Origin of the sequence: Flavobacterium sp. CAU 1735 (assembly GCF_039888695.1) — a bacterium.
Classification (GTDB): Bacteria; Bacteroidota; Bacteroidia; order Flavobacteriales; family Flavobacteriaceae; genus Flavobacterium.
In genome coordinates, this window is sequence record NZ_JBDQQQ010000005.1 from 173,015 (window position 1) to 260,812 (window position 87,798).

The 87,798-nt window shown below is 39.8% G+C and carries 67 protein-coding genes and 1 tRNA gene (1 of these 68 running past the window's edge); 32 read left to right on the forward strand and 36 right to left on the reverse strand.

Features of this window, described 5'->3' with window-relative positions:
• On the reverse strand, positions 1-694 hold the 5' portion of the coding sequence (locus tag AAFN64_RS12800) for a tetratricopeptide repeat protein (protein ID WP_347760702.1). It extends 5 nt beyond the left edge of the window; 694 of the gene's 699 nt are visible here — the first part of the coding sequence; it begins with the start codon at positions 692-694; the stop codon falls past the left edge of the window.
• Between the two features lie 83 nt (positions 695-777).
• Between AAFN64_RS12800 and AAFN64_RS12805 the strand changes: the two genes are divergently transcribed.
• Positions 778-7,212 (forward strand): MG2 domain-containing protein, encoded by a 6,435-nt coding sequence (locus AAFN64_RS12805; protein ID WP_347760703.1) that lies wholly within the window; start codon positions 778-780, stop codon positions 7,210-7,212.
• An 82-nt stretch (positions 7,213-7,294) separates the two neighbouring features.
• Here the strand turns inward: AAFN64_RS12805 and AAFN64_RS12810 are convergent, their stop codons facing one another.
• The 7 genes from AAFN64_RS12810 to AAFN64_RS12840 all read right to left on the reverse strand — a co-directional run bounded on the left by AAFN64_RS12810 (position 7,295) and on the right by AAFN64_RS12840 (position 16,656).
• Entirely contained in the window at positions 7,295-8,308 is a 1,014-nt protein-coding gene (locus AAFN64_RS12810) for a hypothetical protein (RefSeq protein ID WP_347760704.1), read from the reverse strand.
• A gap of 44 nt (positions 8,309-8,352) precedes the next feature.
• Entirely contained in the window at positions 8,353-10,590 is a 2,238-nt protein-coding gene (locus AAFN64_RS12815) for a hypothetical protein (RefSeq protein ID WP_347760705.1), read from the reverse strand.
• A 161-nt stretch (positions 10,591-10,751) separates the two neighbouring features.
• Positions 10,752-12,899, reverse strand: coding sequence for a S46 family peptidase (locus tag AAFN64_RS12820; protein ID WP_347760706.1), 2,148 nt, complete (start codon positions 12,897-12,899; stop codon positions 10,752-10,754).
• Positions 12,900-13,090: 191 nt separating this feature from the next.
• Complete coding sequence (gene obgE, locus AAFN64_RS12825) at positions 13,091-14,092, reverse strand: GTPase ObgE (protein ID WP_347760707.1); 1,002 nt, start codon at positions 14,090-14,092, stop codon at positions 13,091-13,093.
• Between the two features lie 43 nt (positions 14,093-14,135).
• Positions 14,136-15,410 carry a hemolysin family protein gene (locus tag AAFN64_RS12830; RefSeq protein WP_136403021.1) on the reverse strand — a complete coding sequence of 425 codons (1,275 nt, stop codon included), beginning with the start codon at positions 15,408-15,410 and terminating at the stop codon, positions 14,136-14,138.
• A 95-nt stretch (positions 15,411-15,505) separates the two neighbouring features.
• Complete coding sequence (locus tag AAFN64_RS12835; protein ID WP_300487488.1) at positions 15,506-16,078, reverse strand: adenylate kinase; 573 nt, start codon at positions 16,076-16,078, stop codon at positions 15,506-15,508.
• A gap of 47 nt (positions 16,079-16,125) precedes the next feature.
• Positions 16,126-16,656 (reverse strand): phosphoribosyltransferase family protein, encoded by a 531-nt coding sequence (locus tag AAFN64_RS12840; RefSeq protein ID WP_300487485.1) that lies wholly within the window; start codon positions 16,654-16,656, stop codon positions 16,126-16,128.
• Positions 16,657-16,775: 119 nt separating this feature from the next.
• Between AAFN64_RS12840 and AAFN64_RS12845 the strand changes: the two genes are divergently transcribed.
• Entirely contained in the window at positions 16,776-17,315 is a 540-nt protein-coding gene (locus tag AAFN64_RS12845; RefSeq protein WP_347760708.1) for a hypothetical protein, read from the forward strand.
• A gap of 63 nt (positions 17,316-17,378) precedes the next feature.
• Here the strand turns inward: AAFN64_RS12845 and AAFN64_RS12850 are convergent, their stop codons facing one another.
• Positions 17,379-18,926, reverse strand: a complete 1,548-nt coding sequence (locus AAFN64_RS12850) for a choice-of-anchor J domain-containing protein (protein WP_347760709.1) — start codon at positions 18,924-18,926, stop codon at positions 17,379-17,381.
• A gap of 214 nt (positions 18,927-19,140) precedes the next feature.
• On the opposite strand from AAFN64_RS12850, the gene AAFN64_RS12855 reads away from it, so the two are divergent.
• From AAFN64_RS12855 to AAFN64_RS12890, 8 genes are all read left to right on the forward strand, one after another.
• A complete protein-coding gene (locus AAFN64_RS12855) occupies positions 19,141-20,298 on the forward strand; it encodes a 5-(carboxyamino)imidazole ribonucleotide synthase (protein ID WP_347760710.1) in 1,158 nt (385 codons plus the stop codon).
• A 15-nt stretch (positions 20,299-20,313) separates the two neighbouring features.
• The gene (gene purE / locus AAFN64_RS12860) at positions 20,314-20,796 is read left to right on the forward strand and encodes a 5-(carboxyamino)imidazole ribonucleotide mutase (RefSeq protein WP_347760711.1); all 483 of its coding nucleotides are present in this window, start codon (positions 20,314-20,316) and stop codon (positions 20,794-20,796) included.
• Positions 20,797-20,895: 99 nt separating this feature from the next.
• Positions 20,896-22,923 (forward strand): M3 family metallopeptidase, encoded by a 2,028-nt coding sequence (locus AAFN64_RS12865; RefSeq protein WP_347760712.1) that lies wholly within the window; start codon positions 20,896-20,898, stop codon positions 22,921-22,923.
• An 89-nt stretch (positions 22,924-23,012) separates the two neighbouring features.
• Positions 23,013-23,516 carry a MarR family transcriptional regulator gene (locus AAFN64_RS12870; protein ID WP_136403013.1) on the forward strand — a complete coding sequence of 168 codons (504 nt, stop codon included), beginning with the start codon at positions 23,013-23,015 and terminating at the stop codon, positions 23,514-23,516.
• A 61-nt stretch (positions 23,517-23,577) separates the two neighbouring features.
• Positions 23,578-23,928, forward strand: coding sequence for a hypothetical protein (locus AAFN64_RS12875; protein WP_347760713.1), 351 nt, complete (start codon positions 23,578-23,580; stop codon positions 23,926-23,928).
• Between the two features lie 17 nt (positions 23,929-23,945).
• Positions 23,946-24,332 (forward strand): hypothetical protein, encoded by a 387-nt coding sequence (locus tag AAFN64_RS12880; RefSeq protein WP_347760714.1) that lies wholly within the window; start codon positions 23,946-23,948, stop codon positions 24,330-24,332.
• Positions 24,333-24,337: 5 nt separating this feature from the next.
• Positions 24,338-24,772, forward strand: coding sequence for a hypothetical protein (locus tag AAFN64_RS12885; protein ID WP_347760715.1), 435 nt, complete (start codon positions 24,338-24,340; stop codon positions 24,770-24,772).
• Positions 24,769-25,218: an SRPBCC family protein gene (locus AAFN64_RS12890; protein ID WP_347760716.1), complete on the forward strand. Its 450-nt coding sequence runs from the start codon at positions 24,769-24,771 to the stop codon at positions 25,216-25,218. The genes AAFN64_RS12885 and AAFN64_RS12890 overlap by 4 nt, the downstream gene beginning before the upstream one ends.
• A gap of 75 nt (positions 25,219-25,293) precedes the next feature.
• Here the strand turns inward: AAFN64_RS12890 and AAFN64_RS12895 are convergent, their stop codons facing one another.
• Entirely contained in the window at positions 25,294-26,211 is a 918-nt protein-coding gene (locus tag AAFN64_RS12895; protein WP_300487456.1) for a hypothetical protein, read from the reverse strand.
• 189 nt (positions 26,212-26,400) lie between these two features.
• The gene (locus AAFN64_RS12900) at positions 26,401-27,216 is read right to left on the reverse strand and encodes a hypothetical protein (RefSeq protein WP_347760717.1); all 816 of its coding nucleotides are present in this window, start codon (positions 27,214-27,216) and stop codon (positions 26,401-26,403) included.
• Between the two features lie 193 nt (positions 27,217-27,409).
• Here AAFN64_RS12900 and gcvP point away from each other — a divergent pair, with 193 nt between their 5' ends.
• From gcvP to AAFN64_RS12935, 7 genes are all read left to right on the forward strand, one after another.
• The gene (gene gcvP, locus AAFN64_RS12905) at positions 27,410-30,259 is read left to right on the forward strand and encodes an aminomethyl-transferring glycine dehydrogenase (RefSeq protein WP_347760718.1); all 2,850 of its coding nucleotides are present in this window, start codon (positions 27,410-27,412) and stop codon (positions 30,257-30,259) included.
• Positions 30,260-30,318: 59 nt separating this feature from the next.
• Positions 30,319-30,699 (forward strand): group III truncated hemoglobin, encoded by a 381-nt coding sequence (locus AAFN64_RS12910; protein WP_347760719.1) that lies wholly within the window; start codon positions 30,319-30,321, stop codon positions 30,697-30,699.
• A gap of 123 nt (positions 30,700-30,822) precedes the next feature.
• Complete coding sequence (locus AAFN64_RS12915; protein ID WP_347760720.1) at positions 30,823-31,884, forward strand: ketoacyl-ACP synthase III; 1,062 nt, start codon at positions 30,823-30,825, stop codon at positions 31,882-31,884.
• Between the two features lie 2 nt (positions 31,885-31,886).
• Positions 31,887-32,411, forward strand: coding sequence for a methyltransferase (locus tag AAFN64_RS12920; RefSeq protein ID WP_347760721.1), 525 nt, complete (start codon positions 31,887-31,889; stop codon positions 32,409-32,411).
• Entirely contained in the window at positions 32,411-33,259 is an 849-nt protein-coding gene (locus AAFN64_RS12925) for a glycosyltransferase family 2 protein (RefSeq protein WP_347760722.1), read from the forward strand. The genes AAFN64_RS12920 and AAFN64_RS12925 overlap by 1 nt, the downstream gene beginning before the upstream one ends.
• A gap of 72 nt (positions 33,260-33,331) precedes the next feature.
• On the forward strand, positions 33,332-34,075 hold the full coding sequence (locus AAFN64_RS12930; RefSeq protein ID WP_300487435.1) for an ABC transporter permease: 744 nt from the start codon (positions 33,332-33,334) through the stop codon (positions 34,073-34,075).
• 2 nt (positions 34,076-34,077) lie between these two features.
• Positions 34,078-34,842, forward strand: a complete 765-nt coding sequence (locus AAFN64_RS12935) for an ATP-binding cassette domain-containing protein (RefSeq protein ID WP_300487432.1) — start codon at positions 34,078-34,080, stop codon at positions 34,840-34,842.
• Positions 34,843-34,927: 85 nt separating this feature from the next.
• Here AAFN64_RS12935 and AAFN64_RS12940 read toward each other — a convergent pair whose 3' ends face one another.
• From AAFN64_RS12940 to porU, 10 genes are all read right to left on the reverse strand, one after another.
• A complete protein-coding gene (locus AAFN64_RS12940; RefSeq protein ID WP_347760723.1) occupies positions 34,928-40,696 on the reverse strand; it encodes a TcdA/TcdB catalytic glycosyltransferase domain-containing protein in 5,769 nt (1,922 codons plus the stop codon).
• 413 nt (positions 40,697-41,109) lie between these two features.
• A complete protein-coding gene (locus AAFN64_RS12945) occupies positions 41,110-42,171 on the reverse strand; it encodes a mannose-1-phosphate guanylyltransferase (protein WP_300487426.1) in 1,062 nt (353 codons plus the stop codon).
• A 38-nt stretch (positions 42,172-42,209) separates the two neighbouring features.
• Entirely contained in the window at positions 42,210-42,809 is a 600-nt protein-coding gene (locus AAFN64_RS12950) for a SprT-like domain-containing protein (protein WP_300487423.1), read from the reverse strand.
• A 20-nt stretch (positions 42,810-42,829) separates the two neighbouring features.
• Complete coding sequence (locus tag AAFN64_RS12955; protein WP_300487421.1) at positions 42,830-43,507, reverse strand: SDR family oxidoreductase; 678 nt, start codon at positions 43,505-43,507, stop codon at positions 42,830-42,832.
• Positions 43,508-43,539: 32 nt separating this feature from the next.
• Positions 43,540-44,496, reverse strand: coding sequence for a M28 family peptidase (locus AAFN64_RS12960; protein ID WP_347760724.1), 957 nt, complete (start codon positions 44,494-44,496; stop codon positions 43,540-43,542).
• An 89-nt stretch (positions 44,497-44,585) separates the two neighbouring features.
• Positions 44,586-46,214 (reverse strand): pyruvate dehydrogenase complex dihydrolipoamide acetyltransferase, encoded by a 1,629-nt coding sequence (locus AAFN64_RS12965; RefSeq protein WP_347760725.1) that lies wholly within the window; start codon positions 46,212-46,214, stop codon positions 44,586-44,588.
• 6 nt (positions 46,215-46,220) lie between these two features.
• Positions 46,221-47,219: a pyruvate dehydrogenase (acetyl-transferring) E1 component subunit alpha gene (gene pdhA, locus AAFN64_RS12970; RefSeq protein WP_347760726.1), complete on the reverse strand. Its 999-nt coding sequence runs from the start codon at positions 47,217-47,219 to the stop codon at positions 46,221-46,223.
• 251 nt (positions 47,220-47,470) lie between these two features.
• Entirely contained in the window at positions 47,471-47,953 is a 483-nt protein-coding gene (cdd, locus tag AAFN64_RS12975) for a cytidine deaminase (RefSeq protein ID WP_300489772.1), read from the reverse strand.
• Positions 47,954-48,029: 76 nt separating this feature from the next.
• Positions 48,030-49,202, reverse strand: a complete 1,173-nt coding sequence (gene porV, locus AAFN64_RS12980) for a type IX secretion system outer membrane channel protein PorV (RefSeq protein ID WP_300489775.1) — start codon at positions 49,200-49,202, stop codon at positions 48,030-48,032.
• Positions 49,203-49,242: 40 nt separating this feature from the next.
• Positions 49,243-53,109, reverse strand: coding sequence for a type IX secretion system sortase PorU (gene porU, locus AAFN64_RS12985; protein WP_347760727.1), 3,867 nt, complete (start codon positions 53,107-53,109; stop codon positions 49,243-49,245).
• A gap of 240 nt (positions 53,110-53,349) precedes the next feature.
• Between porU and gldJ the strand changes: the two genes are divergently transcribed.
• The 6 genes from gldJ (at position 53,350) to AAFN64_RS13015 (ending at position 59,801) form a co-directional block, all read left to right on the forward strand.
• Positions 53,350-55,026: a gliding motility lipoprotein GldJ gene (gene gldJ, locus AAFN64_RS12990; RefSeq protein WP_300489779.1), complete on the forward strand. Its 1,677-nt coding sequence runs from the start codon at positions 53,350-53,352 to the stop codon at positions 55,024-55,026.
• Positions 55,027-55,097: 71 nt separating this feature from the next.
• Positions 55,098-56,381 (forward strand): UDP-N-acetylmuramoyl-tripeptide--D-alanyl-D-alanine ligase, encoded by a 1,284-nt coding sequence (murF, locus tag AAFN64_RS12995; RefSeq protein WP_347760728.1) that lies wholly within the window; start codon positions 55,098-55,100, stop codon positions 56,379-56,381.
• 99 nt (positions 56,382-56,480) lie between these two features.
• Positions 56,481-57,332 carry an alpha/beta hydrolase gene (locus AAFN64_RS13000; protein WP_347760729.1) on the forward strand — a complete coding sequence of 284 codons (852 nt, stop codon included), beginning with the start codon at positions 56,481-56,483 and terminating at the stop codon, positions 57,330-57,332.
• 2 nt (positions 57,333-57,334) lie between these two features.
• Positions 57,335-57,841: a sigma-70 family RNA polymerase sigma factor gene (locus AAFN64_RS13005; RefSeq protein WP_347760730.1), complete on the forward strand. Its 507-nt coding sequence runs from the start codon at positions 57,335-57,337 to the stop codon at positions 57,839-57,841.
• Entirely contained in the window at positions 57,828-58,421 is a 594-nt protein-coding gene (locus AAFN64_RS13010) for a hypothetical protein (protein WP_347760731.1), read from the forward strand. Before AAFN64_RS13005 ends, AAFN64_RS13010 begins: the two co-directional genes overlap by 14 nt.
• Before the next feature lie 150 nt (positions 58,422-58,571).
• On the forward strand, positions 58,572-59,801 hold the full coding sequence (locus AAFN64_RS13015) for a serine hydrolase domain-containing protein (RefSeq protein ID WP_347760732.1): 1,230 nt from the start codon (positions 58,572-58,574) through the stop codon (positions 59,799-59,801).
• A 37-nt stretch (positions 59,802-59,838) separates the two neighbouring features.
• Here the strand turns inward: AAFN64_RS13015 and AAFN64_RS13020 are convergent, their stop codons facing one another.
• Both AAFN64_RS13020 and AAFN64_RS13025 read right to left on the reverse strand, forming a co-directional pair.
• Positions 59,839-60,564 (reverse strand): LytTR family DNA-binding domain-containing protein, encoded by a 726-nt coding sequence (locus AAFN64_RS13020; protein WP_347760733.1) that lies wholly within the window; start codon positions 60,562-60,564, stop codon positions 59,839-59,841.
• Complete coding sequence (locus AAFN64_RS13025; protein ID WP_300489796.1) at positions 60,561-61,697, reverse strand: histidine kinase; 1,137 nt, start codon at positions 61,695-61,697, stop codon at positions 60,561-60,563. The genes AAFN64_RS13020 and AAFN64_RS13025 overlap by 4 nt, the downstream gene beginning before the upstream one ends.
• A 93-nt stretch (positions 61,698-61,790) precedes the next feature.
• Here AAFN64_RS13025 and AAFN64_RS13030 point away from each other — a divergent pair, with 93 nt between their 5' ends.
• From AAFN64_RS13030 to AAFN64_RS13045, 4 genes are all read left to right on the forward strand, one after another.
• Complete coding sequence (locus AAFN64_RS13030; RefSeq protein ID WP_347760734.1) at positions 61,791-64,163, forward strand: outer membrane beta-barrel family protein; 2,373 nt, start codon at positions 61,791-61,793, stop codon at positions 64,161-64,163.
• A 157-nt stretch (positions 64,164-64,320) separates the two neighbouring features.
• The gene (locus tag AAFN64_RS13035) at positions 64,321-64,641 is read left to right on the forward strand and encodes a metalloregulator ArsR/SmtB family transcription factor (protein WP_347760735.1); all 321 of its coding nucleotides are present in this window, start codon (positions 64,321-64,323) and stop codon (positions 64,639-64,641) included.
• Complete coding sequence (locus AAFN64_RS13040) at positions 64,638-65,141, forward strand: SRPBCC domain-containing protein (RefSeq protein ID WP_300489803.1); 504 nt, start codon at positions 64,638-64,640, stop codon at positions 65,139-65,141. The genes AAFN64_RS13035 and AAFN64_RS13040 overlap by 4 nt, the downstream gene beginning before the upstream one ends.
• Before the next feature lie 2 nt (positions 65,142-65,143).
• Complete coding sequence (locus tag AAFN64_RS13045; RefSeq protein WP_347760736.1) at positions 65,144-65,557, forward strand: SRPBCC family protein; 414 nt, start codon at positions 65,144-65,146, stop codon at positions 65,555-65,557.
• Positions 65,558-65,611: 54 nt separating this feature from the next.
• Here AAFN64_RS13045 and AAFN64_RS13050 read toward each other — a convergent pair whose 3' ends face one another.
• From AAFN64_RS13050 to AAFN64_RS13060, 3 genes are all read right to left on the reverse strand, one after another.
• Positions 65,612-65,953, reverse strand: a complete 342-nt coding sequence (locus AAFN64_RS13050) for a zinc ribbon domain-containing protein YjdM (RefSeq protein WP_300489809.1) — start codon at positions 65,951-65,953, stop codon at positions 65,612-65,614.
• A gap of 306 nt (positions 65,954-66,259) precedes the next feature.
• Positions 66,260-66,781 carry a GNAT family N-acetyltransferase gene (locus AAFN64_RS13055; protein ID WP_347760737.1) on the reverse strand — a complete coding sequence of 174 codons (522 nt, stop codon included), beginning with the start codon at positions 66,779-66,781 and terminating at the stop codon, positions 66,260-66,262.
• 18 nt (positions 66,782-66,799) lie between these two features.
• Complete coding sequence (locus AAFN64_RS13060) at positions 66,800-67,249, reverse strand: GNAT family N-acetyltransferase (RefSeq protein ID WP_347760738.1); 450 nt, start codon at positions 67,247-67,249, stop codon at positions 66,800-66,802.
• 70 nt (positions 67,250-67,319) lie between these two features.
• Between AAFN64_RS13060 and AAFN64_RS13065 the strand changes: the two genes are divergently transcribed.
• Positions 67,320-68,795, forward strand: a complete 1,476-nt coding sequence (locus AAFN64_RS13065; RefSeq protein WP_347760739.1) for a PLP-dependent aminotransferase family protein — start codon at positions 67,320-67,322, stop codon at positions 68,793-68,795.
• Positions 68,796-68,839: 44 nt separating this feature from the next.
• On the opposite strand, the gene AAFN64_RS13070 is transcribed toward AAFN64_RS13065, so the two are convergent.
• On the reverse strand, positions 68,840-69,994 hold the full coding sequence (locus AAFN64_RS13070) for an aspartyl protease family protein (RefSeq protein ID WP_347760740.1): 1,155 nt from the start codon (positions 69,992-69,994) through the stop codon (positions 68,840-68,842).
• Positions 69,995-70,484: 490 nt separating this feature from the next.
• On the opposite strand from AAFN64_RS13070, the gene AAFN64_RS13075 reads away from it, so the two are divergent.
• Together AAFN64_RS13075 and AAFN64_RS13080 are read left to right on the forward strand one after the other, a co-directional pair.
• The gene (locus tag AAFN64_RS13075; protein WP_347760741.1) at positions 70,485-71,543 is read left to right on the forward strand and encodes a serine hydrolase domain-containing protein; all 1,059 of its coding nucleotides are present in this window, start codon (positions 70,485-70,487) and stop codon (positions 71,541-71,543) included.
• A gap of 658 nt (positions 71,544-72,201) precedes the next feature.
• The gene (locus AAFN64_RS13080; protein WP_347760742.1) at positions 72,202-75,600 is read left to right on the forward strand and encodes a T9SS type A sorting domain-containing protein; all 3,399 of its coding nucleotides are present in this window, start codon (positions 72,202-72,204) and stop codon (positions 75,598-75,600) included.
• Positions 75,601-75,784: 184 nt separating this feature from the next.
• Here AAFN64_RS13080 and AAFN64_RS13085 read toward each other — a convergent pair whose 3' ends face one another.
• The 7 genes from AAFN64_RS13085 to AAFN64_RS13115 all read right to left on the reverse strand — a co-directional run bounded on the left by AAFN64_RS13085 (position 75,785) and on the right by AAFN64_RS13115 (position 81,807).
• Entirely contained in the window at positions 75,785-76,261 is a 477-nt protein-coding gene (locus AAFN64_RS13085) for an RES family NAD+ phosphorylase (protein WP_347760743.1), read from the reverse strand.
• Positions 76,261-76,761 carry an antitoxin Xre/MbcA/ParS toxin-binding domain-containing protein gene (locus AAFN64_RS13090; RefSeq protein WP_347760744.1) on the reverse strand — a complete coding sequence of 167 codons (501 nt, stop codon included), beginning with the start codon at positions 76,759-76,761 and terminating at the stop codon, positions 76,261-76,263. The genes AAFN64_RS13085 and AAFN64_RS13090 overlap by 1 nt, the downstream gene beginning before the upstream one ends.
• A gap of 243 nt (positions 76,762-77,004) precedes the next feature.
• Positions 77,005-77,079 (reverse strand) — tRNA-Val (locus tag AAFN64_RS13095).
• A gap of 88 nt (positions 77,080-77,167) precedes the next feature.
• The gene (locus AAFN64_RS13100; RefSeq protein WP_347760745.1) at positions 77,168-78,382 is read right to left on the reverse strand and encodes a folylpolyglutamate synthase/dihydrofolate synthase family protein; all 1,215 of its coding nucleotides are present in this window, start codon (positions 78,380-78,382) and stop codon (positions 77,168-77,170) included.
• A 32-nt stretch (positions 78,383-78,414) separates the two neighbouring features.
• Positions 78,415-79,305 carry an energy transducer TonB gene (locus AAFN64_RS13105; protein ID WP_347760746.1) on the reverse strand — a complete coding sequence of 297 codons (891 nt, stop codon included), beginning with the start codon at positions 79,303-79,305 and terminating at the stop codon, positions 78,415-78,417.
• 127 nt (positions 79,306-79,432) lie between these two features.
• A complete protein-coding gene (locus AAFN64_RS13110; protein WP_300484820.1) occupies positions 79,433-80,659 on the reverse strand; it encodes a Glu/Leu/Phe/Val dehydrogenase dimerization domain-containing protein in 1,227 nt (408 codons plus the stop codon).
• A gap of 77 nt (positions 80,660-80,736) precedes the next feature.
• Positions 80,737-81,807 (reverse strand): anhydro-N-acetylmuramic acid kinase, encoded by a 1,071-nt coding sequence (locus AAFN64_RS13115; protein ID WP_347760747.1) that lies wholly within the window; start codon positions 81,805-81,807, stop codon positions 80,737-80,739.
• A gap of 96 nt (positions 81,808-81,903) precedes the next feature.
• Between AAFN64_RS13115 and AAFN64_RS13120 the strand changes: the two genes are divergently transcribed.
• Both AAFN64_RS13120 and AAFN64_RS13125 read left to right on the forward strand, forming a co-directional pair.
• A complete protein-coding gene (locus AAFN64_RS13120; RefSeq protein WP_300484824.1) occupies positions 81,904-83,043 on the forward strand; it encodes an acyl-CoA dehydrogenase in 1,140 nt (379 codons plus the stop codon).
• An 84-nt stretch (positions 83,044-83,127) separates the two neighbouring features.
• Entirely contained in the window at positions 83,128-85,539 is a 2,412-nt protein-coding gene (locus tag AAFN64_RS13125) for an ATP-binding protein (RefSeq protein WP_347760748.1), read from the forward strand.
• On the opposite strand, the gene AAFN64_RS13130 is transcribed toward AAFN64_RS13125, so the two are convergent.
• Together AAFN64_RS13130 and AAFN64_RS13135 are read right to left on the reverse strand one after the other, a co-directional pair.
• The gene (locus AAFN64_RS13130) at positions 85,536-86,912 is read right to left on the reverse strand and encodes a sigma-54 dependent transcriptional regulator (RefSeq protein ID WP_347760749.1); all 1,377 of its coding nucleotides are present in this window, start codon (positions 86,910-86,912) and stop codon (positions 85,536-85,538) included. The genes AAFN64_RS13125 and AAFN64_RS13130 overlap by 4 nt on opposite strands.
• A 141-nt stretch (positions 86,913-87,053) precedes the next feature.
• Entirely contained in the window at positions 87,054-87,356 is a 303-nt protein-coding gene (locus AAFN64_RS13135; protein WP_347760750.1) for a hypothetical protein, read from the reverse strand.
• Positions 87,357-87,798 lie beyond the last annotated feature (442 nt).

Genomic DNA, 87,798 nt, shown 5'->3' on the forward strand with positions numbered 1-87,798 from the left:
TTTTTTTCTTTTGATACAAATCTAAGGTTTGTTTTGCTTTTTCCGGCATCTTCATTTTATTTTTATACAAATCGGCCAGACGTTGGTAGGTCACTTTTGACTGACCAATAGCCACCGCTTTGATAAAATATTTTTCCGCTTCGGAATAACGCTTAAAATATTCGGCAATATGACCTTTGGAAAGATAACCGTCCACTGGTGAAATTGCCATTAGTTCATCGGAATAGCGTTGTGCTTTTTTTTCACTTCCGCCCAATATTCCGGGGATTTCCAGATAAAAAATTACCAAAGCCCAACGCGATTCTATATGCTTCGGATTTAATTTAGCAGCTGTCAGGAAGGCTTCTTCTATATCGTCGATCATCCCCAATGCTTTGAACTTACTAACCGACTTTGCCTTCATCGCCATCGCACCGCCATACTTATAATAGTACTCCGCATTTTTAGGATACCGCACTTTTAGTTTCTGATAACACGAAATGGCTTCGTCCCATTGTTGCTGATGCGCCGCAATATCACCTAAATACACTATCGCTTTGGCATTATCCGGATCTTCTTTGACAATCGCACTGAAATAAGGTCGTGCTTCTTCATAGCGCGCCTGTTCAAACAACTGTATACCTTTTCCCAAATCACCTTGTGACCACGATAAAAAAGGCACTAACAATCCTATGTAAATCCATTGCTTCATCATTCAAAAATAACAAAATACATCCTTTTTTATAACGATTAGAGAATATTTAAACTTTATAGTATCTTGCTTAAAAATTCCTACCTATGAGAAAAATTACATTTGTTTTTGCCCTATTCTTCTCGACACTATTATATGCTCAGAAATTTGATAAAAAATGGGATAAAGTAATTGCACTTGAACAGGAAGGAAAAATCCGTTCGGCCAATACCGAAGTCCAATATATTTACAAAAAAGCCAAATCCCGTGGAGATGAAGCCGAGATGGTTAAAGCCTTCTTTTATTCGTCAAAATACATGCAGACACTGGAAGAAGATGCCGGTGTAAAAATCATTGCCGATTTAAAACAAATCCTTTCCAAAAGCAGTATTCCCACACAAGCACTATTACAACATATTTATGCGAAATGTCTTGAGACGCATTTAAACAGAAATCGATCAAAAATCAACAAACTATCCAATTTGGATTATACTCCTGAATCGGACTTCCGAACGTGGCCACTCAACATATTTGAAACAGAAATACAAACTGCCTATCGAAAATCGATTGAAGCAGAAGCGGAATTACAGAAAACGCCGTTACGCGACTATGAAATCGTTTTTGATTTTGAAAAATACGAAGACTTTAAAAAGCATACGCTTTATGATTATTTAGCGTCGGAAGCACTTCAATACTACTCCAAAAAATGGTTGTCTCGATACAATCTAAAAAACACGGAAACTGAGTGGGAATCCTTACTGGATACTTCGGAAAACTTCAACAAAAATAATCTTCAAGTGGTACAAAACGAATCGCTAAAAACCATAATGCGCTTATATCAAAAGCTCGAAAAAAATAGCGCATTGCGTTCAAAATATCAATACGAACGCTTGCAATATCTACAGTATATATTCTCAATAAACGATGCCCAACAGTCGCTAAAAATTCTTAACCGATTTCAGAAACAAAATTTAGATTCCCTTACACTTCAAAAGGTCTTGTATCAAAAGGCTTCGATATATCAATCGGAAGCCTCAAAAAAGATACATCCTGATTATAATATTATTGCTGCAAAAACCTACGACAGTATACTAGCTTTGGGAATGTCTAGTATTTATAAAATAGCATCTAATACTCGCTACACTCTGATCCGGGAGTCTTTTTCAATTCAACTTCCAAAATACACGTACAACCAGCAACATATACGTGCATCCATCCGGTATAAAAACCTGAATGCGGTTACACTTTCGTTTTACAAGATCAATAGTCGGGAAACTGCAGCTCTGGATAGTCTTTCCCGCAAAGAAAGCGATAGTGTCCGAAAAACAATCTATCAATCCCAAAAACCGATCCAAACGATTACTTATCCTTTACGGAATAAAAATGATCATTTCGAATATTCCACTGAAGTTTTACTTCCGAACTTCGAAACAGGAAATTACCTAATTCGTTATGAAAGCGCTATGGACACCAATTCCCCGGAAACCAGTGGTGATGTTTTTACGGTTAGCAACATCGGATTACTGAGCTACGTCAAAAACAAACAAGTATACTTTGAAGCCCTGCATCGAAAAACCGGAAAGCCGTTGGAAAATGTTACTATTTCCGGCAAAGATTTTAAAATCCAGACCAATTCGGAAGGTCGGGCAAGTATTTTCGGATATACCAATCAGGAGTATCTTCTGGCGACAACAAACAACGATTCTTTGTATATAAGCCATTCTATAAACAACTACGATGAGGAGGATAAGGAAGAAGAAAATGAAACGCTTTCAATTTCCGATTCGAGAATTGATTTTTTTATGGACAGGGCTATTTACAGACCCGGCCAAGCCTTTTATTATAAAGGAATAGCACTTTGGAATAAAAACGATCAGACGGAAGTGGTTCCCAACCTTACCGTGAAGGTTAATCTGATCGATCCAAATGGTTCTACCATAAAACAGATCGAAGCCCGAACAAATGAATTTGGTTCTTTCTCCGGCGAATTCAACCTTCCTAAAATTGGCCTTACCGGAACCTATTCCATTAAAACAGAACAACCCGATAACGTAGAAAACGATACGCTTTACAACAAAGAAAAAGATCAACATTATTTTTGGGACACTATGAGTTGGCGTGGAAATGAAGGAATTCGTTTTAAAGTCGAAGAATATAAAAGACCTAATTTCCAGATTGCCTTTATACCTATAACAAAACCATATTCCGTTAATCAGCAGATTGCATTACAAGGAAATGCAAAGGCGCTTTCGGGTAGTATGATCAGCGATGCTATAGTTACGTATACCATCAAAAGATCGTTTTCGAATTACTTTTACGATGCGGACGACACTCCCATCATAACTAAAGGCGAAACCAAAACAGATGCCAGCGGTAATTTTACCGTTGCCTTTACCGCCGAACCCGACACAAAATATAGTCCCGAAAAATTGCCGGTATTCTATTATCAGGTTCGGGTTGACATAACCGATAGTAACGGGGAAACCCGAAGTAATAGCACCATTGTAAATGTCGGATATCATATGCTAAAACTGGGCGTCAGCCTTCCTCCGATTATCGAAACCGGAAAAAAAGAATTTATCCAATTAAACAGCGAAAACCTAAACAATTCGTTTATCCCAACCAAAGGAACACTAACCTTTTATTATACTGCTCCTATCGACAATAAATGGAAACGAAAAGGGTACAATTCCGAAATAAAGTCTATAGACGATAGTACTTTCGATGCTTTATTTCCTTATGAAAAACGATATAACGATTCCATTCCGGAAACCCTAGTTCTCAAAAAGACGATCAATACCCAATCGGATCGTAAAATCCCGTTAGACTTTATGTCCAACTGGAAAACAGGCAATTATAAAGTTGTTTTTTCGACTAACGATTCCCTTGGACATTCGATTAAACAAAAGGTTAACTTTCAATTGTATCAGCAAAACGACAAGCAAAAGCCTTCCGACAGACTATTTACCGTAAAACCACTAAACAGTCAGCCGGAAAAAGATGGTTTTATCAAAGTGCAAATCCTTTCCAACTTTGCCGATTTATATCTAAATGCCGATATTTATTATAACGGCATCCAATATTACAGAGAAGATTTTCAGCTCCAAAACAAACAAGCGATCCTACAAGTTCCAATAAAAAAAGGAGCCAAAGGAGCCATCAAAATGCAATTCCAAACTCTGTTTGACAACGAAGTTATTTTTCACACCGTTGTTTCCAACATTGACCAGCAACAAGAACCTTTGGCTTTTGAAGTAGAAAGTATTCGCAATAAAATGGAACCCGGAAGTCATGAAAACTGGGCTTTCCGTATCAAAAACAAAACCGAAGCCGAAGTTCTAGCCTCGATGTACGACAGTTCCCTGGATCAGTTTACTACAGCAGAATGGGAGAAGATACAATCGCTTCGGTACGACCGCTACATACCCGAAAAAACCAAACTGGGATTTGACACGATCTACGGCAGCCTGCTTTTCTACCCGAATTCCTACTATTCGGATATCTCGCAGCAATCAGCCGAATTAATCTGGTTTGGATTTAACTTCGTAAATCCTAATGATTACTTCACCCAAAGGCAATACAACAAACTAATTGAAACCGGTAAAACAAAAACACCTGACAACGCCAAAACCATTAGTGGAATCGTAACCGAAGGCGGATTACCCGTACCGGGTGTTTCCATTACAATTGAAGGCACAACCAGAGGAACGCAAACCGATATGGATGGTTATTACAATATCGCTGCTTCCGAAGGCGAGGTTCTCTCCTATAGTTTTATTGGAATGGAAACAACAACTATTATTGTAAAAAACAAAGTTATCAATGTAACCTTAACGGCCCAAGCAAAAGCATTAAACGAAGTCGTTATCGGAGCCATGGGTATTAAACGCAGAGAGCAAAGCATTACTTCCATGGCGCAGACTATCTACGCTCCGAATGTACTTCAGGCACTAACCGGAAAAGTGAACGGCCTGCAAATTAGTCAGCAGCCGGTCGCGATACGAGGAATCGGAGAAGGCGGAAACAAACCCGTTTTAATCGTCATCGATGGAAAAATAGCCGATGCCGGTATGCTGGAAAACATTCCGGCTTCCGACCTATTATCGTCCACCGTATTAAAAGGTGCACAAGGAACCGCACTGTATGGTGCGGAAGGTGCCAATGGCGTGTTGATCATCACAACAAAAAAATCATTATCCGAAATCGCTGAGGTAAAAACTCGGAAAAATTTTAATGAAACCGCGTTTTTCTATCCGCATTTAAAAACGGATAAAGAGGGGAGAATCAAATTTTCGTTTACTTCACCAGAGTCTTTAACGAAATGGAAACTTCGCCTTTTTGGCCATACCAAACAAGGGAAAACCGCCTATTATGAAGATCAGATTGTTACTCAAAAAGACCTGATGATCACACCAAACTTCCCTCGTTTTTTACGCGAAAAAGACACGCTTTATATTAGTGCCAAAATCGCCAATATGACCTATGAAACCAAATCCGGAATTGCCACTTTACAACTTTTTGATGCGACAACCATGGAACCGATCGATCATAAAACCGCCAATCAAAACAACATTAAAAACGTTGTGATACCGGCCAAAGGCAATACGGAAGTAAGCTGGAAAATCGTTATCCCCGAAGGCATTCAGGGTGTTCAGTACAAAATAGTCGCCAAATCCGGCAACTTTAGCGACGGCGAAGAAAACATACTTCCGGTACTCACCAACACACAATTGGTTACCGAAAGTATTCCGTTATGGGTTCGCGGGAATACAACAAAAACCTATACCCTTGAAAACTTAAAAACCAATACCTCTACTACCCTTCGCAACCATCAGATCACACTGGAATATACTTCCAATCCGACCTGGCTGGCGTTGCAATCCCTTCCGTATTTAATGGAATACGAACACGAGTGTGCCGAACAAACATTTGCCCGGTATTATGCCAATGTACTGGCTTCACAGATTATCAACAGCAATCCTAAAATTGCCACTTTATTTGAAAACTGGAGAAAAGACGGAAAAAGCACTTCCAAACTGGAACAAAATGAAGAACTAAAATCCATCATATTGGCCGAAACCCCGTGGTTACGCGATTCACAATCCGAAGCCGAAAAAAAGAAAAACCTGGCATTGCTATTCGACCTGGACAAAATGGCAACTTCCACTGATGTTATTTTTGATAAGCTAAAACAAAAACAAAAATTATCCGGAGGGTTCGCCTGGTTCGAAAACGGAAACGAAAGTTATTATATCACCCGCCATATTATGGCTGGTTTTGGTCACCTGTCTAAAATGCAATTGACCGATGCCATCAAAAAACAGTTTACCAGCATCACTAATCGAGGCATTCAATATCTTGATTTCAAATTCGTAGAACAACACAACGAGTCCCTTAAACAGACATACAAACCGCACCCATACGAAAATCTGTACTACCTGTACACCCGTAGTTTTTATTTGGACAGTCATCCATTAAATGCCGAGCAGCAAAAGATTGTAGCGCTATATCTTGATACTTCCAAAAAGAACTGGCTAGACTATTCTTTATATGAAAAAGGATTGGCGGCATTGGTTTTTAACCGCTTTGAAGATAAGAAAACGGCAGCGACCATTATAGCCAGTTTAAAAGAAACCGCGGCCAACAACCCTGATTCCGGCATGTATTGGATTGCGAATAAACCCGGATGGTTCTGGTATCAGGCGCCTATAGAAACACAGGCGTTACTGATCGAAGCCTTTGCTGAAATCACCAACGATAAAGAAGCCATCGAAGCGATGAAAGTATGGCTGCTTAAAAACAAACAAGGTCAAAGTTGGCCAACGACCAAATCCACTACCGAGGCTATTTATGCCTTATTATCGTATGGTGGCAATTGGCTTTCAGAAAAGGACAACACCGTTTTTAAAATCGGTTCTGAAAAAATGTTATCAAACAAATTAAGCGAAAACCAAAAAGAAGCCGAGACCGGTTATATCAAACTCAACTGGAATCAAAAAGAAATCAGTCCCGAAATGGCTACAATTTCCGTTCAAAACAAATCCGATGTTCCGGGTTATGGCGGTTATTACTGGCAATATTTTGAAGACCTCGATAAAATCAAAACACAAAGCGGAAGTACCTTATCAACTTCCAAAGAATTATATCTTAAAAAAAACACGAAAGACGGAGAACAACTGGAACGCATCACTACCGGAAAAAATATTGCTGTTGGTGATTTGGTTACCGTTCGCATTATCATCAAAGCGACTGAGGATATCGAATATATTCATTTAAAAGATATGAGAGCCTCCGGTTTTGAACCCTTAAATGTACTTTCCGGTTATCAATGGAAACAGGGACTGAGCTATTACCAAAGTACGCGCGATGCCGCCACCCATTTCTTTTTTGATCGCATCCGAAAAGGAGTCTATGTTATCGAATATGATGTACGCGCCAATAACAGTGGTCATTTCTCCAACGGTATCACTACGATACAAAGTATGTATGCTCCGGAATTTACGAGTCATACGAAAGGAATTCGGGTTCAGATAAAACGTTAATACAAAAAAAGGAGGCTTGATCAAACCTCCTTTTTTGATTATGCTATTCCCAAAATAATCACGACTTTTAAAATCTCAAAGTCTAAAACCAGGCTGCGACTTTTTTAAAGATTTTTTGATCGCTATTATAAGATGTCATATTAAAATCGTCCAAGTCATAAAATATAATTTCATCCGGGCGGTTTGCCAGATTATCACGTAGATCATCGGCCATATTTTCCAGATCGTCTTTTGAAATGGATTCCATTTTTAGCTGATCGCCTTCTTTAAAATAATTGCCACCGCGGATCACGCTTTCCACTACGGTAAAATACATGCCATCCGTTCTTTTAAAATGCGGATCGTTTTCAAGAGCCGCCACATCAATTTTACTGATCACTTTGATCACCCGATGATTCCGGATATGAATTCCCCAGCTATATATTGGCAAAGCCACGTCGAGTGCCAATGGAAATTTTTTCAGGCTTTTGATATAGCTTTGCGCCACTTCCCGATCGTAAATAGAATTCCGGTTATCGGGCGCGATACTTCCCATATTGTAGTACATTAACACGCCTTTATCCACATTGGGAATTCCGGTTTTATTAAAATATTTCACCTGATGTAACCGAATGGTCGCCGACAATCTTTTGGCACTAACCGACTTTAACTGTTCGACAAATTTTAAATAACGGTCTTTACTATTTAACGTCCAGTCGCAATCCACCTGAATTTCATCCCACGCAATTCCGTATTGGGTATTGACTTTTCCGATATAGGTATTGACATTTTCAGCCAGCTTTTCCAAGTCGACTGTCGGTTCGAGCATGACTTCATTTTTGATATACACCACCGGAACAACTTTATACGGATCCGGTTTTTCGGAAAAGCCTATCGGTGATACCGGTACCGCTTCTTTCCCCTTAAGACCAATATCGAAATAACGGATATATAGTTTTCCGACATTATTGTCCGACAGCACCTTTTTTTCATTTTCCGTTACTTTAAAAACCGTTTTCCAGTAATAGAATGCTACCTTAGGTTCTCTTTTTTCCGAATTGTTCGAACAACCCGAAAACAATCCTACGAATAGGATGATTGCAATTATTTGCTTCACTTTTCATTTAATTATAAAAGGCTTTACAGTTTCAAATTTTGGAATTATTCCATTCCGAGGTATTTCCGGAAATAGCCGCATTCTTTGATCACTTCTTTATAATACTGCGTATTCGAATAATCTGATTTTAGTTTTTGAAACCCATTCCAAGCCAAAAAGCTCACTTCCGCTTGTCGGTAATAAGTATCCCTGGTATGATACCGTCCGGAATAGAAATCGTTCCGTTCGCATTTGGCCATCATATACATACATCTTGCTTTTTGCTCCGGATTGGTTGCTGCCGCAAAGGCCTTTTTATAATACTCATTCGCCAGTGCTGTGCTTAACAGAATCGGTTGATAAAATTCATCGATATAGTTTCCCCATTGCGCCATGATAACGTCATCATAAAAAGCACGGGCATTACCATAATAGGTCATATTATAAAAGGCATTACCCAATAAAAGGTTATTACTATATACGTCCTCACCTTTTGTCAGCTTATCCTGCATTTCTTTTATTTTTTGTAAAAAAGAAAGCTTGGTATATTTCACCTTCTGATAGGCCACATGATCGCAATCGTTACAATCCCTAATCTTACCATTAAACGGATTCCCCCATAACGAATCTTTACTTCTTTCGGACTGTTCCATATAGCTAATTGCCTGATCGATTTTATTGTTATAAGCACTTATCACACCCTGATAATCGTAAATATCCGACAACGTCACATTATAAAGCTTCATGGCCATTTGCTCCCATTCGCTTTTATTGGATTTGCTTAAAAAAGCTTTCATGGCTTCCTGGCTTTCCGGCTTATGATAATACGTTTTATCGCGTAAAAACAATTCTGCCATTACACCATTTTTCTGTGAGGCATACAACGATGCAATATAACGGGCACTCCATTCTTTGGCTTTATAATAACGAAAATAAGCAAGTTCATTTTCCACATTCGGAAGTTCCAGATACAACCACTTAAGCTCTTTTAGCAGTGCTGCTTCCGATTTCGCATTCATTTTAGTGGTTGTGCTAATAGTGTTGATCAATTTTAAAAGACGAAATTGTCTGTCTGAGAGCTCACTTTTCGGTGCCTTGCTTTCGGCTTTATCAAACAGTTTGGCAGCTCTTTTATAATCGCCTTTAAAGATATTCAGGTAGCCTGCTGCGCTATTCCACAAATAGGGCTTTGCCGTTTGGGATTCGTCTGCAATTTTATCAACCATAGCGACCATGTCTTTGTTCAGCTTCTCATTGATCTTCATTTTATATTCTGGAATTGTTCTAAACTCATCATCGTTTAGTCGGATTTCTTCTTTATTCACAAGACGTGTTAACAGATATTCCAGATGTTCGCTTTTTGGATTGAGCTTATAGATCTCGGCAATCGCTTTTTGTTCATCGGCATAATACCCCAAAAGCGCCCACAATGCTGTTTTTTCATCCGTATTCTGGGCTAACTGTAACGAAGCGTTAAAATCGGATTGTTCCTGCGGGTGGAAATTATAGGCCGTCGTCTGACGAAGTGCCGGACATTTATCGAATACCACCGCATAGCCGTAATTGGCTTTTACATAGTTTTGTTGTTTGTAATAGCTCCCGGCAACATACGAAAGTCCGCGGTAATACAACGTGTTTTTAGGCACACTGTTTTGGGTCTTCTCAAAAAAAGTGATGGTTTTTGGTTTGGAATCACTATAAAAATAAGCCTTCATCGTTTGAAACCAATAGCGATTCTTCAGGAACGCATCCTGTGTTTGTTCAAATTTTGTTTCTACCGTTTTGATCAACTGCGGCGATACTCGTGAGACAGGCTTTTCGTTGGCATCCCATGGATCATATTGCGTTGTAGTATACTGATCAATTTGTCGGGCATAATACATAAACTCTAAAAAGTCTTTTACTTTTTTATTTTTCAGATCGATTTTAGAATCGGAAAGAGTGGGTTTCTTTTTATTAAAAGCCACATTATACATATTCTCTACTGTCGTTCTCGAACTATCATTTAATATCAGATAACTCAGTTTTTCTTTGTTGATGGTGCCTCCGAGGTAATGATCCCATTCGGCCACAATGTCTTCGTTAAATCGTCCTGTAAAGTCGTCATCATAGCCTGTATAGAACATATCACCCGAATAAAACAAGGGTGAATACGATTTATCGACATAGGCCTCCGGAGCAAAGTTGGACAGGTAATAATATCCCCAATCCCCAATATCCGAGCAGGCATAGATAACTGTATAGGTTACGCCAGCTAAAAGACTACAACCCAGCAACCATTTTTTTAAAGAATTCCGAATCATTACTATCAGTTTTAAAGGTAAAGTATTGTTTTAAATACGGTATTAAACTTACAAAATTCGTACCGATACTGACAAAATAATTTTCCGGAAATTTATTGCTGTACGGGCATAAAAAAACCGCTTCGATTGAAGCGGTTTTATATTTCGGAAACGAATCGGAATTATTTTACGATTGTCATTTCGTCAACGATGTGTTTTGCATTGGAGAACTTGTCGATCACCCATAATACATAACGAATATCCACGTTGATTGTTCTTTGTAAGTTTTTGTCAAAGATCACGTCACCAGCCATAGCTTCGATGTTTCCGTCGAATGCCAAACCGATTAATTCTCCTTTACCGTTTAATACCGGAGAACCAGAGTTACCACCTGTAATATCGTTATCGGTTAGGAAGTTTACGTGCATTGAACCGTCTTTATCAGCATAACGACCGTAGTCTTTTACTTTGTTCATTTCCATTAAACGAACCGGTAAGTCGAATTCTTCGTCACCTTTTTTGTATTTTTTAACCATACCGTCCATAGTCGTATAGTTATTTACTTTCGCATCATTACGTTTGTCAGCTGGTAAAGCGCGAACTTTTCCGTAAGTTAAACGTAGTGTTGAGTTAGCATCCGGATATTTGATAGGACCTAATTTTGAATCACGTAATCCTTGAACCAATAAACGGAAAGACGCTCCGAAATCGTTTTGTGCTTTAGAAATTGCATCCGATTTTGCGTTGTAGTGGTTTAATAAGTCATTCGACAATACTACTAACGGATCGTTTGTAATAGTCGCCGCGTTAGGGTTTTGTAAAAACGCTTTTACTTTTTCTGGAGAAGCAAACACACTGCTATCAAAAGCATTGTTTACATATTTTGTAAAGTTGTTGTTGTTCTCTTTTCCTAATTTCTCTACCATTGGCGCCAATGTATATCCTGCTTTTGTAGCATATAGATTTAACTGACCTGCAAGGATATCTTTTTCAGCCGGAATATAAGCTTCTTTGTAGAATTCGTCGATCATTTCAACAAGACCCGGGTACATTTCTTTACGTTTGGCTTCATCTGCTTTTGCGTAATTTTCCAATTGTCTTCCCATCGTTCTTGAAATCGTACCGAAAGCACTTGAACGCAACATCGTCATTAAATAGTTATCATGACGTGCTTTTTCGTTAGTTAAAGCATAGTATTTGTTGATGGTTTCCACCACATGACCATACTTTTCTTTGTTTTCTTTCTGATTGGCCCATTTGTCGAATTTCGCTTCCTGAGCAGCTTTTGTTTTAGCAGTACCGAATTTTGTTAACGCGTCGATCATTCCCTGACGGTTTTTCCAGTAGTTTGCCAATGAAGCATATTTAGAGGCATACATTAAACGTACCGCATCGCTTTGATCCATATGGGTTTTCATTTTATCCATTCCCATTTTAGAACCTTCAACCCATGCCGGGTATGCGAATTTTACGTTTTGCTCGATTCCACCAGCTGGCATCCAACGGTTTGTTCTACCTGGATATCCTAAGATCATTGCGAAATCGTTTTCTTTTACACCACCAAGGTTAACCGGTAAGTGGTGTTTTGGTTGTAATGGTACATTGCTTGGAGAATAATCAGCCGGGTTACCGTTTGCATCTGCATAAATACGGAACATAGAGAAGTCACCTGTATGACGTGGCCATTCCCAGTTGTCTGTATCACCACCGAATTTTCCAATATTTTCAGGAGGTGTTCCTACTAAACGTACGTCTTTATAATCCTGATACACGAAATAGTAGTACTCGTTACCCTGGAAAAACGGACGAACAGAAACGGTGTATTTTCCACCTTCGTTGTTTTCTTTTTCAATAAGTGCAATTTCTTTGTTGATTGCTGCTTCACGTTCTGCTTCTGTCATTTTATCGTTTACTTTCGATAAAATTCTTTTGGACACATCGTCCATACGAACGAAGAAACGAACGAATAAGCTTTTTGGTTTTAATTCTGCTTTTCTGTTGGCAGCCCAGAAACCGTTTTTAAGGTAGTTGGCTTCCGGAGAAGACAATTCTGCGATCGCATCATAACCACAGTGGTGGTTTGTTAATACCAATCCGTCTTTAGAAATCATTTCGGCAGTACAACCTCCGTTAAACTGAACGATTGCATCTTTAAGACTGTGGTGGTTAATACTGTAGATTTCCTCAGCCGTTAACTGCAATCCCATTTTTTGCATATCCCTGTGGTTTAAACGCTCGATAAACATCAAAAACCACATCCCTTCGTCTGCTCTAACACTTGCAGGTACAAGCAGTATCGTAGCAATTAAGGATAAAATAATTTTTTTCATAATAGATCTGTTATTTTTAGTGACGCGAATATACCTCTTTTTAAGAATTTTATAAAAAAAAGGGTTTATAAAAATCTATAACAAAATAACTTTAACTTTTTATTTTACTATCTATTGATCAAAACTGACATAAAATAAAAAGAGACCTCCGAAACGGACACCTCTTTTTACTATTTTTTATAGCTATCGTATTACTGATTAAGCATTTGCCATAATTTATCTTTTAACTCCGTTAATCCCTGTTGGGCAACCGACGAGATAAACAAATACGGAATTCCTTTAAATTCCTTATCGAGTTGTGCTTTCATTTCGGCTTTTAATTCGTCATCAAGCATATCCGATTTCGAAATCACCACCAAACGATCTTTATCGAGCATTTCCGAATTGTAACGACGTAACTCATCCAACAAAATATCGTACTCTTTTTTGATATCCTGAGCATCGGCCGGAACCAAAAATAACAAGGTCGAGTTTCGTTCGATATGTCGTAGGAAATAATGCCCCAATCCTTTACCTTCGGCCGCACCTTCAATGATTCCAGGAATATCGGCAATTACAAACGACTGAAAATCACGATACGCCACAATTCCAAGATTCGGTTTTAAGGTCGTAAACGGATAATCGGCAATTTTTGGCTTCGCGGATGTCAGCACCGACAATAAGGTCGATTTTCCAGCATTCGGAAACCCAACCAATCCTACATCGGCCAATACCTTTAATTCCAGGATGACATCCATTTCTTCGGCCGGCATACCCGGTTGCGAATAACGCGGTGTCTGGTTGGTCGAACTTCTAAAATGCCAGTTCCCCAAACCACCTTTACCTCCTTTTACAAGGATCTTTTTTTCACCTTCTTCGGTTATTTCAAAAAGTATTTCGTTGGTTTCTTTGTCGCGCACCACTGTTCCCAACGGCACTTCGATATATTTATCTTCACCATCGGCACCGGTACTTCTCGCACTACCTCCGTCTCCTCCGTGTCCGGCTTTGATATGGCGTGCAAATTTAAGGTGAAACAAAGTCCAAAGACCTTTGCTCCCTACCAGATACACGTGACCACCACGACCACCGTCTCCACCATCGGGACCACCTTTTTCAATAAATTTCTCCCGATGCAAATGCGTAGACCCTTTCCCTCCTTTTCCGGAAGAAACATAAATTTTTACGTAGTCTACAAAATTCCCTTCTGTCATTTAATTTTATTTTGTTTTTCAATAGTAAGCCACTAAAAGCAGCTTACTCTTTTAATGAGCGTACTAATACTTTATCGATTTTCACACCGTCCATGTCGATCACTTCCAGTTCCATTTTATTCCAGATTAGTTTTTCACCAACTTTTGGAATATAGGACAATTCGGTCATGATCAATCCGCTTACAGTTGTCACGTCATAATCGTTAATCAGATCATCCATATCGAAATAGGTCAGGAAGTCGTGCAACGAATAATGTCCGTCCACCAACCAGGTTCCGTCTTCGCGGGCTACCAACTGGAATTCCTCTTCGTAGAATTCGGCGGCATCACCAACGAGTGCTTCCAGAATATCGTTTAATGTAATAATCCCCTGTACCACACCATATTCGTCGGTAATCAGGGCATAGTGTACTTTTGTTTTCTTAAAAAGCTCCAGCGCTTTATAGGCCGAAGTATGTTCAATAAGGTAAACCGGTTCTTTTACAATTGCCTTCAGGTCGAAATCGCCTTTTTCAAAACTCGTAAACAAGTCTTTTAACAACACTACTCCAACTACCTCATCCAGATTGTCTTCACACACCGGATATACGGAGTGGATTTCTTCCAGCACCTTTTCTTTTTGTTCGTTTACATCATCTTCCAAAGACAGATACACCACCGCTTTACGGTGTGTCATCAGGGAATTCACCTTACGGTCACCGATATGGAAAACACGTTCCACGATGTCCTGTTCGATTTCCTGTACTTCTCCGCCTTCGGTACCTTCTTTAATGATGGCTTTAATTTCTTCTTCGGTTACTTTCCCATCGGCCGTTGGCTTAATTTTCAATACGTTTAGCACAAAATCGGTCGATGCGGTCAACAACCAGATAAAAGGTGCCGTTACAATCGAAACCACTTTCATCGGAACCGCTACCGTTTTGGCAATCGCTTCCGGGTAATTTAATCCGATTCGTTTGGGTAGTAATTCTCCTAAAACCAGGGAGAAAAACGTTAAAATCACAACTACAATACCTACAGCCAATGTTTGCGAATAAGGCCTGAACATTTCAAATCCGTCTAAAAACAGTTTTACGTCGCCGGTAACGTTATCACCACTATAAATACCGGTTAGAATTCCGATTAGTGTAATTCCGATCTGAACGGTCGATAGGAATTTATTGGGTGAATTAGCCAGTTCTAAAGCTGTTTTCGCACTGGTGTTTCCTTTTTTCGCGGCCGTTTCCAAACGGTTTTTACGAGCTGAAATAAGTGCTATTTCCGACATGGAGAAAACTCCGTTTAAAAGGATTAGAAAGAAAATTATTATTATTTCCAAAGTTTAGGATTGTAAATTAGTTATGATATCAGTTTTACCTGACTTTTTATTATTTTTTTATCGTTAGTATTCTATTTATTGTTCACCGGGACGGCCTATAATTTTTCAATTACATCGCTTAGTCTTTCAGTGATTTCGGCAATGGAGCCGATTCCGTTAACCGCGTGGAATTTTTGCTGTGCGCTGTAATATTCGATTAGCGGCGCTGTTTTTTCGTTATATTCCTGGTAACGGTTTCTGATTTTTTCTTCGTCCTGATCGTCCGGTCTTCCAGATGTTTTTCCTCTTTCCAACAGTCGTTGTACCAAAATTTCATCATCGGCTTCCAAAGCAATCGTTGCCGTTACTTCCCAGTTTTTGGAATTCAGGAACGCATCCAGCGCTTCGGCTTGTGCAATTGTTCTTGGAAATCCGTCAAAAAGAAAACCTCGCGCTTCCGGGTTTTTCTCTACTTCATCCTGAAGCATTTTAATAGTAAGACTGTCCGGAACCAAATCACCACGATCGATATAGGTTTTGGCTTCCTTCCCTAATACGGTTTCGTTTTTAATGTTATAACGAAAAACGTCACCGGTTGAAATGTGTATTAAGTTGTATTTTTCTTTTAAAAATTCGGCTTGTGTCCCTTTTCCGGCTCCGGGCTTTCCAAATAATACGATATTAATCATTTTAATTAAATTGTTGTTATGATGGTTTTATAGTTATTTTTTCTGTGTTATTTTAATTGATATACTTCCGGGATATTACGCCCTAATCCGTCGTAATCCAATCCGAACCCGACGATAAACTTATTTGGAATTTCCAATCCGACATAATCGATTGTGATATCCTTATCATAGGCTTCCGGCTTTAGGAAAAGCGTCGCAAATTTCAATTGCTTCACACCTTTATCTGCAAACATTTTCTGTAATTCCACTATGGTATTTCCGGTATCTACGATATCTTCAATGATCACTACCGATCTTCCGGTAATATCCTGATTTAAACCGATAAGTTGTTTTACCTCGTGTGTGGTTTGCATTCCGTCGTAAGAAGCCATTTTTACAAAGCTCAATTCACAATCGTGTTTATAGTGCTTCATAAAATCGGACACCACCATAAAGGCTCCGTTAAGTACACCTACAAAAACCGGTATTTCACCATTCATATCTTTTGCAACGGCATCGGCCATTTTCGCAATAGCGGCATCGATTTCTTTTGCCGAAAGAAACGGGACAAATTGTTTGTCGTGAAGTTGTATTTCCATTGTAACCTTTAGAATAATTGGCAAAGATACTAATTGCCGTTGGACAATTGATAATTAACAATTAAGAATTATAAATTTTTGAATTATTTTGTACTTTCGATGAAGATTTCAGGAAAAAAATGAACGAAATTTTATATACCAAAATTATAAACAGTACCGCCCATCGTGCCAGTCGGGAAGAAAACGCCGCCTATATCTTTAACAACCCTTCATTATTTAACGATCTGTTTACGGCTGCGATCACGATAACCGACAAAAATCACCATAAAGCCTGTTGGATCATGGAGTTGGTACTCGAACGACAACTCGATCTGATTTTCCCAAAGAACGATATTTTCTGCGCGACATTACCACAATTTCGCAACGAAAGCGCTCTGCGTTCGATATCCAAAATTGCGCTTTTCCTTGTCGACTATAACAATCGCAAAACAAAACTCCTTTCCGATAAAAACATTGAAGTCATTACCGAAACCTGTTTTGACTGGTTGATCAACGACACCAAAGTCGCTTCAAAAGCCTACGCCATTCAGGCCCTATACTTATTAGGCAAAGAAAATCCCTGGATTTATCCGGAATTAAAACAGCTATTACAACAAGGTTTTCCCGATCATTCGCCGGCCTATCAAAGTGTCGCGCGAAAAATCCTTAAAAAGATATAGTCTTTAAACAAAAAAAAACGACCCTTATAAAAAGAGTCGTTTCCCAGGATTAATTATCAAGAATTATTCTTTGATAATCTTAATTGTTTTTACCACATCACCGGCAAATACTTTAACAAGATAGTTCCCAGCAGATAAATTACTCATATCTACCTGAGCCTCGGAAAGGTTTATATTTTGTGACAATACTTTTTGTCCTAACAAATTGTAGATTTCAACTGCCGAAATAGTTTCATTATAGGCCAGATTCAGCATATTTTTAACCGGGTTCGGATAGGCTCTGAAATTAGCTTTATCAAATGTCGAAGCCGATAAAGCACTGCTCACCGTTACATCATCGAGATTAAGACCTCTCGCCCAGTTTGAAGTACCTTCGAAAGCAACATAATAGGTAGCCGATGGATTTGGCAACGGTAAAGTCACCTGAGTCCAGGCGGTATGTTCTGTTATATAATCCGCTCCGATTTGAGTCCAGGCACCACTTTCACTTGTCTTATAGAAAATACGCAACTCATCGATATCACCAAACCAGTTTACGTTAGCATAATAGAAACTCAATTGCGGACTAGATACCGCTGTTAAGTCTAACGGAGGCGAAACTAATTTTGTTTTATTTCCGGTTGTAGTCGTTCTAAACTCTGCCATTCTTGCCCCTGTTCTCGGTGCAATCGAACTATTACCATTAGCGGTTACATACGCCCAGTTTGCTGTTCCGGAAACCGTTTGATTACTCCAACACGATGGGATGGTAGTCGCATCAAAACTTTCGGTAAAAGGAAACGTTGTTACCGACGCACAACTTGTTCTAAAGGCTCTCGGACCTATCCAAGTACTAAAATTACCACTTCCGCAATTAGCACGAACATAATATTCATAAGCGGTATTCGCAGTTAATCCCGATAAAGTCGTAGCTGTAGCTCCTGTAACCGGCGGTGCAGCTGTACCGGAGCCGGCAGTAAAGCCAGGCGCACCATACTGTACTTCAAAATTAGTTGTTCCCGCTCCCGGCGTCCAGGACAGAGCAGCAGTGGCAGCAGTTATAGCACCAACCATAGGATTTGTAGGTGGTATACAGCTTGGTAAAGCCGTTACTTCTACGTCGTCAATATCAAAATAGAACATATCGGTTGTAGTAGAATGAAACCCAATATAAATCGTTTGCCCTACATAAGCCGACAGGTCATACTGATATTTAAAAAAATTAGCACCACTCGCAGGAGCCACATTCGCATCCAACGTAGCGGTAAAGTTTGCAGCCGCTGTTCCTGTAGTTGAAACCTTCACACTGATTGTTTCCGGATATAACGGGTCACGGCTTCTTCCCCAGAAAGTTAAGAAATCCGACACACCCGCCGTAACCGTTACAGCTGGAGTGACCAAATAATCATCGTGAGCAGTTGATCCAAAACCGATACCGGCTGCATTGGTTCCACTATGCGCACTAATACCGGTTGCTCCGGTAAAATTAACAATTACCCAGGTTCCGGTATCACCACCGTTAACAACGGTCCATCCGGTAGGAATAGTCGTTCCTCCGTCAAAATTCTGTAAAAATTGCCCGTGACTTATAAACGGAACAAAAGCTAACAACATGAGTAGTCTTTTTACCATAATTTTATTTTTTTTCGGTTAAACAAGTACACAATTTACATTAATTATATTTAATTAACAATCAAAATGTATATTTATAACCGTTTCTGTTATCAAAGTTATAAAATATACAATATGTTATTTTCAATTCTACCTCATTGAAAAACCGCAAAATATAAAGTAATACGATTGTGTTTTCTATTATGATAAGTATCTTTGCACAAACAACAACACAATGAATTATTTTTCTTCTGATTTTAAATTGGGGATACTTGGTGGCGGACAGTTAGGTAAAATGCTACTTACCGAAACCCGTAAGTTCGACATCCAGACCTATATTCTTGACCCAAGTGCCGAAGCACCGTCTCAATATGGAGCGACGCGTTTTTTTCAGGGTGACCTGATGGATTTCGAAACCGTATACCGTTTCGGTAAAAAAGTAGACCTTTTGACTATCGAAATCGAAAATGTCAATCTTGATGCTTTAGACCAGCTTGAACAGGAAGGTCTGGCCGTTTATCCATCACCCAAAACCCTGCGGCTGATCCAAAATAAAGGCCGACAAAAAGATTTTTATTCCGAAAACAAAATTCCTACTGCACCTTATCGTAGGTTTACCGATAAAAACAGTCTGATCCAATCGGTCGAACACAATGAAACCAATGTACCCTTTGTATGGAAAAGTGCGCAGTTTGGTTATGATGGCAACGGTGTAAAAATTATCCGCACTGCTAACGACCTTACTTCGTTACCCGATACCGAATGCATCGCCGAACAAATGGTTCCGTTTAAAAACGAACTGGCCGTAATCGTAAGTCGTACACCATCCGGATCGGTCAAAACCTATCCGGTAGTCGAAATGGAATTTCACCCGGAAGCCAATCAGGTTGAATATGTAATCTGTCCGGCTCGTATAGACGAAACGGTTGCACAGAAAGCACGTGCTATCGCGTTACAGGTTTCCGAAAAATTCAATCATGTTGGTTTATTGGCTGTGGAAATGTTCCAAACCGAAGACGATGCTATTCTGGTAAACGAAGTAGCACCCAGACCTCATAATTCCGGGCATTACTCCATCGAAGCCAGTTATACTTCGCAATTCGAACAACACATCCGTGCTATCCTCAACTTACCTTTAGGCAATACCGATAGCAAAGTTGCCGGTATTATGGTAAACTTAGTTGGCGAAGAAGGGTATTCCGGCCCGGTTATCTATCAAAACATCGACAAGATATTAGCTATCGATGGTGTAACACCTCATATATACGGAAAAAGAGAAACACGTCCTTTCCGTAAAATGGGACACGTAACCATTGTGAACGAAAATATAGACGAAGCCCGTAAAACCGCAGAAGTAGTCAAAAACACCATCAAAGTAATTAGTCATTCCTAATTAAAACAAACCACTATGAGCAAAGTAGCCATTATTATGGGTAGCATTTCGGATATGCCGGTAATGCAGGACGCCATCACTATATTAAAAGAATTCGGAATCACTACAGAAGTCGACATTGTATCGGCACACCGTACTCCGGAAAAACTGTTTGATTTCAGTACGAATGCCCACAAACGCGGCATTAATGTTATCATAGCCGGAGCTGGCGGAGCGGCTCATTTACCCGGAATGGTCGCCTCGATGTCGCCACTTCCCGTAATTGGTGTTCCGGTAAAATCCAGCAATTCGATAGACGGATGGGACAGTGTTCTTTCGATCCTTCAGATGCCTGGCGGCGTACCGGTGGCCACAGTTGCGCTAAACGGTGCCAAAAATGCAGGTATCCTTGCAGCGCAGATCATCGGAAGTCACGACAGTGTTGTTCTGGACAAAATCACCGCTTATAAAGAAAGCCTAAAACAAGCCGTTTTAAAAGCTTCCGAAGATCTAAAATAAATTTCCCGCTTTCGTCAACCGGATTTGGATTAGAAAAAGCTAATTTGTACCTTGTCTTTCACAGACGTGTACCTTTATTTAAAGCTAATATTACAATATATGAGTATTTTAACCGAACGATTTACTACTAAATATAACACTGCGCCGTTTTCGCAAATAAAAATTGAGGACTACGCTCCGGCATTCACCACAACAATCGCTGCCGCACGTGCCGAAATCGACGCTATAATTCACAATCCGGAAGCACCAACTTTTGCCAATACCATTGAAGCACTGGAATATTCCGGTGATGCTTTGGAACGACTATCCTCCATTTTCTTCAATTTGAATTCGGCAGAAACCAGTGATGAAATGCAGAAAATCGCACAGGACGTATCGCCAGTTTTAACCGCATTTGGAAACGACATTATTTTAAATGCCGATTTATTCCAACGCGTTAAAACCGTATACGAACAAATTGATCAACTTAATCTTACTACCGAGCAGCATACGCTGTTAACTAAAAAATATAAAAGTTTCTCCCGAAACGGAGCCTTATTGGCAGAAGACAAAAAAGCCCGTTTGCGCGAAATCGACGCGGAACTGGCGAAACTTTCGCTAACATTCGGTGAAAATGTTTTGGCCGAAACAAACGATTACCAATTGCACCTAACCGACGAAAAAGACCTTGACGGTTTACCGGAAGGCGCTATTGAAGCGGCACATGCCATCGCAAAAAGTCAGGATAAAGACGGTTGGATTTTCACATTGGATCATCCGAGTTATTTACCGTTCGTAACCTACGCGCACAATCGCGAACTACGTAAAGCCATCAGCATTGCATTTGGCCGTAAAGGATTCCAGAATAATGCTTTTGACAATCAGGAAATCGTAATTAAAATTGCAAACTTACGCCACGAAAGAGCCAATCTTTTAGGATACGCCACTCATGCACATTTTGTATTGGAAGAGCGTATGGCGCAAAGTCCGGAAAAAGTAACCGCATTTCTGGATGACTTACAATCGAAAGCCAAACCGGCAGCCGAAAGAGAGTTTGCACAATTAACCAATTTCGCCAAAAAACTGGATCCAATTGATCACTTGGAAAAATGGGATGGTGCTTATTATTCCGAAAAATTAAAACAGGAGCTTTTTAACCTCGACGACGAAACCTTAAAGCCGTATTTCAAATTAGAAAACGTACTAAACGGCGCCTTTACCGTAGCACAAAAACTATTTGGCATCACGTTTACCGAAATTTTCGACATCGATAAATACCACGAAGAAGTACAAACTTTTGAAGTGAAAGACAATAACGGAAATCTTGTTGCCATTTTTTACGCCGACTTTTTCCCAAGAAAAGGAAAACGTAACGGTGCCTGGATGACCTCTTTTAAACACCAGTCGGTTCGAAATGGAGAAAACGAACGACCGCATGTTTCGATCGTTTGTAATTTCACCAAACCAACAGCAACCAAACCGTCGTTACTTACCTTTAATGAAGTAACTACTTTATTCCATGAATTTGGCCACGCCCTACACGGTATGTTAGCCAATACTACCTATCCGAGTTTATCCGGAACCAGTGTTTACTGGGATTTTGTAGAATTACCAAGTCAGGTAATGGAAAACTGGTGTTACGAACCGGAAGCCTTGGCTTTGTTTGCAAAACACTATCAGACGGGCGAAATCATCCCGATGGAATACGTCGAAAAAATAAAAGAAAGCGCCAGCTTCCTGGAAGGAATGGCTACTTTACGCCAAATCAGTTTCGGATTACTCGACATGGGATGGCACGGACAGGATCCATCCGGAATTCATAATGTAAAAACTTTTGAAAACGAGCAATTCGCCTCAACCAAACTGTACCCCGATGTAGCCGAAAATGCGATGAGTACTTCTTTTTCGCATATCTTTCAGGGCGGCTATTCGTCCGGATATTACAGCTACAAATGGGCCGAAGTTCTCGATGCCGACGCTTTTGCTTATTTTCAGGAACAGGGAATCTTTAATCCGGAAGTCGCACAACGCTTCAAAGACAACATATTATCGCAAGGCGGAACCGATCATCCGATGACGCTTTACAAAAAATTCAGAGGTCAGGAACCAAAACCGGAAGCGCTCCTAAAACGCGCCGGATTACTATAAAAGACATAGCCCGATTGATTTCGGGTTATTTTTTAAAATAAACTTTCAATTATTTTTGAAACTTTAGAAATTATTTATACATTTGAACTATGGAATTCAACGAAGCAAAAAACAAATTTGTACAAACCTGGGGCGCCTTAGGTTCCCAATGGGGCATCAACAAAACGATGGCTCAGATTCACGCTTTGTTAATGGTATCCGCCGAACCGCTTTCGATGGAAGACATTATGGAAGCCCTTCATATTTCCAGAGGGAATGCCAGTATGAATTTAAGAGGACTGATGGATTGGGGTATTGTTTATAAAGAATACAAAGCCGGCGAACGAAAAGAATTCTTTACAGCCGAAAAAGACCTGGACGAACTGGCGGTTAAAATTTCACAGGAAAGAAGCAAACGGGAAATCAAACCCGCTTTAAAAATCTTAAAAGAAGTATCCTCTATCGAAGGAAACAATTCGGCCGAGGCAAAACATTTTATCGAACAAACGACCAAACTACATGACTTCGTTTTAAAAGCCGACAATGTATTGGACAAGATTACCGAATACAAAGACAATTGGTTAACCAAGCTGGTTATCAAAATCATGAAATAAAAAAATTTAATTCAAAGTTTCATTTTTTTCTGAAAGTTTAATAATTATAAAATTATTTAAAATGACGCACTATAATACTATTGCCTACCTCCTCTTCCTTGGACTTATGAGCTTGGTCATCGTTAAAATCGGAAGAATCTGTTATGACAACGGAAATATATTTGTAGCCACACTAATCCCGGATCACAAAGCGCTTTGTCTTCAAATCAACAAAGCTCTACTTACCGGATATTATCTGGTTAATATTGGCTATTGCGCCATTACGATTACCAACTGGCAAACCATTACAACCCTGTCAATGCTCATCGAAGTGATCGCAATCAAAGCCGCAACCATCCTTTTCCTATTGGCTGCATTGCATTACACCAATCTTTTCGTTCTAAAAAACTATGTTCAAAAATTAATTCAGTAACTATAAATCATACCCTCATGGAAACGACCAAAACACTTATCGGTTATGTAATTTATTTACCCATTGCACTTTTCCTGACCTATTATGTCTCTAAAACACTTTTCCGAAACAGCAAAGTCTATATGCTTGACATTTTTAAAGGTCGTGAAGAAATTGCCATCGCTACCAACAAACTATTCGAAACCGGATTTTACCTGCTCAACCTCGGTTTTGCCCTGATGATACTCGACATGAATCTGTACGACAATACTTATCAGGAACTTATTGAAGCCTTAAGCTATAAAATTGGTGGGTTTGCGATCTATTTAGGGGTGATGCTTTTTCTAAATCTCTATTTCTTTTTTAGAGGAAAACGAAAAGCCAGCCAAACCGCAAGAGAAGAAAAAATAATTTTTAAAGCCTAATCAAGATGTTTACAATTCCAAACTGGCTGATTGTCGTAGCGGGAATCGGCCAGATTTTCACCGCGATGATTTACCCGTATATCCGTCATCAGGTTTTTGACTGGTATAATGATGTTAAAAAACTACAACCCTTAAACCAGGAAATTGCCAAAACCTACGGAAGGTATATACAGGGGTTGAATTTTTCGTTCGGACTCATCGCCATCTTTCTCTATGACGACTTACAACAAAACACCCGACTTGCCTTCGCTTTAACTGCACTTATTGCTGCTTACTGGACCGGAAAAGTCGCCACGCAAATTGCCTATTATCCAATGTATACGATTCCAAAAAAATGGCATTTTAAAATGGGTAGTTATTTTATGAATATTTTATTTCTGCTATTCGCCACCGTATTTACCGGTTTAGTAATCCTAAAACTAAAACTGTTTTTCGCATGACCACTTTTACCATTTCCACTCCGATCAAAGCACCGTCAAAAATTGTTTTTGATCTGGCCCGAAATATCGACATCCATAAACTATCGGTTTCACAAACGAAGGAACAGGCAATTGCCGGAAAGACATCCGGTTTGATTCATCTGAATGAAACCGTAACCTGGCGCGGAAAACATTTTGGTTTTTACCTCAACCATCAAAGCAAAATTACAGCGATGGCGTCACCCGATCATTTTACAGACGAAATGACAAAAGGCCATTTTACTTTTTTCAGACACGAACATCTATTTGAAATCCGGGATGACACCACGATTATGATCGACAAAATAGAATACCGCACACCGTTTGGAATTATCGGAAAATTGTTTGACCTCCTATTTCTTAAAAGACACCTGTATCATATGATTTTAAATCGGAACAAACTTTTAAAATACCTGGCCGAGAATTAACGCCTTCCAAAATAAGCACAAAAAAACCACGAACTTTGTCCGTGGTTTTCCCGATTTACTTAACTGATATTATACTTAACGAACCGGTTCTTTTTCATAAAACACATAGTCGTTTTTCTCTGTTTTGTATTTCAACAATTCCGGCATTTGTGTTGCTAATTCACCTGTAAGATCATAGTGATTCAGGACATTCTGATAATCGGATACCGCAATAACCGCATAACTCAACAGTGTATTCGGATACATCCAGTAAACCCCGTCGGAACCTTTCAAAATAGTACCGTTCACCAACAACACGCCTACCATCCCTTTTTCGATGGTCACTTCCTTGGACTGCTGGTTGATCAACTGAGTGGATAATTCTTTTTTAATCGTTGTTAATTGCGTATTCACATATTTGATTTCTGTTGAAATAGCCACCTTCGCGTAATACTCAGCCTCCACGCTGGCATTATACTGCTGACTTAACATGGTTTCCGTTACGTTTTCATAACTATCCGATGTTTTAGAAGTCGATTCCGTATATTCTTTTAGTATAGTTCCCTGCGGCGTAAAACCGATCACGAACTGTCCTCTTTTTTCCACCAATGTCGACGGATAATAATCCTCAACATAAGTGATTCGCAACTGATCCACTCGGGCACCGGATTTTCCTCCAATGGCCACCACGCGGATATTTTCCAAAATCGTTTCGCTTCCACCATTACCGCCGCCACCAATTGTACGTCCTTTATTGGTTGATAGTACTAATCTATCAATACGCGCACCCGAGCGAACTGCAATTCTGTTGATATATTCATCCGAGCCTAAAATAAGCGTCCCGCCATCGCGTCCACCGCCACCGCCGTGCTTGCTTCCGTTAATGGTAATTGAATCTACTTCCGTTCCGCTATAGATACCGATAGACCGAATATAATCCGATGCGAATTCCGATCCACCGGTTCCGCCAACAGTCTTAATGACCATTCCCTGTGATACTACTTCTAATTCCATAATGATAAAGATTTGGTTGCACACTTACTCATAGGCTTTTCAGTTTCCGCCCCGTTTTAAAGTGCATCCGGCTCACTATGTTTTGATTTTCCATTCCAAAACTAGTGTACCAAGACCATAAAAAACAGCGTATTTCCCCGTTAAACACAAAACAGGTAAAACCAATAAGCAGAAGTTTTTTCTTATATATCATGCAAAAAGCAGCACCAATCCCCACCAGAAAACCGGGATACTTTCGACCCAGAAAGACGTATAATAATCGGATCGTTTCGGATTTGAAAAAAGGGTAAAAAGCGCAATAACCAATACTAATACAAGGTTAATCCACAACTGTACGATCTGGAAATCGCTTTTAAAAAACTCCAATCCGTAGAAAGGCAGTAACAGGAATAAATTGAGCCATTTGGTTCGTTTTACGCCCAAGCGTTGCGGAACAGTTTGTAACGAAAGATCATCGTTTTTCAGATCGATAATTTCGAAAATAAGAATAAGGATGATCACTAAAAGGAAACGCTGAAAAAACTTTAGAAAGACATCATTCGTAAAATCCAGTCCGGCGTTTAAAATCGGAAGGAACAATGTAATTCCGGCCCAGCAAAAAGCCACAATATAGATTTTCACTCCGGCCCAATTCCGGGCATTCCCCAACTTTGGAAAAACCGGCAGGGTATACAATAGTGTTAGTCCCAAAAAAGCCAGCGCCAACAATTGCGTTTGCCGTTGGAGAAACCAGAAACCATATAATGTTCCGGCTAAAGCTACCACACTTAACACAACAATTGCTTTTAACTGCCGACTCATTTTGAGTTTTTTCGCACGGGCTAATGCATCGTATTTCACAAAGTTATAGCCAACGATTGTTCCGCAAAAGGCAAATAGTGACATCGCCCAGTCAAATGAAATATGAAAAAAATGGAAGGTCATCTGTACCAAAGCGAAAACCGCAATAGCCACATGAATACTTCCGTTAATATAAAAGTCAAGTAATTTCTTGAGTAGTTGCATACTTACAAAAATAATCAATCTGTTAATAACATTTAATTTTGGTTGAAAATTCAACAAAAAATGGAGTTAAAAAAGAATTTTATTAGGAGATTAATAGTTATTTTTGTTCGCTTAAAACACAACTTAACGACAGTTTGATGCTATTCTCTGTTATGGGAATATCAAACGTTTATAAACAGGACATTAAGAACTGATGAAAACAGACGCATTTGCTTTACGACATTTAGGTCCAAGAGAGAGCGACCTTCAACACATGTTCCAAACCATTGGGGTGAAGGACATGGATCAATTATTGTATGAAACATTTCCGGACGGAATTCGTTTAAAAAACGATTTACAACTGGATCCGGCTTTAACAGAATACGAATATTTAACACATATCCAGCAATTGGGTGCCCAAAACAAAGTATTCAAATCGTATATCGGTTTAGGGTATCACCCGGCAATTGTTCCACCGGTAATTCAACGTAACATTTTTGAAAATCCGGGATGGTATACTGCTTACACGCCGTATCAGGCAGAAATTGCCCAAGGACGTTTGGAAGCACTTTTAAATTACCAGACTACGGTTATCGAATTAACCGGAATGGAAATTGCCAATGCTTCGTTACTTGACGAAGGTACTGCTGCTGCAGAAGCGATGGCATTACTTTTTGACGTACGTACAAGAGATCAGAAAAAAAACAATGCTAATAAATTCTTCGTTTCGGAAGAAATTTTACCGCAAACCTTATCGGTACTGGAAACCCGTTCCACTCCAATTGGAATCGAACTGGTTGTAGGTAACCACGAAACGTTTGATTTCTCAGAAGATTTCTTCGGAGCAATCTTACAATACCCTGGAAAACACGGTCAGGTTTACGACTATGCCGGTTTTATCCATACGGCTAAATCCAAAGAAATTAAAGTTGCTGTAGCAGCGGATATTCTGAGTTTAGTAAAATTAACCGCTCCGGGCGAATTAGGAGCCGATGTTGTAGTGGGAACCACGCAACGATTCGGTATTCCAATGGGATTCGGAGGGCCACACGCGGCTTTCTTCGCCACCAAAGAAGAATACAAACGTAGTATGCCGGGACGTATTATTGGGGTTTCTCAGGATGTTAACGGTAACCGTGCGTTACGTATGGCGTTACAAACCCGTGAGCAACACATCAAACGTGAAAAAGCGACTTCCAATATTTGTACCGCTCAGGTATTACTAGCGGTTATGGCCGGTATGTATGCCGTTTACCACGGACCAAAAGGATTACAGTATATTGCCGACAAAGTACACGCTTCGGCGGTTACGACTGCAAATGCATTGGCAAAACTGGGAATCAACCAAATCAATACGGCTTTCTTCGACACGATCACGGTAAAAGCCGATGCAACTAAAGTTAAAGCAGTAGCCGAAAACAACGAAGTAAACTTCTATTATAGCGACAACGATACGATTTCGATCTCCTTTAACGAGACTACCTCTTTAAACGACATCAACCAGATCGTAGCTGTTTTTGCTGAAGTTCTTGGAAAAGAAACCGTAACGGTAACCGCTTTAGATACGGCTATCCATATTCAGGAGAAACTGGTAAGAACATCAACATTCCTACAACACGACGTATTTAACAGTCACCATTCGGAAACGGCTTTAATGCGTTATATCAAAAAATTAGAGCGTAAAGACCTTGCATTAAATCATTCGATGATCTCATTAGGATCGTGTACAATGAAATTAAATGCGGCTGCCGAAATGTTACCATTAAGTATGGCCAACTGGAACAGCATCCACCCGTTTGCTCCGGTAAACCAAACTACGGGTTACCTAACCATGTTGAAAAAACTGGAAGAACAATTAAACGTGGTAACCGGTTTTGCAGGTACTTCTTTACAGCCAAACTCTGGTGCTCAGGGAGAATATGCCGGATTGATGGCAATTCGTGCGTATCATATTTCCAGAGGTGAAGGACACCGTAATGTATGTTTAATTCCTTCGTCGGCACACGGAACCAACCCGGCTTCGGCTGCAATGGCTGGAATGGACATCATCGTAACCAAAACCACTCCGGAAGGAAATATCGATGTTGAAGATTTAAGAGCGAAAGCAATCCAACATAAAGACAACCTTTCTTGTTTAATGGTAACGTATCCGTCTACACACGGTGTATACGAAAGTTCCATTATCGAGATCACCAAACTGATCCACGAAAACGGTGGTCAGGTATATATGGACGGTGCCAACATGAACGCTCAGGTAGGACTTACAAATCCTGCTACTATCGGTGCTGATGTTTGTCACCTGAACCTACACAAAACATTCGCGATTCCTCACGGAGGAGGAGGACCTGGAGTTGGACCTATTTGCGTAGCGCCACACCTGGTACCTTTCTTACCAACAAACCCGGTAATTGCTACCGGTGGTGATCAGGCGATTTCTGCTATCTCGGCTGCACCATACGGATCGGCTTTGGTATGTTTGATTTCATACGGTTATATCACCATGTTAGGTGCCGAAGGATTAAAACAAGCAACACAGTTTGCTATTCTGAACGCCAACTATATGAAAGCGCGTTTGGAACAACACTACCCTATTTTATATACGGGAGAATGCGGACGTGCGGCTCACGAAATGATTGTTGATTGCCGTTCTTTCAAACAAAACGGAATCGAAGTAACCGATATCGCAAAACGTTTGATGGACTACGGTTTCCACGCACCTACAGTTTCATTCCCGGTAGCCGGAACGTTAATGATCGAACCTACCGAAAGTGAAAACTTAGGCGAGTTGGATCGTTTCTGTGACGCGATGATTTCAATCCGAAAAGAAATTGAAAACGCTACTGCCGACGATACAAACAATGTATTGAAAAATGCACCGCACACGTTAGCGATGTTAACAGCTGATCGATGGGATTTCCCTTATACAAGAGAGAAAGCGGCTTATCCGTTGGAGTATATTGCCGAAAACAAATTCTGGCCTTCCGTACGTCGTGTTGACGATGCTTACGGTGACCGTAATTTAGTTTGTTCTTGTGCGCCAATTGAAGCATATATGGAACACTAAAATTCAATATAAATACGAAGAGCCGCTTTATCGCGGCTCTTTTTTTATACTTTCACAATATGAATGACATTACCACCCGAACCGATTTACTCCATCTGATGCGACAGTTTTACAACAAACTTTTATCCGACGACCGTATTCGTTATATCTTTACCGACATTGCTCAAATTGACCTGGAAGCCCACCTTCCGCATTTGGTCGATTTTTGGGAACAAACGCTTCTTCGCGAGGGAAGCTACCGGAAAAACGTAATGCAAATCCATCTGGATCTCAACGAAAAAGAACCATTACGCCCGGAGCATTTTCAAATATGGCTGGAATATTTCAACAAAACAGTTGACGAACACTTCGAAGGCAGTAATTCCGAGTTAATCAAGACACGTGCCTTATCCATAGCGACGATTATGCAGCTAAAGATTTCTCAAAAAAATCACAATTAATTTTACTATCAATAATTTTAATCTCCTTTAAATAACTATTTCATAATAATCATTTTACACAAAATTTTTACCGGCACATAAGCGTTTAAAATCAATAACTTAGTATAAGTATAAATTCACCTTATGAACAGTAAAATAATCGGTTCCGGAAGTTATATTCCCAATATTACCGTAACCAATCTCGATTTTGCCCAGCATCAGTTTTTAAATGAAGACGGTTCGCCTTTTCCGTATGCGAATGATGTCGTTGCTCAAAAGTTTAAAGAAATCACGGGTATCGAAGAACGTCGGTATGTCGAGGATCAATTATTAACTTCCGATATTGCTTATTTTGCCGCTCAAAAAGCGATCGAAGACGCCGGAATCGATCCGGAGACTTTAGATTATATTATCTTTGCCCACAACTTCGGCAATGTAAAACAAGGTGCCATTCAAACGGATATTCTTCCCAGTTTATCCGCGCGGGTAAAACACAGTCTTAAAATCAAAAATCCGAAATGTGTGGCCTACGATATCCTGTTTGGTTGTCCGGGTTGGATTGAAGGCATGATACAGGCAAATGCCTATATCAAAGCCGGCATGGCTAAAAGATGTCTTGTAATTGGAGCCGAAACCCTATCCCGCGTTGTCGACATTCACGACCGTGACAGTATGATTTATTCCGATGGTGCCGGTGCTACGATTATAGAAGCTTCCGACGATACGGATAGCGGAATACTCGCACACGAAACCGCTTCTTTTACCTATGATGAAGCCTATTTTCTATATTTCGGAAATTCCTTTAATTCCGAACACGATCCTGATGTTCGTTATATCAAAATGTATGGTCGTAAGATTTACGAATTTGCCTTAAGTCAGGTGCCGAAAGCCATGAAGGAATGTCTGGATAAAAGTGATATTGCGATCGAAGAAGTCAAAAAAGTACTGATTCATCAGGCCAATGAAAAAATGGACGAAGCCATTATCCAGCGCTTTTTCCGACTGTACAAACAAACACCACCGGAAGGTGTAATGCCCATGAGTATCCACAAACTTGGAAATTCGAGTGTAGCCACCGTTCCGACTTTATACGATTTATTGATAAAAGGAAAAATTGAAAATCAGGAACTTCATAAAGGAGATGTTATTATCTTTGCATCCGTAGGCGCAGGAATGAACATAAATGCCTTCGTTTACCGATTATAACTATGTACGAAAAAACATTTCCGAACAAGCGATTTAAACATACACTAGCCTTTTTACAAAAACATATTTCCCCTTCGGAAGCTATTCTGGATTTGGGTGTTGACAACCCGTTTTCGAAGATTATGAAAGAAAACGGCTATACCGTAACCAATACCAAAGGAGAAGATCTGGATATCGATCAGACGGCACTTTCGGAAGGCAACTATCCGGTAACCACTGCTTTCGAAATTTTCGAGCATCTGTTAAATCCGTTTACGGTTTTACAAAACATCCAATCGGACAAACTGATTATTTCGATTCCGATGCGTTTGTGGTTTTCGCCTGCTTACCGTAGCAAAACCGATATGTGGGATCGTCATTACCATGAATTCGAAGACTGGCAACTGGATTGGTTATTGGAAAAAACCGGCTGGAAAATTCTGGATCGCGAAAAATTTACCAACCCGGTAAAACAGATCGGAATTCGTCCGTTACTACGCCGTTTTACACCGCGTTATTATATCGTGTATGCTGAAAAAGTAAAATAATGAGGTACTATATCGTTATTCCGGCACATAATGAGGAGGCGTTTATTTCGTTAACCCTGGAATCGTTGGCGGCACAAACCGCACTTCCGCAACAGGTTGTGGTCGTAAACGATAATTCTACGGATAATACCCATGCCATTGTGAACGATTTTGCAGTACGCTATCCCTGGATTTCGATCATCGAAAAAAAATCGGATGCGATCCATTTACCCGGAAGCAAAGTTATTCAGGCATTTCAAAAAGGATATGAGCAATTGGATGGCAACTATGATTTTATTGTCAAATTGGATGCCGACCTGATTTTGCCACCCAATTATTTCGAAACGATTATCCGCATTTTTCAAAGTGATTCCGAAATCGGTATGGCCGGCGGTTTCGCTTATATCCAAAAAAACGGCGATTGGATACTGGAAAACCTGACCGATAAAGATCATATTCGCGGTGCTTTTAAAGCCTATCGCAAAGCCTGTTTTGAACAGATTGGCGGATTAAAACCGGCAATGGGTTGGGATACGGTTGACGAATTGCTTTGCAAGTTTTACAACTGGAAAGTCGTAACCGATGCAAGCTTACAGGTAAAACACCTGAAACCGACCGGAGCGAATTACAACAAAACGGCACGCTATAAACAAGGTGCTGCATTTTACAGTCTGCGCTACGGCTTTACAATTACAGCTATCGCTTCTTTAAAACTGGCCCTATTAAAAAAGAAACCATTTCTTTTTATCGACTATATGGTTGGTTTTTTTAAAGCCTGGTTGGGTAAAAAACCGTATTTGGTAACGCCGGAACAAGGTCGTTTTATCCGAAAATACCGTTTCCAAAAAATGAAAGCCAAGCTTACATAGGCCAAAAAACTCCGTCGCAATACCCCAAAACTCGTAACTTATTGGTATTTTAGCCAAGATTTATTAAATATTATGCTTAGATATCTGTCACAAATAGGAAAATACTTCCTGATGTTGAAAGAAGTCTTCAATAAACCGACAAAATGGTCGGCGATGAAGCAGCTAATTTTCAAAGAAATAGACGATTTAATTATCGGATCACTGGGAATTGTGGCGTTTATTTCGTTTTTCGTTGGTGGCGTAGTTGCCATCCAAACGGCGTTAAACTTAACCAACCCGTTAATCCCAAAATACCTGATCGGTTTTGCGACCCGTCAATCCGTAATTCTGGAATTTGCTCCTACTTTTATCTCCATCATTATGGCCGGTAAAATGGGATCTTTTATCACGTCCAGTATCGGAACGATGCGCGTAACCGAACAGATCGACGCTTTAGAGGTAATGGGAATCAATTCCCTGAACTACCTTGTATTTCCAAAAGTAATCGCATTGCTATTGTATCCGTTTGTTATCGGTTTAAGTATGTTTTTGGGAATTTTAGGCGGATGGATCGCCGGTGTTTACGGTGGTTTTGCATCGAGTGATGAATTTATGACTGGTTTACAAGTGGAGTTTATTCCGTTTCACGTGGTTTATGCTTTTCTAAAAACCATCGTTTTTGCTTTATTATTAGCAACGATCCCATCGTTCCACGGATACTATATGAAAGGAGGCGCATTGGAAGTAGGAAAAGCCAGTACGACGTCGTTTGTATGGACCAGTGTGGCGATTATCCTTGCGAATTATATTTTAACACAATTACTTTTAACCAAATAATCATGATCGAAGTAAAAGATATCGAGAAATCATTTGGTGACACCAAGGTTTTAAAAGGGATTTCCACGGTTTTTGACACCGGGAAGACCAATTTGATCATTGGACAGAGTGGTTCCGGGAAAACCGTATTATTAAAAAGTTTATTGGGCATTCATACGCCGGACAAAGGAACCATTTCGTTTGACGGCCGGATATACTCCGACCTTACCAGCGACGAAAAACGTGATTTGCGTACCGAAATCGGAATGGTATTTCAGGGAAGTGCGTTATTCGATTCGATGACAGTAGAGGAAAACATCGGTTTCCCATTAAAAATGTTCACCAATAAAAACCCGCGTGAAATTCAGGAGCGTGTTGATTTTGTTATCGACCGTGTAAAATTGATCAACGCACATAAAAAGAAACCTTCCGAAATATCCGGAGGGATGCAAAAGCGTGTGGCTATTGCCCGTGCGATTGTAAACAACCCAAAATACTTATTCTGTGACGAGCCCAACTCCGGTCTAGATCCGAAAACATCAATCGTAATCGACAACCTGATTCAGGAAATCACTGAAGAATACAACATCACTACCGTGATCAATACACATGATATGAACTCGGTAATGGAAATCGGGGAAAAAATTATTTTCCTAAAAGAAGGAATCCTTGCCTGGGAAGGTACGAAGAGGGAAATCTTCAAAACGGATAACGAGGCCATTGTGGACTTTGTATATTCATCAAACCTGTTTAAAAAAGTACGAAAGGCACAAAACAGAGAGCAATAAATCGGCATCTCTATTAATATCATCAAGGGCACAATACTTATTGTGCCCTTGATTTTTTTTACGATCATACGATAATTTATGCTTTTTATAGTACAACAAAAGGTATAAAGATTTCTTCATCGATAAGATCTTTACAAAGTCCCAACAGATCGGTAACCTTCAGGACATTATGTGGCCCTCTTCGCAATACAGCATCTGTATTGACTATTGTTTCTGTCATATCCTGATTAAAAACATCTTTAAAATAAATGGTTAGCTGTTTCACCCGATCAGTACTGGTTAATGTTACCAGAAAAGCATTACGCTTTTTGCTAATTCTTAAATCATAGGCACTTCCAAAATCCGACAGATCGATTGTATTTTGCTGAACTGCTAAAAAATGTCCGTCAAAAACAATTAGCGGTTTATTCGCATTACACATATAGTTTTTTATATCGATTGTATGCGTGGTATGACTTGTCGATATTGTCCATTCAAAATCCATAAATTCCTTTGGAATAGTGATTGTTTCTGCTTTCAAATTAGCCAACAGGACCGCTTTTTTAGTACTTAATTTCATATAAGCTGTTCCCGAAGTATTAATACAAACCACATCATCGGCTACTGTGAACTTCTCTTTATAGATTGTATTAAAAAAGTGAAAATCGAAGGTTTCCTTAAATACAGGCTCATTAAACAGGTTCCATTTATCGAAATCGATTTGTGTTACCACTCCTTTTTTAAGATTGTTATCATAATAGAATGAGAAACCATCCTGGGTCGAAAACAACATATTTGTAATGACATTATTGTTTACTTCAAATCCATAGATAATGATTTCTTGTAACAGAAACCCTTCCAGTGTCAAAACGGGTACTAATTCTGTTGTTTTATTTAATGTGAACTTGCAGTTGTCAAAATCCAAGAGTTTATAATCTTCAAAATGAATCCTTTCTACTGACACAGTAAGTTCTTCTTTTTTTACAGATACCGGCTCAACATGTAAAATAATTTGCTGTGAATATTGCAGCTCCCGTTTTCCTATTTGGCTAACGATATACATATTTCCGCCTCCTCTACCCACAACTTGTACAAATGTACTTCTACCCAGGAAAAACACATTCGGTTTATTGGTAGCACCTTTTATTGCGGCTAAACGATACACATTATAATTAATAAAGGCCGGACACTTTACGATATTAAAATTAGTAATCGAAGCTTTGATACAATTTTCATATTTTCCGCCTGCATGGTCATTATAAATATTCTGATAACCGACAATATCGAGATCTACTTTAATATCCAGTTCAATATGCGACAGATCCAAAACATTATCTCCAGAACCTCCAACGAGTTTATACGTTCCGCTTTGTCCCAATGCCACGATATTATTACCTGGTCCGGTCGTTATCGTAAACTGATACGCGGCATATTTTTGTATGGTTTCTGTTGCTTTCGTGACATCGGACCAATCGACAATATTAGGTGTCATAAAGAGATTGTTTTCGCTGTTGCCCGTTACAGTACATGAAGCGCCATCCTGTTCAATAGGATTAGTACCCGATTCTTCACAAAAAGTTTCCCAATATCCGCCACTGGCTCTTTGATTTCTATCGTCATAACCCAACCAGTCTGAGATATATTCCACCTGAGACATCAGTTTGTAACGAATTCCAAAACCTAATACCACTGTATTGATAATTCCTTTACCAATCGCCAATGGCTGATTATTAGGATCAAAAAATTCTTCGCGTGCGAAAGGCGGAATTGGTGCTGTAGAGGGGTATCCGTAATCCACTCTTTTTTTCACTTGTTCCGGTGTTTCGTTTGGCCAATGTCCGTAGTGAAGAGCGGTATCATTAGACTTGGTATAGGTTAAGCGGTACGGATTTTTATCATCATCCGTAAGCACCAGGACAACATCTCCCAAAATTTGATTTCGCGAAAGATCAATGATTCCATCTGGAGACTTATGTGGTACAGGATCGGCAAGGGAACGCATAATATCCTGCCATTTAACAAATTGATAATACCGTTCATGAGCATTTGCCAGATTGTGTACAATTGCAGTCACGCCTAATCCTACGGCACTAACAATCAGTACAGGTATTGCGGCTTCGGGGACAGCAAAAGAGGCTAGTGTAAGTGCTGCCACCATAGAATCTACTACCAGCTGACTTATTGCTACAGCTCGTTCTGGGCCGGATCCTGCTTTATTCAAATAGATTACATCTTCGTACAATCCCCATATATTGAGTCCTATCAAAGGTAATTTTAAAAATACACTAATGGATGTTAGCAACTTACCAATGTCTCCCCCTATCTTTAAGGCGGTTTTTTCGCATAAATTTGCCAAAGTTCCTTCTATAGAAAAAGTAAATATTGTTCCCGATTGCGCCAGAGTATCTCCTATAATAAACATGGCTATTGTACCCAACATAGCATCGGCCAACTGTTTTCCGCCCAGTGCTACAGCAGCAATATCGTAACTACTCCCATATCCGCCCCGTAAAGCTACAGCCCCGCGAATTAGCCCCATCAGTCCTAAACCGGCACCCCCTAAAACTAGGGCAGGTTCTGCGCCTTCGGCCAGGGTATATACATGATTACTTATTGTTTTTTCCAAATCGGCACAATCCATTACAATTGCGACTTCTTTTCCGGTTTCTTTATTTATTAATGTTAGTCCATATTTCTGACCTTCGAGTTTTTCGACCGCACCGCTCTTGAATTTATACATTTCCGGATTAATTTCCATATTGTTCAGCAGACCGTCTAATTTAACTGAAAACTGACCGTATATATCAGCCACTTGTTCAGACGATTGCAATATATTATAATGCAATGTCTCGACATGTCCCGTCGCTTTTCCATTGGTCAGATCAGACAGTAACAAAACGCCATTATCCGTTGGTAATTTTCCAGCCGTTTTTAAGATTTTTAACCTGTTAATAGTAGCTGTATCGACTTCATTGTTGTACATAAAGCGATATAATTTTTGAGCATCAAAAGACATTTTATCCCAGAAATCCTTATCGCTAAATGGGGTATTTTCGTCAAGAGGTGCCCAATTATACATCCCTCCCATCTCAACCAATTCTGTTCGTCTAAAACCTGTCTCATTAAATTTTACTACTCCGTTTTTTCGGTCTAAACTTCTTAATTTATCAGATGTCAAAGAAATACCACCCTGATTTATTATATCGGTAAAATAGCTTAATCCTCCAAAAGTGCTCAGATCAGAATTACTGTATCTTGTAATATATACTTGATTATTGGCCAATCCATAATACCCTCCCAGCCCACTAATCAGATCTAAATGTTGCTGAATAAACGAGCCCGCTTTTTGAAGGTTATCAAAACTAACATAACCAATATTAGAATCATAAAAAGTATACCAGTCTCCTTTACGGCTCAAAGTCATTCCGTGGTTAGGTGTGGCCAATAGAAATCGTTCATTTTTTGTAAAAGTCAGTTTGTTTATGGCATCGGATAATCTTTCTACAGGAGCAGTAGCCGTCTCTTTGAATATTGACTTTTTCACTTTAAACAGTTCTTTATTTACAGCTATATTTAGCGCTTTTAATTTCCCTAAAAACTGATTGTAAAGTCCTAAATCAGATGCAGACAGCACATTATCCATTTTGTTTAATTGTAACCCGGACAGCGCTGCAATATCCGAAGCAAATACATCAGTAGCATTTAAGTCATCTGCCAACCCCTGTATCACCGATAAGCCCAGGCACAAACCTTCCGACTCTTCTATTGGCAACAATAACTCTTGCGGTAAAAACTGTATATTTCGCGGTTGAAAGTTGTGTGCCAATTCATAAAAACGTATCGCTTTCGTTTCAAAATAGTCTTTAAATTTCAGCACCCTTTGTAAGTTTCTGAAATACACGTTTTCCAGTTCTTCATCCATAGTAGGAGAAGGAGCATAATCAAAATGCGTATATAAATCGGCGAATTCGGGTTCGTTTACAAAATAAGAGACATATGTTGGAAACATGCCTACAGGCTCTATAAGTTCAAGATTAGAAAAAAAGTTTCCATATTGTGCTTTAAAAAAATTATCACGGGCAAAGTCGATCAATCCAACACCACATAAAACATCATTATCTACATCTACAGAGTCCAGAAATCGGTTTAGTCGATAGTGTGTTTGTGCTTCTATTGTAAAATTTTTATAATTTCGGGCATCAGTATCCAAACCGCCATAAAATTCTTCGCTAAATACTTCATCTCTAAATGTTCTAAGACTTTGAAGTGTCATGTTAACAGAGAGGTGTGGTAAAATCTGTTCGACTATCTTAGACGATTTAACCAGATACGCTATAACAGCCTGTAATCCGGCCGAATTCTCTTTTGCACTAATTATAACACGAGAGCGTTTATACTGCTCTATAAGCTCAGTACCCCGGGTACGCTTAACATAATCTTTAAAAACATAGTTGTGTTGTATTGTTTTAAAAAATCCTACGGGTTCCAATTCTTTAACAGCATCCCATATGGCATTAATTTTTTGTTGGTCACCTAAAGATGCATCTAAATAGCTTACATCGGCAGGATGCTCTTTCTGTAGTATCTTCCGTTCAATTATACGCTCTTTAATTGCATTTTCCACCTGTTCTTTATTATCACAGGAAGAAACTCTTACTGCTTCCTCCATTCCGGGTAACAGCACTGAATTTGTGGTATGAAGTTCAAGAATATTGGTTACCGAGTTGTTATATTTTGGCAAGCAACCTGTTTCCAGTACATTACCGCCTTCTGATTTTAACACCAGTAAAGTCAGGACACTTTGAGCAGCGCGATAATCCATACGCATTAATACTTCCCGATTGTAGTAACGCTCTAAATCGGGGTTTTCAGACAAGATATCTTCGACATCTTTTGAGGCGAAATGGGGATATTTTCGTGGAAACTCATCTTGAATTCTATCCAATAACTCTTGTCGGTCATTGATTTTTTGAATATAAGCCTGTATTCTATCCTGAGGTACGTGGAGCTGGTCATTCATAAACCGAACCCGAAAGTTATCCCATTGTTCATGAGGTTGGTCTTTTATAAAATTATAGGCCGTATCCTGTAAAGGTATTCCTTCAGAAGGAACCAATGCTTTAAATTCCTCGAGAAAAGCCGCTGCTGTAGCCCGAAGCTGCATAGCCTGACCTACCAAATTTCTTAATTGTTGTAATATCTCAAGTGTTGGATTTTGTCTGTAAACCTCATTTAATGCTACTATCTGATCTTGAGTAGCATTCAATTGTTCCAGTGTAGCGATTCGTTCAGGATATAAAGCACGCCATCGATCCATGACTCTCCGGATGGCTATTCGATGAATTTCAACATATAAATCATTGACAAGCACATTATTCTTATCGGTCCATAAATTGACCGTAGAGGGCGTTCCTTTTCTGCTTTGTGCAATTAACCATGTCTCGATATTAGCCATATCATATTCTGTAAATGATGGTGAAACATTTACAAAATGGAATACATCTTCTAATTCCGAGTCGAGCGTTCCTACATAAACAACATTTCGCACTATAATAGAATCCGTGCTTAGCATCGTATTTGAGAATGTTATGATTTCCTCCGGCGTATTATGAAGCAATTGTCTGACATATTCAAAGGATAAATCCTGTAAAAATGACATATCATTTTTCAAAATTATTAATAGTCGAAATCCTTCTTCTCCTATTCGTTGTGGATCAGGTAACTCATGATAGTCATTCAAATGACTTCTAAGTGTAGCAAATGTAACATTGCAATATTCTTCCAACTCATTTCTTAATGCAGGATCAGCAACATTATTCAAAATCTGGGCAAGTAGGTTGTCCCAGGTAATAACAGGTTCTGGTAATTGTGGCATATAAATAGTATTATTAGTTAGTACTCCAAAAAAGGGAACAATACGAAAAAGAACGTTTCACAATATTCCGGATAATCCCTGATTTTATATTCTGATTTTCATTTTTGAAATTCATAAAACACAGGCATCCTATCCGATATACTAGTTAACGCTTATTTATTCAAAATTTAGTAATGTTATTTTAAACAAATCGCATTCAAGCTCTTACTTACCTTTATCGGTAACATTTTGACCTTAACCTGTTAACATTTAATATTCAAACAGCCGTTGATAATCTAAAAAAGCTATTTAAACCTTAACCTATACGACAACGGATAATCCTATTATAGCTTCTTCCTGTTTGAACGCCAGCTATAGCCATAAAAAAATCCCCAAAAGCATTGCTAATGGGGATTTTTACTATTTATTTTTCTTTATTTCTGATCCAGCAGTACACTAATCTTTTTAATTTCCTGCTCTTTATCTTTCGGATAAATCAACAGCGTATCGTTTTTATCTACGACAATAAAATCGCTCAACCCGTTAATCACCACGAGTTTTTTACCTTCAGTCCGGATAATATTATTAGAAGCATTCTCCAGAATCATCGTTGCATTTACAACAGCATTGAATTGCTCATCTTTTGGCAATTTTTCATGTAGCGATCCCCAGGTTCCCAAATCGTTCCAATCGAAAGTTGCCGGCAATACATATACATTTTTGGCCTTTTCCAAAACAGCATAATCAATCGAAATATTTTCGGCATCGCCATAAATTTCGTGGATAAACTCCTGTTCCCTAGGTGTATTATATACGCTAATTCCTTTTTGAAAAAGGGCCATCATCTCTGGAAGAAAAGTTTCGAAAGCTTCGGTAATGGAACGTATACTCCAAATAAAGATACCGGCATTCCACAAAAAGTTACGGCTTTGGATAAACGCTTTAGCTGTGGCATAATCCGGTTTCTCCCGGAATTGCACTACTTTTTTAATTGGGTTATTATCCAGCTTATTGTACTCAATATAACCATAACCGGTATTTGGGAAAGTCGGTAAAATCCCTAATGTCATTAAAACATTGTTTTGAGAACAGTTCTCGAATGATTTTTGAAGATTGGCTATAAATTGATCTTCATCCTCAATCCAATGATCACTTGGCGCTACAACCACTAATGCATCTGGATTTTTTTGTTGTATTTTTAAAGAGGCCAATACAATACAAGGTGCTGTATTTCGCATTACAGGCTCCAGGATTACCTGTTCCTGTTTTACCTGAGGCAATTGTTCCAACACCAACTGATTATAGCGTTCGTTGGTTAAAATCAATATATTTTCTTCCGGTACAATCTTAGAGAGTCTGCTAAATGTTTTCTGGATCAGTGTTTCCCCGGTTCCTAACATATCGTGGAACTGTTTTGGAAAATCGACTGTACTCACTGGCCAAAACCGGGATCCAACCCCACCGGCCATTAATATTGCATAATAATTTTTATTCATCGCATTGTGCCAAATGATATGGCTAATTCTTTAGTTTATTATCCGGGTAACAATTCCACTTCGGCATTGGGATTAAACAGGTACACCTTTCCCGAATTCAATTCCATACATTCGAATCGTTTGATTCGCTGTGCCCCTTTTTTAAAAATCCTTCCATTATGTATCCGAAAGATACTTCCATACGGGATTTCAAATATATAATTTTTATCGTTAGCAGGATCAAATTGTTTTAAAGCAAGGGCTAATGTGGCATCGGTATCGCTACTCGCTTTCGGGTTTCTGAAATGCCGGGCCAGCAACGGTAATAACTGATTGGGGAAAATCTCCGGTCGCAAAAACGGTACCATCAACCGCTGAAAGGTGTTTTTCCATTCGTCTCCATGCGGCTTAATATTCCGGCCATATTTTTCGAAAGCCACCAAATGAGCAATTTCATGAATAAGCGTCATAAAAAACCGATATTTATTCAGACTGGCATTAACCGTAATCTGATGATAGCCATCCGGATGTTTCCGGTAATCGCCATGTCGGGTTACCCTTTCATTAACGATTTTCAGATGTACGCGATTGAGCTTTATCAGCTCAAAAACGGCATCCAATGCATGCTCCGGTATATAGGGTGCTAATTTATCTTTCATGTGAATCCCTCTGAACGCGTTTATGGCGTGGTTGAAGAAACCTGTAGTACTTTTCCGTTGAAATATTTATTTCCGTTTAAAGCAAAATCAAAAATATAGTCGGCCATTTCTTTTGCGTTTAGCGGTGCTTCATATCCCGGGAATGCTTCCTGTAGCATTTCCGTCTGAACGGCGCCTAATGCCAATACATTAAAAGCGATTCCTTTTTCTTTGTATTCTTCGGCCAATAATTCCGACAGGGTAATTACCGCTCCTTTACTCGAGCTATACGCCGCAAGTCCTGCAAATTTCATACTTCCCTGAATTCCTCCCATACTACTAATCGTTAGTACATGGCTTCCTTTTTGCAGGTATGGAATACAGATACGGGTTAAATTGGCCACACCAAAAACATTTACTTTATAAATATTTTCGAATTCCTGAGCCGAAATTTCCCCGAATGGTTTTAGCAATAACGCTCCGGCATTATGGATAAGGATATCCACTTTTTTCCAGGTCGTCGCGATAAATTGCTGTACTTTTTCCAGATCTTCCTCCAGTGAAAGATCAATGCTTAAACAGCTGATATTTTCATTTTCGAGTAATGCCTGTGGTTGTTTTCGCGACAAGGCCAACACCTGATGTCCCGCAGCTGCAAATTCCAATGCCAGTTCATATCCGATTCCTCTGCTTGTCCCTGTTATAATAATGTTTTTCATTGTATTGTAAAATCCTGTTCGATTGTATGCTTTTAATTTAGTTTAATCTCTTTTTGTTTCGAATTGGTCATTCCCTCTACTGCCGGGATGATTTCTTTCGCATAAGCCGCCATATGTGCCGTATCCATTAACTTAAATTCATCCGACGGATGATGGTAATAGGAATAATTTTCAAAATCGAATGTACAAACGGTTTGTGCCGGCACATTAAATTCGACAAAAAACGGATAATTATCCGACGCCATAAACAAGCGGTATTGCAATTCGACTTCTAAAAAACCTACGGTTTTCTTATGGGTATATTCATTAATTTTTTCCGACATATTCGATTTCCCGAAACCGGTTATATAGGACGAAAATTCCCGTTTCATCGGCACACCCAGCATTTCAAAATTCAACATGGTGTAGAGATTAAAATGCTGTTCTTTTAATTTTTTCGCCAAATGATAGGAACCTAACAACCCTTTTTCTTCCGCCGAAAAGAAGGCAACTAATATGCTTCTTTTGTTGGTTTTATTTTTTGCAAAATATTTGGCTACTTCCGACATTACCGTTGTTCCGGAAGCATTGTCGTTGGCACCATTGGCAATATCATCGCCATTAACCGGAGTCGACACGCGTCCGATATGATCGTAATGCGCACCGATAATCACAAACTCATTTTTAAGTTTCGGATCATTTCCTTCGATAACACCTACGATATTAAAAGCCGGTTTATGGAAATTACCCAACGTATCCCGGTAAGTTTTAAAATAGGGTTTAATATTGTTTTCGCGCATCAGGTTTTCAAGATACACGGCTGCTTTTTCAATTCCTTTACTGCCACTATCACGACCTTCCAGTTCGTCGGAAGACAAATATTGTAAGGTATTGGATACATCCTGCTGCTTCACTTCATAAGCAGAAGCCGTAGCAGTTGTATCATTTTTAGTATTCGATGTTGCACATCCCAGTAATACGAATGGTAAAAGGTAAAGTGTTTTTTTCATGGAGGAGTCTTTTTACACTTTCGCTAAAATACTAAAAATCCCGTCCTGAATTTCAAGACGGGATTGATTTTTATTTGGAATATTCCAGATTACGCCAGCATAGTCACCGGGTTTTCCAGATACTGTCTTAAAGTTTGTAAGAACTGTGCTCCGGTTGCACCATCAACAGTTCTGTGATCGCACGCAAGGGTTACTTTCATTGTATTTCCAACAACGATTTGTCCGTTGCGAACCACCGGTTTTTCAACAATCGCTCCTACGGATAAAATTGCCGAGTTTGGTTGGTTGATGATCGAAGTAAATTCTGTGATTCCGAACATTCCTAAATTCGAAACGGTAAATGTACTACCTTCCATTTCGGCTGGTTGTAATTTTTTGTTTCGGGCTCTTCCGGCTACATCTTTTACATTAGCACCGATTTGAGATAAAGTCATCTGGTCTGCAAAACGCAATACCGGAACGACCAATCCGTCTTCTACCGCTACCGCTACTCCTATGTTTACATGGTGGTTGATTACCGTTACATCGTCTTTCCACTGTGAGTTTACCTGCGGGTGTTTTTTCAACGCCATCGCACATGCTTTGATTACCATATCGTTAAACGACACTTTGGTATCCGGCAATCCGTTAATCATTTCACGGGAAGCCATCGCATTGTCCATAGCCACTTCGATAGTCAGGTAATAATGTGGTGCCGTAAACTTCGATTCTGCCAATCTACGGGCGATCGTTTTACGCATTTGTGAGTTTTTCACTTCTTCCACATAGGTTTCTCCAGCCGGAACAAAAGGTTTTACCTGAGGTGCAGCAACTGTAGCAGCCGGTGCACTTGCGGTTTGCGGTTGTGCCGAAGTCGCCTGAGGCGTAAAGCTCTCCACGTCTTTTTTAACAATACGTCCGTTTTCACCCGTTCCTTTTACCTGAGCCAAATCAACACCTTTTTCCTGTGCGATTTTTTTAGCCAAAGGCGATGCCAATACACGTCCGTTAGCTGTTGTAGCTTGTGGCGCTGCTGTTTCAGCAACGGTTTCTTTTACTTCTGTTTTGGTTTCGGCAACGGTTTCTGCCGCACCACCGGCTTTGTAATTTGCGGCAAGCGCACTTACATCGGTACCGGCAGGGCCAATAATCGCCAGAATACTGTCAACCGGAGCCGACTGTCCTTCCTGAACACCAATATACAAAAGCGTACCGGCGTTAAACGATTCGAATTCCATCGTTGCTTTATCGGTTTCGATTTCGGCCAGGATATCCCCTTCCGAAATAGCATCACCGATTTTTTTCAACCAGGTTGCTACGGTACCGTCGGTCATCGTATCACTCAGACGCGGCATCGTAACTATTTTTACACCGGCAGGAATTTCGGCTGCCTGTGGTTTTGTTTCTGTTTTTACGTCTTCCGAAGCCGGAGCCGTTTCTTCTTTCGGAGCTGCCGCCGCGCTCTGACCACCACCACTTAATAAAACGGAAATGTCTTCGCCCGGGTTACCGATAATTGCCAATAAAGCATCTACCGGAGCCGATTCTCCTTCTTGTATTCCGATATGCAATAAGGTTCCCGAATTAAACGATTCGAATTCCATGGTTGCTTTATCGGTTTCAATTTCTGCAAGAATATCGCCTTCTTTAACAACATCTCCTACTTTCTTTAACCAAGTCGCCACAACACCTTCGGTCATGGTGTCACTTAGACGGGGCATGGTAACAACTACTGCCATAATCGATTATAATTTATGTGGTAAAAATGGGTAATTCTCTTGTTCGTATACTACGTCGTACATTACGTTTAAATCCGGGTAAGGTGATTCTTCTGCGAATTTTTCACACTCTTCCACAAGATCTTTTACACGCTGATCGATCGCTTCGATTTCAGCTTCTGTAGCATAGTTTTTTTCTTTGATAATATCCAATACCTGTGTGATCGGGTCGATTTTTTTGTATTCTTCCACCTCTTCTTTGGTACGGTAGTGTTGTGCATCCGACATAGAGTGTCCTCTATAACGATATGTTTTGATTTCAAGGAAAGTTGGTCCGTCTCCACGTCTTGCTCTTTCCATCGCTTCATGCATGGCTTCGGCTACTTTTATCGGGTTCATTCCGTCTACCGGTCCACATGGCATTTCGTATCCTAATCCCAGTTTCCAGATGTTGGTATGATTGGCCGTACGCTCTACAGAAGTTCCCATCGCATAACCGTTGTTTTCAACGATAAATACTACCGGAAGTTTCCATAACATTGCCATATTAAAAGCTTCGTGTAGCGATCCCTGACGTGCCGCTCCATCTCCGAAATAGGTTAAGGTAACCCCACCTGTTCCAAAATATTTATCCGCAAAAGCGATACCTGCTCCAACCGGAATTTGCGCTCCCACGATACCGTGACCACCGTAAAATCCGTGTTCTTTAGAGAAAATATGCATCGATCCACCTAATCCTTTTGAGGTTCCGGTCGCTTTTCCTAACAACTCCGCCATTACTCTTCTCGGATCAACTCCCATACCAATTGGCTGTACGTGGTTACGATAAGCTGTGATCATTTTGTCTTTGCTTAGGTCCATTGCATGAAGTGCACCCGCTAAAACAGCTTCCTGTCCGTTATACAAATGCAAAAAACCTCTAACTTTTTGTTGTATATATAATGCAGCCAGTTTGTCTTCGAACTTTCTCCAGAACTGCATGTCCTCATACCATTTAAGGTAAACTTCTTTTGTGATTTCTTTCATATTGCTTTTACTTTTGCTGTTGCACCGTATTGATTTGACAAAGCATAATACAGCACCTTACACAATTTTGCGAACGGCAAAAATAAGACATACTCGGAAGAAGTAAAAATTTACAGGAATGTATTTTTGTTATTTTTTTGTCAAGTTTTAAAAAAGGAGTTCAAACAAACCGTTCTTTTTAAAACAATAAAATCTTCCAGCCTTATTCTCTCACAATTCCACACCAAACCGTTATAACGATACCCTACCGTTTACAGGAATTTTTTATCGAAATGGAATGGCAATATATTTTGTAATGAATCCGATTTATACACTTCACCCACTTCTCCCATAAAATACAGTTCAATTGGTTTTTCCTGACGAAACTCGTATTCGGCAATCGATTGGCGACAAGCCCCACAAGGTGGTATCGGCGATTCAACCGGTTTTTCGTCGGAAGTAGCCGAAATCGCAATTTTTAAAATCTGCGCTTCCGGATATAAAGCACCCGCCTGGAAAATCGCTACTCTTTCAGCACAAAGTCCGGACGGATAGGCTGCATTTTCCTGATTGGATCCCACCACCACTTTTCCATTATCCAATAAAATGGCCGCTCCTACCCGAAACTTCGAATACGGCGCATAGGCTTTTTTACGGATTGCAACGGCTTGCTCCATTAATGGTTTTACTTCATTTGGCAATTCATTTTCAGAATCATATACCCAAAATGACGTTGTCACATCTATTTTCTTCATATTAAAAACTTCTTTTAGACAAAAAATCCAAATTCCTAACGGAATTTGGACGCTTTGTTTATTATATTATTATCTACTAATATTCATCATAGGAATCTCCGAAATTGAATGTCAGAGAGAAACGCAAGGTGTTTTCAAGCGGGTTTCTCACTTTCGATGTTGAGAACAAATAGGAAACATCCACTTTTACAACACTATATTTGAATCCGGCACCCATTGTAAAATATTTACGGGCTCCTTTTAATTCGCTTTCGTTAAAATATCCGGCACGTAAAGCAAAGGAATTCTGATACATGTATTCTGCTCCTAAAGCCCAGGTAAATTCTTTTAACTCTTCGCTCATTCCACCCGGTGCATCGCCAAACGACTTAAACATTCCGGAAACCCATCCTGTTTTACGGTAATCGGAAATTGCGATATTACGGTCGTTACTATCGATAACTCCGTCACCGTTAAGATCGGTAACTTCCGGTGGTGTTGGCACTAATAATTTATTTACTTCTCCCATTACGGATACTTTATTGTATTCGTCCAGGATAAAATCGAAACCGGCACCTAATTTTAGGTTTGCAGGAAGGAAGTTACTACTTAGATCGTCGTTATCATAACTGATTTTCGGCCCCATATTCTGGAAGTTAAAACCAGCTCTCCAACGTCCGTCGAAATCGGAATAGGCAATTTCTTCCGACTGGTAGAAACCGGCAACATCAACAGCAAACGTATTGGCTGCAGAAGCATCGTTTGTTCCATCGTTAATTTTCAGATTCGAACGGATATAACGTCCGGCAACCGCCATTGCGAATTGATCACTCAATTTCAAAGAGTAGGATGCATCCAAAGCGAATTCGTTTGGACTAACGGTATTTAACTGGTTCCCCAACGCATCGGTTAGCTGAATATCACCTAATCCGAAGTAACGCAAACTACCGGCAAAGGCACTACGTTCGTTGATTTTATTAAAGTAGGTAATCTGACCTAATGAAATGTCATTGGCAATGGACGTAAGATATGGGGTATAACTCACAGAAAACCCTTGCTTTGTTAAGGCAAAAGCATATTTCGCCGGGTTGTATTGTTGCGAATAAGCGTCGGAAGAGCTCGAAACACCGATATCTCCCATACCCGCTGCTCTAGCATCGGCAGCAATCATTAAAAAAGGAACTCCGGTTGTAATAACTCTATCCTGTGCTTGCATCCATTGGGTTGCGCCTGCAAACAAACACAACGATAATATTGCAATTTTTCTCATTAGCTATTATTTGATTTAATTCAACAAATATAATATTTTATTAAAGGATTACAAGTTTTTCGTACTTTTCGGCCCTTTTATTTGAAACCGAAGATTTAACGGTTAATTTATATACATATACTCCTTTTCCAATCCGATCTCCAAAATCGTCTCTTCCATCCCATTTAATATCACGCGACAGAAACCCTTCTGTCATAATGGATTGATTAATCGTTTTCACCACTTTTCCGGTAATCGTCATGATCTGAACCTGTACATCCAATGGTTCGTACGGACTGTTATGCGTGAACCAAAATTCAGTATAACTTACAAAAGGATTCGGATAATTTAACACTTTATCCAGCTCCAGACCTTCATCGCCAACCACTACAAACTGAATTTCGGCTGTCACAAGATTATTGTATACATCCCAAGCTTTAAACGTGAGCGTATGCAATCCTTTTGCCAGATTCCGGAACGGAAACCGTAGTTTTCCTTTGGTATAATCGTCCGGAAATGTTTCGTAATAATCGTTCATCACATACGGCTTGGTTTCATCGCCATCCAGGATTCCGATAATATCGTGTCCGATACCACTGGCCGTATTAATTCCGTTTTCGTCTTCCAAAAATGCCAGTAAATACGGTGATGCATTGGTAATTCCACCCGACACAAACGATTCGTCATTCATATACAAACGCACTTTTGGCGGTGTATTATCGACCGCAGCATTTGGATTTACGCCACCAATCTGAATCAACGTATCGTAACCGGTTTGATTTTCCAATATCTGTTTTCGCTTCGCATAAAAACTCACCCTTCCGTTACCCACCGGTACCCGAATATCTTTTGGCATTACGAACCCAAACTCGAATGTACCGTTAGTCACCGAGGCATTTCCTCTAAAAACGGTTTCTCCCAGGGTTTTAAAATTCATAATGATCAGACCACTACTATTAGAAGCACCATTATTACCTAACGTACTTCTTGAAATTTTCTTATCAAAAATCTGCACGGCCAGATCACCATTATAAGACGGTAACGGATTTCCAATTTCATCGGTTACTTCCCCGGCAAGTTTCACATACGAAAGCGCCTGCAACGCATTGTTAAATCCGGCGATCGGAACATCATTCACTTTTGTAAGTCGGATTTTTGGCTTTGGTATCGCCAGCTTCATCGCCGGATCACCAATAAAAAACACCACATTCCGGTTATCGGTCAGATTTTCATTTTTCGTTCTACGAAGTGCTTCTGCCATGGTACCATATACATCCGATCCATAGGAATACAGGAATTTACTCAAAGATTTGTTCATATTTAATCCGGTAGTGATTCCGATTTCCCGCGTTGTTGCGACTAAAGCCACCGCTCCTCCGGCTGTATTCCAATACATATATTCGCCTCCTGTTGGACGATACGGATTATCAAAACGGGTAAACTCACAAGTGATTGTAATAAACAACGGATAGCGAAAACGGTTGGTCAGGTTTTGTGCATCCGCTTTATCAAAAATACGTTCGGTAGCCAAACCATCTTCCCCACCGTGACCGAAGTAATTCACCGCCAAAGCACCTTGTGCAAAAGCCTCTAATATATCCAGTCTTGCTTTCGGATAGCGCTCCCCTCCGGCAGCCACTTCCTGTAAATAGGAATCGGTATGGATTTTTTTTACGTTTACAAATGGTTTTTCCTTATATAATTCATCACCCAGTGCATTAAGATCAAACTGCAAACCGGCATCGGTAGTATTATCGGCGTCATCCGAAATCAGCACATAATTATTGCGCCATCTACCATACGATCGTTCATCAAAATACTCCAGAGCCTTTCCGACCATATCACTAGCCTGCTGACCGGAACTTACCAACATCCTTCCCACCGCAATATCCAAACCGTCCGTTGTTAGCATCGGTCCTTCAGTCGGATCCATCAACACATAAAAATCATCCGACATAAAAGAGGCGTAGGCCGAGAAATTCTGCGAATTATTTACTTTCGGATCACTTGGATTGAGTCCGTGGAAAACCGGCACTATATTCGTATTGTTTGGAATTCTGTTTTTATAATCGAAAGAGGCATCGCCAAACATATTCACATATCGTACTCTTTTAGTCGGCGTTGAGGCATTCCAGTATACATATTTAATAAAATTCCGAATTGCAGCAATATCCTGTTTCCCCGATGAAAACTCCTGATAGACATTTTCAAGGTTAACCACTTTCACATTTAACCCGGAGTTATTACGGTGATAATTTGCCAATCGTTCTGCCTGACCATTTAAAGAAGCCGGCGTTATGATCAGGTAATCTACGTCCTGAAATTCCCCTTGTTGGTTTTTAAAGATCGTTCCTTTTAAATCCTGATTAGCAATACGTCCCGCACCATCATTTAATGGCGAATACAAATCGTTATAATCGACCGCTACATATTTACGGACTTCACCCAAATTGGCTTTAAACGAAAAAGTAGCTTGTCCCTGATTTTCAAATTTTGTAACATTATAAATATCGGTCACATCCCAAACCTGTCCGACACCGGAAGCATTGGACACTATATATTCCGCTACACCTATATTATTGGCCGCATCATTTCTGTAAAACAAAAACTGTTTCCCATAGCCTGACAATTGGCGTTGCGATTCCAACGCAATATAATCAAGATAACCATTGGAAGAAGGCACCCCTCCATTATCGTACGTCAGTTTTACCGAAATGTCCCCGGTAGTAGCCGAAAAGGTATTTTCCAGCAAGGTTTCATAAGCCGCTACATGCACATCCGGACTCAACGCATTAAAATTGGCCGTTCCAATACTTTGTTCGTTAGCCTTTACCTGAAAAGAGGAATTTCCATAGGAGGCCGAAGCCATATTCACCCGGATTTTCACCGGTACAGAAGTCACAATATTTGGTATCTGGAATTTGAATGTTTGTTCGTTTTCGATGGCGAACATTTCTCCGAACCATTTGCGTCCCAGTCGGCCGATATTCACTTTATCCACTTCGTGAAACTGATAATCGTCAAACTGGTTATAGGTTACGGTTGTTGCCGCTGTTGGTTGCACATTGGTATTGATTCGTTTTCCCGGGCCGCCTTTTGTCGTTATATAATAATGCGAACGATCGGCATACAGATTCACATTAGTAAGGCTTTCCTTATTCCAACCTTCCGGTCCTTCGGCATAAAAAATAATATAATCGTATTCTCCGAAATCCCCATCACCTTCACCGATTACCTGAATCGCATTTTCTTCCAGATCATCCGGATAAGGCGTACTATTTAATAGTGGCAACATCCGCCCGCCGTTTCCGTAGATTTTAATATTCCTCGGATCCACACCGGTATTCATACCCAGTTGTTGTAAAAAAGCTCTTGATATTTTATAAACCCCTGATTTTTCAACATAAAAACGATAAAAATCACCGGAAGCCAATACAGAACTCGTAACCGCAGCTACATTCATATTCTGAGAAGCAATTCGCAACGAAGCGCTATTTGAAAATTCGGCGTCCAGCGAAACCACTCTTTTAAACGTTTCGCCTACCTTAATAATAGGAGAAAAAATCAGCACTGCTTTTTGCTCGTCTCTTGCGATAAAATGCTCCAGTTTTTCATTCAGTTTATCCGGTAAAGACGCCACCGAAAGATCATTAAGATCGCTACGACTAACGGATTCGTAAACCACATTCGAAATTTTCAGTGATCGGGTATCGACAGCACCATTAATCGGAATCGCTTTTTTAAAACGGATACTCTTTAGATCGGCATTAAATTCGAAGTTTTCGGCAGCAAATTGCGGCACCTTATAATTAACGGTTTCATACTGTATTCCTGCAGCCGGTTTCCATTCAATTACAATATGCTCTTTCTGCTGCGCAAACGATAGCAGACTCGTAAACAAAAAGATAAAGAGTATATATTTTTTCATCAAGATCAAAACGTATTAATTACAGAGATATTACAAAGAGAAAAAATATTTTTTGGAAAAACTAATTTCGCACTACATATAAATAAAAAGGTCGCTTACACAATATCTGAATACAACTGGCGTTCTTTATATTAGATTTAACAAAAAATTATAATTAGTTTTAATAAATCACAAAAAAATTGTTGCCGTTTAACGGTTAATTATTATATTGCGGCACTAAAATTATACCTAACTGAAAGTATGAAAATCAACAGAATTATGGCTTTACAATTGATGGCAGCATTATCGCTATCGATTGGTTTTACTAGTTGTAGTAAAAAATCGGGGTCAAAAGGAACTTCTGCAGCTACTGGTTGGAAAATCAACGATAAGAAAGGTGGTTTCCAATACAATGCGAAGTACAAAAAGCAAGAAACCCCTCCTGGAATGGTTGCCGTAGAAGGTGGAACATTCACTATGGGTAAAGTGCAAGATGACCCAATGCACGATTGGAACAACACTCCAAACCAACAACACGTACAGTCGTTCTACATGGATGAAACCGAGGTAACGAACTTTATGTATACGGAGTACCTATTCTGGTTAAAAACCATTTTCCCACCGACAGATGAAAACTACAAAAACATTTATGTTGGTGCCTTACCGGATACTTTGGTATGGAGAAATCGTTTAGGGTATAACGAAACAATGACAAACAACTACCTAAGACACCCTGCTTATGCAAACTACCCTGTAGTTGGTGTAAACTGGATTCAGGCAGTTGAATTTAGCAAATGGAGAACAGACCGTGTGAATGAGGCCATTCTGGAGCGCGAAGGATACCTGAAAAAAGACTCTAAAATTACGGAAGTAAAAGCGGAGAGCACTTTTAGTACGGAATCGTATTTAGCTTCCCCTACATCAACTTATGGAGGAAACGAAGAGCTTGTTTACAAAGGACAACGAAATAAATTAGCCGCTAAAGAAGATGCTAAAAACGTTTACGCCCAAAGAACGTCAGGTATCATCTTACCGGAATACAGACTACCAACTGAAGCAGAGTGGGAATATGCTGCTGTTGCATTAGGAGGAATCCGTGAGTACAACACGTACAAAGGAAAGAAAAAATACCCTTGGAGCGGACAATACACACGTTCTGGAAAAAGACAATACAGAGGTGACCAGTTAGCGAACTTCAAACAAGGAAAAGGAGACTACGGAGGAATTGCCGGATGGTCTGATGATGGAGCTGACATCACGAACGAAGTTAAAAAATACCCGCCAAATGATTTCGGTTTATACGATATGGCTGGTAACGTAGCGGAGTGGGTTGCCGATGTTTACAGACCAATTGTAGATGATGAAGCGAATGACTTCAACTACTATAGAGGTAACGTTTACATGAAAAACAAAATCGGTGAAGACGGTAAAGTGGAAATGGTTACTACTGAAAACATTGCGTATGACACGCTAAGTAACGGTAGAATCATGGCACGTAACTTCCCTGGACAAATTGCTCAGGTAGCTATCGACGACAACGAAACGTATTTAAGACAAAACTTCTCTAAGAGTGATAACAGAAACTACAGAGATGGTGATAAACAATCGACTCGTTTCTACAACTTCGGAAATGAAGAAGAAGGAGCTGATGATAAAAAAGATGACAAAAACAGAATGTACGATTCACCGAAACACTCGGTAACAAAAGACAGTCTTGGTAACCTTGTTCGTAAATATGACCACTCTGATAAGAGAACAACTTTAGTAAACGACGACAGTAGAGTTTACAAAGGTGGATCTTGGAGAGACAGAGCTTACTGGTTAGATCCTGCATCAAGAAGATATTACCCGCAGGATATGGCTACAGACTATATCGGATTCCGATGTGCAATGTCTAAAGTAGGTCCTAAATCAGGTAAGAAAAAAGCCAGAGGATAATTAAATTTTCATACATACTTTAAAAGCCCTAAACTATTTTAGGGCTTTTATTTTTTTAGTACTTTCACAACATGAAAATAGAAGAACTTTACCAGTGTTTTTTACAGTGTTCCAGCATTTGTACCGACACCCGAAAAATAGAACCCAATTCGTTGTTTTTCGCCCTTAAAGGCGATAACTTCGACGCGAATACCTTTGCCGCAGAAGCCCTTACCAAAGGCGCCTTATTTGTTGTAATTGACGATAAAAAATACTTTACCGACGAAAACAAAATGCTTTTGGTTCCCGATAGCCTAAGAGCGCTACAGGGATTGGCCAACTACCACCGTATCCAATTGGGTTTGCCGATTATCGCGCTTACCGGCAGTAATGGTAAAACCACCACAAAAGAACTGATCAACGCTGTTTTATCGCAGCAATACAATACCAAAGCCACCATTGGCAACCTCAACAATCACATTGGGGTTCCGCTTACGCTTTTGTCGTTTAATGAAGACACCGATATCGGAATCGTTGAAATGGGCGCTAATCATCAGAAAGAAATTGAAATGTTATGCCGTATCGCCCAACCGGACTTCGGTTATATTACCAATTTCGGGAAAGCCCACCTCGAAGGTTTTGGCGGAACGGAAGGCGTGATCAAAGGAAAAAGTGAGTTGTACCAATATCTGGAAAAACACGAAAAAACCGCTTTTGTCAACCTGGACGACCCTATTCAGGATGAAAAAACAAAAAACTTCACCCGTTATACCTTCTCACAAAAAGGGAATAGTGATGTTATGATTCAATCTGTTTCGGCCAATCCGATGGTCAAAATCGGGGTTGAAGATATTACGATACAATCCCACTTAATCGGGATTTACAATGCCAACAACATCAATGCCGCCATCAGTATTGGAAACTATTTTAATGTCGCTACCGAAGCCATCAAAACGGCTATCGAAAATTATATCCCGAGCAATAACCGCTCGCAGCTAATTGAGAAAAACGGAAACCATATTATTCTGGATGCGTATAATGCCAATCCAAGTAGTATGACGGCAGCATTGGAAAACTTCGCACAGCTCGAAGACGGATCGAAAATTGCCATTTTGGGTGATATGTTCGAACTGGGAACAGAAAGCCTAAAAGAACATCAGAACATCGTTTCATTGGTGAGTCGTACACCCGAAATCAAAACCTATTTTATCGGTAAAGATTTCTTTGCATCTAAAGTCGACCAACCGCATTTGCATTTCTTTTCCAGCTTTGACGATTTTACCCATTCGTTTCAAAACGAGATCCCAAAAGCCCATACGATCCTGATAAAAGGTTCGCGTGGAATGGCTCTCGAACGAACACTGGAACTATTATAAAAAGGTCGCTGCAAAAAAAGCAGCGATTTTTTTATATCCTTTTGTAACAATCGCATCATAACTGCATCAAAAGAAAACAAATCTAAAAACGCAGTTATTATGAAAAATGCTATTCTTACTTTATTCCTACTTTTCAACCTTACATTTGGCTTTGCGCAACAACAGGCTTTCGACGTAAAAGTGATTGGCAAAGGACAACCAATACTTCTTATCCCGGGTTATTCCTGCAGTGGCGCTGTTTGGAAAGAAACCGCCGATCATTTAAAAAACAACTATCAATTGCATATCCTGACACTGGCCGGTTTTGCCGGTGTAAAACCGATTCAGGATCCGGTGTTGCAAACCGTACACGATCAATTGATTCAATATGTCAAAACCAACAAATTAAAAAAACCGATACTGATCGGTCATAGTCTGGGTGCTTTTATGGCGTTATGGGTAAGCAGTTCTCAACCGGATCTTTTTGGTAAAATCGTTTGCGTCGACGGCGTTCCGTTTATTTCGGCACTGACCAAACCGGAAACAACGGTAGCCTCTTTAAAAGACGATCCACGTTTTAACAAAGAAGCGGTGATCAATAATTTCAAATCCATTCCGAACGACAACTATGTTGCCAATATGACCCAAATGATGCTGTATCAGGTTCGCGATACGACAAGAGCCAAACAAATTGCCGAATGGAGCTTTGCCAGCGATCGTACAACTCTGGGATCGACCATCGTGGAAATGTCGTTAACGGATCTTCGTACGGATATTGCAAAAATCAAAAGTCCGGTATTGATTTTAACCAGTATCTTTAGCACTAAAGAAAACAGCGAAAAAATCTATAACGAGCAATATGCCGCTTTAAAAAACAAGACAATCAAGGTCGCCGACAGTAAGCATTTTATTATGTACGACGCTCCGGAATGGTTTTACAGCGCAATGGACAACTTTCTAAATCAAAAATAAGCGTGTCGACAGAACAACAGCAAGACAGTCAATTCCGGGAATTGTATGCGACCTACTCGGCCAAAATACACCGTATCTGTTTGGGATATACCGGAAACCATATGGAAGCCGACGATTTGCTTCAGGAAGTATTTATCCGGATCTGGCAAAACCAGAGCAAATTCCGGGGCGAATCGCAAATTAGCACCTGGATTTATCGGATAGCGGTAAACACCTGCCTCTATCATATCCGTTCGCAAAAAAACAAACAAACCGACGAACTCAAACCCGAACTGGCAACAATCGACCACGACGACAGCAATGAAAAAGAACAGCAAATTCAGTTGCTTTACAAATGCATTAGCGAGCTTAACGAATCCGATCGTTTGATCATTACAATGTTACTGGAAGATGTTCCCTATAGTGAAATTGCCGCAGCAACCGGAATTACGGAAGGCAATTTACGCGTAAAAATACACCGGATAAAACAACAATTAAACACCATTTACAGTAAATATGAAAGCGTTTGACAATCTAAAAGAAATCTGGCAACAACAAAGTACCGGTGCGCTACCTGATGTTACTGTTATCATCAATAAAGCGAAAAAAGAACAACAATCCATGACCCGGAAAATTGGTATTCAGGTTATTATTTTAATGCTTACCATAGTATTCCTTTCCGTGATTTTTAACAATATCGCTTTTAAAAAGGTTACCACATTTATTGGTATCGGGCTTATGTTTTTTGCCATGTTTGGGTATTCCGCTTTGCGATTATATCAGATAAACACCCTTCGAAAAGTTGACTTAACCGCTTCGCCAAAAGTCGCTTTAACGGGAATGCAACACTTTTACCGTTTTCAGCAAAAAGTGAATACAACCTATACACAACTTTATTATATCGTTTTAAATACCGCCTTCGTTTTTTATTTTATAGAAGTGATGCAACCGTTATCGACCACAGTAAAAATCGTTACCCTTGTATCCTATGTTACCTGGATGCTTATCGCCTATTTTATAATTGGCAAAAAATACATCCGTAAGGAACATGCCAAAACCGAAAGTATTATTACCGCATTACAGGAAATCGAAGCGAATTACGAGAAATAATAGTGCAACATATCATTTCCATTATTTCCTTCATTTCACACCTGACAGGTATTAGAAACCTGTCAGGTGTATCAAACGAAGTCAGATGTATCAAATTAAATCGGGTGAATATTATTTTTGTAACTTCGTAAAAACCTGATATTCGACCTTTTGAAAAAATCTATCCTTCTTCTGGCAACAATTATTCTGTTTTCGGTTTCCTGTTCGGCACCGAAACAAAATACAACAACCGTTATCCGTAAATCTGCGACTGATTCCCTTACCAATCGGTTACAACAACTTTACGACAAAGGTTATTTTAACGGATTTGGTGTTGCCATTGTAGATGATCAGGGAGTACGTTTTAAAAACGGATTCGGATATGCCGACCGGGAAACACGCAAAGCCTATACCGTACAGACCGTTCAAAGCATTGCTTCCGTATCCAAAACACTGGTGGGTATAGCACTGCTAAAAGCCCAGGAACTTGGCAAACTCCGATTGGACGATCAGGTTAACTGGTACCTTCCTTTTGAAGTGATCAACCCCTATTACCTAAATACTCCTATTACCATCCGGCAATTGGCTACTCATACCTCGACGATACTGGACAACGAAAATTATTTAAGCAAAAACTATTATCTAAAACCCGATCAGAATCTAAACGGTTTGCCTTTAGTATTTGACGATACCCAAATATTAAATCCGGCAGAATCGGCCGTAGGATTGAATATTTTCACAAGAGATATGCTGGCTTTTCATGGAAAATGGCATATGGCAGACACTTTTTTAAACAAAGCACCGGGCACACAATATGAATACTCCAATACCGGAACAACATTGGCCGCTTATATCATTGAACGCGCCACCGGAGAGCCTTTTGATGTTTTCACTCAAAAACACATTCTTACTCCTTTACAACTCAAAAACTCCGGTTGGAAATTCGATGCTATAGATTTGTCGCGTTTGTCGCGTTATTATCAGGATCCGAAAACACTTCTTCCCTATTACACTATGAGTTCGTATCCGGATGGTGGTTTTATGACCACAATCGACGATCTGAGCAAGTACCTACAGGAACTGATTCGGGGTTATAATGGCAACGGTAAAATCCTATCCAAAGAAAGTTATCGTGAGTTTTTTAAACCACAATTATCGGCCGAACACTTTACCGAGCGAAACACTCAGAATCCGTATAGTGAATCGTATAATACCGGTATTTTTATAGGTTTTGGTTATACCGGCTATATTGGTCATACCGGTGGCGATCCCGGCGTTATGGCCATGCTGTTTTTTGATCCGAAAACCAGTGTCGGGCGCATCATGATGTTTAACACCAACTTTTCAACTCCGGAAGGCAATCAGGTGTTTTATCAGATATGGGACGCTTTGGGACGCTAATCTGCTACACCTGTCAGGTGTGACAAGCTGTATCACATCAAAGTAGAAACTGCTGTACTCTTTTAAAAAAATCCGATTTATAAGTATCCCCTAGCGGTAAGCTTTTATTCAAAATCCAGACTTCATTTGTGTCGGTTTTTTCTATTTTTCCCAATGCCACCATATAGGATTTATGTATTTTCACAAACCGGTCTTCCGGCAAATGCTCTTCAAAATATTTTAAGGTATTATAGGTAATCACCTGCTCGTCGCCGGTATGAATCACAACGTAATTCTTAATACTCTCGATATAATAAATCTCATTTATAAGAACCCGTTTATACCTATTTTTGCCATCCGTTTTGATAAAAAAGTAATCCTCCTGTACCGTTTCGGCAACGGACTTTGGCTTTGATGAATCTGAAATTTTCCGCACTTTTTCGACAGCACCAATAAACCGGTTAAACGCTACCGGTTTTAACAGATAATCAACCGCATCCTGTTCGAAACCTTCCACGGCAAATTGCGGATAAGCGGTTGTAAACACCACCTTAACCTTTCCTTTTATAAGAGCTGAAAGCTGTAGACCCGTAAGATCCGGCATCTGAATATCCAGAAAAACAATATCGGGTAACTGTTGTTCGATTAGATGCAAGGCTTCCACGGCACGGGTTGCGGTTCCGATACATTCCAATCCGGGTAACTGTTCCACATATTTTTGCAGCAGTCGTATTGCCGGTGGTTCGTCATCTACAATTATACAGGTTATAGGTTGTTGTATCATAACAATGGAATATTTAAAACGACAGTATAGGTATTTTCCTGTTGGTCCACGAGTAAACTATGATTATCCGGAAACAGAATTGCAAGTCGTTGTACGATATTTTTTTGTCCGATGCCGCTAACATCATAATGCTGGCTTTTGCGATAGCTATTAGAGGCCCGGAAAACCAGTCGGTCGTTTTGTATTGTAAAATCAAATACAATCGGATGGTTTGGATCATCTAAAATTCCGTGTTTAAAGGCATTTTCTACAAAATGAATCAGCAGTAACGACGGAATTCGATATTCTTTTAACTCCTCAGGATAATGGTATTCTACCGGAATTGTTCCGTCAAAACGCCGTTGAAAAAGCGCGATATAATGCTGTAAAAACACTACCTCATCGCGAAGCAATACCCTATCGTTTTCATTTTCATACGTCACATAACGCAACATCTCAGACAATTTCATAACATCCTCGGCCACTTTGGGCTGCGTATCATACAAATCCGAATAAAAACTATTGAGCGTATTAAATAAAAAATGTGGGCTCAACTGATTTTTAAGCACTTGTAACTCGGCCTGCTTTTTTTCCAACTGCAAGCGGTTCATCTTCTCATTAGTCGTCCATAGGTATTTCAGGAAATAGCCAACAATACTAAGTAACAAGGTACGTATCACATAATATGAATTATCATATACATAATAAGCCACCGTAAGTGCTTCCATCACATAATTATGATTTCCGGTAATCCGGTAAATGATCACTTCTTCGATTATAAAACGCAGCGCCGGAAACAGGAAAAACAATCCCAACTGACATAGGGCAAAAAGTTTCCATTTTTTATAAGGAATTGTTTTCGGACAAACCCACAAATAATTCAGATAAAAAATCACCATTTGCAGTAACGTAAATCCGGTTCCCTGAAGTGCTTTCCAGAAAAAAGCGTTATTGCGATCCTTCATAATATCTTCCAGCAAATGATCCAGAAGCATCACCACGACCCAAAAGACAATATGATACTGTATTTCTCTTTTTTTAGACATACCGCTAAAGTATGTTTTTTCCGGATAGCCCGAAAACGGTATCCAACAAAACCCGGAAAATCCGATACGAACTACCCGTTTTACACAACCAAATTTTTTATATGCCATAATCGTCGGTTTATAAGACAATCGTGACACTTTATCCTTTTTTGAGAAATGCCATTTCGAAGCAACGTACTCTTGTACTATTAAAATCAGCCTATGAAATCATTTCACTATTTAGTTGTCCTCTTACTTATTCCCGTTGTTCTATCAGCACAAAAAATTACCGGAAATGCCTCCGATTCCAAGGGTGAATCCCTTCCCTTCGCCTCGATATTCGTAACAGATACCTTACAAAAAAATATACTATCCGCACATACCGACGAGCAGGGAAACTTTAGCCTTGCTATCTCCGAAACATTTTATAGCGGTACACTCACCATACGGTATATGGGTTATGACGACTATAGTCAAAAAATAACGGCCCGGGATTTTCCGCTTCACTTAAAAGCGATCCTACAACCGGCTGTCAATACAACCCTAAACGAAGTAATCGTTAAGGCCAAACAAAATGCCATTACCATGAAAGGAGACAAAATGATTTTCAACATCGATATGGCTGGCATCGGACTGGGTAATAACGGTCTTGAAACCTTACGTCAGGTTCCCGGTATTCAACTCGATAAAGACGATAACCTGCTTTTCCGCGGGAATGGTGACATTCAGATTATGATCAACGGAAAGAAAAGCGCCCTTCAAGGGGAAGCGCTTCGCGAATACATCCGATCGTTAAAAGGCGACGATATTGCATCCGTTGAAATCATCGCCCAACCGTCGGCGCGTTATGATGCATCTGGAACCGCTGGTATTATCAACATTATCTTAAAACGGAAAAAAGAAAAACACCTAAACGGAAATGCGTATGCCTGGGCATCGTACGGTGAATATTTTAAACACCAATACGGTAGTCGGATCTATTATAGCGATTCGTTATGGAATATTAGCGGAAACGCATCCTATTATAAAGGTAACTCTGTAAACCACCGTCATATCCGACAGGACATTATCGCTCCGGAAGGTAACCGTGTTATTGATCAATATAATAAATGGCGACCGGAAACCGTGTCCAAAAGCCTTAACCTTGCTGTGGAGCGTAAACTTAGTGAAAGACAACTGATCAGTACGGATTGGTCCTATTCCCGTTCCGATGCTGATGAAAACACCTATGGCGCTACCTACGAATTTCTGAATGGCGCTCCCGTGACTACCGTAAACCTAAGCAAACACGAACAAAAACCCTCCGAACGATTAACCGGAAATGCTTTTTACAGTTTTGTGACCGACAGTACGACGACCAAACTGGATATACAGGCGAATTTGGCGCGCTATACCACTTCGTCATCCGGTTTTCAACGGAATGATTATGCCGACAATTCCTATATGCAACTCAACGGTACCAATACAACCAAGTATACAATCGTTACCACACAGGCCGATCTTCGTCAGCGTCTGGCGCAAAAACTATATCTGGAAAGCGGACTTAAATATTCCTATATCCATATGGATTATTATAATGGTTACGATGCCCATAACAGCAGTTTATCCATCATACCCGACAGTCTTTTGATCAATAATTTTGTATATAAAGAACACCTTACGTCTGCCTATGCGCAAGTGGACCTTAGTCTGGGCAAATGGAATCTTATGGCCGGACTTCGCGCTGAGTATTTTCAGTATGAAGCCAGCTCTCCCATCAATCATCAATCCAATTCGAACCGTTACACCAACCTCTTTCCCTCTTTTTCCATCAATTATAAAAAAGAGAACAACCAATACCAATTGAGCTACAGCCGCCGTATTGGCCGACCGGGTTATTTATCCTTAAATCCGTATTATTTATACCTGGATGCCTATACGCTTCAAAAAGGAAATCCGGCTTTAAAACCAGAGTATTACCACAGTCTTCAGTTGAGCTATATTTATAAAAGCGCCCTAAATTTAAGTCTCTATGGCTATTTTTACAACAATGGCTTTACCGATGTGATCGCCTATCAACCGGAAGAAAACTACAACATCAACTACAAAGCCAATGCGTCAACCGGGAAGAAAATCGGATTTTCGGCCACCTATCCGTATCAGGTAGCACCGTGGTGGACAATGCAATTCAATTTTGAGGGCACCTACAGTAGTGAATCATCGGAAATTCCCGGATTTTTATATCAGGGTCACGGTTTCCGTCACGAAATCAATTTGTATGAAAACTTCACTTTTAAAGATTGGACACTCAACATAAACGGATTTTATGCCGGACGTTCGACCTCACCAAACGGATATTCGAAAGCCATTGGCGACTTTAGCGTATCGGCCAAAAAAAACCTGTTCAACAAAACGCTACAGTTATCTGGCGGCTGTACTAATATTCTGAAAAAAAGTTTTTACCACCATGTCACACAACTTCAGTATGTGACCACCGATTGGACAAACCGATGGGAAACCCGACGCTTTTATCTGCAGGCAACCTATTATTTTGGCGGTGGAAAATCCAAATCGATCAAAGCCGCTTCGCTCAATGAAGAAACCAACCGAATGTAAACAATCCTCCTGTTTTTATAGTAAATCCCTAATAACCAGCCCGGAAATCCGGCTGGTTTTTTTATGTCATTTGATTTTTTGTTTCAAAATATTTGTGCAACCGAATAGTTTCATATATATTTGCAACTGATTGGTTTCACATAAAAAAGAAAAGACTATGCGACGCGATATATTTCAAGCCATTGCTGACCCGACCCGAAGAGCCATACTCACATTGATTGCCGTACAAGCAATGACACCCAATGCGATAGCCGAACATTTTAACACGACACGGCAAGCTGTTTCGAAACACCTGAAAATACTAGCCGAATGTCAATTGTTAAAACAGGAACAACTGGGACGGGAAATTTATTACCAGCTTGAAATCGACAAGATGAAAGAAATTGATCAATGGCTGGAACAATTCCGTACGATTTGGGAAAGCCGATTCGAACAACTTGACAACCTATTAGACCACCTTAAAAACCAACAAAAATGAAACACAACCTGCAATTCGACTTCCTTGCCGACAAGGAAAAAAACACATTGACAATCAGACGGGAGTTTATGGCCAACCGTCAATTGGTATGGGACTGTTATACCAAAAGTGAATTATTGGATCAATGGTTTGCGCCAAAACCGTTAACCACCAAAACCAAAGCCATGGATTTTAGTGAAGGCGGCCACTGGCACTATGCCATGATCGAACCAAACGGTACCGAATATTGGAACTGGATGGCATATCAGAAAATCAAACCGATCGATTATTATACGGCCTGGGATGCTTTTGCGAACGAAGCCGGTGACCTTAATAAAGAGCTTCCGAGTTCCGACTGGCTGGTTAACTTTACCGACAAAGGCAACAATACACTGGTGGAAACCATTGTAACCTATAAATCCCTATCCGATCTGGAAACCGTAATCCAAATGGGTATGGAACCGGGTATGATCGCAACCCTTGAAAAACTAGACGAATTACTACTACTCTTAAACCGATAATTATGGCCGATAAAATCACAATTAACGCTACTATTTTAGCCGATAAAAACAAAGTGTGGAACTACTACACTCAACCGGAACATATTACGCAATGGAACTTTGCCGATCCATCCTGGCATTGTCCAAAAGCATCAAACAACATGCAGGTTGGCGGTACCTATAGCGCCCGAATGGAAGCACGGGACGGAAGCTTCGGGTTTGAATTTGAAGCGACTTATGACGAAATCAACGATGGAAAAGATTTTACCTATACGATGCCCGACGGCCGACAAGTAACCGTTACATTCCATGAAAATGATACCGCTACCGATCTTGTGATCGCTTTCGATCCGGAAAATCAAAATCCAATTGAAATGCAACAAAACGGATGGCAGGCCATTTTAAACAACTTTAAAAAATATGCCGAAAGTCATTAAATAAAAAAGGACATACTCGATAGTATGTCCTTTGTATATAATCAGGCTTACATATTATGCTTTTCGAACAAATTCCGACTTTAATGCCATTGCGCCAAAGCCATCGATTTTACAGTCGATGTTATGATCACCATCGGTAAGACGGATATTTTTCACTTTGGTTCCCGCTTTGATTGGCCCTTTTGCTCCTTTAACCGGTAGGTCTTTAATTACAATAACCGCATCACCATCCTGTAAAATATTCCCATTCGAATCTTTTATTACCAGAACATCTTGCGATCCTACCTCGGCAGGATTCCATTCGTGTGTACATTCCGGACAGGCATAGGCCAAATCGTTTAAATAATACCCATAAGGTGATCCGCATTGCGGACATGTTTTCATTTCGTCAGACATAATCGTTTCGTTACTTATTAAAAATCCGTATTGCCATTATTTGCAATAATAGCAATTACGCTATCCATTTATTGTTTATCTTCTAAAAAACACTTTCCGGTTTAACAACTTTAGTGTGTATTCCGCAAAATTAGCATTTTACCTCAAACTACATACTAATTTTCCCGATATCTTCCGGAATTGATAAACAAAAACAGATTTTACAAATTTGAATGTAATGAATAGCGAAGCAAAACGGGATAAAAAATGAACCCCGCACGAATGCAGAGTTATAAAAACGGTCCTTATAATGGATGAGAACTGATCTTACTCCAAAACCTTTTTCATCATGATATCGGTTTGTTCCTCATTACCCAATCTAAAAATATGGGTATCAAAAGCCACGAATCCGTTTTTGGTATAAAATCGAATGGCCCTGTGATTTTCTTCCCATACCGCTAACCAAACATAGTTTTTATGTTCTTTTTGAGCCGTTTCCAATGCTTTTTCATACAGCAACTGTCCGACTTTTTGTCCGTGGTAGCTGCTTTTCACATAAATACGTTCGATTTCAAGAGCCGTATCATCCTGTAATTCGGTTTGTGCTTTTCCGGAATTCAACTTTAGATAACCCACCGCTGTGGTACCATCCCAAGCCATAAAAAACTGCGAATCCGGATTGTTTAATTCGGTCGTTAACCTTGGAATATTAAAACTATTTTCGAGATACTGTGCCATGTTTTCCGCGGAATTATTTTCCGAAAACGTTTCAAAAAACGTCTCTTTTGCCAAGGCTTGCCATACTTCCATATCCTGAAGCGTAATTTCGCGAATCATTATCTTTTCCATACTATTTGCTTTTTGTATTTATAACGGTAGTGTAAACCGTACTTTTTCTTTCCCAATTCCGCCGATACGCTTATAAAAACGGATGGCTTTTTCGTTAAAATCCGGAGTTTGCCATTGCATATTGATACAATTTTCGGTTTGCCCGATTTCGATCACTTTTTCCATTAAAGCATGTCCGATTCCAAAATTACGATACGCTTCTTCCAGATACAAACAATCCAGATAAATAAACTTTTGCGCTTTCCAAGTGGAAAAATCAAACGTATAAGTCGCATAACCGATCACTTCACCGGCAACTTCCGCTACAATACCGTATAGCTTTTTGTTGTCCGAAAAAAGAGCGGCATCCAGTTTTTCCTTTTTACCACGAGCCTCATACGTAGCCCGTTCGTAATCGGCATGTTTCGCACATAAGACAATCAAGGTATCGAGATCGTCTGCTTGGCATTCCCGTATTTTATAATCCATCGCAATTATTCTTTTGTTATGCCAAAACTAAATTATCATTGGCTTATCTTTATCATCCAATACTATTATTATGAATAGTCCAATATTGTATTCGTTATTCGAAAACCTGTCTCTTGATCATTCTATAACACGTCCGGTATACCTACAACTGGCCGATATCCTGCTCGATTGTATCAAAACCGGAAAACTCCGTTCGGGTCAGAAACTACCTTCCACAAGGGATCTTGCCGGACTACTACAGATTAATCGAATTACCGTGGGTAAGGCGTATGAAGAGCTGCAAATGCAAGGATGGCTGGAAAGTTTTGTCGGCCGGGGAACTTTTATTTCGACACATCTTGTAGACCATGAACCGGAAACACTAACCGGTAGTCGGAATCCGACTATGAAAAAAGCGGGGTTTCGTATTCCTTTTCAAAACTACCCGGATAAGGCTACCGACATCTTTATTCCGGAGCTTCATCTGGACGATGGTTATCCCGATCCGAGTCTTGCTCCATTAAAAGAACTATACCGCGCCTATCGCAACCAGCTTACGCGTGGCGGGCTTTACCACCGGTTTGGCAGTTATAACAATCCGGCCGGTCCGCAATATTACCGGGAAACCTTATCGGATTACCTCAACACGACACGTGGTTTAAAAACAACGGCTCAGAATATTCTTTCCGTTCGGGGAACCTTAATGGGTATCAATCTGGTTTGTACCGCTCTGATTCGTCCCGGTGATGTGGTGGTTTCCGGGATTCCGGGCTGGAAAAGAGCCGATCATAATTTTCTTCATGCCGGAGCGCGGCATATCGGCATTCCGGTTGACGAACACGGTATTGTTGTAGAGGCACTAAAAGAAATATGTCGGACACAAAAAGTACGAATGGTTTATGTGACTCCGCATCATCATTACCCAACAACCGTCTCCCTACGTATTGACCGGCGTTTGGAGTTATTACGACTGGCCAATGAATACGGCTTTATCATTTTTGAAGACGACTATGATTTTGATTTCCATTACAAACACCGCCCATTATTACCTTTAGCCAGTGCCGATGAAAATGGAATGGTAATTTATTGCGGCTCTTTTAGTAAAAGTTTTTCGCCAGCTTTTCGAATGGGCTATCTGGTAGGTCCGGAAAACGTGATCGAACATTTGGCGCAGGTTCGGATTTTACTGGATCGGCAGGGTGATCATATGCTCGACAATGCGATGGCTACTATTTTACAGGACGGAACACTACAGCGCTATACGCGAAAGGCGATTGCCGTTTATGAAGAACGACGGGATTTATTTTGTGATTTACTTACGGATCAATTATCCGATGCTGTAACGTTTTCCATTCCGGAAGGCGGCATGACGGTTTGGACAACTTTTGCCGATTCCATCAATCTGGAATCTTTGGCTCAAAAAGCACTACAAAAAGGTTTATTACTATCCGATGGAAAAACACATCGATATCCGGATTACTGCACCAATTCGATCCGATTGGGTTTTGCTTCGGCAGCGAAAGACGAATTGATCCGCAGCGTGGAGATCCTTAAAAAAATACTATAAAAACAAAAAACGACCTCGATATGGGTCGTTTTTTGTAATTGAAATCAGGATGCTTTCTCAATATAGGGAACCTCATACAAATGATTCGGCTGCAAATAAACTACGTTTTCCTGAAAGTCAAAAAACGTATTAAATCGTTTTAAAACATCACTCCCTAAAATATGAACATTGGCACCGCGTACCGGTTTGTTGGTCGTTAAAATCTGAGCGGGTACATTTTTCAGTTCGTTTTTGCCCAGTTTCAGACTTTCCAAATTGGAAGTTACCACCGGGATCTTATTTTTCATGATACCAAGAAGCGTATCCGTACGAATTACCGCCATTTCCGCGACCGGGAATTTTGCCTTGTTTAAAAGATCATTATCCAAGACAACCGTTTTCTGGTATCCGGTATCAAACATAAACCAGTCTTTTACGGTCGTCTTTCCTTGCGTTATCTCGCCTTCGATATAAAATACCTGATTAAAATATTTCATTTTAAACTTGTCAATCGCTTTGTTCTGTTTTACGGCTTTTGGCAGTTTTGAATGCACTACCATGATATTTTTATCGTAATTGAGCTCAACAATATAACCGTCAAAATTATCCCAGCCTAAAAGACCATCGACACCATGGCCTGCCAATTGGATATCGTAAACCTTCGATTTGTAGGTTCTGCTTCCAACTTTAATATCATGCAGTGTATTATACAGATCCAGTTTACTTTTCACCTTGTTTTTTAAGGCTTCTTCAATCAGCACCAATTCTGTCGCACCCGAATCGAAATTCAGGTTTAACGTATCCATTTGGTTTAACACCACTTTAATCGAATTGGTGTTATGCTTATTGATCGCAAACGGAATCGTATCGTGAACTTCCGGTTTTACCCGGTTAAAATTTTTCAATTCGGGACTTTGAATCCGCGTATAACAGGAATCCTTTCCATTGAGCAAAACAATAAAATCTTTTTGTTGTCCGGGTTTTAGTTTAAAACTAATGGAATCGATATCCGTTTTAAATTTTATCACAACCGGTTTTATCAACTTATTGGTTGTAAAGGCATCGATTTTAATCTGCGGACTTAAATTCCATTTCTTTAGAGGTTGTCCGACTTCCTGAATTGTTGCTGTTTTGGTATTCGCTTTGATAACCGGTAATCGGTTTTGCGAAAAGCCATAAGCCGAAAACAGCAGAAGAAGCGTAAGATAGTAGTGTTTCATTTGATTTTAACTGCGTTTAATGATTGATGATTTCGCACAAATATAGAACAAGTCACACGTCAGAGAAATATTTAAACACTGTTTTAACATCAATAGGTAACCGTTTTTTTAGTTCCGGATAATAAAGCCGTGAAAAATAAAAGTACGAAAAAACGATTCCTTTTCACTTTGAAAAAGCTACGAATCTGCCGTAAAAATTTTTAAAGATGACACGAAAAGTAAAGTCCCCATTTCTGAATTTCTATACGAAGTCGGTTTTAATTTCAAATCTTCTTTTAATACCGTCTTTAAAAAATACACCGATCACACTCCGACCAACTATCGTAAACAACTATAAAACAACACCTTGTAATTACTCGTACTTCTATTATAGACTATTCGTACTTATTTTTTAAAACAAATGCGTACGACTATGCGTATTCGGTCGCACAATCATTATTTCACCCACATCTTTGTACCGAAATATTTTTTAACCTAAAAACACGGTACAATGAGAACTTCATTACAATTAGTAACAGCACTAGTATTGATCTGCAACATTTCTTTTGGACAAGACATCACCAAAAAGATTGATTCGCTACTACAGGATAATTATCAGAAAAACCCAGGTGTCGGTATTAGTTTCGGTTTGATCCAAGACAATAAAGAATATTATACTTCTTATGGCCATCTAAATAGTGAAAGTCAGGACAAAATCAATAAAAACTCCGTATTTGAAATTGCTTCGATTACAAAAATTCTAACGTCAAATTTAATCGCACAAGCCGTTATAGAACATAAAATAAAGTTGGATGATCATATCGACGGGTACCTTCCAAAAGAATATAAACTGCATAAAAACATTACCAATAAAATAACGATTTCGGATCTTGCTTCACATCAATCCGGATTACCCGATATCGATTTTAAAACGCTAATCGAACGCAATCCACAACAACCCATGAGCAACGTCAACGAACAGACACTAACATCATTGATCAATAATTGTACAACGTTAACCGATTATGGAAAGTATCGTTATTCTACCATTGGTTATACTTTACTTGGGCAGATACTGGAAAATGTATATGGCAAAAGTTATGATGCGATTATCCGAACCAAAATAATAACCCCATTAAAAATGACCAATACACTGACAAAAGATTTTAATGTAAAAAACCGTACAACCGGTCATAATCCTGATGGTGGCATTCAGGAATTTATGGAATGGAATATCACAGCATCAGCCGGTTTGGTAAAATCGAATGCTTCCGATATGGTTTCTTATTTAAAAGCCCTATTAAACAGTGAGACAGCAATCGGGAAAGCGGCACTACTTACCGAAAAAATAACCTATAAAGATCAGAATCGGGAAATGGGATTAGGTACTAATATCATAACCGATGACAAAAACACGATCTATTTAAAATCCGGAGATTCGATGGGACAGTCGTCAATTATATTTTATAACAGAACTCAAAACTGGGGCGCAATATTACTTCTGGATCAACGGAATTCCAAAATGCGACAAAATCTGTTTAATACAATTTCTCAAACGATTCAGAAATAAAATTGGCCGAATCTATAAAAACAAAAAACTCCAAAATCTTTCGACTTTGGAGTTTTTAAATTTTGTAGGCTATCAGGAGTTTGAATACTTGTTGTAGTCCTCCTTATTCAATACATTAAAAAGTTTAAAATTTAAGAGCCTCGAATTTTATTATAATTGCTAGCCCCCTAAATAACTCGGTTATTGCAGTAGCAACATCCGGAGTTTTTTATTTTCAAAACATATCCCGAAAGAACGAATATCCCGTAATAGTTTACAGTTATCCACCTATAGGTCGCACTTGTTCATTGGCTCAAGTTTTTTCTTGCTTTTGAACTATCATTGCACCGTCTTTGTGTGATTTGGTGATTATCGTTTTTAATGTGCAAAGAATAAAATAACGAATCTAGTCATTAATCGAAGTAGACGAATATTGCTAAAACACATTAAAATACAGGAATACTTCCTTGAATATTCAATTGAATTTATGATTTCGATTTACAATCTGACCAATATCGACATTACGCCACTACTTTGTGCCAACTGTATAAAGAAGTTCAATGAAAATGACAGGTTTACCATCGAAAATTTATAATTCACAAAGCACTAAGCAAACAACTTATTGTTGATTTTCAAATAGTAATATCAATCGTAAATTAATTAACCCGCAATAACAAATATGAAAAGAATAATTACAATTTTATTAGTGTTACTAAGTCTAAAATTGTCAGCGCAATGTATTCAAAAGGCCGGCGCAGGATCATCCAGCACTTTTGTGATCAAAACAGATGGAACGCTTTGGGCTTGGGGTAGAAATAACTACGGCCAATTGGGGATCGGCAATCTTGTCAATACTCCGGTAAAAACTCAGGTCGGTACTGCCTCAAACTGGCAAAGTATAGAAGGCGGGCAATTCCATACAGCAGCGATAAAAGCAGATGGGTCGCTCTGGACGTGGGGCTTTAATGCCAGCGGCCAGTTAGGACTTAACAATACCACTAACAAAACCATCCCAACTCAAATATCCTCAAGTAACACCTGGTCTAGTGTAGCGGCAGGATATGATCATACGGTGGCAATTACAAATGATGGAACCATGTATGCCTGGGGACTCAACGATCATGGCCAGTTAGGTGACGGTAGCAGCACCAACAGGATCGCTCCCAAATTAATCGGAACGGGCTGGAAGAGTGTTTCTGCAGGAAGCAATGTTACAATCGCTGTAAAAACAGATGGTACACTTTGGGGTTGGGGCGAAGGCAGTCAGGTTGGTGATGGTACGACCGCCGACAAATATTCACCTGTTCAGCTTGGAACAGACACCAATTGGAAGAGCGTTAGTCGTGGTGTAAGCCATACCTTAGCCGTAAAAACGGATGGAACACTTTGGGCATGGGGAACAAACGGGCGTGGCCAATTAGGCAACGGTACTACTTCCGGAGGCTCATTACCTACGCAAGTGGGAACTGACAACAACTGGGAAAGTGCTAAAGCAGGCTTTTTCTTCAGTATTGGCAGAAGAACGGATGGTACGATATGGTCGTGGGGACAAGGTACTTACCACCAATTGGGCTTAGGAGCAAGCACTGCGAATGTATTGATTCCTACCCAAATTGGTACTGGAAATGACTGGCGTACCATTTCAGTAGGTACAAGTTCACTATTTGCCGGAGCTATAAAAAATGATGGTTCATTCTGGGCCTGGGGCTATAACAATTACTCGCAATTGGGTGACGGGCTTACGGCACAACTACAAGTACCAACATTCATTATCTGTCCGGGAAGTACGAGCATAACTGAAACCGCTTGTGACAGTTATACATGGGCAGATACTGGAATAACTTACACTGTAAGCGGAACCTATATCAATTCGGCGACCAATAATGAATTACATTTGACAATCAACCATAGCACAGCAACGACGAACTCAGCAACGGCTTGTGATAGTTATACATGGGCGGAAAATGGAACCACATATACAACCAGCGGAACCTACACTAACGTTACAACGAACACTTCCGGATGTACGAACACCGCAACGCTAAACCTTACGATCAATAACAGTACGACATCAAACGTTACCCAAACGGCTTGTGACAGTTATACATGGGCGGAAAATGGAACCACATATACAACCAGCGGAACCTACACCAATGTTACAACTAATGCTTCCGGATGTACAAACACCGCAACGCTAAACCTTACGATCAATAACAGTACGACATCAAGCGTTGCCGAAACAGCTTGTGACAGTTATACATGGGCTGAAAATGGTACCACATATACAACGAGCGGAACTTACACCAATGTTACAACTAATGCTTCCGGATGTACGAACACCTCAACGTTGAACCTAACAATTAACAACAGTACGACATCAAACGTTACAGCAACGGCTTGTGACAGTTATACATGGGCTGAAAATGGTACCACTTATACAACCAGCGGAACCTACACCAATGTTACAACTAATGCTTCCGGATGTACGAACACCGCAACGCTAAACCTTACGATCAATAACAGTACGACATCAAGCGTTGCCGAAACAGCTTGTGACAGTTATACCTGGGCGGAAAATGGAACCACCTATACAACCAGCGGAACCTACACCAATGTTACAACTAATGCTTCCGGATGTACAAACACCGCAACGTTGAACCTAACAATTAACAACAGTACGACATCAAACGTTACAGCAACGGCTTGTGACAGTTATACATGGGCTGAAAATGGTACCACTTATACAACAAGCGGAACCTACACCAATGTTACAACTAATGCTTCCGGATGTACGAACACCGCAACGTTGAACCTAACAATTAACAACAGTACGACATCAAACGTTACAGCAACGGCTTGTGACAGTTATACATGGGCTGAAAATGGTACCACCTATACAACCAGCGGAACCTATACCAATGTTACAACTAATACTTCCGGATGTACAAACACCGCAACGCTAAACCTTACAATTAATAACAGTACGACATCAAGCGTTACCGAAACGGCTTGTGATAGTTATACATGGGCTGAAAATGGAACCACCTATACAACGAGCGGAACTTACACCAATGTTACAACTAATGCTTCCGGATGTACGAACACCTCAACGTTGAACCTAACAATTAACAACAGTACGACATCAAACGTTACAGCAACGGCTTGTGACAGTTATACATGGGCTGAAAATGGTACCACTTATACAACCAGCGGAACCTACACCAATGTTACAACTAATGCTTCCGGATGTACGAACACCGCAACGTTGAACCTGACTATTAATAACAGTACGACATCAAGCGTTACCGAAACGGCTTGTGATAGTTATACATGGACTGAAAACGGAACCACATATACAACCAGCGGAACATACACCAATGTTACAACTAATGCTTCCGGATGTACGAACACCGCAACGTTGAACCTGACTATTAATAACAGTACGACATCAAGCGTTACCGAAACGGCTTGTGATAGTTATACATGGACTGAAAACGGAACCACCTATACAACCAGCGGAACCTACACCAATGTTACAACTAACGCTTCCGGATGTACGAACACGGTGATATTAAATTTAACCATAAACAATTCGGAATCTCCAGTTGGTGAATCGTCACAAGTAATAACCGGCAATGCAACAACCTCTGATATTGTTATCAGTCCGTCAACTGTTGTCTGGTATGCATCTGAATCGGACGCAATATCGCATACTAATCCGTTGAACGACACTACAACTTTGGTGAACGGTACTACTTATTACGCAGTCAATACGACTAGTCAAGGCTGTAGCAGTGCTCCATATCCAGTAACGGTTTCCGTTATATTGGCTACGCATTCTTTTGATGATACTCAATTTAGCTTTTATCCAAATCCAACTTCGAACGTCCTTTACCTTAAATATGTCCGTACAATTAATACTATAAGTGTAAGTAATATATTGGGACAGGAAGTATATGTCAAATCGATAAATGCGAACGATGGAGTAGTCGAATTTTCTAATTTACCATCAGGAAATTACTTTGTCAAGGTAACTAGTGGTGATCTTGTAAAAATTATTAAAATTATAAAACGATAAAAACAATTGCTTACTACAAAATCCCAAACTCTTATCGGAATTTGGGATTTTTTTTATGGCTCCGGTAGGGATGATTATCGAACTCGTCGGGAAGGTAGCTATCTATATGCTGTCAGCTGCGATTTTACTTTTGTCGTGGTTGATGAGAGTGAGTAACCTGCAGCCATAATTTCGAGCAGTAGTTTTATTTTTTTGCACTTTTAAACCTTGAATCAAAAGTCATTTGTGAAGTATTTAAAACTTTAATTTTTGATGCATCCGGATGATTGGGATTTATTAAATAGTTATATTCCTGAGGGACGATACTACTCGGAACTTTTAAAATTGCGGCTTCATTATAAAATACGAAATCATCTCCAATTATTTGAGTTGTCAGAGATGGTGGTTTTGAATTCCAATCGTCCGGCAAATCGTCTATAGCCACTTCCTGTATGACGACCTCATCCGGTATTTCAATTTCAACATAACAACGATCCTCCGGCAAATCTTCACTCAAATCCAAATGAACAGCCACTTCCAACGTTGCCAGTGCTCTCGATTCGGCAGTATAAACCATTTTAGTATTTAGACTATTCCATCGATAACCTTCGGACATTGAAGCGCCAATTCCGGTGAGTGTCGTATCCAGATATTTCTCACGTTCGATTCTGAATACTATCATTAGGCTAAGTTTCCAAATTCCAAACGATTCAAACTAAATCGTACTTCATTAATTCCTGTGATGGTATCCAGCATACTTTCGGGTGAATTTCCTCCGATGGATACATTGGGTTTCTTTAACCAACGCTGAAATTTTTCTTCTTCATTATTAAAAACTTCCAGTCCAAAATCGATTAATTCATTAATCAGTATCACCAGTTCACTATCTCTGCTGTCTAAAAGCGAATGCTCACTTTTTTTCTTATTATAAGTCGTCTGAGGAATTCCGACCATAGCCAAGACGGATTTTACCGGATTATTAAGTCTCCTGCTAATGATCTCAATAGAATCATAGGGAATACCGGCTCTTATAACCCCTACGCGTTCAAGTCTATTACTCCATCGGTATTCTTTACCATCAGAATGCAACGAAAACTGTCTGCCAGGATTCGTTTTCCCTGTTGCCTTTTGAATACTTCTTTTCGTATCGAATGGCTTTGTTTTATTTGTGACTTTTCCCATGATGCAATCAATTTACTGCTAATATACAGCATTTTTGTTGCAAAAGCAAAACACTCGAACAAAGAAAAGGAAATAACTACTGGCAAACCAATACTTTATAGCCAGATAGCGCGGATTTGTAATCCGTGCCCACAAAGTGAGATAACATCAAAATATCTCGCATTGTGATCAAATAATTTTTTAGGGAAAGTTAAAAAAAACAAAAAACTCCAAAATCTTTCGACTTTGGAGTTTCTAAATCTGTGGGCGATGAGGGGTTCGAACCCCCGACCCCCTCGGTGTAAACGAGGTGCTCTGAACCAGCTGAGCTAATCGCCCTTATGTTTTGTAGTCAGCAATTATGTTCCTGATTACGAGTGCAAATATAGGACAGTTTTTTAGATCTGCAAACAAAAAACAAAAAAAATTATAAAATTTCCGCTACAACAAAAGTACTGCCACCAACATAGATAAAATCGGCTGAGCCTGCCATACGCAAGGCTTCCACATAAGCAGCTGACACAGAATCAAATGCCGATCCAACCAATCCGAATTCGTTTGCTTTTTGTTGTAAAACCGTAGCTTCCAATCCTCTTGGGACATTCGGTTTACAGAAAAAATAAGTTGCATTTTTAGGGAATAACGGCAAAATAGAATCCAAATCTTTATCGTTTACCACACCTAAAACGAAATATAAGTGGCCAAATTTTTCTTTTTGTATCTGGTTTAAGACGATTTTTAGTCCGTGGCTGTTATGTGCCGTATCGCAAATTACTTTCGGATTCGAGTGAATTTGCTCCCATCGCCCTCGCAATTGTGTATTCTTTACCACATTCAGCAAACCACTTTCAAGGTTTTCTTCGGTGATCGTAAAAAAACGCTTTAGAATTTCTACGGTCTGTACCACTGTCTTTTTATTATGGAATTGGTAATCGCCCAATAAAGCACTGGGATAATCCTGAGTGATCAAATCGGAAGCAAAGTAAATCTCCGAACCGTATTCGGTCGCTTTTCCGATAAAAACCGGCTGGGTTTCTTCGTTATATTCTCCTATAACAACAGGAACGCCAGGTTTGATAATTCCGGCTTTTTCGAACGCAATCTCGCGATAGGTTGTTCCTAAAAATTGTGTATGATCAAAACCAATATTCGTGATAACCGATACCAAAGGCGTGATGACATTGGTCGAATCCAGTCGACCGCCCATACCGACTTCAATAACGGCTACATCTACTTTTTCCTTTTCAAAATAATCAAAGGCCAGACCAACGGTCATTTCAAAAAAACTCAACTGGTTACTTTCGAAAAAAGCCTTGTGTTGGGTGATAAAATCACATACAAAAGTCTCCGGTATTTCGGTACCGTTAATTTTAATCCGCTCCCGAAAATCCTTTAAATGGGGTGACGTATACAACCCCACTTTATACCCCGCTTCCTGTAAAACCGAAGCAATCATGGAGGACGTCGATCCTTTTCCGTTGGTTCCGGCAATATGTATCGTTTTGATTTTATTTTCCGGATTTCCCAATTCTTTGCACAATAAAACCGTATTGGTTAAATCTTTTTTATAGGCTGAGGCGCCTTGCTGCTGGAACATTGGCAATTGTGCAAACATCCAGTCTAACGTTTCCTGATAATTCATTTGCTATAAAAGAAAAAAGAGTAAAGGAATCTTTACTCTGTCAACTTGAAGTTATATATAATTTTTCCCACCTGTTTGTCGGGTGCGCTTGGATTCGGGTCGAATTTGGTTTGCATGGCGGCAATTCGTGCCTGATCCAACAGACATTTTGCGGCATTGGTCGTTCCACGTACACCGGGTTCGGCACCAATTACTTTTCCGTTTTTGTCTACTTCTATTTCAACGGCTACAAAACCTTCTTCATTACAATTATAATTCGGTCTTGGTTTTGAAATCGCTTTACGTCCCGCCAATTGGTAGTTTCCAACTCCGGTACCGTTTCCGTTTCCATAACCGCCACCTTTTCCGTTACCGGAACCCGGACCTTCACCATCTCCATTACCCGATCCTTTTCCATTTCCGGAACCGCCACCGCCATAATAGCCGGAAGCATTTTTATCACCGTTTAATTTCCCTTTGTTACCACTGGTATTATCGTCGCCATCACCGCCGGATTTAGAACCGTTCATCAAATTCGCTAACGCATCGGTTGTCGATTTGGACGGTTTTGGTTTTTCCGGAGTAGGCACGGGTTTATCAACCGGTTTTGGGGTTACTTTGGTTTTCTCCACTTTTTTTGTCGTAGCCACTACCGGAGCATCGTCATAATCCTGACCGATGATTTCCTCCTGTGGTGCAGGAGTCGCCGGAGTTGCTTTGGTATGATTGGATACATTGAGTACTTCGCTCTGTAAATTTTTACCGGAACCGACATCACTGTCACCAAAATTTACAGCAATTCCACCGCCACCGCCACCTTCAAGCTGCATAATATCCAACGTGGACGAAAATTTTAAAAGAAACAGCAATGCGATAATCACCCCGCATAATACGGTTGTAATCACAAATGATTTCTTTTCCTGTTCTGTTTCGAATCCTTTCATTATTTCGCTAAATAAACTGTATAAAAAGGTCTAGCAAATAGTATTCCTTTTTTCTTTATAACGGCAATAAAGGTAAATAATTATTATTAAAAAAAAACGCCCAACAAATTGTTGGGCGTTTTAGCTATTATAAAAGTTGTTTTAGTGCTATTTCAAAAGCTGTTGCACTAATGTTTTTCTTGTCTGAATTAAGTGCGTGTACTTTTTCGATGGCTGTACGAATGATATCCGATGTATCGTTAAAAATCGACTCATCTGTCATTTGTACTTTTTTCTCCATAAAATAAGCGAATACACGAGCCATTCCACAGTTGGAAATAAAGTCCGGAATTAAACTTACTTTGCTATCGGTTTCTTCCATAATCGGACCGAAGAAAATCTCTTTATCGGCAAACGGAACATTCGCACCACATGAAATCACTTCCAATCCGGATGCAATCATATTGTCAACCTGTTCTTTGGTTACCAATCTTGAAGCGGCACACGGTGTGAAGATTTCAGCACCCAGGTTCCAGATTTTAGCATTGATTTCTTCAAAAGGAATCATGTTATCGGCTACCAGTTTGTTTCCGTCTTTGTTTAAGAATAACGTTCTGATCTCTTCGAATGAAAATCCTTCTTCTTTGATCAACCCTCCGTCTCTATCGATAATTCCAACAACTTTTGCACCCATTTCAGCTAAGTAGAAAGCCGCAGCCGAACCTACGTTACCAAAACCTTGTACGATTGCTTTTTTACCTTGTACGCTTCCGCCATAAATATCGTAGAAATGGCGAACCGCCTGTGCTACACCATATCCGGTGATCATATCAGCAACCGTATATTTTCTATTGATATCCGGAGAGAACGTTGTGTTTTCGATCACCTTTACCACACCTTGACGCAATTGTCCGATACGGTTGATTTTATCGGCTTCAGTCGGTTTAAAATGTCCGTTGAATACCCCTTCCTGCGGATGCCAAACACCACATTCTTCTGTCATCGGGATTACTTCGTGGATTTCGTCTACGTTTAAATCGCCACCGGTTCCGTAATAGCTTTTTAACAAAGGGGAAACCGCTTTATACCAACGTTGTAAAACGCCTTTTTTTCTCGGATCGTTCGGATCGAAATTAATTCCAGATTTTGCACCGCCAATCGCAGGTCCTGAAACCGAAAACTTCACTTCCATTGTTTTGGCAAGTGACAACACCTCATTCATATCCAAACCTTTACGCATACGGGTTCCACCTCCGGCAGCACCTCCTCTTAATGAGTTGATCACTGTCCATCCTTCAGCTTCCGTTTCCGCATCTTTCCAATGGAATACTACTTCCGGTTCTTTATTTTCGAATTTCTTTAATAAATCTTTCATTTTATGTAATTATTTATTGTATTGTTGTTTTTTAAGTCGCACAAATATAGCCTGAAACTCTTAAAATCTCAAAGTTTTTACGCTATATCATAAATTCTTCCGGAACTGTGATTATGACGCGCTCCGGTAACGCTGGCCAGTACATTTATTTCGTCGCGAAGCTTTAAAACACCCAGCAAACCGAAGATCAGCGCTTCTTTAAATTCGATTGTTTTGGCATCGGGAACAGCGACTTTTATTTCGGGTAAATTCTCTTTGATCAACTCAATAAGAAAATGATTGTAAGCCCCGCCACCGGTGATCAATAAATTACCTTTGGGTAGCGGTAATGCCTGGCCTATCTGAAACGCAATATGTTTTGTAAACGTAGCCAACACATCCAATTCCGGCAATTCATGCTGATCAATCAATGGAAAAACGGTTTCTCTTACAAATTCAAAACCAAGCGATTTAGGATGTTTCGCCTGATAAAACGGCAACGCATTCAGTTCCTGTAATAATTTTTCCGACACCTTTCCTTTTGCCGCCAGTTTCCCCCGGTCGTCATAGGCATAGCCCAATTTTTCCGCATAACAATTCAGCACCGTATTGACCGGCGAAATATCAAAAGCAATCCGGTTGTTGTTTTCTTCAAACGAAACATTGGAAAAGCCGCCCAGATTCAGGCAATAGGCATAATCAGCAAATAATAAACGATCGCCAATAGGAACTAATGGCGCGCCTTGTCCACCAAGGGCTACGTCATCTACCCGGAAATCACAGACCACTTTTTGCCCGATCAGTTTAGCAATTTTCGGCAGGTTTCCGATCTGCAATGTCAGTCCGTTTTGCGGTTGGTGCAAGATGGTATGTCCATGCGAACATACTGCGTCCAATTTCTGAATGTCATTTTTTCGGATAAAATCGCGGATTACACCGGCGAGTAAAACCGTATAATTTTCGTTTAACATTTCCAGTTGTAACGGTGTGTAACCAACGGCTTCGCGAAGCCATGCTATCCATTCTTCCGAATACGGAACCGTTTCACATTGTTGGATTTGAAATTGCCACTGTTGGTTTTCCAGCGTAAAAGTTATAGCTGCCAGATCAATCCCGTCCAGGGAAGTTCCGGACATGACTCCGATAACGTTATAGACACTATTTTGCATGGGTTAAAATTAGGTAATCCAGTTGAAAGTATGACATTTATACGCTATATTTGGGAACTTTTTTAAAGAACATTCAAACAAAATAACTTATAAGAAATGGATTTTAAACTGACTGAAGAGCATTTAATGATACAGCAGGCTGCTCGTGATTTTGCTCAAACCGAATTACTACCGGGCGTAATTGAAAGAGATGAACACCAAAAATTCCCTGAAGAACAGGTTAAAAAGATGGCCGAACTAGGATTTTTGGGAATGATGGTTGACCCTAAATACGGTGGAGCCGGATTGGACAGTGTTTCTTACGTATTGGCTATGGAAGAAATCGCGAAAGTTGATGCTTCTGCTGCCGTAGTAATGTCAGTAAATAACTCATTAGTATGTGCCGGTCTTGAAAAATACTGTAGCGAAGAACAAAAAGAAAAATATTTAGTACCACTAGCTAAAGGTGAGGTTATCGGAGCGTTCTGTTTATCAGAGCCGGAAGCCGGATCGGATGCTACGTCACAAAAAACGACTGCCATCGATATGGGGGATCATTATTTGTTAAACGGAACTAAAAACTGGATTACTAACGGTAATACCGCTTCTACTTATATTGTAATTGCACAGACAGATGTAGAAAAAGGACACAAAGGAATCAATGCTTTTATCGTTGAAAGAGGATGGGCAGGTTTCGAAATCGGTCCAAAAGAACAAAAAATGGGAATCCGCGGATCCGACACACATTCCTTAATGTTTACCGACGTTAAAGTACCAAAAGAAAACAGAATTGGTGCTGACGGATTCGGATTTAACTTTGCAATGGGTGTATTAAACGGTGGTCGTATCGGAATTGCTTCTCAGGCATTGGGAATTGCTTCCGGAGCATTCGAATTGGCGTTAAAATATTCGCAGGAGCGTAAAGCTTTCGGTAAAGAAATCTTCAAACACCAGGCAATTGCTTTTAAATTGGCCGATATGGCAACACAAATCACTGCCGCGAGAATGTTATGCTTTAAAGCCGCTTGTGAAAAAGATGCCGGTCAGGATATTTCACATTCCGGAGCGATGGCAAAATTATATGCATCACAGGTAGCGATGGATACTACTATCGAGGCTGTTCAGATTCACGGTGGTAACGGATATGTAAGAGAGTACCATGTGGAGCGTATGATGCGTGATGCTAAGATCACTCAGATTTACGAAGGAACTTCCGAAATCCAGAGAATTGTAATTTCAAGAGGTTTGGTTTCTTAATTCCAAACCCTTCACAATAAAGGAGTCCAACTTTGCGTTGGACTTTTTTTTTGATTACAAAAACAGATCGAGTATCTTTATAAAATGGATAAAAGAGCCAAGTCATTACAATTTAAAGTTGTTCTGGGATATATTTTCCTGATTGTTATCGCAGTGATTTCCGTTTGGTATATCTATTCCGAAATTCTAAAACTTGCTACTCCGAAAGAGACGACATCGGAAGAAAACAAAAAAATTCTGAAGATCAGTAATGTCGTAACCAACCTCTATACTTCGGAAGCCATCGGCCGATCGGCGATGCTCACCGAAAACAAAAACACCATCAACGAATATTACCGGTTACTGGACAGTATCAATTCTGAAATTGAGACGATTAAGGAAGGTGCCGACGACAATCAACTTGTCAAATTCGACTCGATACAAATGCTCTTAAAAAAGAAGCGGAAAAGTATCCGGGAGATTCTTGACTTCCGAAAAAAATTCAGTCACGAAAACAATCTGGACAAAGCCATAACCAAAATTTATAACGTTAAAGACTCGTTGGTTTTAAACTTCCAGCCGATTAGTCGGGCGCGCAACAATTCGCAGATCCGGAAATTCCTCGATAATGTACTCGATCCACACCAACGGGATTCATTAAGTGTACTTCCGGTTTCGAACGATTCGTTGGTTCTGGCTTTCGAAAAAATTATTTCGGATGTGGTAACCAAAGAAAACCGAATTAAAAGTCAGCTCTTTAAACGGGAACAAAAATTACTGGAAGAAAACCGCGTTATTTCCGATCAGCTTCGGAATGTATTAATATCCGTTGAAAAAGAAATCCTGCAGAAATCCTATCAAACCATCAACGAATCGAAATTTGCCATTAGCAAAACCACTAAAAATATTGCGTGGATTGGAGCGGTAGCACTTTTACTCGTGATTCTTTTTGGCTTAATTATTGTTCGTGATTTACAGAAGAATCAAAAATACAGGATGCAATTGGAACGGCTTAATTCAGAAAAAGAAGATCTACTCCGAAGCAAAACCATGCTTTTGGCTACCGTTACGCACGATATCCAGACACCATTGGGAAGTGTTATCGGCTTTTCCGACCTGTTAAAAAATACGCCCGTTTCCCCAAAACAGCTACAATATCTGGACAATATCAAACATTCGTCCCATTATATCCTCAAATTGGTGAACGACCTGATTGATTTTTCGAAACTGGAAAACAACAAAATTAAAATCGAGAAAATCAACTTTAATTTTAAAGACCTGATCGAAAACAGTTGTCAGCCTTTGGTTCCGAACGCAACAAATAAAGGAATTCAATTGCAATGGAACATTCAAAAGGAACTGGACGGACTTTTTATTTCCGATCCGTACCGTATCAAACAAGTATTGACCAACCTGGTGACGAACGCCATCAAATTTACACAGGAAGGACAAGTAGTCGTTGCCGCCGGACTGGATTCGGACTGGATCTCGATTAAAGTGAGCGATACCGGGATTGGTATTCCGAAAAACAAACAAAAAGACGTTTTTAAAGAATTTACGCAGGCGCATTCCGGAATCGAAAAAAAATACGGTGGAACCGGACTTGGACTTACAATTGCCAAACGGATAATCGAACTTTTAGGTGGAACCATTACGCTGGAAAGCGAAGAACATAAAGGTTCGACGTTTACCGTTCACATCCCGAATATCCCTGCCGAACAATCGGTTTTACATCCTTCTTCCGAAAATGACACCACGGCATACGATTTTCTACAGGACAAAAAGATCCTGATTGTAGACGATGATGTTATGCAATTAAAATTAATGGAAGAAATTTTGGCTACCTATTCGGTTCAGGTCACCACCACAACGGATGCTACAAAAGTAGTCGCTATGCTACTAAAAACTCCATTTGATCTGATCATCACCGATATTCAAATGCCTAAAATGGATGGTTTTGAACTGGTTGAAGCGATTAAAAGCAACCCAAATCTGGCTTCGTTACCCGTTATTGCGTTAACCGGAAAACGCGATTTGGTATTTGAAGATTTTATCAAAAAAGGTTTTGAGACATTTCACCCCAAACCGATACAATTAAAAGACTTATTGAGTCAACTACAAGCTATTTTTGAAGGGCGTCTGGTTCGTGAAATCAAATACGACCAGAACCAACATCGCAACCACCAACTGTACAATCTTAGCAGTCTGAATCAGTTTACGCAAAACGACCGTAAAGCGTTAGAAGGCATCATAACAGCCTTTATCAACAGTTGCAGCGACAACATCGAAGGATTAAAAACAGCCGTCGCAAATAAGGATCAGGAAGCAATTGCCCAATTGGCTCATAAACTAATCCCGATGCTCAAACAAATGGAAGTGCAATCTATTGTGGCCCTTTTAATCCCTTTGGAAGACAAAACGCTTGACTTCCAAAAGGTCAATCAAAAGGAATATGTACAATCGATCATTGATCAATTGGAAGTATTAATCGAGAAACTAAAATTTGAAATCCGTTAAAGCTCGATATTATAAAGTTTGATTTTATTGTATAAGGTTTTCCGGTCGATTCCTAACAACTGAGCCGCCTTGGTTTTATTAAAGCGCGCGCGTTCCAACGCATCGAGAATCGCCTTTTCTTCATCTTTAGACGAATACAACTGGAATTCACTTTCCGTTTTTTCCTGATACGGGTTGTCGAACATTTCCTGAGGCAGCACTTCTTTTAGTACCATATCCCCTTTGGTTAACAATACCGAACGTTTGATAATGTTTTTCATTTCCCGTAAATTCCCCGGCCAATCGTAGGTTAAAAATAAATCGGTTACGGGTTGGGAAAAGCCCTGTACGTCTTTTTCAAGATCGTGATTCGCCATTTCCAGAAAATGATTGGCGAAAATCAGGATATCATTTTTTCTTTCGGATAGTCGTGGTGCTTTAATACTAAATTCATTCAGACGATGGTATAAATCTTCCCTGAAATCGCCTTTTTTGACCGCTTCCTGTAAATCCTCATTGGTTGCAGCGATCACGCGTATATCAACGCCTATTTCGTTATTACTCCCTACCGGCTTGATCTTACGCTCCTGTAAAGCGCGCAATAACTGTATCTGCACTTCATACGACAAGTTTCCGACTTCATCCAAAAATAAAGTTCCGCCATTAGCTGCTTCAAAATGTCCGGTTTTGTCGTTAAAAGCTCCGGTAAAAGAGCCTTTTAGATGTCCGAAAAACTCACTTGAAGCCAATTCCTTTGGAATCGCTCCACAATCGACCGCGATAAATGGCTTGTCCTTACGTTTGCTTTGTACGTGTATACTATGAGCGATATATTCTTTACCGGTTCCGCTATCACCAATGATCAATACCGACATATTCGTAGGCGCTACCAATTCGATATAATCGTGCAACTGACCCGAATGATCACTAATTCCTTTTACAAACGGAAACGTACCATTTTGTGAGGAAGCCTTTGTTTTGGTTGAAGTCTTCGCATCTGCATCAACTGTCTCTTCTATAATCGGACTGGCCTTTTTCTTTAAAGACTGGTTAATCGTATGCAGAATTTCATCCGGATTAATCGGTTTTCCGACATAATCGAAAGCCCCCATTTTAATGGCATTAACAGCTGTTTTGATTTCGGTATAACCGGTCATCAGAATAACCTGCGTCGGAAATGACTTTGCCTTTATTAACTGCAACAGCTCGATACCATCTTTATCCGGTAATCTGATATCGGTCAATACAACGTCGAACGTTTCGTTTTCCAATATACCTTCAGCCTCTTTAGCCGAAAAAACATTGTGTACTGTAAATCCCTTTTTTTCCAGGAAAGTCTTTACCATTACGCAAAAAGAAATATCGTCGTCTACAACCAAAATTTTTGAACTCATCTACAATTAAATTTGATACGATACAAATTTAACATTTTTGGTTGTTAATTAGTGTTAAGTGTATAAACAATAAAAGGAGGCCAATGCCTCCTCTTACCGAGTAGAAAAAATCTACTTATTCACCTTACTACATTTCAAATATTAAGCTTCTTTGATGAATTCACCAGCAGAAGTGAACAAAGCAACTACAGTTGACCCGTCTTTTTGCAATGTTAATTTGTATTCTCCGTCAGCGGCAACTGCAGCACCAGTTAAAGTGTAACCTGCATATTTATCACCGATTTTTTTCAAGGCATCTGCATTTACTTCAGATGGTTTGATTTCTTTGTATTCTTTTTGTTGAAAGATATCGATAGATTGAACATCTGAGATGGAAACGTTAGTTGCGAATGCAGTTGTTCCTAATCCTAAAACTAAAGCTGTTGATAAAAGTAAATTTTTCATAAGACTAAATTTTAAATGTTATTAATTTCTGTTACACTTAGCTTATATGAAAAAAACATACCAAAAGCGGAGAAGCAACACAAAAACCATATAAAACCTTAAAAAACAAGTATTTAAAAATAAATAAAACTTTTTTCACTGCTTAAAACAAGTGTAGAAACCGTTTCAAAGTGTAGAATTATTCTACAATTATGAAACATAAAAAGTGTGGAATTAGAAATTTCCCTGATGTTATAAAATATAAAAACCGGACAAGCTCCGGTTTTTTTATGTTTTGCGGTATACACCTGACAGGTTTACAAAACCTGTCAGGTGTGGTATATACGGTGAATAAAAAAGAAAACCCCGGGAATCCGGGGTTTGTAGTGCTTTATTTGATATGGAATTATTATAAAACAAAAAACCCTATCCGTTTGGATAGGGTTTTCAAAAGAAAGGCGGC

Bases quoted from the DNA above. Each gene is read 5' to 3' on its own strand.
- AAFN64_RS12805 (WP_347760703.1), top strand. From the start codon at position 778: ATGAGAAAAATTACATTTGTTTTTGCCCTATTCTTCTCGACACTATTA.
- AAFN64_RS12815 (WP_347760705.1), bottom strand. From the start codon at position 10,590: ATGATTCGGAATTCTTTAAAAAAATGGTTGCTGGGTTGTAGTCTTTTA.
- AAFN64_RS12820 (WP_347760706.1), bottom strand. From the start codon at position 12,899: ATGAAAAAAATTATTTTATCCTTAATTGCTACGATACTGCTTGTACCT.
- obgE (WP_347760707.1), bottom strand. From the start codon at position 14,092: ATGACAGAAGGGAATTTTGTAGACTACGTAAAAATTTATGTTTCTTCC.
- AAFN64_RS12835 (WP_300487488.1), bottom strand. From the start codon at position 16,078: ATGATTAATATCGTATTATTTGGAAAGCCCGGAGCCGGAAAAGGGACA.
- AAFN64_RS12840 (WP_300487485.1), bottom strand. From the start codon at position 16,656: ATGGAAATACAACTTCACGACAAACAATTTGTCCCGTTTCTTTCGGCA.
- AAFN64_RS12845 (WP_347760708.1), top strand. From the start codon at position 16,776: ATGAACGAAATTTTATATACCAAAATTATAAACAGTACCGCCCATCGT.
- AAFN64_RS12850 (WP_347760709.1), bottom strand. From the start codon at position 18,926: ATGGTAAAAAGACTACTCATGTTGTTAGCTTTTGTTCCGTTTATAAGT.
- AAFN64_RS12855 (WP_347760710.1), top strand. From the start codon at position 19,141: ATGAATTATTTTTCTTCTGATTTTAAATTGGGGATACTTGGTGGCGGA.
- purE (WP_347760711.1), top strand. From the start codon at position 20,314: ATGAGCAAAGTAGCCATTATTATGGGTAGCATTTCGGATATGCCGGTA.
- AAFN64_RS12865 (WP_347760712.1), top strand. From the start codon at position 20,896: ATGAGTATTTTAACCGAACGATTTACTACTAAATATAACACTGCGCCG.
- AAFN64_RS12870 (WP_136403013.1), top strand. From the start codon at position 23,013: ATGGAATTCAACGAAGCAAAAAACAAATTTGTACAAACCTGGGGCGCC.
- AAFN64_RS12875 (WP_347760713.1), top strand. From the start codon at position 23,578: ATGACGCACTATAATACTATTGCCTACCTCCTCTTCCTTGGACTTATG.
- AAFN64_RS12880 (WP_347760714.1), top strand. From the start codon at position 23,946: ATGGAAACGACCAAAACACTTATCGGTTATGTAATTTATTTACCCATT.
- AAFN64_RS12885 (WP_347760715.1), top strand. From the start codon at position 24,338: ATGTTTACAATTCCAAACTGGCTGATTGTCGTAGCGGGAATCGGCCAG.
- AAFN64_RS12890 (WP_347760716.1), top strand. From the start codon at position 24,769: ATGACCACTTTTACCATTTCCACTCCGATCAAAGCACCGTCAAAAATT.
- AAFN64_RS12895 (WP_300487456.1), bottom strand. From the start codon at position 26,211: ATGGAATTAGAAGTAGTATCACAGGGAATGGTCATTAAGACTGTTGGC.
- AAFN64_RS12900 (WP_347760717.1), bottom strand. From the start codon at position 27,216: ATGCAACTACTCAAGAAATTACTTGACTTTTATATTAACGGAAGTATT.
- gcvP (WP_347760718.1), top strand. From the start codon at position 27,410: ATGAAAACAGACGCATTTGCTTTACGACATTTAGGTCCAAGAGAGAGC.
- AAFN64_RS12910 (WP_347760719.1), top strand. From the start codon at position 30,319: ATGAATGACATTACCACCCGAACCGATTTACTCCATCTGATGCGACAG.
- AAFN64_RS12915 (WP_347760720.1), top strand. From the start codon at position 30,823: ATGAACAGTAAAATAATCGGTTCCGGAAGTTATATTCCCAATATTACC.
- AAFN64_RS12920 (WP_347760721.1), top strand. From the start codon at position 31,887: ATGTACGAAAAAACATTTCCGAACAAGCGATTTAAACATACACTAGCC.
- AAFN64_RS12925 (WP_347760722.1), top strand. From the start codon at position 32,411: ATGAGGTACTATATCGTTATTCCGGCACATAATGAGGAGGCGTTTATT.
- AAFN64_RS12930 (WP_300487435.1), top strand. From the start codon at position 33,332: ATGCTTAGATATCTGTCACAAATAGGAAAATACTTCCTGATGTTGAAA.
- AAFN64_RS12935 (WP_300487432.1), top strand. From the start codon at position 34,078: ATGATCGAAGTAAAAGATATCGAGAAATCATTTGGTGACACCAAGGTT.
- AAFN64_RS12940 (WP_347760723.1), bottom strand. From the start codon at position 40,696: ATGCCACAATTACCAGAACCTGTTATTACCTGGGACAACCTACTTGCC.
- AAFN64_RS12945 (WP_300487426.1), bottom strand. From the start codon at position 42,171: ATGAATAAAAATTATTATGCAATATTAATGGCCGGTGGGGTTGGATCC.
- AAFN64_RS12950 (WP_300487423.1), bottom strand. From the start codon at position 42,809: ATGAAAGATAAATTAGCACCCTATATACCGGAGCATGCATTGGATGCC.
- AAFN64_RS12955 (WP_300487421.1), bottom strand. From the start codon at position 43,507: ATGAAAAACATTATTATAACAGGGACAAGCAGAGGAATCGGATATGAA.
- AAFN64_RS12960 (WP_347760724.1), bottom strand. From the start codon at position 44,496: ATGAAAAAAACACTTTACCTTTTACCATTCGTATTACTGGGATGTGCA.
- AAFN64_RS12965 (WP_347760725.1), bottom strand. From the start codon at position 46,214: ATGGCAGTAGTTGTTACCATGCCCCGTCTAAGTGACACCATGACCGAA.
- pdhA (WP_347760726.1), bottom strand. From the start codon at position 47,219: ATGAAAGAAATCACAAAAGAAGTTTACCTTAAATGGTATGAGGACATG.
- cdd (WP_300489772.1), bottom strand. From the start codon at position 47,953: ATGAAGAAAATAGATGTGACAACGTCATTTTGGGTATATGATTCTGAA.
- porV (WP_300489775.1), bottom strand. From the start codon at position 49,202: ATGAGAAAAATTGCAATATTATCGTTGTGTTTGTTTGCAGGCGCAACC.
- porU (WP_347760727.1), bottom strand. From the start codon at position 53,109: ATGAAAAAATATATACTCTTTATCTTTTTGTTTACGAGTCTGCTATCG.
- gldJ (WP_300489779.1), top strand. From the start codon at position 53,350: ATGAAAATCAACAGAATTATGGCTTTACAATTGATGGCAGCATTATCG.
- murF (WP_347760728.1), top strand. From the start codon at position 55,098: ATGAAAATAGAAGAACTTTACCAGTGTTTTTTACAGTGTTCCAGCATT.
- AAFN64_RS13000 (WP_347760729.1), top strand. From the start codon at position 56,481: ATGAAAAATGCTATTCTTACTTTATTCCTACTTTTCAACCTTACATTT.
- AAFN64_RS13010 (WP_347760731.1), top strand. From the start codon at position 57,828: ATGAAAGCGTTTGACAATCTAAAAGAAATCTGGCAACAACAAAGTACC.
- AAFN64_RS13020 (WP_347760733.1), bottom strand. From the start codon at position 60,564: ATGATACAACAACCTATAACCTGTATAATTGTAGATGACGAACCACCG.
- AAFN64_RS13025 (WP_300489796.1), bottom strand. From the start codon at position 61,697: ATGGCATATAAAAAATTTGGTTGTGTAAAACGGGTAGTTCGTATCGGA.
- AAFN64_RS13030 (WP_347760734.1), top strand. From the start codon at position 61,791: ATGAAATCATTTCACTATTTAGTTGTCCTCTTACTTATTCCCGTTGTT.
- AAFN64_RS13035 (WP_347760735.1), top strand. From the start codon at position 64,321: ATGCGACGCGATATATTTCAAGCCATTGCTGACCCGACCCGAAGAGCC.
- AAFN64_RS13040 (WP_300489803.1), top strand. From the start codon at position 64,638: ATGAAACACAACCTGCAATTCGACTTCCTTGCCGACAAGGAAAAAAAC.
- AAFN64_RS13045 (WP_347760736.1), top strand. From the start codon at position 65,144: ATGGCCGATAAAATCACAATTAACGCTACTATTTTAGCCGATAAAAAC.
- AAFN64_RS13050 (WP_300489809.1), bottom strand. From the start codon at position 65,953: ATGTCTGACGAAATGAAAACATGTCCGCAATGCGGATCACCTTATGGG.
- AAFN64_RS13055 (WP_347760737.1), bottom strand. From the start codon at position 66,781: ATGGAAAAGATAATGATTCGCGAAATTACGCTTCAGGATATGGAAGTA.
- AAFN64_RS13060 (WP_347760738.1), bottom strand. From the start codon at position 67,249: ATGGATTATAAAATACGGGAATGCCAAGCAGACGATCTCGATACCTTG.
- AAFN64_RS13065 (WP_347760739.1), top strand. From the start codon at position 67,320: ATGAATAGTCCAATATTGTATTCGTTATTCGAAAACCTGTCTCTTGAT.
- AAFN64_RS13070 (WP_347760740.1), bottom strand. From the start codon at position 69,994: ATGAAACACTACTATCTTACGCTTCTTCTGCTGTTTTCGGCTTATGGC.
- AAFN64_RS13075 (WP_347760741.1), top strand. From the start codon at position 70,485: ATGAGAACTTCATTACAATTAGTAACAGCACTAGTATTGATCTGCAAC.
- AAFN64_RS13080 (WP_347760742.1), top strand. From the start codon at position 72,202: ATGAAAAGAATAATTACAATTTTATTAGTGTTACTAAGTCTAAAATTG.
- AAFN64_RS13085 (WP_347760743.1), bottom strand. From the start codon at position 76,261: ATGATAGTATTCAGAATCGAACGTGAGAAATATCTGGATACGACACTC.
- AAFN64_RS13090 (WP_347760744.1), bottom strand. From the start codon at position 76,761: ATGGGAAAAGTCACAAATAAAACAAAGCCATTCGATACGAAAAGAAGT.
- AAFN64_RS13100 (WP_347760745.1), bottom strand. From the start codon at position 78,382: ATGAATTATCAGGAAACGTTAGACTGGATGTTTGCACAATTGCCAATG.
- AAFN64_RS13105 (WP_347760746.1), bottom strand. From the start codon at position 79,305: ATGAAAGGATTCGAAACAGAACAGGAAAAGAAATCATTTGTGATTACA.
- AAFN64_RS13110 (WP_300484820.1), bottom strand. From the start codon at position 80,659: ATGAAAGATTTATTAAAGAAATTCGAAAATAAAGAACCGGAAGTAGTA.
- AAFN64_RS13115 (WP_347760747.1), bottom strand. From the start codon at position 81,807: ATGCAAAATAGTGTCTATAACGTTATCGGAGTCATGTCCGGAACTTCC.
- AAFN64_RS13120 (WP_300484824.1), top strand. From the start codon at position 81,904: ATGGATTTTAAACTGACTGAAGAGCATTTAATGATACAGCAGGCTGCT.
- AAFN64_RS13125 (WP_347760748.1), top strand. From the start codon at position 83,128: ATGGATAAAAGAGCCAAGTCATTACAATTTAAAGTTGTTCTGGGATAT.
- AAFN64_RS13130 (WP_347760749.1), bottom strand. From the start codon at position 86,912: ATGAGTTCAAAAATTTTGGTTGTAGACGACGATATTTCTTTTTGCGTA.
- AAFN64_RS13135 (WP_347760750.1), bottom strand. From the start codon at position 87,356: ATGAAAAATTTACTTTTATCAACAGCTTTAGTTTTAGGATTAGGAACA.